Source organism: Streptomyces sp. NPDC057694 (assembly GCF_042799415.1).
Taxonomy (GTDB): domain Bacteria; phylum Actinomycetota; class Actinomycetes; order Streptomycetales; family Streptomycetaceae; genus Streptomyces.
Map to the genome: position 1 here is coordinate 465019 of NZ_JBHVIX010000002.1, position 110109 is coordinate 575127.

General features: G+C 72.2%; 113 protein-coding genes and 1 pseudogene (2 of these 114 cut by a window edge). 50 read left to right on the plus strand and 64 right to left on the minus strand.

Annotated features, from left to right (window positions below; all coding sequences use genetic code 11):
- From ACFVDP_RS09070 to xylA, 3 genes are all read right to left on the minus strand, one after another.
- Positions 1 to 205, minus strand: partial view of a carbohydrate ABC transporter permease gene (locus ACFVDP_RS09070; protein WP_111665094.1) — the 5' portion only. 746 nt of this gene lie to the left of the window's left edge; 205 of the gene's 951 nt are visible here — the first part of the coding sequence; it begins with the start codon at positions 203 to 205; its stop codon lies off the left edge, out of view.
- 14 nt (positions 206 to 219) lie between these two features.
- Positions 220 to 1446, minus strand: a complete 1227-nt coding sequence (locus ACFVDP_RS09075; RefSeq protein ID WP_383485647.1) for an ABC transporter substrate-binding protein — start codon at positions 1444 to 1446, stop codon at positions 220 to 222.
- A 130-nt stretch (positions 1447 to 1576) separates the two neighbouring features.
- On the minus strand, positions 1577 to 2746 hold the full coding sequence (gene xylA / locus ACFVDP_RS09080) for a xylose isomerase (RefSeq protein ID WP_383485650.1): 1170 nt from the start codon (positions 2744 to 2746) through the stop codon (positions 1577 to 1579).
- A gap of 278 nt (positions 2747 to 3024) precedes the next feature.
- Between xylA and xylB the strand changes: the two genes are divergently transcribed.
- Together xylB and yicI are read left to right on the plus strand one after the other, a co-directional pair.
- The gene (xylB, locus tag ACFVDP_RS09085; RefSeq protein WP_383485653.1) at positions 3025 to 4485 is read left to right on the plus strand and encodes a xylulokinase; all 1461 of its coding nucleotides are present in this window, start codon (positions 3025 to 3027) and stop codon (positions 4483 to 4485) included.
- Positions 4486 to 4603: 118 nt separating this feature from the next.
- The gene (gene yicI, locus ACFVDP_RS09090) at positions 4604 to 6844 is read left to right on the plus strand and encodes an alpha-xylosidase (RefSeq protein ID WP_383486059.1); all 2241 of its coding nucleotides are present in this window, start codon (positions 4604 to 4606) and stop codon (positions 6842 to 6844) included.
- Positions 6845 to 6926: 82 nt separating this feature from the next.
- Here yicI and ACFVDP_RS09095 read toward each other — a convergent pair whose 3' ends face one another.
- Positions 6927 to 7460: a MarR family winged helix-turn-helix transcriptional regulator gene (locus tag ACFVDP_RS09095; protein ID WP_383485656.1), complete on the minus strand. Its 534-nt coding sequence runs from the start codon at positions 7458 to 7460 to the stop codon at positions 6927 to 6929.
- Positions 7461 to 7491: 31 nt separating this feature from the next.
- Between ACFVDP_RS09095 and ACFVDP_RS09100 the strand changes: the two are divergent.
- Positions 7492 to 8259, plus strand: a pseudogene (locus tag ACFVDP_RS09100) (EamA family transporter); the annotation flags it as partial.
- 219 nt (positions 8260 to 8478) lie between these two features.
- Here ACFVDP_RS09100 and aac(6') read toward each other — a convergent pair.
- Positions 8479 to 8952 (minus strand): aminoglycoside 6'-N-acetyltransferase, encoded by a 474-nt coding sequence (gene aac(6') / locus ACFVDP_RS09105; RefSeq protein ID WP_383485659.1) that lies wholly within the window; start codon positions 8950 to 8952, stop codon positions 8479 to 8481.
- 187 nt (positions 8953 to 9139) lie between these two features.
- Here aac(6') and ACFVDP_RS09110 point away from each other — a divergent pair, with 187 nt between their 5' ends.
- Both ACFVDP_RS09110 and ACFVDP_RS09115 read left to right on the plus strand, forming a co-directional pair.
- The gene (locus tag ACFVDP_RS09110; RefSeq protein ID WP_383485662.1) at positions 9140 to 9925 is read left to right on the plus strand and encodes an SAM-dependent methyltransferase; all 786 of its coding nucleotides are present in this window, start codon (positions 9140 to 9142) and stop codon (positions 9923 to 9925) included.
- A 104-nt stretch (positions 9926 to 10029) separates the two neighbouring features.
- Positions 10030 to 10506, plus strand: a complete 477-nt coding sequence (locus tag ACFVDP_RS09115; protein ID WP_383485665.1) for a nucleoside deaminase — start codon at positions 10030 to 10032, stop codon at positions 10504 to 10506.
- 13 nt (positions 10507 to 10519) lie between these two features.
- Here ACFVDP_RS09115 and ACFVDP_RS09120 read toward each other — a convergent pair whose 3' ends face one another.
- The 3 genes from ACFVDP_RS09120 to ACFVDP_RS09130 all read right to left on the minus strand — a co-directional run bounded on the left by ACFVDP_RS09120 (position 10520) and on the right by ACFVDP_RS09130 (position 13732).
- Entirely contained in the window at positions 10520 to 11566 is a 1047-nt protein-coding gene (locus tag ACFVDP_RS09120) for an enoyl-CoA hydratase/isomerase family protein (RefSeq protein WP_383485668.1), read from the minus strand.
- 88 nt (positions 11567 to 11654) lie between these two features.
- On the minus strand, positions 11655 to 12230 hold the full coding sequence (locus ACFVDP_RS09125; RefSeq protein WP_383485670.1) for a TetR/AcrR family transcriptional regulator: 576 nt from the start codon (positions 12228 to 12230) through the stop codon (positions 11655 to 11657).
- Positions 12227 to 13732 carry an MFS transporter gene (locus tag ACFVDP_RS09130; protein WP_383485672.1) on the minus strand — a complete coding sequence of 502 codons (1506 nt, stop codon included), beginning with the start codon at positions 13730 to 13732 and terminating at the stop codon, positions 12227 to 12229. The genes ACFVDP_RS09125 and ACFVDP_RS09130 overlap by 4 nt, the downstream gene beginning before the upstream one ends.
- A 151-nt stretch (positions 13733 to 13883) precedes the next feature.
- Here ACFVDP_RS09130 and ACFVDP_RS09135 point away from each other — a divergent pair, with 151 nt between their 5' ends.
- Positions 13884 to 15842, plus strand: a complete 1959-nt coding sequence (locus ACFVDP_RS09135) for an acyl-CoA dehydrogenase (protein ID WP_383485675.1) — start codon at positions 13884 to 13886, stop codon at positions 15840 to 15842.
- The gene (locus ACFVDP_RS09140; RefSeq protein WP_383485678.1) at positions 15794 to 16642 is read left to right on the plus strand and encodes a hypothetical protein; all 849 of its coding nucleotides are present in this window, start codon (positions 15794 to 15796) and stop codon (positions 16640 to 16642) included. Before ACFVDP_RS09135 ends, ACFVDP_RS09140 begins: the two co-directional genes overlap by 49 nt.
- 123 nt (positions 16643 to 16765) lie before the next feature.
- Here the strand turns inward: ACFVDP_RS09140 and ACFVDP_RS09145 are convergent, their stop codons facing one another.
- Genes ACFVDP_RS09145 through ACFVDP_RS09155 form a run of 3 tightly spaced genes read right to left on the minus strand, consistent with a single transcriptional unit; the run spans position 16766 to position 18317 of the window.
- Positions 16766 to 17113, minus strand: a complete 348-nt coding sequence (locus ACFVDP_RS09145; RefSeq protein WP_383485681.1) for a hypothetical protein — start codon at positions 17111 to 17113, stop codon at positions 16766 to 16768.
- On the minus strand, positions 17110 to 17736 hold the full coding sequence (locus tag ACFVDP_RS09150) for an Asp23/Gls24 family envelope stress response protein (RefSeq protein ID WP_383485684.1): 627 nt from the start codon (positions 17734 to 17736) through the stop codon (positions 17110 to 17112). The genes ACFVDP_RS09145 and ACFVDP_RS09150 overlap by 4 nt, the downstream gene beginning before the upstream one ends.
- Positions 17733 to 18317, minus strand: a complete 585-nt coding sequence (locus tag ACFVDP_RS09155) for an RNA polymerase sigma factor (protein WP_383485686.1) — start codon at positions 18315 to 18317, stop codon at positions 17733 to 17735. Before ACFVDP_RS09155 ends, ACFVDP_RS09150 begins: the two co-directional genes overlap by 4 nt.
- A 217-nt stretch (positions 18318 to 18534) precedes the next feature.
- Here ACFVDP_RS09155 and ACFVDP_RS09160 point away from each other — a divergent pair, with 217 nt between their 5' ends.
- From ACFVDP_RS09160 to ACFVDP_RS09185, 6 genes are all read left to right on the plus strand, one after another.
- Positions 18535 to 19044, plus strand: coding sequence for an Asp23/Gls24 family envelope stress response protein (locus ACFVDP_RS09160; protein ID WP_383485689.1), 510 nt, complete (start codon positions 18535 to 18537; stop codon positions 19042 to 19044).
- A gap of 72 nt (positions 19045 to 19116) precedes the next feature.
- Positions 19117 to 19308, plus strand: a complete 192-nt coding sequence (locus tag ACFVDP_RS09165) for a hypothetical protein (RefSeq protein ID WP_383486076.1) — start codon at positions 19117 to 19119, stop codon at positions 19306 to 19308.
- Positions 19305 to 20261, plus strand: coding sequence for a DUF6286 domain-containing protein (locus ACFVDP_RS09170; protein WP_383485692.1), 957 nt, complete (start codon positions 19305 to 19307; stop codon positions 20259 to 20261). The genes ACFVDP_RS09165 and ACFVDP_RS09170 overlap by 4 nt, the downstream gene beginning before the upstream one ends.
- Positions 20261 to 20842: a hypothetical protein gene (locus ACFVDP_RS09175; RefSeq protein ID WP_383485695.1), complete on the plus strand. Its 582-nt coding sequence runs from the start codon at positions 20261 to 20263 to the stop codon at positions 20840 to 20842. The genes ACFVDP_RS09170 and ACFVDP_RS09175 overlap by 1 nt, the downstream gene beginning before the upstream one ends.
- A complete protein-coding gene (locus tag ACFVDP_RS09180; RefSeq protein ID WP_383485698.1) occupies positions 20832 to 21740 on the plus strand; it encodes a YihY/virulence factor BrkB family protein in 909 nt (302 codons plus the stop codon). Before ACFVDP_RS09175 ends, ACFVDP_RS09180 begins: the two co-directional genes overlap by 11 nt.
- A 158-nt stretch (positions 21741 to 21898) precedes the next feature.
- Complete coding sequence (locus tag ACFVDP_RS09185) at positions 21899 to 24706, plus strand: AAA family ATPase (protein WP_383485701.1); 2808 nt, start codon at positions 21899 to 21901, stop codon at positions 24704 to 24706.
- A gap of 81 nt (positions 24707 to 24787) precedes the next feature.
- Here ACFVDP_RS09185 and ACFVDP_RS09190 read toward each other — a convergent pair whose 3' ends face one another.
- Both ACFVDP_RS09190 and ACFVDP_RS09195 read right to left on the minus strand, forming a co-directional pair.
- Positions 24788 to 27529: an AAA family ATPase gene (locus tag ACFVDP_RS09190; RefSeq protein WP_383485704.1), complete on the minus strand. Its 2742-nt coding sequence runs from the start codon at positions 27527 to 27529 to the stop codon at positions 24788 to 24790.
- Between the two features lie 204 nt (positions 27530 to 27733).
- Positions 27734 to 28171: a hypothetical protein gene (locus ACFVDP_RS09195; protein WP_383485707.1), complete on the minus strand. Its 438-nt coding sequence runs from the start codon at positions 28169 to 28171 to the stop codon at positions 27734 to 27736.
- A gap of 255 nt (positions 28172 to 28426) precedes the next feature.
- Here ACFVDP_RS09195 and ACFVDP_RS09200 point away from each other — a divergent pair, with 255 nt between their 5' ends.
- On the plus strand, positions 28427 to 29002 hold the full coding sequence (locus ACFVDP_RS09200) for a TetR/AcrR family transcriptional regulator (protein ID WP_383485710.1): 576 nt from the start codon (positions 28427 to 28429) through the stop codon (positions 29000 to 29002).
- 86 nt (positions 29003 to 29088) lie between these two features.
- Here the strand turns inward: ACFVDP_RS09200 and ACFVDP_RS09205 are convergent, their stop codons facing one another.
- Entirely contained in the window at positions 29089 to 30363 is a 1275-nt protein-coding gene (locus tag ACFVDP_RS09205) for a helix-turn-helix domain-containing protein (protein WP_383485713.1), read from the minus strand.
- Between the two features lie 147 nt (positions 30364 to 30510).
- A complete protein-coding gene (locus ACFVDP_RS09210) occupies positions 30511 to 31389 on the minus strand; it encodes a helix-turn-helix domain-containing protein (protein WP_383485716.1) in 879 nt (292 codons plus the stop codon).
- 166 nt (positions 31390 to 31555) lie between these two features.
- On the opposite strand from ACFVDP_RS09210, the gene ACFVDP_RS09215 reads away from it, so the two are divergent.
- Positions 31556 to 31885 carry a helix-turn-helix transcriptional regulator gene (locus tag ACFVDP_RS09215; RefSeq protein WP_383485719.1) on the plus strand — a complete coding sequence of 110 codons (330 nt, stop codon included), beginning with the start codon at positions 31556 to 31558 and terminating at the stop codon, positions 31883 to 31885.
- 24 nt (positions 31886 to 31909) lie between these two features.
- Here the strand turns inward: ACFVDP_RS09215 and ACFVDP_RS09220 are convergent, their stop codons facing one another.
- The 4 genes from ACFVDP_RS09220 to ACFVDP_RS09235 all read right to left on the minus strand — a co-directional run bounded on the left by ACFVDP_RS09220 (position 31910) and on the right by ACFVDP_RS09235 (position 35109).
- Entirely contained in the window at positions 31910 to 32104 is a 195-nt protein-coding gene (locus ACFVDP_RS09220; RefSeq protein ID WP_383485722.1) for a hypothetical protein, read from the minus strand.
- Between the two features lie 140 nt (positions 32105 to 32244).
- Positions 32245 to 33681: a dihydrolipoyl dehydrogenase family protein gene (locus ACFVDP_RS09225; protein ID WP_383485725.1), complete on the minus strand. Its 1437-nt coding sequence runs from the start codon at positions 33679 to 33681 to the stop codon at positions 32245 to 32247.
- Between the two features lie 55 nt (positions 33682 to 33736).
- A complete protein-coding gene (locus tag ACFVDP_RS09230; RefSeq protein ID WP_383485728.1) occupies positions 33737 to 34183 on the minus strand; it encodes a VOC family protein in 447 nt (148 codons plus the stop codon).
- Positions 34184 to 34248: 65 nt separating this feature from the next.
- Positions 34249 to 35109 carry an alpha/beta fold hydrolase gene (locus ACFVDP_RS09235; protein ID WP_383485731.1) on the minus strand — a complete coding sequence of 287 codons (861 nt, stop codon included), beginning with the start codon at positions 35107 to 35109 and terminating at the stop codon, positions 34249 to 34251.
- A 376-nt stretch (positions 35110 to 35485) separates the two neighbouring features.
- Between ACFVDP_RS09235 and ACFVDP_RS09240 the strand changes: the two genes are divergently transcribed.
- The 4 genes from ACFVDP_RS09240 (at position 35486) to ACFVDP_RS09255 (ending at position 38731) form a co-directional block, all read left to right on the plus strand.
- Complete coding sequence (locus ACFVDP_RS09240) at positions 35486 to 36547, plus strand: alpha/beta fold hydrolase (RefSeq protein ID WP_383485734.1); 1062 nt, start codon at positions 35486 to 35488, stop codon at positions 36545 to 36547.
- A gap of 130 nt (positions 36548 to 36677) precedes the next feature.
- Positions 36678 to 37436: a creatininase family protein gene (locus tag ACFVDP_RS09245; RefSeq protein WP_383485738.1), complete on the plus strand. Its 759-nt coding sequence runs from the start codon at positions 36678 to 36680 to the stop codon at positions 37434 to 37436.
- A 114-nt stretch (positions 37437 to 37550) separates the two neighbouring features.
- Positions 37551 to 38018: a hypothetical protein gene (locus ACFVDP_RS09250; RefSeq protein ID WP_383485741.1), complete on the plus strand. Its 468-nt coding sequence runs from the start codon at positions 37551 to 37553 to the stop codon at positions 38016 to 38018.
- Between the two features lie 188 nt (positions 38019 to 38206).
- A complete protein-coding gene (locus tag ACFVDP_RS09255; protein WP_383485743.1) occupies positions 38207 to 38731 on the plus strand; it encodes a cupin domain-containing protein in 525 nt (174 codons plus the stop codon).
- A gap of 10 nt (positions 38732 to 38741) precedes the next feature.
- On the opposite strand, the gene ACFVDP_RS09260 is transcribed toward ACFVDP_RS09255, so the two are convergent.
- Positions 38742 to 39290, minus strand: coding sequence for a CGNR zinc finger domain-containing protein (locus ACFVDP_RS09260; protein WP_383485746.1), 549 nt, complete (start codon positions 39288 to 39290; stop codon positions 38742 to 38744).
- Between the two features lie 445 nt (positions 39291 to 39735).
- Between ACFVDP_RS09260 and ACFVDP_RS09265 the strand changes: the two genes are divergently transcribed.
- The 3 genes from ACFVDP_RS09265 (at position 39736) to ACFVDP_RS09275 (ending at position 42861) form a co-directional block, all read left to right on the plus strand.
- On the plus strand, positions 39736 to 40464 hold the full coding sequence (locus ACFVDP_RS09265; protein WP_383485749.1) for a molybdopterin-dependent oxidoreductase: 729 nt from the start codon (positions 39736 to 39738) through the stop codon (positions 40462 to 40464).
- A complete protein-coding gene (locus ACFVDP_RS09270) occupies positions 40448 to 41098 on the plus strand; it encodes a cytochrome b/b6 domain-containing protein (RefSeq protein ID WP_383485752.1) in 651 nt (216 codons plus the stop codon). Before ACFVDP_RS09265 ends, ACFVDP_RS09270 begins: the two co-directional genes overlap by 17 nt.
- 140 nt (positions 41099 to 41238) lie before the next feature.
- Complete coding sequence (locus ACFVDP_RS09275) at positions 41239 to 42861, plus strand: tannase/feruloyl esterase family alpha/beta hydrolase (RefSeq protein WP_383485755.1); 1623 nt, start codon at positions 41239 to 41241, stop codon at positions 42859 to 42861.
- Positions 42862 to 42948: 87 nt separating this feature from the next.
- On the opposite strand, the gene ACFVDP_RS09280 is transcribed toward ACFVDP_RS09275, so the two are convergent.
- The gene (locus tag ACFVDP_RS09280) at positions 42949 to 43425 is read right to left on the minus strand and encodes an SRPBCC family protein (RefSeq protein WP_383485757.1); all 477 of its coding nucleotides are present in this window, start codon (positions 43423 to 43425) and stop codon (positions 42949 to 42951) included.
- Positions 43426 to 43485: 60 nt separating this feature from the next.
- On the minus strand, positions 43486 to 46260 hold the full coding sequence (locus ACFVDP_RS09285; RefSeq protein ID WP_383485760.1) for an ATP-binding protein: 2775 nt from the start codon (positions 46258 to 46260) through the stop codon (positions 43486 to 43488).
- A 236-nt stretch (positions 46261 to 46496) separates the two neighbouring features.
- Between ACFVDP_RS09285 and ACFVDP_RS09290 the strand changes: the two genes are divergently transcribed.
- The gene (locus ACFVDP_RS09290; protein WP_383485763.1) at positions 46497 to 47141 is read left to right on the plus strand and encodes a GntR family transcriptional regulator; all 645 of its coding nucleotides are present in this window, start codon (positions 46497 to 46499) and stop codon (positions 47139 to 47141) included.
- Positions 47138 to 48451: an MFS transporter gene (locus ACFVDP_RS09295; protein WP_383485766.1), complete on the plus strand. Its 1314-nt coding sequence runs from the start codon at positions 47138 to 47140 to the stop codon at positions 48449 to 48451. Before ACFVDP_RS09290 ends, ACFVDP_RS09295 begins: the two co-directional genes overlap by 4 nt.
- A gap of 67 nt (positions 48452 to 48518) precedes the next feature.
- Here ACFVDP_RS09295 and ACFVDP_RS09300 read toward each other — a convergent pair whose 3' ends face one another.
- Complete coding sequence (locus ACFVDP_RS09300) at positions 48519 to 49607, minus strand: zinc-binding dehydrogenase (protein ID WP_383485769.1); 1089 nt, start codon at positions 49605 to 49607, stop codon at positions 48519 to 48521.
- A gap of 237 nt (positions 49608 to 49844) precedes the next feature.
- On the opposite strand from ACFVDP_RS09300, the gene ACFVDP_RS09305 reads away from it, so the two are divergent.
- Complete coding sequence (locus ACFVDP_RS09305) at positions 49845 to 50507, plus strand: TetR/AcrR family transcriptional regulator (protein WP_383485772.1); 663 nt, start codon at positions 49845 to 49847, stop codon at positions 50505 to 50507.
- A gap of 199 nt (positions 50508 to 50706) precedes the next feature.
- Positions 50707 to 52452 carry a glycoside hydrolase family 3 protein gene (locus tag ACFVDP_RS09310; RefSeq protein ID WP_383485775.1) on the plus strand — a complete coding sequence of 582 codons (1746 nt, stop codon included), beginning with the start codon at positions 50707 to 50709 and terminating at the stop codon, positions 52450 to 52452.
- A gap of 32 nt (positions 52453 to 52484) precedes the next feature.
- On the opposite strand, the gene ACFVDP_RS09315 is transcribed toward ACFVDP_RS09310, so the two are convergent.
- Positions 52485 to 53480, minus strand: coding sequence for a helix-turn-helix transcriptional regulator (locus ACFVDP_RS09315; RefSeq protein ID WP_383485777.1), 996 nt, complete (start codon positions 53478 to 53480; stop codon positions 52485 to 52487).
- Between the two features lie 94 nt (positions 53481 to 53574).
- On the opposite strand from ACFVDP_RS09315, the gene ACFVDP_RS09320 reads away from it, so the two are divergent.
- Positions 53575 to 53973 (plus strand): VOC family protein, encoded by a 399-nt coding sequence (locus ACFVDP_RS09320; protein WP_383485780.1) that lies wholly within the window; start codon positions 53575 to 53577, stop codon positions 53971 to 53973.
- Between the two features lie 24 nt (positions 53974 to 53997).
- Here the strand turns inward: ACFVDP_RS09320 and ACFVDP_RS09325 are convergent, their stop codons facing one another.
- The gene (locus ACFVDP_RS09325; RefSeq protein ID WP_383485782.1) at positions 53998 to 55020 is read right to left on the minus strand and encodes an alpha/beta fold hydrolase; all 1023 of its coding nucleotides are present in this window, start codon (positions 55018 to 55020) and stop codon (positions 53998 to 54000) included.
- Positions 55021 to 55260: 240 nt separating this feature from the next.
- Between ACFVDP_RS09325 and ACFVDP_RS09330 the strand changes: the two genes are divergently transcribed.
- On the plus strand, positions 55261 to 55623 hold the full coding sequence (locus tag ACFVDP_RS09330; RefSeq protein ID WP_383485784.1) for a hypothetical protein: 363 nt from the start codon (positions 55261 to 55263) through the stop codon (positions 55621 to 55623).
- Positions 55624 to 55659: 36 nt separating this feature from the next.
- Here ACFVDP_RS09330 and ACFVDP_RS09335 read toward each other — a convergent pair whose 3' ends face one another.
- The 7 genes from ACFVDP_RS09335 to ACFVDP_RS09365 form a co-directional block, all read right to left on the minus strand.
- Positions 55660 to 56595, minus strand: coding sequence for an SDR family NAD(P)-dependent oxidoreductase (locus ACFVDP_RS09335; protein ID WP_383485786.1), 936 nt, complete (start codon positions 56593 to 56595; stop codon positions 55660 to 55662).
- Between the two features lie 51 nt (positions 56596 to 56646).
- Positions 56647 to 58089, minus strand: coding sequence for an aldehyde dehydrogenase (locus tag ACFVDP_RS09340; RefSeq protein WP_383485788.1), 1443 nt, complete (start codon positions 58087 to 58089; stop codon positions 56647 to 56649).
- 65 nt (positions 58090 to 58154) lie between these two features.
- Complete coding sequence (locus tag ACFVDP_RS09345) at positions 58155 to 58580, minus strand: hypothetical protein (RefSeq protein WP_383485790.1); 426 nt, start codon at positions 58578 to 58580, stop codon at positions 58155 to 58157.
- Positions 58565 to 58954 carry a hypothetical protein gene (locus tag ACFVDP_RS09350; RefSeq protein WP_383485793.1) on the minus strand — a complete coding sequence of 130 codons (390 nt, stop codon included), beginning with the start codon at positions 58952 to 58954 and terminating at the stop codon, positions 58565 to 58567. The genes ACFVDP_RS09345 and ACFVDP_RS09350 overlap by 16 nt, the downstream gene beginning before the upstream one ends.
- 25 nt (positions 58955 to 58979) lie before the next feature.
- On the minus strand, positions 58980 to 59882 hold the full coding sequence (locus ACFVDP_RS09355) for a Bax inhibitor-1/YccA family protein (protein WP_383485796.1): 903 nt from the start codon (positions 59880 to 59882) through the stop codon (positions 58980 to 58982).
- 170 nt (positions 59883 to 60052) lie between these two features.
- Entirely contained in the window at positions 60053 to 61447 is a 1395-nt protein-coding gene (locus ACFVDP_RS09360; protein WP_383485799.1) for an FAD-binding oxidoreductase, read from the minus strand.
- A gap of 194 nt (positions 61448 to 61641) precedes the next feature.
- Positions 61642 to 63180, minus strand: coding sequence for an MDR family MFS transporter (locus ACFVDP_RS09365; RefSeq protein WP_383485802.1), 1539 nt, complete (start codon positions 63178 to 63180; stop codon positions 61642 to 61644).
- A 192-nt stretch (positions 63181 to 63372) separates the two neighbouring features.
- On the opposite strand from ACFVDP_RS09365, the gene ACFVDP_RS09370 reads away from it, so the two are divergent.
- A complete protein-coding gene (locus tag ACFVDP_RS09370; protein ID WP_383486062.1) occupies positions 63373 to 63864 on the plus strand; it encodes a TetR/AcrR family transcriptional regulator in 492 nt (163 codons plus the stop codon).
- Between the two features lie 86 nt (positions 63865 to 63950).
- On the opposite strand, the gene ACFVDP_RS09375 is transcribed toward ACFVDP_RS09370, so the two are convergent.
- Both ACFVDP_RS09375 and ACFVDP_RS09380 read right to left on the minus strand, forming a co-directional pair.
- Positions 63951 to 64598, minus strand: a complete 648-nt coding sequence (locus ACFVDP_RS09375) for an HAD-IA family hydrolase (RefSeq protein ID WP_383485805.1) — start codon at positions 64596 to 64598, stop codon at positions 63951 to 63953.
- 91 nt (positions 64599 to 64689) lie between these two features.
- A complete protein-coding gene (locus tag ACFVDP_RS09380; protein WP_383485808.1) occupies positions 64690 to 65529 on the minus strand; it encodes a prephenate dehydratase in 840 nt (279 codons plus the stop codon).
- A gap of 244 nt (positions 65530 to 65773) precedes the next feature.
- Between ACFVDP_RS09380 and ACFVDP_RS09385 the strand changes: the two genes are divergently transcribed.
- Positions 65774 to 66244: an SsgA family sporulation/cell division regulator gene (locus ACFVDP_RS09385; RefSeq protein ID WP_383485811.1), complete on the plus strand. Its 471-nt coding sequence runs from the start codon at positions 65774 to 65776 to the stop codon at positions 66242 to 66244.
- A gap of 69 nt (positions 66245 to 66313) precedes the next feature.
- On the opposite strand, the gene ACFVDP_RS09390 is transcribed toward ACFVDP_RS09385, so the two are convergent.
- Positions 66314 to 66790 (minus strand): acyl-CoA thioesterase, encoded by a 477-nt coding sequence (locus tag ACFVDP_RS09390; protein WP_383485813.1) that lies wholly within the window; start codon positions 66788 to 66790, stop codon positions 66314 to 66316.
- Positions 66791 to 66913: 123 nt separating this feature from the next.
- Between ACFVDP_RS09390 and ACFVDP_RS09395 the strand changes: the two genes are divergently transcribed.
- Entirely contained in the window at positions 66914 to 67339 is a 426-nt protein-coding gene (locus tag ACFVDP_RS09395) for a winged helix-turn-helix transcriptional regulator (protein ID WP_383485816.1), read from the plus strand.
- Positions 67340 to 67344: 5 nt separating this feature from the next.
- Positions 67345 to 68727 (plus strand): CHASE3 domain-containing protein, encoded by a 1383-nt coding sequence (locus tag ACFVDP_RS09400; RefSeq protein WP_383485819.1) that lies wholly within the window; start codon positions 67345 to 67347, stop codon positions 68725 to 68727.
- Between the two features lie 14 nt (positions 68728 to 68741).
- Here ACFVDP_RS09400 and ACFVDP_RS09405 read toward each other — a convergent pair whose 3' ends face one another.
- Together ACFVDP_RS09405 and ACFVDP_RS09410 are read right to left on the minus strand one after the other, a co-directional pair.
- A complete protein-coding gene (locus ACFVDP_RS09405; RefSeq protein ID WP_383485822.1) occupies positions 68742 to 69044 on the minus strand; it encodes a WhiB family transcriptional regulator in 303 nt (100 codons plus the stop codon).
- A gap of 50 nt (positions 69045 to 69094) precedes the next feature.
- Positions 69095 to 69505 carry an SsgA family sporulation/cell division regulator gene (locus tag ACFVDP_RS09410; RefSeq protein WP_383485825.1) on the minus strand — a complete coding sequence of 137 codons (411 nt, stop codon included), beginning with the start codon at positions 69503 to 69505 and terminating at the stop codon, positions 69095 to 69097.
- Between the two features lie 218 nt (positions 69506 to 69723).
- Here ACFVDP_RS09410 and ACFVDP_RS09415 point away from each other — a divergent pair, with 218 nt between their 5' ends.
- On the plus strand, positions 69724 to 70383 hold the full coding sequence (locus ACFVDP_RS09415) for a response regulator (RefSeq protein WP_383485828.1): 660 nt from the start codon (positions 69724 to 69726) through the stop codon (positions 70381 to 70383).
- Between the two features lie 42 nt (positions 70384 to 70425).
- Here ACFVDP_RS09415 and ACFVDP_RS09420 read toward each other — a convergent pair whose 3' ends face one another.
- Both ACFVDP_RS09420 and ACFVDP_RS09425 read right to left on the minus strand, forming a co-directional pair.
- Positions 70426 to 70791, minus strand: coding sequence for a response regulator transcription factor (locus ACFVDP_RS09420; protein WP_383485831.1), 366 nt, complete (start codon positions 70789 to 70791; stop codon positions 70426 to 70428).
- 132 nt (positions 70792 to 70923) lie between these two features.
- Complete coding sequence (locus ACFVDP_RS09425) at positions 70924 to 72552, minus strand: MDR family MFS transporter (protein WP_383485834.1); 1629 nt, start codon at positions 72550 to 72552, stop codon at positions 70924 to 70926.
- Positions 72553 to 72831: 279 nt separating this feature from the next.
- Here ACFVDP_RS09425 and ACFVDP_RS09430 point away from each other — a divergent pair, with 279 nt between their 5' ends.
- The gene (locus ACFVDP_RS09430) at positions 72832 to 75669 is read left to right on the plus strand and encodes an AAA family ATPase (RefSeq protein WP_383485838.1); all 2838 of its coding nucleotides are present in this window, start codon (positions 72832 to 72834) and stop codon (positions 75667 to 75669) included.
- On the opposite strand, the gene ACFVDP_RS09435 is transcribed toward ACFVDP_RS09430, so the two are convergent.
- On the minus strand, positions 75656 to 76330 hold the full coding sequence (locus ACFVDP_RS09435) for a TetR/AcrR family transcriptional regulator (protein WP_383485841.1): 675 nt from the start codon (positions 76328 to 76330) through the stop codon (positions 75656 to 75658). The two genes, ACFVDP_RS09430 and ACFVDP_RS09435, sit on opposite strands and share 14 nt — an antisense overlap.
- An 80-nt stretch (positions 76331 to 76410) precedes the next feature.
- Positions 76411 to 77229 (minus strand): oxidoreductase, encoded by an 819-nt coding sequence (locus tag ACFVDP_RS09440; protein WP_383486065.1) that lies wholly within the window; start codon positions 77227 to 77229, stop codon positions 76411 to 76413.
- Between the two features lie 181 nt (positions 77230 to 77410).
- Here ACFVDP_RS09440 and ACFVDP_RS09445 point away from each other — a divergent pair, with 181 nt between their 5' ends.
- Entirely contained in the window at positions 77411 to 77884 is a 474-nt protein-coding gene (locus ACFVDP_RS09445; RefSeq protein WP_383485844.1) for a Dps family protein, read from the plus strand.
- A gap of 71 nt (positions 77885 to 77955) precedes the next feature.
- Here ACFVDP_RS09445 and ACFVDP_RS09450 read toward each other — a convergent pair whose 3' ends face one another.
- Positions 77956 to 78882: an alpha/beta hydrolase gene (locus tag ACFVDP_RS09450; protein ID WP_383485847.1), complete on the minus strand. Its 927-nt coding sequence runs from the start codon at positions 78880 to 78882 to the stop codon at positions 77956 to 77958.
- Between the two features lie 339 nt (positions 78883 to 79221).
- Between ACFVDP_RS09450 and ACFVDP_RS09455 the strand changes: the two genes are divergently transcribed.
- Positions 79222 to 80082 (plus strand): Bax inhibitor-1/YccA family protein, encoded by an 861-nt coding sequence (locus ACFVDP_RS09455; RefSeq protein ID WP_383485850.1) that lies wholly within the window; start codon positions 79222 to 79224, stop codon positions 80080 to 80082.
- A gap of 86 nt (positions 80083 to 80168) precedes the next feature.
- Here ACFVDP_RS09455 and ACFVDP_RS09460 read toward each other — a convergent pair whose 3' ends face one another.
- The 3 genes from ACFVDP_RS09460 to ACFVDP_RS09470 all read right to left on the minus strand — a co-directional run bounded on the left by ACFVDP_RS09460 (position 80169) and on the right by ACFVDP_RS09470 (position 82004).
- On the minus strand, positions 80169 to 80759 hold the full coding sequence (locus ACFVDP_RS09460) for a DUF308 domain-containing protein (protein ID WP_383485853.1): 591 nt from the start codon (positions 80757 to 80759) through the stop codon (positions 80169 to 80171).
- A 150-nt stretch (positions 80760 to 80909) separates the two neighbouring features.
- Positions 80910 to 81452, minus strand: a complete 543-nt coding sequence (locus ACFVDP_RS09465; RefSeq protein ID WP_383485856.1) for a hypothetical protein — start codon at positions 81450 to 81452, stop codon at positions 80910 to 80912.
- 33 nt (positions 81453 to 81485) lie between these two features.
- Positions 81486 to 82004, minus strand: a complete 519-nt coding sequence (locus ACFVDP_RS09470; protein WP_383485859.1) for an RNA polymerase sigma factor — start codon at positions 82002 to 82004, stop codon at positions 81486 to 81488.
- Positions 82005 to 82360: 356 nt separating this feature from the next.
- Between ACFVDP_RS09470 and ACFVDP_RS09475 the strand changes: the two genes are divergently transcribed.
- A complete protein-coding gene (locus ACFVDP_RS09475) occupies positions 82361 to 82963 on the plus strand; it encodes a hypothetical protein (protein ID WP_383485862.1) in 603 nt (200 codons plus the stop codon).
- A gap of 141 nt (positions 82964 to 83104) precedes the next feature.
- On the opposite strand, the gene ACFVDP_RS09480 is transcribed toward ACFVDP_RS09475, so the two are convergent.
- From ACFVDP_RS09480 to ACFVDP_RS09490, 3 genes are all read right to left on the minus strand, one after another.
- Positions 83105 to 83716: a GPP34 family phosphoprotein gene (locus tag ACFVDP_RS09480; protein WP_383485865.1), complete on the minus strand. Its 612-nt coding sequence runs from the start codon at positions 83714 to 83716 to the stop codon at positions 83105 to 83107.
- Between the two features lie 63 nt (positions 83717 to 83779).
- Complete coding sequence (locus ACFVDP_RS09485; protein ID WP_383485867.1) at positions 83780 to 83986, minus strand: hypothetical protein; 207 nt, start codon at positions 83984 to 83986, stop codon at positions 83780 to 83782.
- 87 nt (positions 83987 to 84073) lie between these two features.
- Positions 84074 to 84502: an Ohr family peroxiredoxin gene (locus tag ACFVDP_RS09490; RefSeq protein ID WP_383485870.1), complete on the minus strand. Its 429-nt coding sequence runs from the start codon at positions 84500 to 84502 to the stop codon at positions 84074 to 84076.
- Positions 84503 to 84752: 250 nt separating this feature from the next.
- Here ACFVDP_RS09490 and ACFVDP_RS09495 point away from each other — a divergent pair, with 250 nt between their 5' ends.
- From ACFVDP_RS09495 to ACFVDP_RS09520, 6 genes are all read left to right on the plus strand, one after another.
- Positions 84753 to 85181, plus strand: a complete 429-nt coding sequence (locus tag ACFVDP_RS09495) for a hypothetical protein (RefSeq protein WP_383485873.1) — start codon at positions 84753 to 84755, stop codon at positions 85179 to 85181.
- 178 nt (positions 85182 to 85359) lie between these two features.
- Positions 85360 to 86286 (plus strand): alpha/beta fold hydrolase, encoded by a 927-nt coding sequence (locus ACFVDP_RS09500; RefSeq protein ID WP_383485876.1) that lies wholly within the window; start codon positions 85360 to 85362, stop codon positions 86284 to 86286.
- A gap of 155 nt (positions 86287 to 86441) precedes the next feature.
- On the plus strand, positions 86442 to 86825 hold the full coding sequence (locus ACFVDP_RS09505; RefSeq protein WP_383485879.1) for a PPOX class F420-dependent oxidoreductase: 384 nt from the start codon (positions 86442 to 86444) through the stop codon (positions 86823 to 86825).
- Positions 86826 to 86986: 161 nt separating this feature from the next.
- Entirely contained in the window at positions 86987 to 87361 is a 375-nt protein-coding gene (locus tag ACFVDP_RS09510) for a hypothetical protein (protein WP_383485882.1), read from the plus strand.
- Positions 87362 to 87555: 194 nt separating this feature from the next.
- Positions 87556 to 87918, plus strand: a complete 363-nt coding sequence (locus tag ACFVDP_RS09515) for an ArsR/SmtB family transcription factor (RefSeq protein ID WP_383486068.1) — start codon at positions 87556 to 87558, stop codon at positions 87916 to 87918.
- Between the two features lie 12 nt (positions 87919 to 87930).
- Positions 87931 to 88305, plus strand: coding sequence for a VOC family protein (locus ACFVDP_RS09520; protein ID WP_383485885.1), 375 nt, complete (start codon positions 87931 to 87933; stop codon positions 88303 to 88305).
- Positions 88306 to 88315: 10 nt separating this feature from the next.
- On the opposite strand, the gene ACFVDP_RS09525 is transcribed toward ACFVDP_RS09520, so the two are convergent.
- Genes ACFVDP_RS09525 through ACFVDP_RS09550 form a run of 6 tightly spaced genes read right to left on the minus strand, consistent with a single transcriptional unit; the run spans position 88316 to position 95962 of the window.
- Complete coding sequence (locus tag ACFVDP_RS09525) at positions 88316 to 89209, minus strand: NAD-dependent protein deacetylase (RefSeq protein WP_383485888.1); 894 nt, start codon at positions 89207 to 89209, stop codon at positions 88316 to 88318.
- Positions 89210 to 89246: 37 nt separating this feature from the next.
- Positions 89247 to 90791 (minus strand): helix-turn-helix domain-containing protein, encoded by a 1545-nt coding sequence (locus ACFVDP_RS09530; RefSeq protein WP_383485891.1) that lies wholly within the window; start codon positions 90789 to 90791, stop codon positions 89247 to 89249.
- Positions 90788 to 91906 (minus strand): DUF917 domain-containing protein, encoded by a 1119-nt coding sequence (locus ACFVDP_RS09535; RefSeq protein WP_383485894.1) that lies wholly within the window; start codon positions 91904 to 91906, stop codon positions 90788 to 90790. The genes ACFVDP_RS09530 and ACFVDP_RS09535 overlap by 4 nt, the downstream gene beginning before the upstream one ends.
- Positions 91907 to 91916: 10 nt before the next feature.
- The gene (locus ACFVDP_RS09540) at positions 91917 to 92996 is read right to left on the minus strand and encodes a DUF917 domain-containing protein (RefSeq protein ID WP_383485897.1); all 1080 of its coding nucleotides are present in this window, start codon (positions 92994 to 92996) and stop codon (positions 91917 to 91919) included.
- Entirely contained in the window at positions 92989 to 94551 is a 1563-nt protein-coding gene (locus ACFVDP_RS09545; protein ID WP_383485900.1) for a hydantoinase/oxoprolinase N-terminal domain-containing protein, read from the minus strand. The genes ACFVDP_RS09540 and ACFVDP_RS09545 overlap by 8 nt, the downstream gene beginning before the upstream one ends.
- 46 nt (positions 94552 to 94597) lie before the next feature.
- Entirely contained in the window at positions 94598 to 95962 is a 1365-nt protein-coding gene (locus ACFVDP_RS09550) for a purine-cytosine permease family protein (RefSeq protein WP_383485903.1), read from the minus strand.
- A gap of 285 nt (positions 95963 to 96247) precedes the next feature.
- Between ACFVDP_RS09550 and ACFVDP_RS09555 the strand changes: the two genes are divergently transcribed.
- Both ACFVDP_RS09555 and ACFVDP_RS09560 read left to right on the plus strand, forming a co-directional pair.
- Entirely contained in the window at positions 96248 to 96967 is a 720-nt protein-coding gene (locus ACFVDP_RS09555) for an aspartate/glutamate racemase family protein (protein WP_383485906.1), read from the plus strand.
- 47 nt (positions 96968 to 97014) lie between these two features.
- Positions 97015 to 98217, plus strand: a complete 1203-nt coding sequence (locus tag ACFVDP_RS09560) for a cysteine desulfurase-like protein (protein ID WP_383485909.1) — start codon at positions 97015 to 97017, stop codon at positions 98215 to 98217.
- Positions 98218 to 98283: 66 nt separating this feature from the next.
- Here ACFVDP_RS09560 and ACFVDP_RS09565 read toward each other — a convergent pair whose 3' ends face one another.
- The 6 genes from ACFVDP_RS09565 to ACFVDP_RS09590 all read right to left on the minus strand — a co-directional run bounded on the left by ACFVDP_RS09565 (position 98284) and on the right by ACFVDP_RS09590 (position 103357).
- Positions 98284 to 98601 (minus strand): hypothetical protein, encoded by a 318-nt coding sequence (locus ACFVDP_RS09565; RefSeq protein WP_383485912.1) that lies wholly within the window; start codon positions 98599 to 98601, stop codon positions 98284 to 98286.
- Positions 98602 to 98677: 76 nt separating this feature from the next.
- A complete protein-coding gene (locus tag ACFVDP_RS09570) occupies positions 98678 to 99703 on the minus strand; it encodes a PHP domain-containing protein (RefSeq protein WP_383485915.1) in 1026 nt (341 codons plus the stop codon).
- Positions 99704 to 99761: 58 nt separating this feature from the next.
- Positions 99762 to 101237, minus strand: coding sequence for a hypothetical protein (locus ACFVDP_RS09575; RefSeq protein ID WP_383485917.1), 1476 nt, complete (start codon positions 101235 to 101237; stop codon positions 99762 to 99764).
- Between the two features lie 220 nt (positions 101238 to 101457).
- The gene (locus ACFVDP_RS09580) at positions 101458 to 101622 is read right to left on the minus strand and encodes a hypothetical protein (RefSeq protein ID WP_383485920.1); all 165 of its coding nucleotides are present in this window, start codon (positions 101620 to 101622) and stop codon (positions 101458 to 101460) included.
- Between the two features lie 116 nt (positions 101623 to 101738).
- Positions 101739 to 102713: a GlxA family transcriptional regulator gene (locus ACFVDP_RS09585; RefSeq protein ID WP_383485923.1), complete on the minus strand. Its 975-nt coding sequence runs from the start codon at positions 102711 to 102713 to the stop codon at positions 101739 to 101741.
- Complete coding sequence (locus ACFVDP_RS09590) at positions 102710 to 103357, minus strand: HD domain-containing protein (protein ID WP_383485926.1); 648 nt, start codon at positions 103355 to 103357, stop codon at positions 102710 to 102712. The genes ACFVDP_RS09585 and ACFVDP_RS09590 overlap by 4 nt, the downstream gene beginning before the upstream one ends.
- Positions 103358 to 103604: 247 nt before the next feature.
- Here ACFVDP_RS09590 and ACFVDP_RS09595 point away from each other — a divergent pair, with 247 nt between their 5' ends.
- Positions 103605 to 104168, plus strand: coding sequence for a Dps family protein (locus tag ACFVDP_RS09595; RefSeq protein ID WP_383485929.1), 564 nt, complete (start codon positions 103605 to 103607; stop codon positions 104166 to 104168).
- A gap of 116 nt (positions 104169 to 104284) precedes the next feature.
- Positions 104285 to 104515, plus strand: a complete 231-nt coding sequence (locus ACFVDP_RS09600) for a DUF5133 domain-containing protein (RefSeq protein WP_383485932.1) — start codon at positions 104285 to 104287, stop codon at positions 104513 to 104515.
- A gap of 267 nt (positions 104516 to 104782) precedes the next feature.
- Here ACFVDP_RS09600 and ACFVDP_RS09605 read toward each other — a convergent pair whose 3' ends face one another.
- Entirely contained in the window at positions 104783 to 106024 is a 1242-nt protein-coding gene (locus ACFVDP_RS09605) for an amidohydrolase family protein (protein WP_383485935.1), read from the minus strand.
- A gap of 96 nt (positions 106025 to 106120) precedes the next feature.
- On the opposite strand from ACFVDP_RS09605, the gene ACFVDP_RS09610 reads away from it, so the two are divergent.
- A complete protein-coding gene (locus ACFVDP_RS09610; RefSeq protein ID WP_383485938.1) occupies positions 106121 to 107179 on the plus strand; it encodes an Lrp/AsnC family transcriptional regulator in 1059 nt (352 codons plus the stop codon).
- Positions 107180 to 107194: 15 nt separating this feature from the next.
- On the opposite strand, the gene ACFVDP_RS09615 is transcribed toward ACFVDP_RS09610, so the two are convergent.
- Entirely contained in the window at positions 107195 to 107668 is a 474-nt protein-coding gene (locus ACFVDP_RS09615) for a hypothetical protein (RefSeq protein ID WP_383485941.1), read from the minus strand.
- Between the two features lie 139 nt (positions 107669 to 107807).
- On the opposite strand from ACFVDP_RS09615, the gene ACFVDP_RS09620 reads away from it, so the two are divergent.
- Positions 107808 to 108056 carry a type B 50S ribosomal protein L31 gene (locus ACFVDP_RS09620; protein ID WP_111665025.1) on the plus strand — a complete coding sequence of 83 codons (249 nt, stop codon included), beginning with the start codon at positions 107808 to 107810 and terminating at the stop codon, positions 108054 to 108056.
- Positions 108057 to 108096: 40 nt separating this feature from the next.
- Here ACFVDP_RS09620 and ACFVDP_RS09625 read toward each other — a convergent pair whose 3' ends face one another.
- Complete coding sequence (locus ACFVDP_RS09625) at positions 108097 to 108720, minus strand: GNAT family N-acetyltransferase (protein WP_383485945.1); 624 nt, start codon at positions 108718 to 108720, stop codon at positions 108097 to 108099.
- Between the two features lie 179 nt (positions 108721 to 108899).
- Here ACFVDP_RS09625 and ACFVDP_RS09630 point away from each other — a divergent pair, with 179 nt between their 5' ends.
- Positions 108900 to 109694 (plus strand): SDR family NAD(P)-dependent oxidoreductase, encoded by a 795-nt coding sequence (locus ACFVDP_RS09630; RefSeq protein ID WP_383485948.1) that lies wholly within the window; start codon positions 108900 to 108902, stop codon positions 109692 to 109694.
- Between the two features lie 60 nt (positions 109695 to 109754).
- Here the strand turns inward: ACFVDP_RS09630 and ligA are convergent, their stop codons facing one another.
- Positions 109755 to 110109 carry the end of an NAD-dependent DNA ligase LigA gene (gene ligA / locus ACFVDP_RS09635; RefSeq protein WP_383485951.1) on the minus strand. 1748 nt of this gene lie beyond the right edge of the window, so the window shows 355 of its 2103 coding nt (coding positions 1749-2103); its start codon lies off the right edge, out of view — the gene reads right to left on this strand; the stop codon is at positions 109755 to 109757.

Sequence of the window (110109 nt, forward strand, 5' to 3'; positions counted from 1 at the left end):
AGAACGTGGACGGCGAGAAGTCCTGGAAGCTCATCACGACGTTGCGGACGAGCGGGTAGCCGAAGAACAGCAGCATGAAGACGACGGCGGGAGCGATGAAGCCCCACTGGGAGAGCCTGCGGCGGCGCCGCGTGTCGCGCTTCTTCACCGGGGTGGCGGGGGCCGGCCGGGTGGCGGGTGCGGCGGAGGCCGTGGTGGTCGACATGTTCGTGAAACCCCTCAGTTCCCGCTCGTGGCGCGCGCCTGCGCCTTCTTCAGCGCGTCCGCGCTGTTCTGACCGGTGAGCGCGGACTGGAAGGCGCTCTGCAGGGCCAGGGACACGGACGACCAGCCCGCGCCGACCTTCGCGGTGCGCGAGCGGGCGGTGGCCACCTGGTCGGCGAGCGCGTCGAGTTCGGGCACTTCCTTGCGCCAGATCGCCGCGGCCTTCTCGTTGGCGGGCACCATCCAGCTGTTGCGCGCGTAGGTGATCTGCTCCTTCTCGGAGGACATGCACCCGATGATCTTCGCGGCGGTCTTCTCGCGCGCCGTGTCACCCGTCTTCGGGACGGTGAGGACGGCGCCGCCGAGCGGACCGACGGAGTCGTCGCCGGCCTTGGGCACCGGGATCTGCGCGATGCCCCAGTGCAGGGACTCCTTGGTGTTCAGGGTCTCGACCTGCCAGGGGCCGTTGATCATCATCGCGGCGTTGCCGGCCATGAACTGGTCGTTGACGTCCGCCTGCGTCCAGTTGACCGTCGACTTGGACAGCGAGCCGTCCTTGAGCAGGCCCTTCCAGTAGTCGAGGGCCTCGGCGACCTGCTTGCTGTCGAGGTCGGTCTCGTCGCCGCCGTTGGACCACATGAACGGGGTGAACTGGAAGACGCCGTCCTCGGCGCCGCCCGCGCTCAGGGCGATGCCGTACTGCTTGCCCTGGGTCAGCTTCTTCGCGGTCTCCTGCATCTCGGCCCACGTGGTGGGAACCTCGAGACCGGCCTTCTTCAGGACGTCCTTGTTGTAGAAGAGGGCGAGGGTGTTCACCGTGCGCGCGGCGCCGTAGTACTTACCCTTGTAGGAGCCGAAGTCGACGATGCCCTGCGGGATGTCCTTCGTGGACAGTCCGAGGGACTTGAGGTCGACCAGACCTCCTGCCTCGGCGAACGTCGGCATCTCGGAGGCGTCGAACTGGATGACGTCCGGGAGCGACTTCGACGACGCCATCCGCAGCGACTTCGTCATGACCTGTGAGGCCGGGACGCTCTGCTGCTCGATGGTGATGCCCAGCTTGGCGCTGCACCGCTTCAGGGTGGCGGCGTCCCAGCCGTGGTACGAGTCGTCGGTCGAGGAGTTGAGGACGGTGTAGACGTCGTCGTCGCGCTGGCTTCCGCAGCCCGCGAGGGCGGCGGAGGCGACGAGGACGGAGACAACGGTGAGCGGGATCGCGGCCCGCCGGCGTGCTGCTGTCACGGTGCTTGCCCTTGCCTGGGTAGGGGTGGCCGGCCCGGCGGAACGCCCGTGTTCCGCCGGGGAGTCGCTACTGGAGACGTACGGTTCCGGCCAGGCCGTACGCGCGGGACGGGCGAGATGCCCGGGTGGCTCAGCGGGCGCCGAGCAGGTGGTCCATCGCGAGCTGGTCGAGCCGCTCGAAGGCCATCGAGCGCTGGGCGGCGGCCTCGACGTCGAACTCCTCGAAGGAGCTCTTGTCGGCGAGGAGGGCGGCGAGACCGTCGGCGGCGGTGGGCTGCGCGAGCTGGTCGAGGCGGGAGTCGAGCAGCGCCTTCTGCACCTCGGGGTCGGCGCGGAAGGCCGCGGCGCGCTCCTTGAGGATCAGGTAGTTGCGCATGCAGTTCTTCGCGGACTCCCACACGCCGTCGAAGCCGTCGGTGCGCACCGGCTTGAAGTCGAAGTGGCGCGGGCCGGCGTAGTCGGAGTTCTCCAGCAGGTCGACGAGCCAGAACGCCTGGCGCACGTCACCGGCGCCGAAGCGGAAGTCCTGGTCGTACTTGATGCCGGTCTGGCCGTTGAGGTCGATGTGGAAGAGCTTGCCCGCCCACAGGGCCTGGGCGATGCCGTGCGGGAAGTTGAGGCCCGCCATCTGCTCGTGGCCGACCTCGGGGTTGACGCCGACGAGTTCGGGGCGCTCCAGGCGCTCGATGAAGGCGAGGGCGTGGCCGATGGTGGGCAGGAGGATGTCGCCGCGCGGCTCGTTGGGCTTGGGCTCGATGGCGAACTTCAGGTCGTAGCCCTTCTCGACGACGTAGTCGCCGAGCAGGTCGAAGGCCTCCTTCATCCGGTCGAGGGCGTCGCGGACGTCCTTCGCGCCACCGGACTCGGCGCCCTCGCGGCCGCCCCATGCCACGTACGTCTGCGCGCCCAGCTCGGCCGCGAGGTCGATGTTGCGGATCGTCTTGCGCAGCGCGTAGCGACGGACGTCGCGGTCGTTGGCGGTGAAGCCGCCGTCCTTGAAGACCGGGTGCGTGAACAGGTTCGTGGTGGCCATCGGGACGGCCATGCCCGTCTCGTCGAGCGCGGCGCGGAACCGCTTGACGATGGCCTCGCGCTCGGCGTCGGTCGAGCCGAAGGGGATGAGGTCGTCGTCGTGGAACGTGACGCCGTGGGCGCCGAGTTCGGCCAGCCGCCGTACCGACTCGACCGGGTCGAGCGCGGGGCGCGTGGCGTCGCCGAACGGGTCGTTGCCCCGCCAGCCCACGGTCCACAGACCGAACGTGAACTTGTCTTCAGGGGTGGGGGTGAATCCGCCGGACATGGTGCCGTCCTTGGGTCGATCGTTTGTTTTCTGACATGACTAATACGTCATTCAGCCGCTCGGCGCCAGACCCAACGGTGAAACTCACACTTCACGGATCGGCAACTACCTGCTGTTACGTGAATCGAAGCGCTTGCGCCACGTCACACCCCGCAGCCTCTTGTTCTTTTGTTTTCTGTACGATCAAATGCGTCATACAGGCGCTTTGGCCCGAGCCGGGCTTCAAGGCGCAGGCAAGATCACCAGCACCGGGATCACCAGCACGTTGAGGGGGCTTCATGGCCGTCGTGATCGGCGTGGACAGCTCCACGCAGTCCACCAAGGCAGCCGTCACGGACGCCGCCACCGGCCGGATCCTCGCCGTCGGCCGGGCTCCGCACGTGGTCACCGGCGAGCACGGCGCCCGCGAGACCGAACCGGACGTGTGGTGGTGGGCGCTGCGCGACGCGGTCGCGAACGGGCTCAAGGAGGCGGACATCGCCCCCGAGGCCGTCACGGGCATCGCCGTCGCCGGCCAGCAGCACGGCCTCGTCGTGCTCGACGCGGACGGCCGGCCGCTGCGCCCGGCCGCGCTGTGGAACGACACCCGCTCCGCCCCGCAGGCCGCCGCGCTGACCGAGGCGCTCGGCGGCCCCGACGCCTGGCTCGCACGCACCGGCTCCGTGCCGGTGGCCTCGCTCACCGCCACGAAGTGGAAGTGGCTGCGCGAGCACGAGCCGGCCCGCGCGGTCGCCGCCGTCCGGCTGCCGCACGACTTCCTCACCGAGCGGCTCTGCGGCCAGGCGGTCACCGATCCCGGGGACGCCTCCGGCACCGGCTGGTACTCCACCGCGACCGGTGCCTACGATCCCGAGGTGCTCGACCTCCTCGGCCTGCGGCCCGAACTGCTGCCCGTGGTCGCGGCGACCGGCGGCACCCGCGCGGGCTCGCTGACCGCGCGGGCGGCTCAGGCGCTGGGCCTGCCCGAGGGGATCGCGGTGGCCGCCGGAACCGGCGACAACATGGCGGCCGCGGTCGGCCTGGGCCTCGGCGGCGCCGGGCTCCTGGACCACCCGGTCGTCAGCCTCGGCACCTCCGGCACCGTCTTCACCGCCACCCGCACCCGCCCGGCCTCCCGGGACCTCGCCGGGTTCGCGGCGACCGACGGTACGTATCTGCCGCTGGCCTGCACCCTCAACTGCACGCTCGCCGTCGACAAGGTCGCGGACCTGCTCGGCCTGGACCGCGAGGACGCCGAGCCCGGCGGCGGCGCCGTGCTCCTGCCCTACCTGGACGGCGAACGCACCCCGGACCTGCCGCACGCCACAGGGCTGCTCACCGGCCTGCGGCACGCCACGAGCGGGCGGCAACTGCTCGGCGCCGCCTACGAGGGCGCCGTGTTCACCGTGCTGCGCGCCCTCGACGCCCTGCTCCTCGCCTGCGGCCTCGATCCCGAAGACCCCGAGGTCGCGGGGCGCCCGCTGCGGCTGATCGGCGGCGGCGCCCGCGGCCGCACCTGGGTGGAGACGGTGCGGCGGCTGTCCGGACGGCCCGTGCTGCTGCCCGAGTCCGGCGAACTCGTCGCGCTCGGCGCCGCCGCGCTCGCCCGCGCCGCCGCCACCGGCCTCGACCCGGTCGCCGTCGCCACCGAGTGGGACACCGGACGGGGCAGACAGCTGCCCGCGGTGCCCCGTGACCAGGTGACCTGGAACCGGCTGGCCCACGTGCTGGACGAGGCGTCGCCCGCCCTGCTGACCTGAACCGCCCCGGCGGCCCCGAGGCCGGGCGACGCCTCCACCGCCGCGCCTGTCTCGGCTCTCCCGACCGCGCACCATCCCGCACCACCCCCGCACCACCCCCCGCACCCCAAGGAAGATGATGAAGTTCACCGACGGCTTCTGGCTGATGCGCGACGGGGTCCAGGCCTCGTACGCCACCGAGGTACGTGACGTCCGTGCCACCGACGACAGCTTCACCGCGTACGCGGCGGCGAAGCACGTCGAGCGGCGCGGCGACACCCTCAACGCCCCGCTCCTGACCGTCGACTGCTTCTCCCCCGCCGAAGGTGTCATCGGCGTCACCGTCACGCACCTGGCGGGCCGGAAGCGACGTGGCCCCGACTTCGCCCTGCCCGGCGCGGACACCGGCGTCGGCCGGGTGCAGCGCGACGGCGACGTCGTCGAGCTGACCAGCGGCGCGCTCGGGGTCCGCCTGGACACCGGCGCGCCGTGGACCCTGTCGTTCCGCGACCCCGAGGGCCGCGAGGTCGCTTCCGTGGGCCGCAAGGGCACCGCGTTCCTCACCACGGGCGACGGCGCCCACCACATGGCGGGCCAGCTGTCCCTCGGGGTCGGCGAGCAGGTCTACGGCCTCGGCGAGCGCTTCACTCCGTTCGTGAAGAACGGCCAGGTCGTCGACATGTGGCAGGCCGACGGCGGCACCAGCAGCGAACAGGCCTACAAGAACATCCCGTTCAGCCTGCACGTCTCCCCCACCGGCGCGTACGGCGTCTTCGTCGACCACCCGGGCCGGGTGAGCTACGAGATCGCCTCGGAGTCCGTCGGGCAGATGCAGTTCAGCGTCGAGGACCAGTCGCTGACCTACTACATCGTCGCGGGCCCCGAGCCCAAGGACGTGCTGCGCCGCTACACCGCGCTCACCGGCCGCCCGGCGCTCCCGCCGGCCTGGTCGTTCGGCCTGTGGCTGACCACGTCGTTCACCACGCAGTACGACGAGGCGACGGTGACGAAGTTCGTCGACGGCATGGCCGAGCGCGACATCCCGCTGTCCGTCTTCCACTTCGACTGCTTCTGGATGCGCGAGTACCAGTGGTCGGACTTCGCCTGGGACCCGGACGTCTTCCCGGACCCGGTCGGCATGCTGGCCCGGCTCAAGGAGCGGGGCCTGCGGATCTCCGTGTGGATCAACCCGTACATCGCCCAGAAGTCCGCCCTGTTCGACGAGGCCGCGGAGCTGGGATACCTGGTGCGGCACGCGAACGGCGACATCTGGCAGTGGGACCTGTGGCAGGCGGGCATGGGCCTCGTGGACTTCACGAACCCCGACGCGTGCGCCTGGTTCCAGGCGAAGCTGAAGGTGCTCCTGGACCAGGGCGTCGACTGCTTCAAGACGGACTTCGGCGAGCGCATCCCCACGGACGTGGTCTGGCACGACGGCTCCGACCCGGAGCGGATGCACAACTACTACACGCACCTGTACAACAAGGTCGTCTTCGACCTTCTGGAGAAGGAGCGCGGCAGCGGCGAGGCCGTGCTGTTCGCGCGGTCGGCGGCGGCGGGCGGGCAGCAGTTCCCGGTGCACTGGGGCGGTGACTGCTGGTCGTCGTTCGGCGCCATGGCCGAGTCGCTGCGCGGCGGGCTTTCGCTGTCGCTGTCCGGCTTCGGGTTCTGGTCGCACGACATCGGCGGCTTCGAGGGACTGCCGGACCCGGCGGTCTTCAAGCGCTGGCTCCAGTTCGGCCTGCTCTCCTCGCACAGCCGGCTGCACGGCTCGTCCTCGTACCGCGTGCCGTGGGAGTTCGGCGACGAGGCGGTCGACGTCGCCCGGCGGTTCACCAAGCTCAAGCACCGCCTGATGCCGTACCTGTACGGAGCGGCCGTAGAGGCCCACCGCACGGGCGTCCCGCTGATGCGCCCGATGCTGCTCGACTTCCCCGGCGACCCGACCGCCCGGGGCCTCGACCGGCAGTACATGCTCGGCCCGGACCTGCTGGTCGCGCCGGTCTTCTCGGCCGGCGGCGACGTCGAGTACTACCTCCCCGAGGGCACCTGGACACACCTGCTGACCGGTGAGCAGGTGCAGGGTCCGGTCTGGCGCAGCGAGACGTACGGCTTCGACAGCCTGCCGGTGTTCGTGCGGCCCGGCGCGGTGCTGCCGCTCGGCGCGGACGACCAGCGGCCCGACGGCGACTGGCTGAAGGACCTGTCCCTGGTCGTCGCCCCGGGCGGCGGGGAGAACACCACGGTGACCGTGTCGGTCCCCGATCACCAGGGCCGGGACGCGGCGGCGTACCAGGTCGTGCGGGACGCGGCGGGCGCGGTGAGCGTGACCGCGCCGCAGGGCCGGGACGTGCCGGTCGTGGTGCGCTCCGTGCAGTAGTCGTCGCGGTTCGTCCGAGCGCCGCCCTGAGCACATGTGTGCTGAGGGCGGCGCTCGTGTTTGCGTTGCGCGGCCGGTCCGGTCAGGCGCCGTCGGCGGGGCGCGGGGGCTCCAGGCGCGAGAGCCAGGACGTCAGCAGGGTTTCGAGAGCGGCCGTCTCGGTGGCGGACATCAGGTCCACCAGCCGCCGTTCGTTGTGCATGTGCTCGGCGAAGGCCCGGTCGATGAGCTCGCGTCCCGGCCCGGTGAGGGCGACGATGCGGCCCCGCTGGTCGTCGTCGGAACGCCGCCGGGTGACGAGTCCGGCCTTCTCCAGCCGGTCGATCCTCTTCGTCATCGCACCGGTGGTGACCATGGTGTGGGCGGCCAGCTCGCCGGGTGCCCGCTCGTAGGGCTCGCCCGCGCGCCGCAGCGCGCACAGGACGTCGAACTCCCCCTCGCTCAGCCCGTACCGGCCGTACACGAGGCGCAGTTCCTCGCCGAGACGGTCCGCGAGCCGGTGCAGTCGGCCGATCACTCCTTGCGGCGTGACGTCGAGCTCGGGACGCTCGCGCCGCCACTCGTCCTGGATCCGTGCCACGCGGTCTTTCGCCTGCTGGTCGTCCATGCCTCCCATATTAGCTTCCCTGGAAGCTATATTGTCTTCCATGGAAGCCAATGCACGCTGGGTGGCCCTCACCGCCGTCGCTCCGGTGGCCTGGGGAGCCAACTACTACGTGACCCGCGAGTACCTCCCGGCGGACAGCCCGCTGTACGGCGCCGCCCTGCGCGCGCTGCCCGCGGGTCTCGCCCTGCTCGTCCTGCGCAGGCGACGGCCCCGTGGCGTGTGGTGGTGGCGCTCCGCGGTCCTGGGTCTGGTCAACGTGAGCGTGTTCTTCGCCCTCGTCTACGCCGCTTCCCAACTGCTGCCGACGAGCGTCGCCTCGACCGTGATGGCGGCCTCTCCCCTGACGATGCTGTTCCTCGCCTGGCCCCTGGTGGCCGAGCGGCCCCGGACCGCGCATCTGGCCGGTGCCGTGATCGGGCTCGGCGGGGTGTGCCTGATGCTGCTCACCGGGACGGTGGCCGCGAGCGTGCCGGGCATGCTCGCCTCTGCGGCGGCCGTGCTCGTGTCGTCCTTCGGGCATCTGCTGACGAAGCGCTGGAGCGGCGGCACCGACATGATCGCCACGACCGCCTGGCAGCTCGTCGCAGGCGGCCTGTTCCTGCTGCCGTTCGCCGCCGTCGCGGAGGGCGCGCCGCCGCCGCTCCCGCCCGCCACGCTCCTCGCCTTCGCCTACGTATCCCTGGTGGCCACCGCGCTGGCCTTCACCGCGTGGTTCACGGGTCTGCGCCATCTGCCCGCGGGCACCGTGGGACTGATCGGGCTGCTCAACCCCATCACGGGTGTGCTCTGCGGCATCCTGATCGCCGGGGAGGAGCTGACGGCACAACAACTGTGCGGGCTCGCCCTGGTTCTGACGGGCGTGATCCTCGGCCGCCCCGCGCGCGGCCTCCCGGTCCGGCGCGGCGGCATCACGCGTGCCGGTGCAGGGCGCCTCGCCCGACAGGCCCTCCGCACAGGAGGCTCCACAGCCCTAGGGCATGTCTCAGGAGGGCCTGTCTCCGGAGGACATGCCTTAGGAGGGCATGTCTCAGATCAGCTCGTCCGCGAGCAGGTCCATCAGGAGCCCGTCCTCCCAGACGCCCGTCCGATGGTTGCGCCAGTACGCGCGCATGATGCCCACGGGCTTGAACCCGACCTTGCCGTAGCAGCGGATCGCCGCGGCGTTGGCGGCGGCGGGGTCGATGGTCAGCCGGTGATGCCCCCTCTCCCGCACCAGCCACCGGGCCAGCGTGCGCACCGTGTCGGCGCCGAGCCCCTCCCCGTGGTGCTTCGCGGTCAGGAAGATGTCGATGCCCGCCCGGCGGAACTCGGGATCGTCCTCCTCGTCGAACTGGACCATGCCGATGACCTCACCCGCGTACACCACGGCCCACTTGCCCTCGTAGCCGTCCGGAGGCGGCCACCACGCCGCGACCTCCGGTTCCCGTACGACTCTGTCCAGGATCTCCGTGTCGCCGTCGGTCACCGGGCGTAGCACGACCTTGTCCCCATGCAGCTCCATGCGTCCATTCTCCCCGGGCCCGGATCAACCGGCGCCCGCCGCACGGGAGATGAGCCCGGCCACCTGCACCGGTGCCTCTGCGTAACCCTGTGGCCAGTGCCATAATCACAGGGTCCTCAACGGCCTCACCGGGAACGTCACGGTCCCGGTGAACCGGTCCGCGATCCGATCCACGCTGGAGCCAGGCATGACGGCACATTCCTCCCCGAGCCGTATCGACACGAGCAGACCTCACCCGGCGCGCGTCTACGACTGGCTGCTGGGCGGGAAGGACAACTACCCCGTCGATCAGGAAGTGGCACAGAAGCTGCCGCCGCAGGCGCGGGAGAACGCCATGCGGAACCGGGCCTTCATGCACCGTGCCGCCGCCTGGCTGGCAGGGGCCGGCGTCGACCAGTACCTCGACGTCGGCACGGGCATCCCGACCAAGCCCAACCTGCACCAGATCGTGCAGGGCATCGTGCCGTCGGCCCGCGTGGCCTACGTCGACAACGACCCGATCGTGCTGCGGCACGCCGAGGCACTGCTGGTCAGCAGCCCCGAGGGGGCGACCGACTACATCGAGGCGGACGTCCGCCGGCCCGAGGCGATCCTCGACCACGCGCGGACGTTCCTGGACTTCAGCCGCCCCATCGCGCTGTCGATGATCGCGCTGATGCACTTCATCACCGACGAGGAGGACCCTTACAGCCTCGCGCGGACCCTCGTCGACGCGCTGCCGTCGGGCAGTTATCTCGTGCTCTCCCACGGGACGACCGATGAGCACCCGCACCTCGTCAAGTCGGTGCAGTCCACGTACAAGAAGGGCGAGATCCCGCTGCGGATGCGGACGAAGGCCGAGGTGGAGCCGTTCTTCGAGGGGCTCGACCTGGTGGATCCCGGTCTGGTCACGGCCACCTACTGGTACAAGGACACGCCCGCGCCCACCCCGGAGCTGAGCGGCTTCTACGTCGGCGTGGCCCGCGTCTCCTGACGATCCGCGCGGCGCCCCGGTCGCGGGGCGCCGTGTCCGCGGTCGCGGCCGTGCCAGCATGGGCGGTTCCCCCGCCTCCCGACACCGGCAAGAAAGAGGCTGCGATGCACGAGCGTGAACTGACCCACCTGCGCCGCTGCGTGGAGCTGGCCACCGAGGCCCTGGAGGCGGGTGACGAGCCCTTCGGATCGGTCCTGGTGGACGGCGCCGGTACGGTCCGCGCGCAGGACCGCAACCGAATCGCCGACGGCGACTCCACCCGGCATCCGGAGTTCGAGCTGGCCCGCTGGGCGGCCACGAACCTGACCCCGCGGGAGCGGCAGGACGCCACCGTGTACACCTCGGGCGAGCACTGCCCCATGTGTTCGGCCGCGCACGCCTGGGTCGGTCTCGGCCGGATCGTGTACGTCGCCTCCTCGGCCCAACTGACCGAGTGGCTGTCCGAGTGGGGGCGCCCCCTGCCGCCGGTCCGCGCGCTCTCCGTGCAGGAGATCGCCCCGTCGGTGCAGGTCGAGGGGCCCGTCGACGCCCTGGTGCCCGCGGTGAAGGCCCTGCACCGGCGGCTCGCCGACCGGGCCTGAGTCCCGGCGCCGCTCAGGCGAGACCGAGTTCCCGCTCGCCCCGGGGCGCGAAGTAGCGTTCCACCCGGGCGGCGTCGACCTCGGCGAGGGTCGCCGGGTCCCAGTGCGGATCGCGGTCCTTGTCGATGATCTGGGCCCGGATGCCCTCGGGCAGGTCGTGCGTGTCGAGTGCCGCGCACGTCACCCGGAACTCCTGGTCGAGGGCCGCTTCCAGGGAGTCGAGGCGGGCGGCCCGGCGCAGGGACTCCAGCGTCGCCTTGACGGCCGAGGGGGACTTGGCCAGCAGCGTCTCCGCGGCATCCTTGGCCGCGGGTTCCCCGCAGGAGAAGAGCCGGTCGACGATCTCCTCGACCGTGTCGGCGTCGTAGCAGGCGTCGATCCATGCCCGCTCCCCCGCGAGCACGCCCTCGGGGACCGGGCGGGCGTGGCGCGCGACCGCGTCGTGCGCGGGTTCACGGGCCAGATCGGCCACGAGGTCCGGCAGCGCGGCCGCCGGGACGAAGTGGTCGGCCAGGCCGCACAGCACCGCGTCGGCGGGCCCGGCCGACAGGCCCGTCAGAGCGAGGTGGGTGCCCAGGTGGCCCGGCGCGCGGGACAGCAGGAACGTGCCGCCGACATCGGGGACCAGGCCGATGGAGACCTCGGGCATCGCGACCCTCGACCGTTCGGTGACCACGCGGACGGAGCCGTGCGCGGACAGGCCGACGCCGCCGCCCATGACGATGCCGTCCATGAGCGCGACGTACGGCTTCGGGTAGTGCGCGATACGGGAGTCGAGGCGGTACTCGGCGCGCAGGAACGCCTCGGCGGCGGTGTGGTCGCCGCTGCGCGCGGCGTCGTGGAAGAGACGGATGTCGGCGCCCGCGCACAGGCCGCGCTCTCCCGCTCCGTCGAGCACGACGGTCCGGACGGCGGGGTCGTGCTCCCAGGCGTCGAGCGCGTCGGCCACGCCGTCGAGCATGGGGCGCGTCAGCGAGTTCAGCGCCCTCGGCCGGTTGAGGGTGATGCGGGCGGCGTGCCCGTCGACAGCGGTGAGCACGGGGGCGGCGTCGGGGGTCAACACAGGTCCTTCCGGTGAAGATCACGGCTGGCCCATCTCTATCACCCGCGCCGTGCGGCCGGACGCCCCTCCCCCCGGCCGCGCGGAGTCACCGCGTGCCGGACGGTCCGCCCGCGTCGAGGGTCTCCAGCAGGATGTCCACCACGTCGTCCACCTCGGCCTCGGCCAGATCGTCGAAGGCTCCGGAGTGCCGGGCGAGCAGCACCCCGGCGACCGCCGCCACCAGTACGTCGGCGCGCAGTCCCGGCCGGTCGATGCCCTCCCGGGCGAAACGGGCCCGCAGCGGCTCCACCAGACGGTCCTGCAAGGCCGCCCTGGTGGCGTCCTGCGCGGCCCTGTCGCTCAACGGCTCGACGGCGACCCGCAGCAGCGGCACCGGCCCACGTCGCTGCGCGCGCCGGGCCACCTCGCGCAGGCGGGGTTCGGTGAGCAGGTCGTCCGGGCGGTCGTCGCCGTGCTCGGCCCGCAGCACCTCGACGTACAGCAGCGGTTTGCTGCCGAAGTAGCGGGCGATCAGCGACGGGTCGACGCCGGCCCGCTCGCCGATCTCGCGGATGGTCGTCCGGTCGTAGCCCCGCTCGGAGAACAGGGTGGTGGCCGCCGCCAGAAGGGCTTCGCGGCTGCGGGCCGAGTTGCGGCGCAGTCCCGTCTCCGGCGTGCTCACGAGCGGCTCGGTGCGGCCGGCGCCGGATCGGCCGCCACGGCGGGGGCCGGCTGGACCGCCGCGACGACGGACGGGCGCGGGCGGGCGCCGCCCCTGGTGAGCGCCACGGCGATGATCCCGGTGATCGCGAAGGCGGCGCAGCCGACGAGGCCCGCGGTGCGGTAGCCGTCGTTGCCCGGCAGGCTCGCGCCCGGGGCGGTGGCGGACTGCAGGATGACGGCGCTGAGCGCGCTGCCCGTCGAGTATCCGATGTACTTCACGACCTGATTGAAACTCATCGCGCTGCCCGTTTCCCGCGCGGGTACTCCGGCGACGATCAGGCCGGGGGTGACCGCGAAGGTGACGCCGACGCCGAGTCCGGCGAGCGCCATCATCGTGCCGATGCCCCACAGGCTGGAGCGGGCGAGCAGGAAGCAGACCAGGGAGCCCAGCGAGAGCAGGCAGCCCAGCGGGAGCATGCGGCCGGGGGTGGCGGCGCTGCCCAGCATGCGTACGAGCCGTCCGGTCAGGAGGCTCGCGGCGGAGAACGGCACGAGGAGCAGCCCGGTGACGACGATGGAGGCGGAGAAGCCGTATCCGGCGGAGGTCGGGGTCTGCACGTAGCGGGTGACCAGGGCGATGAGGAGGTACGTGCCGACGCCGCCGACCATCGTGGTCAGGTTGGCGACGAGGACGCCGCGGTCCTTGACGAGGCGGACCCGCACCAGGGGGTGGGTGCTGCGCAGCGAGTGGGCGACCCAGCCGGCCAGCAGGACGACGGCCGCGGCGGCCATCGCCAGCAGCCGCGCCGAGGTCCAGCCCCAGTGCTCCCCTTCGGCGAGCGTCAGCAGCAGGGCCGCCATGCCGCCGGTGAGGAGCAGCGCGCCGGGGTAGTCCATCGGAACGCTGGGACGGTGCGGGGCGCGGGGTACGACGATCAGGGCGGCGGTCAGGGCCGCGGCGGCGGTGCCGGCCGCGAACCAGAATCCCGCGTACATGCCGAGGTACTCGGCGAACATGCCGGTGATCGGGTAGCCGAGCCCGATGCCCGCGGCGGTGGTCAGGGAGAGTGTCGCCACGGCGGAGCGCGCCCGGGTGTCGGGCAGCGCGTCACGGGCCGTGGCGATGGCGAGCGGGACGAGGCCCATGCCGACGCCCTGGAGGGCCCGGCCCACCAACAGGCAGGCGAACCCGGCGGGGAGGGCGGCGAGGACGCTGCCGACGAGAACGAAGCCGAGCCCTCCGAGGATGACCCGCTTGCGGTGCGGGCCGTCACCGAGGCGTCCCATCACCGGCGTCGCCACGGCGCCGACGAGCATCGTCACCGTGAGCGCCCACTGCGCGGTGGAGACGGAGACGTGGTCCTCTGCCGCGATGGTCGGGATGAGCGGGGCGCCGAGGCTGCTGACGACGGCCACGAGCATGCCGAGCGAGACGAGGACGGGCACCAGGGCCCGCGGGTGGCGGAGCGCGGGCGCCGCGGCGTCGGGGGTGGGGACGGACGCCGGTATGGAGGGCTGCAAGGAGGGCTTCCCATTCTTGTCATCAATCGATGTCATTGCATGATGACATGGCGGCGCCCCCGTGTTTGCCGGGTGCCGCCGTGATACCTGCCTCAGTCCCCGCGCGGACGTCCTTCGCTTGTGTCCCGCCCGTACGGGGTACCAGGGGTCCATGATCACTGACACCTCCACGTCTTCCGGCGGCTATATCCGGCCCGACATCGACGTACGGGCCCTCACCCGGGTGCTCGACGGCGAGTACGCCGAGATCCGCGAGCTGGTCCGGACGAACCTCGTGAAGCACGCGTCCGTTCTCGAAGAGGCGGAGGAATTCGGCATCGACGAGTTCCGCGAGCGGGTGCGCGAGCTCGCCGTCGCGCTGGCGGCGACGGGTCAGACGGGGATGGGCTTCCCGAAGGAGTACGGGGGCGGCGGCGACATCGGCGCGTCGATCGCCGCGTTCGAGACGCTCGCCTTCGGCGATCTGTCGCTGCTGGTGAAGGTGGGTGTGCAGTTCGGTCTGTTCGGGGGCGCGATCCTGCACCTCGGAACCGAGCGCCACCATCGGGCCTACCTGCCGGATCTGATCACCGGCAGGCTGATGGGCTGCTTCGCGATGACCGAGACCGGGCACGGCTCGAACGTCCAGGCGCTCGGCACGGTGGCGACGTACGACGCGGACAGCCAGGAGTTCGTCATCACCACGCAGGGCGAGGCCGCCCGCAAGGACTACATCGGCAACGCCGCCCGGCACGCCGAACTGGCCGTCGTCTTCGCCCAGCTCCAGGTGGGCGACCGTGCCGAGGGCGTGCACGCCTTCGTCGTAACGGTCCGGACCGGCGGCAGGCCCGCGCCGGGCGTCCGGATCGAGGACGACGGCCGCAAGATGGGCCTCAACGGCGTCGACAACGGCCGGATCAGCTTCGACGGTGTGCGGGTGCCGCGGGAGGCGCTGCTCAACCGGTTCGCCGACGTCACGCCCGAGGGCGTCTACGAGAGCCCCATCGAGAACCCCGGCCGCCGCTTCTTCACCATGCTCGGCACGCTGGTCCAGGGCCGGGTCAGTGTCGGCGGCGGCGCCATCAACGCCGCCAAGGTGGCGCTGGCGATCGCCACGAAGTACGCCGTGCGCCGCCGTCAGTTCGACACGGCCCCGGACACCGAGGAGCAACTGCTCCTCGACTACGGGATGCATCAGCGCCGCCTGCTGCCGCTCATCGCCCGCACCTACGCCCTGCACTTCGCCCAGGACGTGGTCCGTACCCAGCTCCACGAGGTCTTCTCGGGACGCACGGACGACGAGCAGGCGCGGCGCGAGCTGGAGTCGCGGGCCGCCGGGACCAAGGCGCTCGGCACCTGGCACGCCACGCGGACGATCCAGGAGTGCCGCGAGGCGTGCGGCGGCGCCGGTTATCTCGCCGTCAACCGGTTCGCCGCGCTCAAGGCCGACAGTGACGTCTTCACCACGTTCGAGGGCGACAACCACGTACTCCTGCAGCTCGTGGCCAAGGGCCTCCTCACCAACTACGCGCACGAGTTCGAGGACATGGACCAGCTGGGCATGGTGCGGTTCGTCACCGGGCAGGCCGTCGAGACGGTCATCGAGAAGACCTCGGTGCACAAGCTCCTGGAGCGGGTCCGCGATCTGCTGCCCGGCGGTGACGCGTGGGATCAGGAGGCCGGTCTGCTCGACTCGGAGTACCAGCTCGCCATGGTCCGCTTCCGTGAGGAGCACATGCTCGCCGGGCTCGCCCGTCGCCTCAAGCGCGGGATGGACCAGAAGCTCGAGGCCGGGGCCGTCTTCTCCCATGTCCAGGACCACGTCATCGCGGTCGCCCGCGCCCACGTCGAGCGACTGGTCCTGGAGGCGTTCGTGGACCGGCTGCGCACGCTGCCCGACGACGACAACAAGGTGGCGCTCGGGCTGCTGTGCGACCTGTTCGCCCTGTCCACGATCGAGGCCGACCGCGCCTGGTTCATGGAGCACGGCCGGCTGACCGTCCAGCGCTCCAAGACGATCAGCCGTGAGATCAACGACCTCTGCCGCAAGGTGCGGCCGCTCGCCGTCGATCTCGTCGACGCGTGGGGCATTCCGCCGGAGATGCTGCGCGCACCCGACCTGGTGGGCTGACCCCGGAGGGCCGCAGCGCTTCGTTCACCGCCCCTCAGGACGGCATCTCCGCCTCCAACCCGGTCGAGGGCGATCCGGGCCTCGTCCGGATCTTCGTCTCCGACGGTGACGTCGACTGGATGATCGAGTTCGCGGGTGCCCAGGGCGAGTTGCTGACGCCCGGGGTGTACCGCGACGCCGAACGCACGGCCTTCCGCACCGGACGCTCGCCGGGTCTCTCGGTCAGCGGTGACGGGCGCGGCTGCAACGAGGTGTACGGCGATTTCACGGTGCACCAGGTCGCCCACGACGCGGACGGCCAGGTGACCCTGCTGGACGCCACCTTCACCCAGCACTGCGAGACCGCGGACGCGCCGGCGCTCAAGGGCCGGGTCAAGTACCGGGCGCAGCCCCTCTCGTACGGGTACACCAGTGATCCCGGTGACTACGTCGGCAACGGCACCACGGGCTCGTACACGGGCGCCACGAGCACGTTCGGTGTGCGCGGGACGGACGAGACGATCGAGTACACCGCCTCCGGGAAGCGGGCCAATTGGTCCGTGCGGCTCGAGCCGCCGGACGGCGAGAAGTTCGTCGTCGGCAAGGTCTACCGGGCCGAACGGTTCAGGGGGCAGGGCGTGGCGGCCCTGGACGTCGACGGCCGGTCGCGCGGGTGCAACACGCTGACCGGGGAGTTCAAGCTGACCCGGCTGGTCACGGACGACGCCACCGGTGAGGTGACGGCGTTCGCGGCGACCTTCGTCCAGCACTGCGAGGGCGCGGAACCGGCGCTGCACGGGACCGTGCACTATTTCGCGTGACACTTCGCCCGAGGTGAGCAGGATCGTGGAGTGAGCGGGTGCGGAGGGACAGGCGCGGATCGCGCGTTCCCTCCGCATCCGCCCCGGCCGTCGCCCGGACCGGGCGACGGCACACCCCCGCAGTCAGACCAGCCCCGTCACCGTCACGGTGACGCGCGCCTTGGCCGTCTGTTCCGGGAGCGCCGCCGCGAGGTGCTCCTCGGCCGCGCGGCGGGCGGCGCGGGCGACATCCACGGTGCGGGCCCGTCCGCGCGCGACGAGCTGGATCTCGACGTGCCAGGACCCGGTGCCGTTGGCGGGCCCGGTCAGCCGTACGCCGGCCGACGAAGCCGCGGCAGCCGGCTCCGCGCGGGACAGCGCCGAACGCAGCCGGCCCGCGAGGTCGGGCTTGAGGAAGGCGACATCGGGCAGTCCCGCGACGGCCCGGGCGATGTCCTCGGAGAGGGTGCCGGGCACGGTGTTCTGGGTCATCGGGTGCCGCCTTCCTGGCTGTCGGTGCGACCGCTGCTGTCGGTGAGGTCGGTGATACGGATGTCCACCGACGCGATCTCCATGCCCAGGTGGCTGTCCGCCGAGTCCCGCACCCGGGTGCGGACCTCCTCGGCGAGGTCCGGCAGGTGGGCGTCGGCCGGTGCGTGGATCTCCAGCCGGACCTCGACACGGTCGGCGCCCGCGCCGTCGGCGGGCCGCAGTCGGCAGGAGCCGGCCTGGACGCCGGACACCGTCTCGGCAGCCGCCCGCAGGGTCCTGGCGGCCACCGCCTCCATGATCCACAGATCTTCGTCCGGCTCGCCGAGCGGCAGCGGACGGCCGGGGCGCAGTTCGAGGCGGACGACGTCCATGACGCGCCGGGTCAGCGTCGACGCGTCGTACCCGGCGTCGTCCACGGACTCCTCGCGCAGGTCCCGTACCGCGCTCTCCAGCCGGTCGAGGTCGCCCGCGGCGTCCCGGCAGTGGGGGCAGGTGCGCAGATGGGGATCGTCGGACTGCTCCTCCCACAACTCCCAGACAAGGGACAGCGGCCTGCCGCAGGCGAGCCGCTCGTCGTCGGCCAGGTCGTCGTGCGGGTTGGGCGGTTCTGTGTGAGCGGTCATCGCCAGGCCCCCAGCGCTTGTGTCAGACAGCGTCGTGCTCGGAAGACGCGGGCGCGGACAGCCTCCTGGCTGATCCCGACCGCGTCCGCGATGAATTCGTAGGACCGGCCGTCCAGTTCGCGCAACACCCAGCAGGCGCGCTGTTCGGCCGACAACTGGTCGAGAGCCCGGCTCAGCTCACGCACCGCGCCGCGCCCCTCGGCGATCCGGGCCGGTGACACCTCGTACTCGGGTGCGGCCACCTCCCCCGCCGACTCCAGGGGCGCGGCGGGCCGACGGCCACGCAGGATGTTCAGGCAGCGATTGGTGACGATGCGGTACGTCCAGGTGCCGAAGGATGCCTGGCCCTGGAATTCGGGCAGCCGCCGCCAGGCGCTGATGAGCGCGTCCTGCACGGCGTCCTCGGCCTCCGTGCGGGTGCCGAGCAGCCGCGTGGCGAGCCGGATCAGCGCCGGGGCATGGCGTTGCACCAGAGCCGCGAAGGCGTCCTCGTCCCCTTCCGCGGCACGGACCACCAACAGGGTGTCGTCTCTCGCGCCCCTGCCGTCCGGCGGTGCGGTTTCGATGCGGGCCCCCGCCACTGGGCGGCTCCTCTCGTGTCGTCCTGAAGGGTTGGACACCCTCGGCGGCGTTTCGTTACGCAGCACTTTCGGGCAGTCCGACGCCGGTCACCGGTTCCACCGGGCCGGGCGGAGAAAGATTCTTCGTTCTGCCGCGTCACAGATGCGTCCGGGGCGGGTCTATCGGAGCAAGCACATCGGAACAGCCAGTGACCCGCTACAGGAAGAAGGCCCCACCATGAGCACGAGCACGCAGACCGCGCCGACCGCCAAGGACGTCCCGGCGGTGCGTACGGGGCAGCCGTCGGTGCGCACGACGGCGGTCTCCGGTGGCGCCACCGGAGCCGACCAGCCCGCCGCGGACCGCGGCAGGACCTCCATCGCGGACGTCGTCGTGGTGAAGGTCGCGGGCATCGCGGCGCGGGAGATCCCCGGTGTGCACGACATGGGCGGTGGCCTGTCGCGCACCATCGGCGCGGTGCGCGACCGGGTGCCGGGCGGCCGTCCGAACGTGGGCCGCGGCGTGAAGGTCGAGGTCGGCGAGCGGCAGACGGCCATCGACCTGGACCTCGTGGTGGAGTACGGCGTTCCGATCACGGACGTGGCGCGCGATGTGCGGGAGAACGTCATCTCCGCGGTGGAGCGCGTCACCGGCCTCGAGGTCGTCGAGGTGAACGTGACGATCAACGACGTACACCTGCCCGAGGACGACTCCGAGGCCCCGGGCGTGGATTCCCGCGTGGAGTGAGCGGTCCGCGGTGCACAGCAGTCGGCGGACCGGTGACCGGCGCGTGAGAGCGCCGGGCGAGAGGGGATGAAAGTGGCAGGGAGCAGGGCGTTCGTCGGGATGGCCGTCGGCATGGCGCTGGCCTTCGCGGGATATTTCGGAGGCTTCGGGGCGTTCCTGCTCGTGGCCGCCCTCGGCGGTCTGGGCGCCGCGGCGGGCCACTGGGCCGACGGCGGCGGCCGCCTCCAGGACCTGCGTGACGTCTATGAGCGGAGCCGTCGATGACCGCGGCCGCTCAGCGGGGCACGACGGTCGTGTCCGAGCGGGCGGTCCGCAAGATCGCCGAGCGGGCCGCCGTCGAGGCCGCACCGGCCGGGGCCCGGCCGGTCAAGGGCACCGCGAAGGGTTCGGCGACCGTACGCGGTCGACGCGCGGACGTCGCACTCGATGTCGCTCTGCCCTGTCAGGCGTCGCTGTCCGAAGCGGTCCGCCACATGCAGTCCCATGTCTCGGCCCGCACCGGGGAGTTGACGGGCCTGCGCGTCGACACCCCGCGCGTCGGAGTCACCACTCTCCTGCCCGCGCGACCCGGGTGGAACGCGCAGGGCGCCGACGCGCCGCCGTCCGCCGAGCGGACGCCGCTGCGGTGGTGGTCGCCGCGCAGACTGCCGACGGGCCTGCTCACGCTGGCCGGCACCGCGGTCTGCGGCGCTCTGGCGCTCGACCTGATCCTGGTGCACCTCGCGCACCGTCCCGCAGCGCTGTGGCGCACGGAGTCCCTGCACTGGCTGACGGGGCACGGCTCCGCCGATCCGGCCGTGCGCGCCGGGGCCGGTCTGCTCGCCGTGCTCGGTGTCCTGATGATCTTCTTTGCGCTCGCGCCGGGCCGTCGGCGACTGCTCACCGTGTCCTCGTCCGATCCGCGGGTGCGGGCCGCCGTGGACCGTGCGGCGCTCGCGCTCCTGGTGCGCGACGCGGTCGGCGACGTGCCGGGGATCGGCCCCGTACGTGTGCGGGTGGGACGTCGGCGCGCCGCGGTGCGGGCCCGGCTCGCTTTCGGGGACCGGGAGACGGCGCGGGGCTCGGCGCAGGAGGCGGCACGTGGCGTGCTGGACTCGTGCGGTCTGCGGCGTCCCTTGAAGCTGCGGGTCAGGGTCAGGCCGGACGACTCCTGGGAGCCCGCCGGCCCGCCTCGTCCCCCGGCGCCGGACACATCTGTCGAAGGAGAGCGGCCCTGATGCCCCGCAGCCGAACGATCCTCAACCGGCTCACGCTCGCCCTGGCCGGCGCGGTGCTGCTCGCGGCAGCCGCCTGGCTGTCGGCGGGCAGCGCACCGTGGGCCCCCGGTCTGCCGGGCCGGTGGCCCGCTCCCGGTCCGCACACCTCGATCGTGTCCGCCGACCGGCTCACCTCGCTGCGCGAGCAGGGCTGGTGGACGCCGACCGTCATGGCGGTGTCGATCGTCGCGACACTGCTCCTCGCCTGCGTGAGCGTGCGCCAGCTGCGCAGCGGGTTCCGCCGGCTGCTGCCACTGACCGCGCCGCACAGCGCCCTGCGGACCCGGGCGCTGGAGGACAGCCTCACGCGCCGGGCGACGGCCGTCGACGGGGTCGCGGACTGTCGCGCCCGCGCGCGCGTGCGCAAGCAGCGGCTGGATGTCGTCCTGCGGGTACGTCTTCGGGCGGACACCTCTCCCCACACCGTGCTGCCCGCCCTCACCGGACTCGCCAGTGACACGGAAACCGTGCTCAGCCCTTACGGTTTCCGCATGCACATCCGGTTCACCAGCCGCTCTCACCGAAGGCCTCATGTCCGCTGAACCACACGCCCCCGCCAGCCGTCCACGCTCGCTCACCGCGAGATGGCGGGCCGCCCGCTTTCCCGCGGAGTGGCGGACCGCTCTGCGCCGCACCCCGGTATCGATGTGGCGCGACGACGTGTCGGACTACGCGGCCGCGCTCACCTACTACGCGATCCTCGCCGTGCTGCCCTCGCTGCTGGTCACCGTCATCGGCTTCAGCCTGATCAGTCCGGGCACGGCGGAGGCCTTCGTCGCCCATGTCACCGCCTACGCGCCGGCGCAGTCGGGCACACAGCTCCACGACGTGCTGTCCCGGACCCTCAAGGGCGGCACGGCGGCGTGGACGCTGCTGGTCGCCGGTGCGGTGAGCGGGCTGTGGTCCGCGTCCAGCTATCTCGCGGTGTTCCGTCGCGCGCTGCACCGCATGCACCGGGTGGCCGACCGGCGCTCGCCCTGGCACAAGGCCCACCGCATCGTGATCACCGCCCTGGCGCTGCTCGGCCTGCTCGTCCTCAGCTCCCTCGTGCTGCTGCTGACCGGGCCCGTCGCCGAGAGCCTCGGCCGCACTCTCGGCCTCGGCACCGAGGCGGCGTGGGCCTGGAGTCTTCTGCGCTGGCCGGTGCTTCTGGCGGTGGTCGCCCTGCTGGTCGTCATCGTTTTCCACACCGGCCCCGTGGCGGCGCGGGTCCGCGCCCACAGCATCCCCGGCGGCATTCTGGCGTCCGCCCTGTGGCTCTGCGTCTCCGCCGGGTTCGCCCTCTACGCCTCCGCGCTGAGCACGTACAGCAGGCTCTACGGGTCTCTCGCCGGGGCCGTGGTCTTCCTGATCTGGCTGTGGCTGACCAATCTGGCGCTGCTCGCCGGCGCGCAGTTCACGGCCGAGCTCACCGCGCAGGAGCAGCGAATCGACAGTTGACCGGCGGCGGGGTGGACGGCCCGGCAGGGGCGCGCCGGGCAAGCTGCATGCGAACTGCCTGTTGTCGCGCGGCGTCGTCCGGTGGGATGGGAACCACGACAAGAGGGTTCCCCGTGGTGCGGTAGGGATCGCTCGATGTCCTGGAACAGGGAGCACCCATGAACACCCGGATCGACACCTTGTCCACCGCGGGGCCGGACTCCGGCCGCCGCGCCCCGCAGCCCGTCGGCGCACCGGACCACGCTCCGGCGGGGCGGGCCCGGCTCGTCGGCCGCGACGCCGAACTGGCCCAGCTGCGGACGTTCGTGCGGGACGCGTCGGCGAGCGGGGCGGCCCGCGTCGTGCGCGGCGCCGCCGGATCGGGCAAGTCGGAGCTGCTGGAGGCGGTCGTCGCGCTGGGGACGGAAGCGGGGATGTCCGTCCTGCGCTGCTCGGGCGTCCGGGGCAGTGTCCCCTCCGACCTGTCGGGCCTGCTGCAGATGCTCTGGCCCCTTCTCGGGGACGCGCACCTGGCGTCGGGCAGCGGGCAGCTGCGGGCTCTGGAAACGCTGCTCGTCGACGGGGCGCCCGGTCGGCGGGACCGGGACCGGTTGCCGTTCACCGTGCTCAAGGTCCTGGAGTCGGTCAGCGCCGTACGTCCGCTGCTGGTCGCGGTCGACGACTGGGACGCGCTGGACCCGCCCAGCGCCGATGTGCTCACGTTCGTCGCCCGCCGCACCGACGGGCATCCGCTGGGCCTGCTGATGACGTCCCGCACGCATCCCGCGCCTCCCCTGTCGCCGGCAGGGCTCCCGGTCCTGTCCCTCGGCCCGATGACTCCGGCCGAGGCCGCCGCACTGCTGGCCGCGCGGCGCCCCGGTCACGATCCGCAGGCCGTGCGCGACCTGATGGCGCGGGCGGCCGGGAACCCTCTCGCGCTCCTGGAACTGCCCGCCCACACCGACGACCCCCTCCCTCATCTGCCCGCCTCCTCCGACCGGTTGGCGTCCGCCCTGGCACCCGGCGCCGCGCGGCTCCCGGCGGCCACGCGTGATCTGCTTCTGGTGGCGGCGCTGCATCCGACGGCGGACATTGCGCTGCTGCTCTCGGCGACGTCCCGGATGCGCGGCCGAGGAGCGCTCGACTTCTCCGCCGTGGAGCCCGCCGAGCGCCAAAGGCTCGTCGTCTTCGACGGCATGCGCATGGACTTCAGCCATCCCGCCGTGGCCGGTGCCGTGGCGCACGGCACCGGCGGGCGCCACTGCCGTCGCGCGCACGCCGCGCTCGCCGCGGAACTCACCCGCGACTCCGTGCGGCAGCTGTGGCATCTGTCCCAGTCGGTGCAGGGCCCCGACCCGCAGCTCGCCGCCCGGCTGGAGGACGTCCACCGCTCGGCCCTGCGGCAGAACGAACCCGCCATGGCCCTGAGCCTGCTGCGGCGGGCGGCCGGTCTGTACAGCGCGCCGCGGGACCAGGGGCGCTGTCTGCTGCGGGCCGCCCAACTCGCCCACGGCGCCGGGTGGGCGCGCACGGCACGGTCGCTCGCGCGCCGCGCGCTCTGCCATCCGCTCGGGCCGCTCGGCTCCCTGTACGCCGAGACCCTGACGCAGTTCGACGGCGACGGTTCCGCCCGGCCGGCGGACCCGGCCCGCTGGCCTCGGCCGGTGGGGGCGGCCGAGGTGGACAGCGCCCTGGAACTCGCCCACCTCGTCGCGCCCCTGGTCACCGACGACCGGGAGCGGGCGGACGCCCTCCTCGCCTATCTCGACGCCCTGCCGTCGGACGTCGCCCGCGATCCGCGGCTGCTGCACGCGATGGCGAGCGCGGCGCCGGTCCGCCGAGCGGCCACGGTCCTCGCGCGGCTGGCGGACCGTGGTCCTGACATCGTTGCCATCACGGATCTCGAACGGCTGGGCGAGGCAGCGCTGCGGGCCGGCGCACCGCTCGAATCGCTGGAGCTGCACCGGCAGGCGGAGCGGCTCTGCCTGTTCCACGACCTGCCCGACCGGCTTCCTTCCGCTGTACTCCGGCAGGGGCTCGCGCACCTGGTCACGGGTGACTGGGGCCAGGCCGAGACGGCGTTCCGCCGCTCCCGTGAGGAGGCCGATGAGCGCGCGCTCGGCGCCGACAGGGCCGCGGCGGAGATCCTCGAACGCCTCACGTGTGCGCTGCGTACGGGCACGGTGCCGGAGCCGGCCGACACCGCGGCCCTCGCTGCGGGGCGGGTGTCGGTGAGCGCGCTGGACGAGATCGTCGCCGTCGGCACCGGGTGGGCGCAGGTCGAGAGCGGGGACGTGGCCGCCGGTCACGCCGCTCTCTCGCGTCTTCTCGCCGACCCCGCACGCTGCACTCCCGCACTGTTCGCCCTCGTGGTGTTCGCGGAGGCGGCCGCCGCCGTGAACGAGCCCGGGGCGGCGCGCACCCGGCTGCTGACGCTGGAACAGGACCTGGGGCCGGAGCGGGCCCCCCTCGTCGCGGTCGAGCTGGCCGTGGGCCAGGCGATCCTGGCGGCCGACGACGAGGCATCGACCCTGTACGAGCGGGCCTTCCACATGGATCTGGCGCATCGGCCGTTCCTGGAGGCGTCGTTGCGGCTGGCCCACGGGCGGTGGCTGCGCCGCCGGCACGAGTTCACCGATTCACGGGTGACGCTGCGTCAGGCGGCGGCCACCTTCGCCATGATGGGTGCCGAGGCCCGCGTCTCGCGGATCACCGAGGAGCTACGGGCTTCGGGGCAGCGGACGGACTCCTTCGCCGCGGCCTCCTCGCGCCCGGCCCCGGCGGCCGGGCTGCTCAGCGCGCAGGAACTGCGGATCGCCCGGCTCGCGGGACGGGGCCTGTCCAACCGCCAGATCGGCCAGGAACTCGGCCTCTCCCCGAGGACCATCGGCGCCTACCTCTACCGGATCTTCCCTCGGCTCGGTGTGACGGCGCGGGCCCAGTTGTCCGGTGTGCTGCGATCGGCCGACGGGGACGCCGAGGCCTAGGCAGCCCGGCGCCGGCCGGCCAGGGCGGTCCGCGCCTCCGGCCGGGGCCCTCTGATCGACGTACAGGGATCTCGTCGGTGGTCAGTGCAGGTCTGTCCGCTCCGCCAGCTGGGCGCGGGAGTTGACGCCGAGCTTGGGGAAGATCTGGTACAGGTGTGAGGCCACCGTGCGGGCGGACAGGTGGAGTTGTTCGCCGATGGCGCGGTTGGTCAGGCCGTCGGCGGCGAGGCGCGCGATCGTGCGCTGTTGCGGGGAGAGCGCTGTGACGGGGCTGTCCTGGTCGGGACCGGTGTCGGTGTGCCCCGCGGCCCTCAGCTCCGAGGCGGCGAGGTCGGCCCGGGAGGTGGCGCCGAGGGACCGGAAGAGGGACTCGGCGACGGTGAGGGGTGCGCGGGACTCGACGACGCGGCGGCGGCGCCTGAGCCACACGCCGTGGCTCAGGCGGGTCATGGCGTGCAGCAGGGGCCATTGGGCGATGTCGCCGTCGAGGGCCGCGCGGTAGCGGTGTTCGGCCTCCTCGTCCGGCGCGAGGGCCGCGTCGGCGTAGGCGAGGATCTGCCGGAGCAGTGGTGCCCGTCCGCTCTTGGTCCGGTCGGCGATCTCCTTGACGACGGTTCTGGCGTCCTCGGCCTCGCCTGCGGGCAGGGCGGCTTCGACGAAGAAGGCCAGGCCCCAGAACTGCTGGAACGAGTAGGGCGTGGTCAGTTCGGTGAACGACGAGCGCAGTTGGGTGTAGGCGTCGGCGTAGCGTCCCGATCCGGAGGCGGTCAGTACGCGGGTGAGCGTGGCGAGGTTGAGGTGCTGGCCCTGGCCGAGGTGCCGGGAGGCCCCCTCGATGGCCGCCGCGCGTTCCAGCGCCTTGTCGTGGTGGCCCTGGAGCGCTTCGATGAGGCCCTGGGCGCCGGTGGCGCGGGCCCCGTAGTTGTCGAGCCGCAGCCGGGTGGCGATGGTCCGGGCCTCGTCGGCCATGGCGTGTGCGGTCTGCCATTGGGCGCCGCGCCAGATCTCGCCCAGGGCCCGTGCTCCGAGAATGTGCGGGAGCCGTCCGTGGCGTCCGCTCGCTCGGGCGGCCCGCTCGGCGGCTTCGAGGAGTTCCCCGGACCGTTCGAGGTCGCCGGTGAGGTGGGCGACCTGGCCGAGGATGAGCTGCTCGTCGGGGGTGGGCGGCTCCGACGCGCGCAGGGGTACGTGGCTGATCGAGAGCGGGTCGGTGAGGGCCAGGGCGGCGAGTTCGCGCGGCTTCCAGGGTGGGGTGCGCAGGCCTTTCAGGGTGTCGACGACCAGGTCCCGTTCGCGTGCGGCGGCCTGTTCCCACCAGCACCGGCCCGCGGCGGCGTGCAGGAGTTTCCGCGCGAGCTCCGGCTGGGAGGCGGCCACCGACCCGGCGGCGGCACAGAGTTGGCCGATCCGTTCGGCGCCCACCGGAGGGTTGCCGGGCAGGAGGTCGTGGAGCCACAGGAGCATGGCCCGGCCGAGATCGCCGAGTTCGGCGGGGTCGATGCCGCGCGCGTACTGACGGGCCTGCTCGCCGAGGCCGTAGTGGCAGGCCAGTTCGGCGGCGCGCAGCAGCCGGTCCGCCCGGCGCTCGGGGTCCGGGGAGAGGCGGGCGGCGGTGTCGAGTGCGGCGAGCGCGACCAGCAGCGCGGTGTCGGGCCAGGGGCCCGCAGCGAGTGCTTCGACCCGCTGGGCCAGTTCCTCGTCGGTGCCGGTCGCGCACTGGGCCGCGTGCCAGGCGGCGCGGGCGGGGTCGGCGATGCTGTCGCCGAGCGCCGCGTGCGCGCTCATGCGCCGGGTCGCGGGCTCCCGGTGCAGGGCGGCGACGCGCAGCAGGGGCTGCGTGAACCGCAGGTGGCCGTTCTCCTCGGTGACGAGACCTTGCGCGACGACCTCGTCGAGGCCTGCTCGCGCGTGTTGTACGCCGCCGAGCAGGCGGGTGCCCGCGTCGACGATCTCCCGGACGAGGGGGGAGGTGCTCAGTGCCGCGGTGAGGAGTACACCGCTGCCCCGGGCCGACAGGGCCCCCAGGTCGTCGGCGTAGGCGTCGGCCAGGCGCGGGCTCGCCGGCAGCATGCCGAACCCGGCCGCTTCGCGCAGGCCGTTGCCGCTGAGGGACAGTTCGGTGAGGGCTAGGGGGTTGCCCCGGGCCACGGCGAGGACGAGTTCTTCCTCGGTGTGTGCCCGCGCCCGGCCCCGGCGGCGCACGAGGTCACGGGCGTGGGGTGTGGGGAGCGGGGAGAGGGCGGCGGTGAGGACGTCCTTCGGGAGCGGGCCGACAGCCGCGTCCGTCGGGCGCGGGCCGGTGGGGTCGGCGCGCTCGGTGATGATGATGCCGACCCGGGTGTCGCGGCACAGGTGGGCGATCGCGCGGAGGGTGTCCCGGCTGGCGGGGTCGAGCCGGTCGAGGTCGTCGACGCAGACGAGCACGGGTCCCGGGGCCCGGGTGATCAGCATCAGCGCCGCGCGGGCCAGGACCGTCGACTCGGGTTCGGTGCTGTCCTCGCCGAACGCCGAGGCCAGCGCGGCGCGTTCGGCTCCCGGCAGGGCCACGGCATGGGGCAGGAGGGGGTGGAGCAGCCCGTGCAGCGCGGCATGGCCGAGGTCCCGCTCGGCCGGGGCCCAGGTCACCGACAGGACGGGGATGCCCCGCTGCGCCGCCGCCTGTGCGGCGAAGCGGACGAGCGCGGTCTTCCCCGAGCCCGGTCCGCCGCTGAGGTGCAGCACCCGGCCGCTGTCGGGCAGGGCGTCCAGCACCGCTCTCACCAGGTCGCACTCGTGGGCGCGGCCGATCAGAGCCGTGTCGTCGGACTGTCTGTGCGCGCCCATGACGCCCTCCCCTGCCCCGGCGCTCCCCCACGGAGCCACAAGTGTGTCACCGCCCTGCCGGACAGTTCCATGGATCCGGGGCCCGGCCGACTGGGTGTGCTGCAAAGTGTGATGTGTCGTGCGTATCCGGGCGGTGTGACACCTGGCGGTGCGACCGCTCCCGGGCCCCCTGGGATGCTACCAGTCAGGTGTGCACACCGGAGGTCACATGTCGGCCGCGGCGGAGCCGGCCCCCGGCGTGCTCTCGCCGGTGACCGCGCTGTACAGGGCGCGGATGCTGACGTCGGGTCCGTGCTCCAGACGCCGGAAGACCCAGTCGACGGGGTGGCAGCGGCGCGGCCCGGGCAGTTCCACGGCGAGGGGAACCGTGTGCTGCGTGGCGGGACCATGACGCCAGGTTCCGCCCGCGTGCCGGACCAGGATCTCACCCACGTAGCAGCCGAACTCCGCGAGGGACTCGGCCATCTCGTCGCAGGTGGCCCCGTCGCTGCGGAAGCTGTCGATGATCTCTTCGACGAGTTCGATGCTGCTCGGGCTGTAGTCCAGCTCGGCGCCGCTGATGTCCAGTGCGGCCTCGACGACCGCCGCCGCATGCCGAGGTGCGCTGTCGGGTTCCAGCGGATACTTCAGATGCAGGTGCATGTGTGTCCTCGGACCGTTTCCGTCGATGCCCTGGGGGCCGGCCACGGGTCCCTGGCCGGGCGGGCGACTGAGCAAGTGTGCGGGCACTACCATGCCGACCCGGAAGGCCGGAAGTACAGCCCCGCCGAATACTTCACGCGTTAATTTAAGAACCTGCACAGGTCGGAGCAGGTATGCAGTCGATCGACTCATGCCGTCCGCGGGGCGGGTCTGCGACAGTCGAGTCCGCGTGACACCTGGACGAAGAGGACACACATGGCTCGCCCCCGTGGATTCGACACCGACCTGGCAGTGGAGCGGGCCATGCGTCTCTTCCGCCGGCAGGGCTACCAGGCGACGTCGCTGCCGCAGCTGACGGCGCGGCTGCACCTCGGCAGCGGCAGCCTGTACGCGGCGTTCGGCTCGAAGGATGGGCTCTACGCGCGGGCGCTCGACCACTACTGCACGGACCTGGTCCGGCATCTCGCGGAGCACTTACGGGCCGACGACGACATTCGCGCGACGGTGCGGGAGTTGCTGCTCGTGCTGGCGGCCTCGGACCTCGCGGACCCGGAGCAGGGCTGCCTGCTGGTCAACGCGGCCACCGAACGCGCGGGGCACACCTCGACGGTGGAGCGGGTGCGGGCGGCCATGGCCGCCGTGGAGCGCGTGCTCTCCGACGCCCTGCGGCGGGCGCAGGCGCGGGGTGAGCTGGACGCCGCGCACGACCCGGTGGAGCTGGCCCGCTTCCTGACCACGTTCGTACAGGGGCTGCATGTCATGGGCAACGCGCGGGCCGACCGGGTCTTTCTGGAGTCGGCCGTCGCCGGGGCGCTGCGTGCGCTGGACTGAGGGCCGACATGGTCGACGACACGAGGCGCGTGGTGGGCCGGCGCGAGGCGGTCCCGTACACCGCGCGAGCCGTGGTCGCCAGGGGCTCACTCGTCGGCATCGTCCGCCTGCCCGGCCAGTTCGGCCAGCTCGCTGCCGTAGGCCCGGACCAGATCGTGCAGGACATGGCGGCCGTCGGCGTCCCGTGAGATCAGCCCGGCCGCGGTCAGTTCACGCAGGTGGCGGCGCGCCTCCCGCATCTCCACCGCGGCGAGGGCGGCGGCGGCCTCCGTGGACACGGTGGGCCCGGGGTGGAGCACCAGGTGCCGGAAGAACCGGGCCGTCGCGTCGTCGAGTGTCCGGTACGAGCAGGAGAAGGCGGCCCGGACGTCCACGCGTCGGTCGTCGGTGGTCAGGCCGTCCAGGCGTGGCCGGGTGGCGCGCAGTTCGGCGACGGCGAGGCGCAGTGGGAGTCGTGGTGCCGCGCCGAGCTGTGCGCCGACCACGGCGACGGCGAGCGGCAACAGGCCGCACAGTTCGACGAGTTCGGCGGCGGCCTCGGGTTCCGCGCGGCAGCGCGGTTCGCCGATCCGGGCGGCCAGGGCCGTACACGCCTCGTCCGGTGTCCACACGTCCAGATGGAGCACCGAGGCACCTTCGACCGCGGCGAGGCCGGACAACTGGTTGCGGGAGGTGATGACGGCGAGTGATCCCGCGGAGCCGGGCAGGAGCGGCCTGGCCTGCGCGGAGTCCCGCACATTGTCGAGTACGACGATCAGCTGCCGGGACGCGGTCCGGTCCCGGAACAGGGCGCTGCGCTGCTCGGTGCACGAAGGTATGTCGGCGCTCGGCACACCGAGCGCCCGCAGAAAGCCGCCGAGGGCCTCACCGGGGTCCAGGGGGTTTTCCGTCGCGTCGAAGCCGCGGCAGTCGACGTAGAGCTGGCCGTCGGGGAAGCGCTCCGCCGCGTGGTGCGCCCAGTGCACGGCGAGCGTGGTCTTGCCGATGCCGGCCATACCGGCGATCGCGGTGATACCGGTGTGTCCGCCGGGCGCCGTGGCGGGGTCGGTGAGTCTGTCGATCTCGGCCAGGTCCGCCGTCCGGCCGCGGAACACCATGAGGTCGGGCGGGAGCTGGCGGGGTACGACGGTCCGCGCCGTGCGTCGTGCGGCCGCGCGTGCCAGGCGGCGGCGCTCGTCGTCGTCCAGTCCGAGAGCGTCCATCAGTTCGCTCAGGGTCGACGGCCGCGGCAGGCTCTGCCCGCGCTCCATGTCGCTGATGGCCCGGCCGCTCACACCCGATGCTTCGGCAAGGCCCTCCATCGTCATCAGCGAGCGCTGCCGCGCCTCGCGCAGCAGTCGGCCGAACATCTTGTTGTCCATACCCACCTCGCCGGCCGGCGGCGCAGCGAAGCGCGCGCCGGAAAGCCCCGCACATGTTTCCAGGTCCGGCCAACTTAGCAGTTCTGGATCGATCGTTCACCGGACCGTCTCACATGTCGGGCGTTTCTTCGGCACACGTGTGAGTGGTCAGGCCGTCCGGTCACGCAGTGGCTCGTGGTCGACGGGATGTCCGGCGGTCCACGAGGTCAGGATGCGCAGGGCGTCGTACGACGGGCTGTCGGGTTCGGCGGTGAGCACCATGAGGCGCTGGCCGGACCCGTCGGGGCAGGCCCAGGTGTCGCAGTCGAGTGTGAGGTCGCCGACCAGAGGGTGCCGGTACTGCTTGGTGCCGTAGGTGGCGGTGATCACCCGGTGTTCGGCCCACCAGGTGCTGAAGTCCTTGTCGCGCACGGTCAGCTCTCCCACCAGCCGTGCGAGTTCCGGGTCGTCGGGATCCGTTGCCGCTTCCATGCGCAGGGCGGCGACGGCGTCGCGGGCGTCGTGGCGCCACTCCCGGTACAGGCCGCGGAAGCCGGGGTCGGTGAAGAGCAGATGGACGTAGTTGCGCCGGCCTCGCGGGAGCGCGGAGAAGTCGGTGTACAGGGCGGTGGCCGCCGCGTTCCAGGCCAGGACGTCGAGGCGTCGGCCGAGGACCAGGGCGGGTGTCTGGGTGAGCTGGTCCAGGAGCCGCAGCATCGCGGGGCGCGGGCGCTGCGGGGTCCTGCGGCGCGGGCGGGCGTCGGCGCGGCCGGCGAGGTCGTAGAGGTATGTCTGCTGGTCCTCGTCGAGCCGCAGCGCGCGGACCAGGGTGGCCAGGACCGCCGCGGACGCCCGGACGCGGCCCTGTTCGAGGCGCGTGTAGTAGTCGACACTGATCGCCGCCAGCCGGGCCACTTCCTCGCGCCGCAGTCCGGCGACCTTGCGGGGCGTGTCCGGGTCGGGCAGTCCGCAGGCCCCTGGCGTCAGCCGGGCCCGGCAGGCTTTGAGGAAAGCTCCGAGTTCGCGAGGGTCGGACACCGCAATCATCTTCCTTGAGTGGTGGTCGGTCGTCTCTTTGTGGGGGCAGCCCTATGGTGCCGCTGCCGGGAACCTCGGGGCGGCCCCATCGCGTCGGGCACTCGCTCCCCGCGACCATGGGACACGTCAGCGAACCGAACAGACCCGAACCGAACCGACAGGACAGGGAGCGAGCATGTCTTCCACGATGACGATGCCGATGACGATGACCGGCCGGACCGGCGCCACAGCGCCTGCGGCGCGATGGACCGTCTCGGGCACCCCCTGCCGGCTCACTCGCGGGGAGCGGCGGATCGCCGAACTGGCCGCGACCGGCTTGACGGTGGAGGAGATCGGCGAGCTGACCGGACTCCCCCGGAGAACCGTCAGCACGCAGTTGTACCGGATCCTCCCGAGGCTGGGTGTGACCACACGCGCCTCGGTGCGCGGCGCACTGGACAGGCTGGACGCCCCGCGTCCCGCCGACGGCACACGTGCCTGCGCGGAGGACGTCCCGCCGGCGTGAATCGTGAGCGCGGCGGCTCGCTGCTCACAGCCCGAGATCGAGGGCCAGGCACGAGTAGTAGTTCCACGAACCTTCGGGGTTGTAGCCGGACTTCGTCCTGGCGTCCGGGTCCGCCTCCACCTCCTCGGTCATCTCCTCGAAGCGGATCCGCTCGGGGAGCCTGCCGTACTTTGCGCTGCGTACCGCCGCGGCGGCGTCCATCGCGACTGCCTTGGGCATGACTCGTCTCTCTTTCGTGAGTTTCATGAGCCGTCGATCGCGTCCCGGTGACCACCTGGACCACCTGGACCACCTTCAGCTTGCACCCTCAGGCGTAACCAGTCAAGACGGTTACGCAGAGGAATGTGTGCGGCGCTTCGTCAGCCTCGGTACGTCTCCAGGAGGCGGAGCCACACCTCGCTGATCGTGGGGAACGCGGGGACGGCGTGCCAGAGGCGGTCGACGGGGGCCTCGGTGGCGATGGCGACGGTCGCGGAGTACAGGAGTTCCGCGACGCCCGGGCCGGCGAAGGTGGCTCCGACGACCGTGCGGCGCTCCGGGTCGATGAGGATCCGGGCCGTGCCGCGGTAGCCGGGTGTGTGCTGGTGGGCGCCCGCCACATTGCCGATCTCCTGATCGACGACATCGACACGGCGCCCGGTGCGCCCGGCCTCGGCCGTGGTGAGGCCGACGGCGGCGATCTCCGGTGAGGTGAAGACGACCTGCGGAACGGCCGCGGTGTCCGCGGTGCCGGTGTGCGGGCTCCAGGGTGTGCTGTCGAGTGCCGTGCCCTGTGCGCGGGCGGCGATGACGGCGCCGGCGATCCGGGCCTGGTACTTGCCCTGGTGGGTGAAGAGGGCGCGGGCGTTCACGTCGCCGACCGCGTAGAGCCAGTCGCCCGGGACGCCGGTGACGGTCAGCGTGTCGTCGACGGTCAGCCACTCGCCGGGGGTGCGGCCGACGGCCTCCAGGCCGATGTCGTCGGTACGCGGTGCGCGGCCGGTCGCGAACAGCAGCTCGTCGGCGAGGAGTTCCGTGCCGTCGGTCAGGGTGATCCGGACGGTGCCGTCGGGTCCCGCGTCGCGCACGGCTCGGGCCACACCGACACCGAGACGCACGTCGGCGCCTGCCGCGCCCAGCGCTTCGGCGACCAGCTGCCCGGCGAACGGCTCCATGCGGGGCAGGAGGCGGTCGCCGCGGGCGACCAGAGTGACCTGGCTCCCGAGGCCCTGCCAAGCGGTGGCCATCTCGGTTCCGACCACACCGGCGCCCACCACGACGAGCCGTTCGGGCACCTCTCGGGCGCTGGTGGCCTCCCGGCTGGTCCAGGGGCGGAGCTCGTCGAGTCCCGGCAGGTCCGGCAGCGCGGCGCGGCTGCCGGTGCACACGGCGACCGCGTGCCGCGCCTCCAGCAGGACGGTGACGCCTTCCGGGGTGTCCACGGCGACCCGGCGGGTTCCGGCTATCCGGCCGTGGCCCCGCAGGAGTTCGATGCCGGCCGACGCGAGCCACTCGACCTGGCCCGTGTCGTCCCAGTGCGCCGACATGCGGTCGCGGTGCGCGAGCACGGCCGCGGTGTCCAGCGGCCCCGCGACGGCCGGGTCCAGACCGGGGACCCGGCTCGCCTCGGCGCGCAGCAGGACCGGCCGCAACAGCGCCTTGCTGGGCTCGCAGGCCCAGTACGAGCATTCGCCGCCGACGAGTTCACTCTCGACGATCACCGTGCTGAGGCCGGCCGCGACGGCGCGGTCGGCGACGTTCTCGCCGACGGGTCCCGCGCCGATCACGATGACGTCGTAGATGTGGGCCGTCCCCATCGGGGACACCTCCCAAGGGTTGCTGGAGCGGTCGGTGGGTGTACGGAATCGGCGTTCAGCGCCCCGGTGCGCGAACCGTGATCTCCTGGAGGAACCACTCGTTGCCGTCGGGATCGGCGAACGAGGCGAAGGTGCCGTAGCTGGGGCGGCCCGGTGCCGCGCCCTGCACTCGCCGCGCTCCTCCCGCGTGATGGAAGGCGCCTGTGGCGTCGTGGAACGGGCCGCCGACGTCGACACCGCGGCCGGTGAGTTCCCCGACGGCCTGCTCGATGTCGGTCACGACCAGGTGCAGGCCCTGGGCCGAGCCGGCCGGGGCGGTCGTCAGCCCGTCACCGAAGATGACCGAGCAGGCGGAGCCGGGCGGCGTCACCTGCACGATGCGGTAGCCGTCGTGGATCGGGAAGTCCGCGTCGAGGCGGAATCCGAGTCTGCCGACGTAGAAGTCCTTGGCCCGGTCGACGTCCGAGACGGGGACGACGACGACTTCGAGCTTGAGGTCCATGGTGGGTGTTCTCGCTTTCGGGGGCTGTTCGTGTACGGGAGGGCCGGCCGACGTCGCCGGGCGCGTCACCGGGTGGCGCGGGCGGCTTCCTCGATGACGCGGGTGACGAGACCGGGGTGGGAGACGGCGACGGAGTGCGAGGCGGCGACCTCGGTGGTGCGGGCGTGGGCCCGCTCGGCCATGAAGCGCTGCACGGAGGCGGGGATGTTGAGGTCCCGCGTCGTGACGATGTCCCAGCTGGGGATGGACTTCCAGGCGGCCACGGTGGCCTTCTCCTCCAGCGCGGACTGGGCGATGGGGCGCTGTCCCGCGGCTGCGAGGGCGGCCTCGGCGGGCGGGACGTCCGCGGCGAACTGGTGGCGGAACTTGTCCTGCTGGATGTAGAGGTCCGTGCCCTTCGTGCCGTCGGGCAGGGTGACGGACACCGGGTCGAGGGCGTCGGGGAGCGTGGATCCGGGGTACTTGTTGGTCAGCTCCAGGGCCGACTCCCCCACCGCGGGCAGGAACGCGGCCACGTAGACGAGGCCCTTCACCTGAGGGTCGCCCGCGGCGGCCGCGCTGATCACGGAGCCGCCGTAGGAGTGTCCGACGAGGATCTTGGGGCCCTTGACGTGGTCGAGGACGCTGCGCAGGGCGGTGGCGTCGTCGTGCGGGCCGCGCAGCGGGTTGGCGGCGGCGACGACGGGGTAACCGTCGGCGCGCAGCCGGGAGATGACGCCGTTCCAGCTGGAGGAGTCGGCGAAGGCGCCGTGCTCCAGCACGACGGTGGGCTTGGCCGCCCCCTTGCCGGCCGACGAACGGCTCTCGCCGCCATCGGCGTTGGCGGTGCCGCTCAGGGCGAAGGCGCCGACCGCGGCACCGGCCGCGACCGCGGCACCGATGCCGGTGAGAACCCGTCGACCGCTCGCACGCTTGGTGTTGAACACAGGAAACCCTCCAGGGGATTCAGAGAGATCAGAGAGATCAGTGGAAACAGAGGAATCGCCACGACGCCGAGGATGATGCGGCATCACCACTTTGGCTGGTGATTAACTTGTCAGGCGCTCCATCACCCGTCAAGGTGGTGACGTGACGGTGGCAGACGTACTCGCCTCCCCATGGGGCCACATGGCAGCGGCCCCGCCATCACTGTCCACCGCGAAACGAACGCGTACATCCGTCACATGACCGTCTGCCGGGAGCCCGCCGGGTCACACCCGGGGGATCGCCGGTACGACCGTCAAGTGACTGATGCGCGCACCGGAGACGCGGACAAGAGTGACCTCGTCGGGAAGCACACCCGACACACACGGAAGGTTTCACATGATCAACAGGCGTAGCTTCAACAAGGCCGTGGGCTTGGGGACGGGGGCGGCCGCCGTCTCACTGGCGGGTCTGCAAGGTGTCTCGCACGCCGCCACGGGCGCTTCGGGCCACGGCGGGAAGGTGCCCGTCGTACCGACCGTCGCCCCGGGTACGCACACCACGTTCCCCGCGCTCAAGCAGATCAAGGCCGGGCTGCTGAACGTCGGGTACGCCGAGCTGGGCCCCGCCCACGGCCCCGCGGTCGTCCTGCTGCACGGCTGGCCGTACGACATCCACAGCTACGCCGACGTCGCCCCGCTGCTGGCCGACCAGGGTTACCGCGTGATCGTGCCCTACCTGCGCGGTCACGGCACGACGCAATTCCTTTCCTCCCGCACGGCCCGCAACGCCCAGCAGTCGGTGATCGCCCTCGACATCATCGCCCTGATGGACGCCCTCAAGATCCACAAGGCGGTCGTCGCCGGGTTCGACTGGGGCTCGCGCACCGGGGACATCCTCGCGGCGCTGTGGCCCGAGCGGGTCAAGGCGCTGGTCTCGGTGAGCGGTTACCTCATCACCAACCGCAAGGCCCAGCTGGAGCCGATCTCGCCGACCGCCGAACACACCTGGTGGTACCAGTACTACTTCGCGACGGAGCGCGGCAAGAAGGCGATGGAGCGCAAGGACCTGCGCCACGACCTGACCAAGCTGGTGTGGCAGATCGTCTCGCCGACCTGGGGCTTCGACGACGCCACCTTCGAGCGCACCGCGGCCGCGTTCGAGAACCCCGACTACCCGGCCATCGTCATCCACAACTACCGCTGGCGGCTGGACCTGGCGGAGGGCGAGCGACGCTACGACGGCTACGAGGACAAGCTGTCCGCGGCGCCGACCATCGCGGTGCCGACCATCACCATCGACGCCCAGTACGACCCGTTCACGGCGCCCGGCGACGGCGCGTCGTACCGGTCGATGTTCACCGGGAAGTACGAGCACCGCACGCTGGCCGTCGGGCACAACCTGCCGCAGGAGGCGCCGACGGCGTTCGCCCAGGCCGTCGTGGACGTGGACCACTTCTGACGGACGCGCCAGGGGCCGGCCGCCACGGCCGGCCCCGGCACGGCACGGCACGGCAGTTCACTGCCCGCCGCGGTCCGACCCGCTCATCGCTCACCGCTCACCGCTCACCGCTGACAGAAGGCCCGCTCTCATGACCGAAGTCCTGTGGAACCATCTGACCGCCGCCGAGCTGCGCGATCTCGCGGCCGAGGACGCGGTCGTGCTGCTGCCGGTGGGCGCCACCGAGCAGCACGGACCCCATCTGCCCACCGGGGTCGACGACTTCCTGGCCGCCGAGGTGTGCCTGCGGGCGGCCCGGCTGGCCGCCCCGCGCACTCCGGTGGTGGTGGCGCCGTCCGTGTGGTCGGGCCTGTCCGAGCACCACATGGCCTTCGGCGGCACCCTGACGCTCTCGCTGACCACGCTGCACGCGCTGCTGCGGGACCTCTGCCGTTCGATCCTGCGGGCCGGGTTCAGCCGCATCCTGATCGTGAACGGCCACGGCGGGAACATGACCGCGCTGCGTGCCCTCACCACCGAACTGACCGTCGAGCTGTCGGCCCGTATCGCCTCCACCGACTACTTCAGCGTGTCCAGGGACGTGGTCCGGGACGCGCTGGACACCCAGGACGGGCTGATGCACGCGTGCGAGGGCGAGACCTCGATGATGCTGGCCGCCCACCCCGAACTGGTGCGTCACGCGTACGTTCCGGATGCCCACGGCCCCGCGATCACGCTGCCCGCCGAGTCGACCGACCCGATCCACATGGCCGTGCCCTTCGGCGAGATCACCCCTTCCGGGGTGGCCGGCCACGGCGACGCGGCAACCGCCGAGAAGGGCGAGAGGATGCTCTCCGGACTGGCCCGGGCACTGGCCGACATCGTCGCCGACGACCCCTGGAAGCCCTGACCGGCCTCCCGCCCACCGGCGTGGGCAACACATGTATGTGCCGCACTCCTCGGCACGGGCGCACCGGCGTGGGTACCATGCCCAGCGTCCACCACTATTGAGGAGTGAACGGTTGTGACCAGCCCATCGGCCGACACGCTCCGGTCGCGGTACGTAGAGCAGGCCGCGTCGGATCTGGAAGACAACCGTCGCCGGCAGCAGGAACTGACCGAGAAGATCAAGATGTTGGAGCAGGAGGAAGCACTCCTGGTCGACATCATGAACCTCGCCGAGCGGTACGAGGGTGCGGAGCCGCCGTCCCCGCGCCCCGGGCAGCAGCCCGCCCCGGCGAAGGGAACGTCGGCGCAGCCGCTGCTCGGGGACCTGCTGACGGAGCTGCTGGCCGCGTACGAGGAGCCGCGCCTGGCCAAGGAGCTGCGGGAGGAACTGCTGGAGAAGCATCCGGACCGCTCCCCCACGCCCCAGGTCGTGCGGAACACTCTGGAGTCACTCGTCGCCAAGGGCCGGATCCAGCGGCACAAGCAGCAGCGATCGGTGATGTACACGGTCGCCGACGCGGAGCCGGCACACCCGCACGCCTGAGCCCGCCCGACTTCACACCCAGGGCACACCCAGGGCACACTCAAGCCACACCCGAATTCACACCCGAGATCACACCTCCAACTCGGACTCGCTCCGGGATGTGCACACCTGACTCGCATTCGCGTATATGCTCGCGTCGTCGAACGAAGATCCGCTCAGTGTCCATATGAGCCCAGGAGCCACAGACCATGAGCAACTTCCCTTCACCGCCGCCCGTTCCCCAGGACCGCCAGTTCGTCCTGGGGCAGCATCTGCGGATGTCCGTCCTCACCTCGGCACAGGAGACGGAGGGCCGTCACGACTTGGCGGACGTCACCCTCCCGGCGGGCTCGGGCACGCCGCTGCACCTGCACACGGGATACGAGGAGCGCCTCTGGATAGTCGAGGGCACGCTCACCGTGTGGGCGGGCTCCGATACGTACACGCTGCGCTCCGGAGACTTCTATCGGGTGCCGATGAACACCCCGCACACCATCAAGGCGGGAGAGGACGGTGCCCGCGCGCTGACCATCAGCTCGCCCGCCCGGTTCACCGAACTCATCCGGCGCGCGGGGACGCCCGCTCATCTGGCCACCCCGGACACCGAATGGGACATGGGGCTGTTCCAGGCGATCACCGAGGAGCTGGGGGATGTCATCCTCGGCCCGCCCGGCGCGACACCGGCCGACCTCAAGGACCACAAGGACCTCAAGGGCCCCCAGGGCAACAGCTGACCGCTCCGGATCAGCCTTGGGTGGTGTGCTGACGAGCGCGATAGGCGGCGGCCTTGACCCGGTTTCCGCAGGTCCGCATGGCACACCATTCACGCCGGTGGCCGCGCGAGCGGTCGAGGTAGACCTGGGTGCATTCGGGGCGGGCGCACTCGCGCAGCAGCGCCCCGTCGTCACCGCCGAGGATCTCCACGGCCTCCCGGGCGAGAGCCGCGAGCCCCTGGACCACCGAGCCGGTGCGGGTCGCACCGTCGGGGCCGAGCCGCAGCGTCACGGGCATGCCCGACGCCTGCAGGTTCAGCTCGGCCACCGCGTCCGCGGGCAGCGGCTCGCCGTGCAGCCGGGCGGCGACCAGGGAATAGATCGATTCGCGCAGATCGACGGCGAGGGTGAGGTCCACCTCGCTCGCGCCCGGGGCCAGATCGAGCATGCCGGACTCCACGAACCAGTCATCGAGCAGCCCGGGGGTGGCGAGCTTCTCCATCGGCAGGTCGTTGCGCCTGGCGCGCAGCGTGCCGACGAAGTCGAGAGGGAGCGTCCCACAAGGAAAGGCATGATTCACGTAACCATACTGACCAGTGACTGACGAGAATGCAAGCCTCGCCCGCGCCGCGAAGGATCTCGGCTCCGGGTCCGTACCCCGATCCGTCCGCCCCATGCCGCCCGTGAGCCGGCACGGAACAGCCGCGGCGAGACGCAGGGCGACGCGGGCTTCTCCCACCTCGGCGACGGCGAGGCGGACGGTTTCCGTCCAGCCCCCGCGCAGCGGCACATAGCGGTCCGCGCTCACGCACAGAGCCCGCTCGGCGCATCCGTCACACGACCGCGCCGTCCGGCCTGCACCCGCACCCGCATCCGGCGCCCCCTCTCGACCGCGAAGGTCCGGTAACACCCATCACCGTATTGACCGGTGCGCCGCACACATGCAAGGATCGTAACCATCCAGACCGGTTATCGAGTCGCCGGGTGGGCCGCCCCCTTCAGCAGCACAACAGGACGGGACAGACATGTCAGACCAGCGCAAGGACACCGGGAGCGGGCCGCCCGTGGCCCGGCGGGCGATGCTCGCGACCCTCGCCGCGGGGGCGGCCGGCCTCGCCACCGCGCCCTATCTGCAGCGTGGTTGGGAGAGTTTCCTGGGGGCCGCCTCCCAGGCGGACCCGACCGGAGTCACCGGTCTGCTGCCCAATCCGGGAGGGTTCCGCTACTACAGCATCGTGGGGTCGGTGCCGCGCAAGGACGCCCACACCTACGCACTGCACATCGGCGGACTCGTCGACCGGCCCAAGACCTTCACGTTGCCGCAGCTGCGCGCCATGCGGCAGACCCGCGTGGTCCACGACGTGGTGTGCACGGACGGCTGGCGTGTCGCGAACACACCCTTCGAGGGCGTACGGCTGTCGGATCTGCTCGACGCCGCCGGAGTCCGTCCCGAGGGCAAGGCCGTCCGTTTCACGTGCTTCGACGGTGCGTACAGCGAGAACCTCACCCTGGAGCAGGCGCGCCGCTCGGACGTCATGGTGGCACTGAGGATGCAGGACAAGCCCATCACCCACGAGCACGGCGGACCGGTCAGGCTGTACGCGGCGCCCATGTACTTCTACAAGTCGGCCAAGTGGCTTTCCGGCATCTCGGTCACCGACGAGGTCGTACCGGGGTACTGGGAGGAGCGCGGCTACGACATCGACGGCTGGCTCGCCGGAGAGGACAGGCACGGCGATGGCTCCGCTGTCTGAGACCGGTGCGCTGGTCCGTCGCTTCACCCGGGCCGAGCGGCTGGTCCACCGAGCCACCGGCTGTCTGATGCTGCTGTGCCTGGTGACCGCGGCCTGCCTGTACCTCGGGCCGCTCGCCCAGCTCGTGGGGCGACGCCATCTGATGGTCACCGTCCACGAGTGGTCCGGGATCCTGCTGCCCGCGCCGTTCCTGCTCGGTCTGCTGTCCCCCGCGTTCCGCGCCGATCTGCGCCGGCTCAACCGCTTCGCGCCCTACGACCGGCAATGGCTGCGGGCCGCCCGCAGGCGCCTGACCGCACCGTCGGTGCGACCGGCCGGAAAGTTCAACGCCGGACAGAAGCTCTACGCCGGCTGGATCGCGGGCGCGGTGCTTCTGATGCTGTTCACCGGCCTGTTGATGTGGTTCGGCGGACTGCTTCCCGCGATCTCCCGCACCAGCACGATCTTCGTGCACGACTGCCTCGCCTGGGGCATCACGTTCGTCCTCATCGGTCACCTGCGCAAGGCGTACGAGGACCCGGAGGCGCGGCTCGGCATGCGGACCGGCTCCGTCCCGGTGCGGTGGGCCCACGAGAAGCACTCCGAGTGGCTGGGCGACGACACCTCCGTACCCCGACGACGGTCAGGTGACTGATGAACACCTGCCCCGACACGTGCAGGATGTGAACACCGGCCAGGAGCCGCCACCACATCTCACTACGCACACGTATGTATGTCATCCACGACAGACGCACGACATCAGCCATCGCAACATTCCACAGACGAGGGAAATTCATGAAACGACTTCTGACCGTCCTCGCGGCCGCCGTGCCGCTGGTGACGGCGGCGGTGTATCTGCCCACCGCCGTGGCGGAGTCCGGCGGCTCCACCGCCGCGCCGTTCCGGTGCGCGTCCGACTCGCTGTCGCTGAAGGCTCCGAGCGGCACGAGAATCGAGTCCGTCTCGGCCGTGAGCAAGCCGACGGGTGACGTCGAGGTGCCTCCGGTGACTCCGCTGCCCGGAGACACCGTGCCGAACGTCCCGGCACACTGCCAGGTGACCATCACCCTCGGCCACACCGGCGCGGACGACCACGCCAAGGTCCAGGTGTGGCTCCCGGAGCACGACTGGAACGGCCGTTTCCAGGGCCTCGGCGGCAGCGCCTACGCCGCCGGTGACTACGGTTCCGGGCTGGCCGCCGCCGTGAAGAGCGGCTACGCCACCGCGACGACCGACGCCGGTGTCGGCGCCTACCTCGATGTGAACTGGGCCCTCGACGCACAGGGCAAGGTCGATCAGACCCGCCTGAAGAACTTCGCGTCGGCTTCCGTGCACGAGGCCGCCGTCGTCGCCAAGCAGGTCATCGGCGACGTCTACGGCCGCACCGCTTCGTACTCGTACTTCAACGGCTGCTCCACCGGCGGCCGTCAGGGCTATGCCGAGGCGCAGAGCCACCCCGGCGACTACGACGGCATCCTCGCCGACGCGCCCGGCATCAACTGGGACGAGTTCGAGGTCGCCACGGCCTGGCCCCAGGTCGTGATGAACGAGGAGCACACCTACCCCAGCAAGTGTGAGCTCACCCTCGCGACCCAGGCGGCCGTGAAGGCGTGCGACACGCTCGACGGCGCCAAGGACGGGCTCATCGGCGACCCGGAGAAGTGCCACTACGACCCGCGCCGGCTGATCGGCACGACCCTCGAGTGCGACGGCAAGAAGGTGACCTTCTCGGCCGCCGACGCCTCCGTCGTCCGCAAGATCTGGGACGGTCCGCGCACCACGTCGGGCAAGAAGCTCTGGTACGGCCCGACGATCGGCTCCGACCTGACGGTGCTGGCCGCCTCCGACGGGGAATCGGTCGGATCGCCGTTCCTGGTGCCGTCCGAATGGATCTCCACGTTCGTCAAGAAGCAGCCCGCCTACAACGTGGCGACGGCGAGCTACAGCGAGTTCCAGAAGCTGTTCCAGCAGTCGCAGGCCGAGTACGACAAGGTCATCGGCACCGACGACCCGGATCTGTCGGGCTTCCGCAACTCCGGTGGCAAGCTGCTGACCTGGCAGGGACAGGCGGACCAGTTGATCCCGACGCAGGGCACCGTCGACTACCGCGAGCGGGTCGAGAAGAAGCTGGGTGGCGCGCAGCGCGTCGACGACTTCTACCGGGTGTTCCTGGCGCCGGGCGTCAACCACTGCGCGGGTGACGGCAACACCGGTCCCGCCCCCACCGACGCGCTCGGCGCGCTGGTCAAGTGGGTCGAGCACGGCAAGGCTCCGCAGACGCTGGCCGCATCCGTCACCGACACCGCGGGCAAGAAGGTCACGCGCGACCTGTGCCTCTACCCGAAGGTCCCGCAGTACAAGGGCCACGGTGACGTGGCGGACGCGAGCAGCTTCCGCTGCGTCGGCTCGCGCCGCTGACCGGCGCCGACGACCGTAACTCATGAGGTGGCCGTGGCCGGCCCGGGCGATCCGGGTCGGCCACGGCCATCTCACGGCTTCAGGACGTCAGAAGGTCAGGGTGTCCGACATCCTGTCGTACTGGGCCTGCCAAAGGGTGTCGAGCCGTTCCTTCCACAGCGCCGACAGCGTGTCCAGCGCCTTCGGCGCACCGCTGCGCACGACGTTCTCGGTCAGGATGTGGGTGCCGCCCTCGGCGGGGGTGATCAGCCACGCCTGGTACAGCTGCACTCCGGCGCCGATGCCCAGCCAGCCGACGCGGTGCGGCGGACTGTTCTCCCCCACGAACACCTCGAACCGGTGCCCGTACCACTGCACCGTGAACACCTGGGCCAGTGCGTCGATGCCCACCCCGGTCACACCCGGGGACCACTCCGGCCAGCTGGACACGTCCGTGAGCAGGGCGAAGGCCCGGTCGGGCGGGATCGGTACCGTTGCTTCCCGCCCGAAGAAGACATGGGCGTCGTCGGGCGAGAAACCGGCCGGCCAGTTGATGTCCGGGTGGCTGTCCAGTGGTTCGCGCATCCGATGCCCCTTCTCGCTTTCATGCCCTGGTGCCCTGCTGCTCTCGCGCTCGCTCACGGATCAGTCACCGACCTCTTGCGTGAGGGAGTCCAGAGCGTCCCGCAGCGCTGTACGGGTGCTGACGCCGAGCTTGGGATAGATCTGGTAGAGGTGTGCGCCGATGGTCCGGTGGGACAGGAACAGCCGCTCGGCGATCTGCTTGTTCGTCAGTCCTTGGGCCGCGAGTTCGGCGATCTTCAGTTCCTGGGCGGTCAGTGCGGCCGACCGGGCGCGGGCCACCGCCGGTCCGGCGTAGCCGGTCGCGCGCAGCTCGGCCGCTGCGCGCTTCGCCCACGGGCCGGCCCCCAGCGCCTCGAACGACTCGAGTGCGGCGAGAAGTTGTCCGCGGGCTTCCTTCGTCGCGCGCCTGCGCCGCAGATACTCGCCCCGCAAGAGCCGCACCCGGGCGGTGTCGAAGGGCCACTTGTCGGCGTCGACGCAGGCCAGCGCCTCCTCGAACAGCTCGGCGGCCCGCTCGCCGGGCGTGGTGAGCGCCTCCGCGGCGAGCACCAGCATGCGCAGGCGGGCGGAGAGTTCGGGCATCGCGGACCGGCGCATCGCCGTCGCGTGCGCGGCGGCCTCGTCCGTCCTGCCGGTGCGCACGGCGGCCTCCACCAGGTCCAGGGCGGTCCACATGGCGTGCGGGACGTACGGGGCCAGGACACCGGGCGGACTCACCGCACACGTGTGCCGGTACGCGGCCTCGAAGTCGCCGCCGCCGAGGGCGCCCAGGGCCTTGGCGTGGCTCGCGAGGAGCCGGGCTCCATGGGCGCCGCGCGGTACGGCCCAGCGCACGATGTCCGCGACGAGGGCGTCGCTCGTCGCCGGTTTCCCCTGGGCCGCGGCGACCACCGCCTGGACGTATTGCAGCTCCCAGGCGAAGAAGCGGTAGCCGTGCTCCTCGCACAGGGCGAGTCCCTCTCCGGCCAGCCGTGAGGCGTCGTCCCAACGGCCCGAGTGGTAGTGGTCCAGGCTCACCTGCATGATCGCGCCGAGCTGTCGGCGCACCGGCGCGGTGCCGGTACGGCCGTGTTCGACGAGGCGCAGCGACGGCCCCCGTACCTGGGCCAGCCGGTCCGGGTAGAGGGCGGCGGTGCCGATGCGCACCACCTGTGTGGGGTCGTCGCCCACCCGGGCGAGCAGGGCGTCGAGACGTGCCAGTCCCCCGGGGCCCGTGCGGGCGGGGTCGGCGAAGGTCTGGGCGACCGCCCACAGGAGGTCGGGGGGCTCGGGGGTCAGCCGTTCCAGCGCCGCGAACACCGGGTCCCACAGCGCGGGGTCGCCGCCGTAGGAGCAGAGCAGGACGAGGCTGTGCAGGGCGTCGACGAGAGCGTCGTCGCCCGCGTCGTAGCCGTGGTCGCCGTTCTCGATCGCGCCGACGAGGAGCCGGTGCGCGGTGTCGATGTCGCCGTCCTCGTTGATCAGCAGGAACGCGGAGGCCGCTGCCGCGTGCAGCGAGTCGGGGGCGGTGGGGTCGGCCGCCCGGGCGCCGGCGAGGAGCCGTGAGGCGTCGACGAGTTCGCCGCCGGCATCGGTGCCGATGTAGGCGGCCTCGGCGAGGCGCCGGCTCTTGTCGGCGGGGGCGGGGCTCAGTCCGGCGGCGCGGGTGAGGGCCATCACCGCGCCGAGGGCGTCGCCGCGCCGGGTCCGCAGATGGGCGGCCTGCTCCAGGAGGGCGGCGACCTTCTCGTCGGGGGCGGCGGCGGCCTCGCCGAGGTGCCACGCGCGCCGTTCCGGCTGGTCGACGAGCGCGTCCGCCAGTGCCCGGTGCGCGCGGCGCCGCTCGGCCGTGGAGGTGACGTGGGCGACGACGGCGGCGCCGATCAGCGGGTGCCGGAAGGAGAGCCGGCGGTCACCGGCCGACACCTCGATGAGCCGGTCGGCCTCCGCGGGCGCCAGCTCGTCGATGACGGCGCGTCCGGTGGCGGCGGCCGCTACGGGGGCGAGGTCGCCGGTGCCGTCGAGCGCCGCGAGGAGCAGCAGCTCCCGGGTCGGGGCGGGCAGTCCGGCCACGCGTGAGGCGAACATCGTCTGGAGGCGTTCGCTCAGCGGCAGCACCGCGGGGAGCGCGGTGAGCACCGTGCGCTGTTCCCTGCTCAGCGCGGTGGGCAGTTCGACCAGGGCGAGGGGGTTGCCGTGCGCCTCCGCCACGATGCGCCGCCGTACGGCCGGGGCGACGTCCGGGTGTGCCGAGGCGAGCAGTTCGGCCGACGAGGCGTCGTCCAGTGGCGGCAGCCGGTACTCGGTCAGACCGCTGGACTCGAAGAAGGTGTCGGAGCCGGTGCGGCAGGCCGCGACCAGACTGACCCTGCTGCCGACCAGGCGGCGGGCGATGAATCCGAGCACGGCGGTGGTCGCCCGGTCCAGCCAGGGCAGGTCGTCGACGACGACGAGCAACGGCGTCTCCACCGAGATCACGCGCAGCAGAAGGAGGGCGGCCGTGGAGGTCAGCAGCCGGTCGGGGGTCGGCCCGCTGCCGATGCCGACGGCGACCCGCAGGGCGTCACGGTGACCGTCGTCCAGGATGTCGAACTCGCCGAAGAGCGGCAGGAGGAGCTGATTGAGCCCGGCATAGCTGATGTCCGCCTCGAACTGCACACCCCTGGCCCGCAGCACGCGGACCTCCCGCCGGGCGGCGTCGTCGGCGAGGGCGTCGAGCAGCGCCGTCTTGCCCACACCGGCTTCGCCGGTCAGCAGCAGTGCGGCGCCCCGGACCACGTGGTCGTTGAAGAACGACCGGATGAACGACAGGTCCTCGGTGCGCCCCACCAACGATGCCGGGCGCACCGCGGACACGCGCTCCCCCTCGCTCAACGGACTGCCTCCCACGACGACGCACACGATGACGGCGCGAGAGAGGCCCGGCGTCACCCGCCGTCCCTCCTCTGACCTTCGGTTTCTCCGGGTCATGCAACCACCACGACGCGGGAGATGTCCACGCGCGGCCCGGCAGCCCACCGCGGGGTGCGGCGCTCCGGCCCGGGCCGGGGCGCGTTGCATGCATCAATGCATGCATGGAAAGATACGTGGCTATGCCATCTATTTCGGGATCGCGCTCCGCCGCGGAGACCGCGTACCAGTACGTGAAACAGGCGATCATCACCGGCCGGCTGCCGGGCGGCCGGCTGGTCACCGAGAGCGAGATCAGTGAAGATCTCGGCATCAGCCGGACACCCGCGCACGAGGCCTTCCTCCGGCTGAGCGGTGAGCGGCTGCTCGACCTCGCGGGCCGCAGGGGCGCCGTGGTCACCCCCGTCGCGCCGCGTGAGGCGCAGGACGTGCTGGAGATGCGGCAGGTCCTCGAAGGGGAGGCGGCCCGCCGCGTCGTGGCGGAGGGCGGCCCGTCCGCCGACCTGGTCCGGACCCTGACGCACTGCGTTGATCAGCAGCGGGTCCAGCTGGCCGTGGCGGACCTGGAGGCGTTCGTCGCGACGGACGAGACCTTCCACTCCGCGGTGGTGAACGCCTCCGGCAATGCGATCGCCGCGCACTTCTTCACGCTGCTGCGCGACCGGCAGCAGCGCCTGCGCCACCAACTGCTGACGATGCATCCGCAGCACCTCCCGGCGGTGATCGACGACCACCGGGAACTGCTCGGCCGGCTGTCCGCGGGGGACGCGGCGGGATACGCCACCGTCCTGGCTGATCACGTGGCGCGGCATCAGGGGGCGCTGTGAGCACCGTGACCACGCGCCCGTCCGCCGTCCGGCGCCGGCGCGGTGACACCCGTACCGTTCCGCCGTGGCGCGTCGTGTTCGGCGCGGTCTTCGTCATGAGCTGGTGCGGCAATCAGTTCAGCCCGCTGCTGTTGTTGTACAAGCACGAGGAGCACTACTCGACGCTGCTGGTGAACCTGCTGCTCGGTGTCTACGTGGGCGGTCTGGCCCCCGCGCTGTTGCTGGCCGGAGCCCTGTCCGACCGGTACGGGCGGCGTCCGGTCATGACGGTCGGCACGCTGACGGCCCTGGCCGCGGGCGCCGTGCTCGCGCTCGGCCCCCTCGGCGTCGCCCCGCTGTTCGCCGGGCGCCTGCTGTCCGGAGTGACGGTGGGGATCGCGATGGCGGTGGGCAACAGCTGGCTCAAGGAACTCTCCCAGGCGCCGCACGACCCGGCCGCGGACACCGGCTCGGGGGCCCGCCGCGCGTCGACGGCGTTCACCCTCGGCTCCGGTCTCGGCGCCCTCGTGGCGGGCGCGCTCGCACAGTGGGGCCCGCGCCCCGAGGTGCTGCCGTTCCTGCTCCAGATCGTGGTCGCCGCGCCGTTCGTGTGGCTGGTGCGCCGCGTGCCGGAGACCAGCCCGGGCGACCTCGGCGGGCCGCTGCGCCGGCAGTTGCGGGTGCCGGCCGCCGGACACAAAAGGTTCCTGCGGGTCGTCGCGGTCGCGGCCCCGTGGCTGTTCGCGTCGGCGGCCCTCGCCTACGGGTATCTGCCCGTCCTGCTCTCCGGCTCCACCGGCTCCTGGGGCCTGGCCTACGCCACCGCGCTCACCGGCCTGACGCTGGGGGTGGCGGCCCTGATCCAGCCGTGGGCGAAGCGGATCGACTCCCCCTCGTCCGCGCGCGGCCTCGTCGTATTCCTCTTCCTGACCGCGGCCGGACTGCTCGTGATGACCGGCGCCCAGTACTGGCAGTCGCTCTGGCTGGGCCTGGCCGCCGCCCTCGTCCTCGGGTGCGCCATCGGTACGGGACTGGTCAGCGGTCTGCTGGAGGTGCAGCGCATCGCGGGACCGCGAGATCTCGCCGGACTCACCGGCGTCTTCTACACCCTCGCCTACGCGGGCTTCCTCACCCCGATCGTGCTGGCCGCCGTCACCTCGCTGTTCGGCACGACGCCCCTGCTGCTCGCCCTGGTCGTGCTGGCACTGCTGTGCGCGGCGTCGGTGCTGCTGGCCTACCGGCGCCACCTGCCGACCGGCGAAAGTGCGGCGACGGTCGTGGCCCAGGGCGGGACGCACCGGCCCGGGCTGGACAACGGGCCGAGGCCCTGACGCGCGTACGCACAGGTGTGCCGGCCGTCCGTGACACGCGTCGGACGACCGGCACACCCGCTTCCCGTCAGGAGAAGTCGGTGATGACGACGCGCGCCGTCTGCCCGTCCTTCAGGGACTCGTAGCCCGCTTCGATGTCCGCCAGGCCGATCTCCTTGGACACGAGGCCGTCCAGGTTCATCCGGCCCTGGAGGTACATCGAGGCGTAGAACGGGATGTCCCGCTTGAGGTTGGACGAGCCCATGTAGACGCCCTGCACCTTCTGCGAGTTGCTCAGTGCGGTGAGGGCGCTGACGTCGATGCCCGCGTCGTTGGTGCCGACGCCGATGAGATAGAGGCCGCCGCCCTTGCCCAGCATCTGCATGCCCTGCGCCGTGACCGGCCGGATCCCGACGAAGTCGAAGACATGGTCGGCGCCGGCGCCGGTGATGTCGCGGACGGCCTCGACCGGGTCGCCGGTACGGGAGTTCACGACGTGCGTGGCGCCGAAGGCCTTGGCCCGCTCCAGCTTGCCGTCCTCGACGTCGGTGACCACGATCGTCTCGGCGCCGGCGATCCGGGCGCCGCTGATGGCGTTCAGACCGACACCGCCGGCGCCCATGATGACGACGCTCTGGCCGTGCCGGACGTCCGCGCTGTTGAGTACGGCGCCCGCGCCGGTCAGCACGCCGCAGCCGATGAGCGCGGCGGGCGCCCAGGGCATCTCGTCCGGGACGACGGCGAGCTGGTTCTCGTGGATGAGGGCTTCCTGGGCGAAGCCGCCGAGGCCCATGCCCTGGGCGACGGGCGCGCCGTTCCAGGAAAGGCGGGGGGCCTGCTCCGGGGTGCGCAGGGTGGCCTCGGGGTGCAGGCACAGGTGGGTGTGCCCGCTCAGGCAGTTGGTGCAGGCGCCGCAGTACTGGATCAGGCTGCCCACGACGTGGTCGCCCACCTTGACCTGGGTGACCTGCGGGCCGACCTCGGTGACGATGCCGGCTACTTCGTGCCCGAGCACGACCGGGAACTCTCCGCCGATGAACGTGGCGACGCTCAGGTCGGAGTGGCACAGCCCGGAGGCCTGGACCTGGACGCGGACCTCACGTCCGATCGGGTCGGCGAGGTCGACCTCCTCGACGACGAATCCCTTGCCCAGAGCCTTGGTGACAGACGCCTTCATGATCCAGCTTCTTTCCTGTTCGAACCGCCGGGACGGCCGGATGCGGCGTCCCGAGGAGCGGGCCGCGCGGGGGCCGGTGGGCTCGAAGAGGGTCGGCCGGGGCGCGGTCATGGCATGCCTCGCCCGGTGGTTCGGGGCGGCTTCGCCATATTTCGAGTGTGCCTCCAAAACCTCGAAAAGAAAAGAGACAGCTGTCGATTACCGCACGTGGACGGCTTACGGCGCTATGCTGCATCGGTGCCGCCCACTCCTGACCCCGCGCTCCCCCACGGCTCCTCGACACCCGCGCCCGACGGCGCCGGGGCGTCGACCGACGTGCGGGTGCGGCGCACACGCACCCGGCTGCGCGAGGCCGTTCTGGAGCTCGCCTCGACGCAGCCCGTCGAGGACATCGCGGTCGCGGACCTGGTCCGCGCGGCCCGGATCAACCGCACCACCTTCTACAAGCACGCGAGCAGTCCGGCGGAGGTCCTGAAGCAGTTGCTCTACGAGGACCTGGACCGGGTCCGTGTCGAGTGGCTCGCCGAGGCGGGCGCTTCGGGGCTGTCGCCGCGGGAGATCTGGGAGCACGCGTCCGCAGCCCTGGTGGATCACCTGGAGCGCTACGACGCCGTGTACACCGTCGGCCTGACAGACCGGCACAGCACGGTGCTCCACTATCTGCTGGTCGATCACTTCACCGCGTCGGTGCGCACGCTCCTGGACCACGACCGGGGCGCGGTGCCCGACGGCGCGGGTTCGCTCGTGTGGCGCACGGAGGCCGCGAGCCGCTTCCTCGCGCACGGTGAGGCCGGTCTGGTCGAGGCGTGGATGTCCCTGCCCGCGCCGAGGGACCGCAGCCTGTTCGTCTCGGCCGCGGCCGCCCTGCTCCCCGGCTGGCTCGTCCTGTCCCGCTCCTGAGATCCGGCCACACCTCGGGGGTGTGGGGCCGCGCGACCTATGACACGTATGACCGCGCGGCGGACCGGCCCGGCGGTGGCCCGCGTCAGTAGGGTGCGGGCAAAACGGCCGAAGGAGCAGTCCCATCGCGACACATCCCTCACCCCCTTGGACCACCTCCCGCAGGCAGGCACTGGCCGCTCTGGCCGGTACGGCCCTGATGTGGGGCGCGGCGGGCGGCCCGGCCTCGGCCGCCTCCCGCTCCGCCCGCGAAGCGGCCCGCGCGCTGGCCGCCCGGATGACGCCGGAGGAGAAGGTCGGCCAGCTCTTCATGATCGAGGTGGCGGGCCGGGACGCGTTCCGCGTGAGCGAGGCCGCCGCCGCTCTCAACCGTCGGCGCTACGGGGTGGACACCCCCGCCGAGGTCGTCCGCAGGTTCGCACCGGGCGGTGTCATCTACTTCTCCGAGCGCGGCGACGACAACCTCGGTGCGCCGGGTCAGATCGCGCGGCTCTCCGGCAGTCTGCAGCGGGTGTCGCGGGACACGTCGGGCCTCCCGCTGATCATCTCGGTGGACCAGGAGGGCGGCGCGGTCTCCCGGCTGCCCACCCCACCGGCCACCGAGCAGCCGGGCAACATGGCGCTGGGCGCCACCTGGTCGACGGCGGACGCCCGCCGCTCGTACGAGATCACCGGCGCCGAACTGGACGCGTGCGGGATCACCGCGGACCACGCTCCGGTGGCGGACGTGAACGTCAATCCGGCCAACCCGGTGATCGGGGTGCGCTCCTTCGGCGCCTCTCCCCGGGCCGTCTCGCAGTTCGTCCGCGCCGCGATCGACGGGCTGCACCGCGGCGGTGTCGCCGCCACCGCGAAACACTTTCCCGGGCACGGCGACACGGACACCGACAGTCATGTGGGGCTGCCGCGCATCACCCACAGCCGGGCGCAGCTCGACGCGATCGACCTGCCGCCGTTCCGCGCGGCCGTCGACGCGGGGGTGGACCTGATCATGACGGCGCACATCAGTGTGCCCGCGCTGGACCCCACCGGGGTGCCGGCCACCATGTCGCACGCCGTCGTCACGGGCCTGCTCCGCGAGGAGCTGGGGTTCGAGGGCCTCATCGTCACCGACGCCCTCGACATGCGGGGCGCGAGCGAGCAGTTCCCCCCGGACCGGGCCGCGGTCACCGCGCTGGCCGCGGGGGTCGACATGCTGGTGCTGTCCCCCGACCTTCCGCGGGCGTACGCGGCGGTGCTCGACGCGGTGCGGTCCGGGCGGATCTCCGCGTCCCGGCTCGACGCCTCGGTGATCCGCGTCCTGAGCCACAAGATCCGCCGCGGCCTGTTCGCCGCCACGGCCGACGAAGCCCGGGCCGAACGCGGCGTCGGCCGACCGGAGTTCCGCTCGGACGTCGCCGCGATCACCGCCCGCGGCACGACGCTCGTCAAGAACGACGGCGGTGTCCTCCCGGTCACCACCGGCGCGCGCAGGGTCCTCGTCACCGGCGCCGACGCCGCCGCCGTGTCCCGCCTCACCGCGTCGTTCCGCACGCGCGGACACACGGTCACCGCCCTGGACGCCGGTGCCGCGCCCGACGCGGCGGTCATCGAGGAGGCCGTCGGGCACACGGACGCCGTCGATCTGGTGGTCGTGGCGACCAGCGGACTGTCCGTCGGCGGCGGCCAGGACCAGGGCGCCGCACAAGTGGAGCTGGTCCGCGCCCTGTTGGCAACGCCGAGCCCGGTGGTCGTGATCGGGGTGCGCACCCCGTACGACATCAATCGCTTCCCCGGCGCGCCCGTGTATCTGGCGACGTACGGCAATGGCGCGACGGCTCTCGACCAGGCGGTGGGCGTCGTCGTCGGCGAGCACGGTCCGAGCGGGCGGCTGCCGGTGTCCGTGCCGGTGGCGGGCGATCCGTCGCGGACGCTGTTCCCGGTCGGGCACGGGCTGCGCTTCTGAGACCGCGTCCCTGCCGGTGGCCTCCCGCGCCGTCAGGTCCGGCGGGCGGAGGCGGCGAGGCGGTCGGCGAGGGCCGTGACGAGGTCGCGCAGTTCGTCGGGGCGTTCGATGACGAACGGCCGGTCGAGCGCGGCGAGTACGGATGGGAGCCAGTCGAGCCGCTCCGCCCGCAGTTCGACGCGCAGCCAGCGCTCGGTCGCCGGGGCCGCCCCAAGTTCGCCCGCCACGGGTTCGTCATCCTCGATCTGCGCGACGCTCGCGGGTAGTTGAGCGCGGATCTGCTCGGCCGTTCCGTGGATGCGCAGGGTCACCTCGTGCCGGTACGCGGCCGTGGCGAACCCCGAGATCACCCGCTGGGCCGGATCGGAGTCGGCGGGCGCCTCGAACGAGCCGGGCAGGGTCCGCGCGTCCGCGATGCGGTCGAGCCGGAAGGTCCGGTCCTCGCCGAGACGGGCGTCCGCGCCTGTGACGTACCAGCGGCCGGCGTGGGCGACGACCCCGTACGCGTGCAGCGTGCGTTCCGTGCGCCGTCCGTCCCGGTCGGTGTAGCGGATCGAGACCGGCCGGTGGTGGCGTACCGCGTCGGCGAGGGTGAGCAGGATCCCGGCGTCCGGGGTGTCGCCCGCAGCGGGCCGGTCCGTGAAGGCGAGGGCGTCCAGGAGGGTGTCGAGGCGGCGGGCGATGTGCGGGGGCAGCACGCGCCGGATCTTCGCCGTCGCGGTCTCGCTCGCCGTGGTGTCCGTCGTCAGGCCCGCGCGGCGGCCGGCGATCAGGCCGAGCAGCACGGATAGCGCCTCGTCGTCGCTGAACATGAGCGGCGGCAGCCGGTACCCGGGGCCGAGCCGGTAGCCGCCGTACCGGCCGCGCACCGATTCCACGGGCACGTCCAGGTCGATCAGCTGGTCCACGTACCGCCGGACGGTGCGTCCTTCGACGCCGAGCCGGTCGGCCAGTTCGGCCACGGTGCGGGTGCCGCCCGACTGCAGCAGTTCCAGGAGGGTGAGCACGCGGCCGGCGGGTCGGGACATGTGTCGCACTCTAACGTCCATACCGGACCGAAACTGTCCTGTATCTCTCCTAGCCTGCGGTGTGCAAGCCACTCGCACAGCCAAGGAGCTCCCCATGGACTTCGTCTCGATCCGCATCATCACCGGCGATGTGCCGCGCCTCGTCGACTTCTACGAGCGGGCCACAGGCACGCGGGCGACGTGGGCCACCGAGGACTTCGCCGAGCTCAGGACGGCGGGCGTCACCCTCGCGATCGCGAGCACCCGGACGGTCCCGCTGTTCGCCCCCGGCTCGGCCCGTCCGGCGGACAACCACAGTGTGATCACGGAGTTCCTCGTCGACGACGTGGACCGGGTGTACGCGGACCTGAGCGGGTTCGTCACCGACTTCGTCGGCGGGCCCACCACGATGCCGTGGGGCAACCGGTCGCTGCTGTTCCGCGACCCCGACGGCAACCTCGTCAACTTCTTCACCCCCGTGACGGCGGCGGCCGTCGAGAAGTTCGCGCGCTGACGTCACTCGCGGAAGCAGTCCCGGTCAGCCCATGGCGTCGGCCTCGACGATCGCGTCGGCGAAGGCCGCGGGCTGTTCCTGGGGGAGGTTGTGGCCGGCGTCCTCGACGACGTGGTGCGTCCACGGGCCGGTGAAGTGCGCGGCGTATCCGCTGCCGTCGGTGGGCGGGATGACGCCGTCGTTCCGGCCGTCCAGCGTGACGGTCGGGACGGTGATCCTCGGCTGGTCGAGGAGCCTGCGCTCCAGCGCCTCGTAGCGGGGGTCGCCGGGGGCGGCGGCCAGCCGGTGGCGGTAGCCGTGGATGACCACGTCGACGTAGTCGGTGTTGGTCCACAGCTCGGCCGTCTGCGCGAACTCGGCCTCGGTGAACCGCCAGTCCGGCGAGTTGCGGTGCCAGACGACACGGGCGAGGTCGTCGCGGTTGCGCTGGAGGCCCTTTCGGCCGCGCTCGGTGAGGAAGTAGAAGAAGTACCAGTAGCCCTCCTCCATGGCGGGGGCCAGCGGCTCCTGCGCGACGGCGATGTTCTGGATCAGGTATCCGTTGACGGAGACGAGGCCGGTGCAGCGCTCGGGCCACAGTGCCGCGGCGACGTCGGCGGCCCGCCCGCCCCAGTCGTATCCGGCGAACAGCGCGCGGGGCAGGCGCAGAGCGTCCATGAAGTCGATCAGGTCCGCGCCGAGCGCCGCCTGCTGACCGGATCTGACGGTGTCGGCGTGCAGGAACCGCGTCTCACCATGGCCACGCAGGTAGGGGATGTAGCAGCGGTATCCGCGGCGGGCGAGCGCGGGCGCCACTTCCGCGTAGGAGCCGGCCGGACTGAACGGCCAGCCGTGCAGCAGGATCACGGGGGTGCCGTGGGCCGGGCCGACGTCGTGGTAGGCGATCTCCAGTACGTCCGTGCGGGTGCGGCGCAGCGGGCCCAGGCCGCTGTCGCTGCGGTCGGCCGCCGCGCGGGGCGTCGCCGTGGCCCGGCCCGCTCCCGCCAGAGCGCCGACCCCCGCCGCCGCCGCCGTCACGGCCTGCCCCAGTCTCCGCCTGCTGATCATGACGCTTCCTCACGTTCCGTTCGGGGTGAGCGGGGGTGGGGTGCGGGACGCACACACCCCACCACCCATCACCTGTTGAAGTGGTTACGAGAATGCTGGCATGGAAGGCTGCTGTCAAGGAGGCACCGGGCCGTCACATGTGTGTCCTGTTTTGGACTCACGGCCACTTGATTGAACGTGCAAGAGTCACCCGAACAGCAATCCCCCACGTCTCACCCTTCACACGAAAAGGCGGACAGCATGCTCACCCCCACGACGAAACTCCGCGGCGCGGTCGCGGCCGTTGCCCTGGCCGTGTCCCTGATCGGTCTCGGGGCGGGATCCGCGCAGGCCGCCGCGGGTTGGCCCCCGCTGCAGGAGGGCGCGTACCTCTACTCGCAGGGCACCGGCTCAGGGGAGGTCACCGCGGTGGATCTGGGCGACGTCGGCACCTGCCACACCCTCGCGGCGCCGGTCAGGTCGATCCAGATCGCGTCCGGTTCCGCGTCGGTGACGCTGTATCCGGAGGCCGGCTGCGGCGGCGCCCATGCCTGGGCGTCCGGTTCGCTGACGCAGAGCAACCTGCCCTTCGCGGCCTTGAGTTACCGCGTGGTTCCGGCCTGACGGCACGCCGGGCCCGCCGAAAGGGCGCGGCCCGGCTCAGGCCACCAAGGGGTACGCGAGGTCCCAGAGCCGGTCGGCGGCCGCGGGGTCGGCCGACCAGGCGGCCACGCCCTCCATCACGTCCGGGCCTCCGTCGACGACCGCGGACTCCTGGTTGTCCTCGAAGTAGCGTCCGCTCACCCCGTCGAGGAGCGGCGAGCCGGCCAGCAGCACAGTGGTGGCCGCGCCCTCGGCGGGCGTCTTGTAGTAGTCGGGCGTCAGCAGGTTCCCGTCGTCGTCCATGGCGCCGAAGGCCCGCATCGTCGCCGGGTCGAGGTGGCGCGTGAGGTTGGTGTGGATCCAGCCCGGCGCGCAGGCGTTCGCGGTGATGCCGTCCTCGGCCCACTTCCGGGCGATCCCGACCGCGAGGAGGACGTCGGCGGTCTTGGACTGCGCGTAGGCGGTGAACGGATCGTAGGGCCGGTGCTCGAACTGCGGGTCCTCGAAGTCGAATCCGCAGCGGAGCTGGGCTCCGGAGCTGAGGACGACGACCCGGGACGTCCCCGCCTGCCGCAGGGCGTCGCGCAGGCCGACGGCGAGCGCGAAGTGGCCGAGGTAGTTGGTGGCGAGCTGCGCCTCCCAGCCCTGCGCGGTCACCTGCCGGGTGGGGAGCATCATCACGCCCGCGTTGGCGACGAGCGCGTCCAGCGGTCCGGTCCAGTCGGCGCAGAAGGCGCGGACGGACGCCGGATCGGTCAGGTCGAGGGCGGCGGCGCGGGCGCCCGGCACCTCCTTGACCAGCCCGTCGGCGGCGGCAGGGTCGCGTACGGCGACGGTCACCTCGGCGCCGGCGCCGGCGAGGGCGCGTACGGTCTCCACGCCCAGCCCCGAGGCCCCACCGGTGACGATCATGCGGCGGCCGCCCAGATCGACTCCGTCGAGCACCTCGGAGGCCGTGGCGCGCTTGCCGAAGGGGGTGGTGATCAACGACATTCTCGTATCCTGTCTGTCATTCTCCGGGGACACATGTGTGCGGGAGCCGGGTCAGAGGGTGATGGTCTGGTACTCGGTGTAGGTGCCGAGACCGACCGCGCCGTACTCGCGGCCGATGCCGCTGGCCTTGAAGCCGCCGAACGGGCCGTCGAAGCCGACGGAGGCGCCGTTGACCGTGACGGTGCCGGTGCGCACCCGGCGGGCGACCGCGAGCGCGTGTGCCTCGTCGGTGGACCAGACGCCGCCGGACAGGCCGTACTCGGAGTCGTTGGCGATGCGGACCGCGTCGTCCTCGTCCTCGTAGGCGATCACCACGAGGACCGGGCCGAAGACCTCCTCCTGTGCGATCCGCATGGAGTTGTCGACGTCGGCGAAGACGGTCGGGGAGACGTAGTTGCCCTTCTCCAGGCCCTCGGGAATCTGCGGGCCGCCGGTCACGAGCCGCGCCCCCTCCTCGATGCCGATCTGGATGTACTCGCGCACCCGCTGCTGCTGGTCGGGGCGGATCATCGGGCCGATGAAGGTGTCCGGGGCGCTCGGGTCGCCGACCTTCAGCGACTCCACCAGCTCCTTCAGCGCCGTGACCACCTCTTCGTAGCGGCTGCGCGGGGCGAGGATCCTGGTCTGGGCGATGCAGGACTCGCCGTTGTTGAGCAGGGAGGAGAACTTCAGGCCCGACACGGCTCGTTCGATGTCGGCGTCCGGCAGGATGATCGCGGCGGACTTGCCGCCGAGCTCCAGGCTGACGCGCTTGAGCTGCTCGCCCGCGAGGGAGGCGATGCGGCGTCCGGCGCGCGTGGAGCCGGTGAAGGCGATCTTGTCCACCTCCGGGTGCGACACCAGGTACTCGCTGGTCTCACGGTCCGCGGGCAGCACGCTGAGTACGCCGTCGGGCAGACCGACCTGTTCGAGCAGCTCGGCGAGGAATCCCATGCTCAGCGAGTTCTCCGGGGACACCTTGAGCACGACCGAGTTGCCCGCGAGGAGCGCCGGGATGATCTTCGAAGTGGCCGAGGAGAAGGGCGAGTTCCACGGGATCACGGCGGCGACGACGCCGACGGCCTCGCGCCGCACCACGCTGCGGACCGGTGAGGCCGGGTCGGAGGGGACCAGGGTCTCCTCCCAGCCGAACTCCTCCGCCGCCTTCAGGTAGGCGTTCGCCTGCCGGGTGAGTCCGGGCTGGCCTGCCCGGGTGAACCAGCCCGCCGAACCGTTCTCCAGCGAGATCAGGTCGGCGACCTTCTCCGCGTTCTCCTCACGCAGTGCGTTGAAGCGCCGCAGGAGCGCGATCCGCTCCGCCGGTGCGGTCAGGCGCCACACACCTGCCTCGAACGATGCCCGCGCCGCGGCCACCGCGCGGTCGACGTCGGCCGGCTGCGCCTGGGCGGCGCGGCCGATCACCGACCTGTCGTGCGGCGAGGTGATGTCGAGCAGCTCCGTGCTGCTCGGCTCGGTCCAGGAGCCCCCGATGAAAAGCCGGTCGTAGGTGATCATGCGCTTTCTCTCCTCCGGTGCAGTCATCAACTTAACTGTCACTTCAATGTAGCACTTCCATCGGTCTAACGCTCACCGATGAGGTTTTTAAGTGGCGGGGTGGCACACAGGTCGGCCACCTGGACGACCGTGGGGCGGACCACGCTGGACCATTCGCCGTGCAGTCCTGGCCAGACGGCCAGCAGCACCTCACCGTTCGCACGGCCCAGATGGGCGGTGACGTCCGTCCGGTCCGGGCCCACCGAGGTCCAGGACAGCAGCACGCGGCCTTCCGGAACGGCTGCCGCCCGGCCGAACGGCAGCCAGTTCGCGACGAGCGTGCCGCCCGCAGGCCGGACGAGCGCGCCTCTGACGTCGGCGGGCATCGACTCGGCGGTGAGCGTGGACAGTTCTACGGTCCGGTGGGCGTCGGAGCCGGGTACCAGCGCCAGCAGGGGCCGGCCGGTGCTCGCGTTCCAGGACCGGCGACGCCTCGTCACAGGGCGACGCATGACGCATCCCCCTCGGACACGCCGTGTGCCACCACCCGCTCCAGCAGTTCCGTGGCGGCGCGGCGTACGGGGTCGGCTTCCGGAGCCGAGACATTGCCGGTGTCGTGCAACTCGGCGAGGAGCCGGGCCAGTCGGCCGCCGCCGATGGTCGTCAGGGCGAGGTTGCCCTCCCACAGGGTGTCGCGCAGGCGGTCCGTCGTGAGCTGGCCGTCGCCTGCGGTGGCGACGAGCAGCCGGAAGACGAGGATTCGCTCCAGCGGACCCGGTGTCCAGCGTCCGCGGTCCAGGTCCGCGGCGAGGGCGGCGGTCAGCTCGCCGAGGCGCTGCGCGGGCGGTGGAGTCTGCGGGTCCAGGGGTGGTGCGTCGTGGTGCATGAGGAGTCGGGCCTTCTTCTGATGCTCAGTGGAGGTCGTCGTGGGGATAGAGGGTGAAGAGCCGCGTCGTCTCCACGTAGAGCCAGGTCAGGGTCAGGGTGAGGCCGAACGCGGCCGACCAGGCGCGGTCGCGGGAGGCGCCGAAGGTGACACCGTCCTCGACCTGTCTGAAGTGCAGGGAGAGGAACGACGCGGCGAGGGCGACGCCCAGGAGCCCGGTGAAGAGGCCGAGCCCGAAGGGGCGCAGTCCCAGGCCGTCCGCCCCCGCGAGCGGGAGAAGCAGCCAGTCGGCCAGTGCGAGGAGGGCGAGGCCCAGCAGGGCGGCGCCCAGGAAGCCGTAGAACCGCCGGTTCACACGTATCCAGCCCAGGGCGCGGGCGAGCAGCGCGCCCGCGGACGTCGCCATCGTCCCGAGCACCAACTGCACGAGGATGCCCGGTGACAGATGGCTGGAGACCGTCCAGGACAGCACGCCGAGAAATCCGCCCTGGCACGCGGCGAACGTCAGCGTCAGGGACGCCGACGACGGGTTCCCGCGGCACTGGATCACGACGAGTACCGCGGCGGGCAGCGCGGCCACAGCGGCGATCGCGTAGAGGACGCCGATCGGGAGCGTGACGCGCGGCAGCAGCGTCCACGCCAGTACGGCCGTGAGGACCGTCGTGGCGAGTGCCGCCGCCGCGCGCGGCAGGACGTCGCGCATCGTCATCAGGTCGCCCACGAGGAGGGGCGGCGCGTCGTGCCCGTCGTGCTCGTCCGTGGGGGCCTGCTCGACGTCCTTGCCCGCCCTGATCCGGTCCCGCGTCACCGCCCGTCCGGCACGCGGGTCCCGGGCCGCCGTCTTCTGTCCACCGCGCGGGGTGAACTGCGGCAGGCGGAGCACCGGATTGCTGCTCTTGATCGTGCGCTGCTGCTCGACCGGTGTCACGTCAGCTCCTCTTCTCCGTCTCCGGGGTGCCGACGGGCGCACCGGAGTGTGGGTGGCTTCAGCCTGTCGCGGGGTTCCGGTCCACGCATCCGTCACATGACGGTGTGCCGCGGAACAGACACACGTGTTTCGGGTCGGCAAGGGTTCGGCAGGGGTGGCCGGCCGTGGGTTCAGGCGGGCGGGATGTTGTGGTTGAGCCGGAAGATGTTCGCCGGGTCGTACCGCTTCTTCACGGCGGCGAGCCGGTCGAACCGCTCCGCCCCGTACACCGCGCGCACCTCGTCGGGGTCGCTCGCCTCGTCGGGTGACAGGAAGTTCACCATGTTGCGCTCGGCGGCCCACGGGGCGAGGCCGTCCATGACCCGGGCCAGTTCGGCGCGGAGCGCGGGCGCGTGGTCCGGGGCGCCCACCGCGAACGCGAAGACGACGAAGGGCAGTCCCCTGCTGGACACCGCGTTCGGCACGGCGGGTGCACGGTCGAAGGCGCCGCCGAGCGCGCGGATCTCCACGTTCGCCAGGGTGCATCCCGAGTCCGGGCCCGTCAGCTCCACCAGGGTCCGCGCCGTCTTCTCGGAGAACTCCGTCAGGCACAGGCTGCGGTCGAAGTAGGGCATGGCGTCCACCGGGTCCTGGTGGATCTCGCCGATCGCGGTGTACGGCCGCTCCCCCACCGTGTCGGCGAGCAGTGGCGCGCAGGAGCGCAGCGCGGCGATGAGTTCCGCGCCCTCGTCCGCCGTGCCGAGATGGCCGATCCGCAGGTGGACCACGAAGGCGCCGCGCAGCGGTTCGGGCAGTGCCGGTACGTCGGGCAGCCGTTGGACGCCTATCGACGACGTCGTCTCCTCCCCCGTGCCGGGCAGCCAGGCCCGCCAGGCCTCCAGCACCCGGGACAGGTCCTCGCCCGCGAAGTAGAGACCGCCGCCGTAGAAGCGGGTGACGGGGAACACGTCGAACTCGATCGCGGTCACCACGCCGAAGTTGCCCTTGCCGCCGAGCGCCGCCCAGAACAGGTCGGGGTCCCGCAGCGGGGTCACCCGGCGGAGTTCACCGTCCGCCGTGACCATGTCCAGCTCGCGCACATGGTCGGCGGCGTAGCCCGACGACCGTCCCAGCAGCGGGCTCTGGCCGCCGCCCAGGGTGTAGCCGACGACGCCCACGCCGGGGGCCGAGCCGGCCAGCGGTGCCAGGCCGAACTCCGCGGTGCGGGGCAGGACGTCGTGCCAGCGCACGCCGGCTCCGGCCCGGACGGTCCGCCGCCGGGCGTCGACGGAGACGGCGTTCATCCGGTCCGTCGTGATCAGCAGCCCGCCCCGGGCCGCCGACACCATCTGGTGGGCCGACGCCTTCACGGCGACGGGCATCCCGTGCCGCGCGGCGAATCGCACCGCGCCCTGGACGTCCCGCTCACCCGTCGCGCCGACCACCAGCGCGGGACGGAGCCCGCACACGAGGTTGTACGTGGCGCACTCCGCCGCGTACCCCTCGTCGTCCGGCAGCAGCACGGGCCCTCGCACCGAGCCGCGCAGCGCGGCCACGTCCTCGGGCCGGAAGCCCGGAGCCGTCACACCTTCGTTCTGCGGTTCCGCTATGTCCGACGTACCTGATGCATTCACCTGGATCACTACCTCACTCGCCCATGCGCCGGTTCCCCCGGCCGTGCGCTCGCAGGGCGGCCGCACGGCACACGTGGGGTGACAAACACTGTCGTCACCTGAACGGAGCGGGTGTGCGCGAGTGTTCACACCGACTTCCGTGGGGCTCAGGCGGCCCGGACGGTTTCCTCGGCCGTGGCAGCGGTGTCGGAGACCGTCGTCGTGGCGTCGGGCCTGTTGCCCGGCTTCAGGCTGAGGGCGAGGGCGACACCGGCGGCGAGGGCGGGGGCCATCCACAGGTAGCCGGTGGCCGTGGCGTGGGCGAAGGCGTCCAGGGCGGTGTCGCGCAGGCCCGTCGGCAGTCCGGCGATGGTGTCGGGCCGGGCGGCGTCGAACCCGCCCGTGGCCGGCAGGTCGCGGGTGCGCTCGGCGAAGCCCGTGTTGAGGAGGGTGCCGAAGACGGCGACGCCGAAGGCCGCGCCGATGGAGCGGGCGAACGTGACCACGGCGCTCGCCGCGCCGAGGTCGGCGGCGGGCACGCTGTTCTGGACGGTGGTGAGCACGACCATGGGCACCATGCCGATGCCGATCCCGGTGACGAGGAAGTATCCGCTCAGTACGAGGGTGCCGGTGGCGGCTCCGATGGTGCTCAGCAGGAGCAGCCCGGCGAGGTTGGCGAGCAGCCCCGTGAACAGGATCGGGCGCAGCCGGCCGGCGTGCGCGGCCCAGCGTCCGGCGAGGGACTGGCTCACCACCAGACCCGCGACCAGGGGCAGCAGGTGGATGCCGGAGAGGGTGGCCGAGACACCGTGCACGATCTGGAGGTAGGTCGGCAGGTAGACGAGGACGGCGAACATCGCGGCGTTGGCGACGAAGCCGATCAGCGCGGAGACGACCACGGTCCGGGAGGCGAACATGGCGGGCGGCAGGACCGGGGCGGCGGCCCGGCGCTCGACGGGCACCAGCAGTGCGGCGAGCGCGACGGTGGCCGCGATCAGCGTGACGATCGCGGGCGAACCCCAGCCCCAGCGCTCACCGAACGAGGTGACCAGGACCAGGCCGGTGGCGATCCCCGCCAGGATCGTGGCGCCCGCGTAGTCGATCCGGGCCCTGGTCCTGCTGGTGGAGGTGGGCAGTGCCCGCGCCGCGACGAACAGCGCGACGGCGCCGACCGGCAGGTTGACGAGGAAGGCCCAGCGCCAGGACAGCTGGTCGGTGAAGATGCCGCCCAGCAGGGGGCCGACGATGCTGGCGACGCCGTAGACCGAACCGAACATCCCCTGGTAGCGGCCGCGTTGGTCGGCGGCGACGATGTCGCCGACCAGGGCGAAGGTCAGCACGATCATGCCGCCGCCGCCCACGCCCTGGAGCACCCGGGCGCCGATGAGTTCGGGCAGGGTCCGCGCGAGGCCGCAGGCCACGGAGGCCACCAGGAAGACCGTGGTCGAGGCCAGGTACAGGCGCTTGCGGCCGAACATGTCGCCGAGCTTGCCCCACAGCGGGGTCACGGCCGTCGAGGCGAGGAGGTAGGCGGCGCTGACCCAGGCGATGTCGTCGAACCCGTTCAGGTCCTCCGCTATGCGGGGCAGCGCGGTGGAGACGATCGTCTGGTCCAGGGCCGCCAGGAGAACCGCCAGGATCAGCGCGCTCATGGCGGCGGCCACGCCGCGCGGCCGGGGTGACGAGGACTGCTGTGACGTCGGCATCGAAGTGCCTCTCTGATCTGAAGTGATGTCACTCCACGAGTTAACTGTCACTACAATGTAGCACTTACAGATCAGAGATTCACTCCACAGTGGCTTTAGATGTGCGAGGCTCCACATTCCGCGGTTAGACTCGGAGCCGTGAGAGCCGACGCAGCACGCAATCTGGAAACCGTCCTGACCACCGCGGCCCGCATGCTCGCGGCCGATCCCGCCGCCAGCATCGCGAGCATCGCCACCGAGGCAGGTGTGGACCGACGCACCGTCTACCGGCGCTTCGCCTCCCGAGAGGACCTCCTGGCGGCCGTCCACGAGGCTCGCCTCACCGCGATCGAGCACGCCGTGCGGGACGCCCGGCTGCGCGAGGCGCCCGTCGCCGTCGCCCTGCACCGCTACGTCGAGCACATCATCGTCGTGAACCGCGACTGGCCCGTCGACCTCACACGGATGCTGGCCGACGACGCCCTGCGCACGCGCCGCGACGCATCGGTCCACGAGGTGGATGTCTTCCTCGAACGCGCCACCGACGAGGGGCTGTTGCGGACCGGTCTGCCGCAGGGCTGGGCGAGTGCGCTGCTGCCCCAGCTGATGCACCTGGTCGCCCGGCAGCTGCCCGATCTGAGCCCCGGGCAGGCGGCGGACGTCGTCGTCGACACCTTGCTGCACGGGCTCGGCACCTCGTCCTGAAAACAGCGACGGCCCCTGAGGACACACGGTACGACGTGTGTCCTCAGGGGCCGATCGGTCTGTTCAGCCGTGGCGGTGCGGGCGCTTCAGGCCCGGTCGTCGCCCTCTTCACCGGTCAGCGACATGCCGAGCGCTTCCTCCAGCGCGGCGATCGTCCGCGCGGGGTCCGCCGCGTGCACGGTGGCGAAGCCGAGTTCGGCCGCCGGGGGCAGGTACTGCGGAGTGTCGTCGACGAACACGCACTCCTCCGCCGGAAGGTCGAGCCGGTCGAGGACGAGCTGGAACATCTTCTGCTCGGGCTTGCGGGTGCCATGCAGTTCGGACAGCACCACGGCGTCGTAGCGCTCGTCGATGTCGTATCCGTCGTAGAGGTTCCACGGCGTGGGGCCCACGGAGTTCGAGAGGATGCCGACCTTCACCCCCGCCCGGCGCGCGGCGGCGGCCGCGGCGATCACCGTGTGCTCGGGGCGCAGGTCGGCGAAGATGCGCCCCATCAGGTTGTCGGGGTCGAGGCCGAGGAGCCGGCCGGCCGCTTCGTTCCACTCCGGCTGGCCGATGGTCCCGCGCTCCAGCTCCTCGGTGCGGCGGATCCCCTCGGGGTTCAGGTAGAGGCCGGTGAGCAACGTCCCCTCGGCCAGTCCCGCGCGCCGCTCGAAGGCGAGCGCGGCGGGCAGCAGAGGGGTCGTCAGCACACCGCCGAAATCGAGGACGAGGCCCTTGCGGTGGAGAGTCATACGCACACCTTAGAGGGTGGCCGGAACATGTCCGGTGCCGGTGGGTGTGTTTCTCACCGCGGGGCACATGTGTGCCCGTTCGGCGTGCGGGTCATGCGCTCCCGGAGCGGTGCGGGTGCGCGGGGAAGACGCCCAGGACGCGCACCTCGCTGGAGAAGAAGCGCAGCTCGTGCAGGGCCAGGGCGACCCGCTCGTCGTCGGGGTGGCCCTCGATCTCGACGTAGAAGCGGCTGGCGCTGCGGCCCGCTCCCATCTGATAGCTCTCGATCTTGGTGAGGTTCACCCCGCTGCTGGCGAATCCGCCGAGCGCCTTGTACAGCGCACTCGGAATGTTGCGCACGCAGAAGAACAGGCTCGTCATCGTCGGCTCCCCGAGGGCCGGAGCCGGGGCGGCCTCGCGGGACAGGACGACGAACCGCGTGGTGTTGTCCGGGTCGTCCTCGACTCCCGCGCGCAGCACCTCCAGGCCGTGCAGCCCGGCCGCGGCGGGCGGGGCGAGCGCCGCGTGCCGCGGGTCGCCCAGCTCGGCCACCTCGCGCGCGGCTCCGGCGGTGTCGTCGCAGACGAGGGTGCGCCAGCCGCCCTCGCGCAGCAGCTTGCGGCACTGGCCGAGGGCGTGCACGTGACTGCGTACGCACTCGACCTGGTCCGGCGTCGCGCCGGGGACGCCCATGAGGTCGAAGCGGATGGCGTGGAAGTACTCGGCGACGATGAACAGCCCCGACTCGGGCAGCAGGTGGTGCACGTCCGCGACGCGTCCCGCCGCGGAGTTGTCCACCGGGATCACGGCGACATCGGCCGTGCCGAGCGATACGGCGTCCAGTGCCTGCTCGAAGCTCGTGCACGGCAGTTGGGGGTCCCCGGGAAACAGGGCGCTCGCAACGGTCGCCGAATTGGATCCGAGTTCACCCTGGTACGTGACGGTTGTCACCGGTTTACGCCCTTCCACGTGGTTCTGTCGCCGGGCGGCAGCCGCTCGCTCGCACACCGCGCCTCGTGCAGTATCGGTGGTCCCGGCGCCCGGACGCTCATCAGGGGGTGCCGGCGGTCCCATGACTTAGGGCGCGTGGCGGCGCGGTACGTCGCGTTTCACGGTCAACTTACTTATGGAGAGCGCGGCGCGGGCGACGAGAGTGGGGTGCGCCAGTCTCCGCCCCAGGGAAGGACCCCACGTCATGAGCGGCTACGAACCAGGTGTCCGGACCGGCCGACGGGCCCCGGACGGTCGCCCCCGGCTGACCCTGGACATCGAGCGCGTCCTGGGTGTCCGGGCGCGGCAGGCCATCAGGGCCGAGTTCCGCTTCGACCCGGCGTCGCCTCTGGTCGTGTCGGTGGAGTTCGTCGCCGAGGGCGGTCCGCGGGTGCTGTGGCGGATCGGGCGGGACCTGCTCCAGGAGGGGCTGTACGGGGTGAGCGGCCTGGGGGACGTAAAGGTCTGGCCCTCGGGTCCGCAGGCCGGGTCGACGGCCCGGCTGCAACTGGCCTCCGGGGACATGGCCGCCCTCTTCGAGCTGCCCGTGCCCCCGCTGGCCGCGTGGCTCGCGCACACGTACGAGCTCGTGCCCGCCGGACAGGAACTCGCCGGTGTCGACTGGGACGTGACGGCCGCCGATCTGCTGCACGGCCCGCGGGCGCACTCCGACTGATCTCCGTACGCCTGCCTCCCACGGCGCGCTCCGGGCGATCGTCGCGACCGACCGGTCCGCGCCCGACGTTCAGCGCCTCGACGTGATCAGCTCGCAGTCGGCGGCCCGCGCCTCTTCCATGGTGAGCCGCAGTCCGGCGGGAGGCTCGGTGATCCTGCGGGCGCGCAGGTCGATCCAGGCACCGAGGGTGCGGACCACCGCGGCCTCCTCGCCGCTCTCCCGGGTGAAGGTGTGCTCGAACCGCCAGCGCCCACGGTCGGCACTCAGTCCGACGAGCCGGGACGTGACGGTGAGGACGTCGAGCGGGAACACCTCGCGCAGATAGCGCACCTCCTCGCCGAGGGACACGGCGGCGACACCTGCCTTCGCGAGCGCCCGCGGCGGCCAGCCCGCGTCGACGAGGAGGGCGAGCCGGGCCGTGGCGGCGTACTCCAGGTATCGCGTGTTGCGCAGATGGCCGTTCAGGTCCGTGTCGTCCCAGCGGACCTCGAAGGACTTCGTCAGCTCCTTGGGCATGTCGGAACCCGCCTTCCACTCCATGTTCATGACCGATGCTCAGGTGCTCCCTACACGGACCGGCTCGGGCGAAAGGTTCACACACCGCCTTCGGACCGACGCTGACATGTGACCGGTTGCCGAAACATGTTCCTGCCTGGATAGTGTCTCCTCATGAACATCACCGGGGACACGTCCGAAGCCAGTGTCTTCTCGAAGGACTGCCCCTCCCGTCAGGTCCTCCTCGATGTGACGGGCCGCTGGGGGATCCTGGTCCTGGCCGCCCTCCACCAGGGAGAGTCCAGGTTCAGCGTGCTGCACCGGCGCATCGAGGGCATCAGCGAGAAGATGCTGTCGCACACGCTGCAACTGCTGCGCCGGGACGGCCTGGTGCACCGGCACGTGGCGGACGACGCCCCGCCGCAGGTGACGTACAGCCTGTCCGGCCTCGGCCGCACGGTCGCCGCCACGGCCGTGGACCTCGTGGCGCTGCTCGAAGGGTGCGTCGAGCAGTTCGAGCGGGCGCGTCACGCGTACGAGGAGTGCACACCCCGCACTGAGGCACACCTCCCGTCCGGGGCCAGGCACACATGGGCGTAGCACGCTTGTGCAGAAACCGGTCGCTGGGGCTCACGAGCCTGACGGTCGCGGCGAGCGCGCTGCTGGCCTCGCTGATCGGCGTCGCGTTCGCCGTCCTGCTGTGGGCGATCTCCGACGCGAACAGCTCGGTGTCGGACCGTCGCGCGTCCCGTACGGCTCTCGTGGAGGCCGGGACCATGGAGCAACTGTTGCTCGACCTGGAGACGGGACAGCGCGGTTTCGTGATCACCGAGCGCGAGGAGTTCCTCGAGCCGTGGTCGGCGGCGCGCGAGCAACTGCCCGCGGCAGCAGGCCGGTTCACCGCGAGTGCCACCTCCCCGGCGCAGCGGCGGGCCGCCGGACGGATCGCGCGGGACGTCCAGTCCTTCCTCGACGCGTACTCGGTCCCGCTGGTCGCGATGGTGCGCCGCGGTGATCCGGCCGCGGCCGGTCTCGACCGGGCCGCCGAGGGCAAGCGGCGCGTCGACGCCCTGCGCACCCGGTTCGACACGTACATGGAGGACGAGCGGGCCCAGCTCGCGCGGCGCACGGACGCGGCCGGCGCCAACAGCCATCAGGCGGTGCTCGCCGCCGCGCTCGGTCTCGCGGCGTCCATGGCGCTCGTGGCCGTCTTCACCGTGCTCCAGCACCGGGCGGTGGTGCGGCCGGTGCGCGGCGCGGCGGCCGCCGCGCAGGAACTCGCGGGCGGCGATCTGAGTGTGCGGGTGCCGCCCAGTGCGGTGGCCGAGATCGGCGCGCTCGGCACCTCGTTCAACACCATGGCGGCCTCCCTCCAGGACAGCCGCCGCCGCATCATGGAGAGCACCGAGGCCGTGCATCGGCGCACGGCCCGTGACCTGCACGACGGGGCGCAGCAGCGGCTGGTCAGCCTCATGATCGGGCTGCGGCTCGCGCGGGAGCTGATACCGGACACGCAGGGCGCGGCGATCGAGTTGCTGGACCAGTCGGTCGACAACGCGCAGACGGCCGTCAACGAACTCCGGGAGCTGGCCTCGGGCATCTATCCCCTCGTGCTCACGGTGAAGGGTCTGGTGGCGGCGGTGAAGGATCTCGCGGTCCGGTGCCCGGTGCCCACCGTCGTCGGATGCGTGAACGAACGACGGATCTCCCCCACCGTCGAGTCGAACGCGTACTTCGTCGTGGCCGAGGCCGTGACCAACGCGGTCAAGCACGCGCGGGCCTCCCGGATCGATGTCACCGTCGACTTCGGCGAGATGCTGCGGATCGAGGTCTCCGACGACGGGATCGGCGGAGTGGGCAAGGCGTCCGCCGGGAGCGGGATGACCGGCCTGGCGGACCGGGTGGCGGCCTTCGACGGCAAGGTGACCATCGACTCCCCCGCGGGTGGCGGCACCACCCTCCTGATCCGGATACCGATTCCCGCCTGATCCGGCCGGGCACGTCACCGCGGGGACGCGTCGTGCTCCGCGATCTTCTGGACCGGGTCCGTACCGAGCCGGCGGCGTTCCCGTCCCGACAGGCCGCCCCAGACTCCGTAGGTCTCCTCGTGCGCGAGAGCCGTCGCGGCGCACCGCTCGGCGACCGCGCAGTCGGCGCAGATACGGCGGGCCCGCTCCTCGCGGTCGCGGCGGGCACGACCCCGCTCGCCCGACGGGGAGAAGAAGACCGAACTGCTCATGCCACGACAGGCGGCCTGTTCCTGCCACTGCCAGTAACCGATGAGGGGGCGCGGGTCGCTGTGCATCGTCTGCCTTTCGAAGGATGTAGGGGTGGTGCTGGTGCGAGGGGTGGGGGTCACTCCGCGGGCTGGACGAGTACGTCCCAGTCCACCCCGTCGAGTTCGGTGCCGCGGGCCACCAGGGCGTAGGTCCCGGCGAGCCACCGGGCCACCGGTTCGGCGGGGATCTCGAAGAGCGCGGTGCGCGTACTGCCCAGGCGCAGGCAGAAGGCGGACCGCTCGCCGCCCGGGCCGTCCACCGGCCAGAGCGCCACATCGCCCTCCCCGGCGCGGGCGGCCAGGCCCTCGGTGAGCAGTTCACGGGCGAATACCCAGCGCACGAGCCGACCGCCGTCCGTCTCCACGATCAGGGTGACGGCCAGCGGGTCGCGGGTGTCGTACGAGAACTCGCCGGCGCGGCCGAGGGCCAGCATGGAGGTCACCCAGTGCGTCATCTCCACGGGGAGATGGGTCAGTTGTGCGTCCATGGTCGTCTCCTTGTGATGCGGCCGCTCCGGATGGCGCGGGCCGGAAAGATGGGGCTTGGTTGGGCGTCGGCGACTGCCAGTCTGGTCATCGGCCGCGGCCGGGTCTGTCGTGTGTTCCCTCGCACCCTGTCGGGACGTCCGTGGAACATGTGTGGGGCACACCCCATATCGCGGTACCGCCACATGTGCACGAGACACCTCACGCTAGGATCCCCGCCATGAACCAACCATTGCGGGCGGTGCTCGGTGAGGATCAGCCGATCGTGCGCGAGGGCATCGCGACGATTCTGCGCACCGCGGGCATCGACGTGGTCGCCGCCGTCGACAACGCGGTGGATCTCATCCGTGCCGCCGACGAACACCTCCCCGACGTCGTGATCACCGACATCCAGATGCCGCCGGCGCTGGAGGCGGACGGTCTTGACGCCGTGCGCGAGATCCGCGCGGCGCGTCCCGGGACCGCCGTGATCGTCCTGTCGCAGTTCCTCGACGCCTCCTACGCGCTCGATCTCGTCGGGGACGATCCCAGCGGTGTGGGATACCTGCTCAAGGAGAAGGTGGCGCATCCCCAGTTGCTCATCGACGCCGTCGAGCGCGTCGTGGCCCGTGACTCGGCGCTCGACCCGGACGTCATCGCGGCGCTGCTCGGCCGCAAGCGTCCCGAGGATCCGCTGGCGGCCCTGACGCCGAAGGAGCGGGAGGTCCTCGCGCACATGGCCGAGGGGCACTCCAACACGGGGATCGCCCAGCTGCTGTTCGTGAGTGTCGCCGCCGTGGAGCGGCATGTGACGGGAATCTTCCTGAAGTTGGGGCTCAGCCAGACGGCGTCCGGGCAGCACCGGCGGGTGCTGGCGGTGCTGCGCTACCTGGGCCAGTAGCGGTCCGGGCGGACGGGACCGCGCCGGCTGCCCGGGACCGCCTCAGGACGTGCCGGGTGCGAACAGCCCCCGCAGGTCGGCGTCGACCAGCTTGTCTTTGGGGACGAACGACTCGATGCCGGCCCCGCGGAGTTCGTCCCGCGACCAGAGCGACTTGTCGGTGGAGGTCAGCACGATGCGCGGGGGACGGTCCTCCCCGGTCAGCTGGCGGGCCACGCTCAGCCCGTCCACGTCCGGCAGGTGGAGATCGAGCAGCAGTCCGTCGGGGCGGTGCTCCCGTACCGCGGCCAGGGCCGAGGCGCCGTCCGGGGACTCCGCCACGACCCGCAGGCCTCGCGCCGTCAGCAGCATCGTGGCGACGCGGCGGAACCCGGGGTCGTCGTCGACGACGACGATGTTGATGCACATGATCTCAGCATGCCGGGCGGTCCGTCGGCGCGGCCATAGGGGAATCCCTACGGTTTTGTGTATCGCTCACGCACCGGTGAATCCGCAGCTCCGCGCGTCGGCACACGGCGCGGGCGGCCCCACAGCATCCGGTCAGGACGTACCGTCCGGCGCCGGGCTCGCCTCGGGCCGCCGTGTCGCCCGGGCCAGTCCGCTCTGGGCGCTCAGGGGAACCTCCTTGATGAACAGGGTCACCAGGAAGGCGATCAGGGCGATCGGGGCGACGTAGAGGAAGATGTCGCCGATGCCGTGTCCGTAGGCGACCTCCAGCCAGGTCCGGACGGGGGCGGGCAGCGCGGCGAGGTCCGGGAGCGAGCCGTCGCCGGAGGCCCGCGCGGCGGTGATCCGGTCCGCCGGGGCGAGCTGGGTGAGGGTGTCGCGGGCGTACCCGCCGATCCGGGTGGTGAGGATCGCGCCGAGCACCGAGACGCCGACCGCGCCGCCCAGGGAGCGGAAGAAGGTCACCGTCGAGGAGGCGGCGCCGAGATCGTCGGCCGACACCTGGTTCTGGGTGCACAGCACGAGGTTCTGCAGGGTCATGCCGACGCCGAGCCCCATCAGGGTCATGCAGAGGGCGATGAAGACGTACGAGGTGTCGTGGCGGAGCATGCCGAGCAGCGCGACGCCCGCCGTCAGCAGGGCCCCGCCCGAGAGCAGCCAGCCCTTCCACCGGCCGGTACGGGTGATGACGCGGCCGGAGACGGTGGAGGACACGAACAGCCCGGCGATGAACGGGATCGTCATGAGACCCGACCGGGTCGGCGAGTCACCGCGCGCCAGCTGGAAGAACTGGCTGAAGAACACGGTGCCCGCGAACAGCGCGACGCCGACGAACAGGGAGGAGAGTGAGGCGAGCGCGATGGTGCGGTTGCGGAACAGGCGCAGCGGGATGATCGGTTCGGCGGCCCTGGTCTCGACGTAGAGGAAGACGAGGGTCAGCAGGAGTGCGCCGGCGATCGACGCGTACGTCTGCCAGGACAGCCACGCGTACTTGTCCCCGGCGAAGGTGACCCAGAGCAACAGCAGACAGACGGCCGCGCTGACGAAGAAGGCGCCCGCCCAGTCAACCTTGGCGGCGCGTGCGGTCACCGGCAGGTTCAGCGTCCTCTGCAGCACCACCAGGGCGACGATCGCGAAGGGGATGCCGACGAACAGGCACCAGCGCCAGCCGAGCCAGCTGGTGTCGGTGATGACACCGCCGAGCAGCGGGCCGCCGACGGTGGCGACGGCGAAGGTCGCCCCGAGGTAGCCGGAGTAACGCCCGCGCTCACGCGGGGAGATCATCGCGGCCAGGACGACCTGGGCGAGGGCGGAGAGCCCGCCGCCGCCGAGGCCCTGGATCACGCGGGCGGTGATCAGTGTGGCGGTGTTCGGTGCGAGGCCGGCGACGAGGGAGCCGGCCGAGTAGACGATCAGCGCCGACTGGACGAGCACCTTCTTGCTGAACTGGTCGGCGAGCTTGCCCCACAGCGGGGTGGACGCCGTCACCGCGAGCAGGGAGGAGGTGACGACCCAGGTGTAGGCGCTCTGGCCACCGCCGAGGTCGCTGATGATCCTCGGCAGGGCGTTGGTGACGACGGTGGAGGACAGGATGGCGGCGAAGAGGCCGAGCAGCAGTCCCGACAGGGCGCGCATGATCTGCGCGTGGGTCATCGGCGCGGGCAGGGCCCCGCCGCCGGGGTGGGCCTGGGGCCGCACGTCGGCGCCCGGGGTGGTGGTCATAGGGGGTGTCGCGTCCTTAACTGGGTGACAGCGGAGGTGGTGACCGGGCCGAGGGGTTTCTCGCCCCGGCCGGCGGAAGCCGCTCGCGGGGTGCGGGCACCGGCTCAGTCTCGGGGCCCGTGCAGGACGCACACATCCGTCGGTTGACTGCGTAGCGGGCCGGAACACCCTGCCGGACATGTGAGCGGCGCGAGACCGTCACTGCCGGTCGGGGCCGGGGGCGGCGCCCCACGGCGGACTTCTACAATGTCCGGTACGAGGATGGGGACGAGGACAGCGATGGCACGCAGCGCCACATCAGAGACGGCACATGTGTCGCCGCCCACCGGCTCCGGCGACTCCGGCGGCCTGTCGGACGGCCCGCTGGTGGGACGCGAGCGGGATCTCGGTCTTGTCTCCGGTCTGTCCGGGCCGTGGGCGGGCGGGGCGCTGCTGCTGTCCGGCGAGCCCGGTGTCGGCAAGTCCGCGCTGCTGGACGCCGTCGCCGCGGCCGCCGAGCGGGACGGCACCCGGGTACTGCGGGCGTCGGGCGCCGAGTTCGAGGCCGACATCAGCTACGCGGCGCTGAACCAGATCCTGCTGCCGCTCCAGGGGCTCCTCGGCCGGCTCGGCTCACCCGGCCGGGAGGCGGTCAGCGTCGCCCTGGGGTTCGGTGCGGGGCCCGCTCCGGAGCGCCTCGTCGTCTGCGCGGGTGTGCTGGACCTGTTGCGGGCCGCCGCCGAGGACGGGCCCGTACTGCTGGTCGTGGACGACCTGCCCTGGGTGGACCGGGCGAGCGCCGCCGTCCTCGGCTTCGTCGCCCGGCGGCTGACCCGCGACCGCGTCCGGTTCCTGGCCGCCTCCCGCACGGGTGTCGCGAGCTTCTTCGACGGCAGCGCGCTGCCGTCGTACGAACTGCCCGCCCTGGACGCGGAGTCCGCCGCGCGCCTCGTCGATCTGCGCTTCCCCGACCTGGCATACCCGGTGCGCCTGCGGCTGCTGGAGGCGGCGCAGGGCAACCCACTGGCCCTGCTCGAACTGCCTGGGGCGCTGCGCGCGGAGCAGCGCCGCGCCCAGGAGGTGCTGCCCGCCGTCCTGCCGCTGGGTGAGCGCCTTCAGTCGTTGTTCGTCTCCCGGGTCCGCTCCCTGCCCGAAGCGACCCGCACGCTGCTCCTGCTCGCCACCCTGGACGGCACCGGTGACCTCGGGGTGCTGTCCGCCGCCGCGCGGGAGAGCCGGGGCCACGCGGACCTGCGGGACCTGGACCCCGCCGAGCGGGACGGGCTGGTCCGGGTCTCCTCCTCGCCACGCCGCCTGGTGTTCCGGCACCCGCTGATCATGTCGGCGGTCGTCGAGGTCGCCACCAGCAGCGGCCGGCGCGCGGCCCATCGCGCCCTCGCGCGGGTACTGGCCGACAAACCGGAGCAGCGCGCCTGGCACCTGGGAGAGGCGACGCTCCAGCCGGACGAGGAAGTGGCCCTGCTCCTGGAGCGTTCCGCGCGGCGCGTCCTGGACCGGGGGGACGCGGTGGCGGCGATCGCGGCGCTCACCCGGGCCGCGGATCTCAGCCCGCTCGACGCCGACCGGGCCCGCCGGCTGTCCGAGGCGGCGTATGTGGGTGCCGAGGCGATCGGCGCGCTGCACAGTGCCTCGACGCTGCTCGAGGATGCCCGCCGCGCGGATCCCGGGCACGGCTCCTCGCTGCGCTCCGCGACGGCAGCGGTGCAGCTGGTCCTGAACGGCGACGGGGATCTGGCGACCGCGCACCGCCTCCTGGTCGGCGCCATCGAGCAGGGCGACCACGGCTACGACGCCGAGGACCCGGCGCTGGTCGACGCGCTCCACTTCCTCCTGCTGCTGTGCAACTACGGCGCCGACGAGGGGTTGTGGGCGCCGTACTACGCGGCCGTCGCCCGGCTGCGTCCCGCTCCCCCGCCGCTGTTGCTGGTCGCCGCGCGCACCTGGGGCGATCCGGCGCACGCCGACGCGGAGACGCTGCGCGCGCTCGACGACATCATCGCCGGCCTGCGTGAGGAGACCGACCCGGCCCGCGTCGTGCGGGTGGGGACCGCCGCGCTGTATCCGGACCGGCTGCCGGCGGTGCGGGAGGCGGCCTGGCGGCTGGTCCGGCAGGGGCGCGAGGGCGGTGCGGTGCGGCGGCACATCGGCGCCCTGCTGCACCTGTGCCTCGACGACTACCACCGCGGCGACTGGGCCGGGGTCGCGAAGCTGTCCGAGGAGGGCCTGGAGGCCTGCTCGACGTCCGGGTACACCGTCTGCACCTGGTTCTTCCAGTACACCAAGGGCCTGGTCACCGCGTCCCGGGGCGACACCGCCACCGCGCACGCGCTCGCGGAGGCGATGATCAACTGGGCGGCTCCCCGGGGCATCCGGGAGTCGGTGCACTGCGCGCTGCACGTGCACGCGCTCGCGGACATGGCGGACGGCGATTTCGACGCGGCGTTCGGGCGGCTGACCGCGATCAGCCCGGCCGGTCGTCTCACCCCGTACGTCGCGCACGCGGCCTGGGTCTTCTTCGACCTGGTGGAGGCCGCCGTGCGCACGGACCGGCACGCGGCGGCGGTCGCGCACATGGACGCGCTGCGCGGGACGCACGTCGCCGGTCTGTCGCCGCGCCTCGCGCTCCTCGCTGGCGGCGCGCAGGCGCTGGTCACGGAGGACGACGCGGAGGCGGCCCGGCTGTTCGCTCGGGCCCTGGCGACGCCCGAGGCGGAGCGGTGGCCGTTCGCCGTGGCGCGGGTGCGGCTGGCGCAGGGCGAACGGCTGCGCCGGTCCCGGGCGCTGTCCGACTCCAAGGTCCCGCTGGCCGCCGCGCTGGAGGTCTTCGAGCGGCTGGGGTCCGTGGCGTGGGCCGAGCGGACCCGCAAGGAACTGCGGGCGGCGGGCGGGTTCGTGGCGCGTGGGGACGACGGGCCCGGGGTGGCTCTGACCGCGCAGGAGCGGCAGATCGCGGAGCTGGCCGCCACCGGCCTGACGAACAAGCAGATCGCCGGGCGGCTGTTCATCTCGCACCGCACCGTCGGCGCCCACCTGTACCAGATCTATCCGAAGCTCGGGATCGCGTCGCGGATGGCGCTGCGGGACGCGCTGGACTCCGCGGACGTCACTCCTGAGTGAGCAGTCCGGTCGCGGAGAGGTACAGAGCGCGGCCGAGGCGTTCCGCGAAGTCGACCTTGGTGTCGGCGAGTTCGGGGGCCCGCTGGGCCTCGACGACCGCGGGTGAGGGGTGCGCGAAGGGCCACAGGCCCGCGGTGTACAGGACGGTCAGGGAGACCAGTTCCCGGGCCTCGGCACAGGACAGCGCGGTCAGGTGACCGCGCAGCACATCCGCCAGGGCGCCCAGGAGCCGGGTGTGGACACGTTTGAAGTCGCGCGCCGACTCGGCGGAGATGTTCCGCTCCAGTTCGGAACCGAGTGCCGCGAACAGTTCGCACAGGAGGGTCCGGCCGGCCAGGGAGCGGGCCAGTTCGTCCGTCACGGTCCGGGTCGGCGCGGCCGCGTCGGCCCCGGCCCGCGCCAGCTCTTCGGGCAACTCCTCGATCCATCGGGCGAGTTCGCGATTGAGCAGCTCGAAGAAGACCGCTTCCCTGGTCTCGAAGTAGCGCACCACGTTCGTCTTCGACAGTCCGACCCGCCGGCTCAGCTCCCGCAGGCTGATGTCGCGTACGGGCAGCTCCGCGAGCAGTTCCGCGGCGGCTTCGAGGATGGTCTGTTTGCGGACCTCCCGCTGTTCGGCGCTGCGCGCACGCCGGAAGTCCGTCGGCCGGTCGTCTGTCATCGTCGCTTCCTCGGGTCCCTCGTCGCGACCCGCACCCGGCGCCGCCTGCGGCAACCCTACGCCGCGCCGGGTGGCGCGGATCAGACGGACTCGCTCACCGCGCGCCACTCGGCGTCCGAGGCGGCGCGTTCGGTCGCCACGCCGGCGGCGACGGCCACGGCGTCCTTGCCGAGCAGCAGCCGCAGCGGCGGCTCCTCGGCCTCCGCGACGTCCAGCAGCACGCGCGCGATGCGGGCCGGGTCGCCCGGCTGCTTGCCGTCCTGCTCGCGGATGCTCTCGACGGCGGCGCCGACGACGCCCCGGTAGGGCTCGCTGACCGGCGGGGTGGCCATGGAGGAGCCCGCCCAGTCGGTGCGCATGCCGCCCGGCTCGGCGACGGTCACCTTGATGCCGAGTGGGGCGACCTCCTTGGCGAGGACCTCCGAGAAACCTCCCACGGCCCACTTGGCGGTCTGGTAGGCGCCGAGGCCGGGCACTCCCACCCGTCCGCCGACGGAGGAGATCTGGATGATGTGCCCGGAGCCCTGCTCGCGCAGGGCCGGCAGGGCCGCCTTGGTGACGTTGACGACGCCGAAGAGGTTGGCGTCGATCTGGTCGCGGAAGGCCTGCTCGGAGGTGTCCTCGACGGCGGCCATGTCGGCGTAGCCGGCGTTGTTGACGACCACGTCCAGGCGTCCGAACGCCTCGACGGTCGCCTGCACGGCACGGCGCGCGGCGGCCGGGTCGGTCACGTCCAGGGTGATGAGCCGGACGCGGTCGCCGTACGTGGCGGTGAGATCGGCGAGGGTCTCGGTGCGTCGGGCGGTGGCGGCCACCTGATGTCCGGCGGCCAGGGCGGTCTCGGCGAGGGTGCGGCCGAGTCCGCGGGAACTGCCGGTGATCAGCCAGGTCTTGCCCATGATGCTGCCTCGTTTCACTGCTGAACCGAATAAAAGGCCGGTGGACCTTTACGCGTTCCACGATAAAGGTCCAGTGGCCTCTTGTCGAGTTCGGCCGAGTCAGTCGATCGACTGATCCCAGGCCGGCGAGGAGACTCGACACTGAGGCGACTGCCACTCCTCCGGAAAGGACCGCACACCCATGACGGTCATCAACAGCCCGCTGCCGGACAAGGAACGAGCGATCGCGGGCGAGGCCCTGCAAGCGACCTTGGTCGACCTTCTCGATCTGTCCCTGGTGGCCAAGCAGGCGCACTGGAACCTGTACGGCCCCCGCTTCCGCTCCATCCATCTCCAGCTCGACGAAGTGGTCACCACCGCCCGCGACTTCGCCGACGCGGTGGCGGAGCGGGCCGCCGCGCTGGGCGTCAGTCCGGACGGCAGGGCCGCCACGATCGCCGCCACCAGCGGCGCGCCCGCCTTCCCGGCCGGCTGGACGAAGGACGCCGATGCCGTCGACGCCCTGGTGCAGACGTTCGCCGCCGTCGTCGCGCGGGCCCGTCGGCACATCGAACTGACCGGTCCGGCCGACGCCGTGACGCAGGATCTGCTGATCGGACTCACGGCCGCGCTGGAGAAGCAGAGCTGGATGTTCCAGGCCGAGAACAGGACCTGACGGAATCCGAGGGGTCCGAGGACCGCGAGGACCCGGGGACGGCCCCACCAGGTGGCCGTCCCCGCAGGGGGTCAACTCGCGGCGCCCAGGTGCGTGGTGAAGTAGTCGGCGAGCTTGTCGACGGCCTCGTCGATGTACTCCTTCTTGTCGTACAGGTCGACGTGACTGGCCCCCTCGATCCGGTACAACTCCGCGCTCCCGGTGGCGCGCTGGTGCGCCTCGACGGCCATCCATGCGGTGACGGCCCGGTCCCCGATGATCTGGAGCATCGGGCGGGGACCGATGAGCGGTACGGCGAAGAAGGCGTCGTAGAAGGCCAGCTTGTCGATGCTCTCCCAGGCCAGGAATTTGGCGGACCGCTCGTGCTCGCCGCGCGAGGTGCAGTAGTACTCGAACCCTTCGACACCGTGCTCGCCGCCGAGCGCGCGGGCCTGCTCGGCCGTCTCGGGGAACATCGTCATCACGCCGGGGTCCGTGCCACGGGCCGCGGCGGTGCGCGCCTGCCCGGCCGCGTCCAGCATGGCCTGGAAGACGGCCGGGTCCTGGCCGCCGTCGGCGCCGAGGCGGAACTGGCGGGACGGGTCGGCGGTGGACACCGTCGCCACGGCCCGGACCCGGTGGTCGCCGCCGGTGGCGGCCAGCGAGTAGCCGCCGGAGGCGCAGACGCCGAGCAGACCGATCCGCTCGGCGTCGACCTCGTCGCGGGTGGTGAGGTAGGAGACCGCGGCCTTGAAGTCCTCCACGCGCTGCGCGGGGTCCTCCAGACCGCGCGGCAGTCCGCCCGACTCGCCCTGGCGGGCGGCGTCGAAGGCGAGCGTGACGAATCCGCGCTCGGCCATCAGTCGCGCATAGGTGCCGGAGGTCTGCTCCTTCACACCGGTGCCGGGGTGACCGACCACCAGCGCGGGCCACGGACCCGATCCGGCCCGCTCGGGGGTGTAGAGGTGGGCGGCGATGTCGATGCCGGCGCTGTCGAAGGTGACGCTGAACCTGGCCATGGGGAACTCTCCTTGATTCTCGGTGGATTCGGTGTCCGGGGACTCGGTCCGTCCTGAACACGTTTCTACGATCGCAGCGCCCGACGCCCCCGAAAAGAGACAGGTTTCTGCCTGGGAAGGAACCTTCCCCCTCACACGGAAGGACGACGACCACACGGGAGGACGACGACCCGATCCACTTGCCCAACCGTTCGTCACCTGTCAAAGTGGTGACGCGCAGAGATTGGCGTCATGGAGTCCGACGGCGATGGACCGCCGCACTCACATGTACGCCGCCCGAGCACCCGATACTCATGCTTTGCCCGTACGCCGCACACTCGGCGGACCAGGAGGAACGACATGAAGAGCAGCAACCCGATCTTCTCCCGCTGGGGCGCCGCCCGTGCCGGGGAACCGGCCGACATCCAGCCGCGCGAGCCGGTGGCCGTCCCGGCCGCGGGCGGGCCCGCGGCCGACTACCTGACCAACCCGTACGCCACCACCGGCGTGGCCCCCGCCGGCGAGGACACCGGCGCCTCCGCGATGACGGTGGACGACGTGGTGGTGCGCACCGCGACGACGCTGGGCACCGTGGTCCTCGGCGCGGTGCTGTCGTGGTTGCTGCTGCCCGTCGACGAGGCCGCCGTCGGGCGCTCGTACGGAATCGCCGTCGGCGCCGCCCTCGTCGCCTTCGTCCTCTCGATGATCCAGTCCTTCCGGCGGACGCCGTCCCCCGCCCTGATCCTCGGATACGCGGCGTTCGAGGGAGTCTTCCTCGGTGTGCTCTCCAGCGTGACCTCCACATACATCGCGCCGGGTGTGGTCGTGCAGGCGGTGCTCGGCACCTTCGCGGTGGCCGCGGGCATGCTCATCGCCTACCGCATGCGCTGGATCCGGGTGACGCGCCGGTTCACCGGGGTCGTCGTCTCCGCCGCCACCGGATTCGTCCTGCTGCTGCTCGCCGACTCGCTGTTCTCGGCCTTCGGCGCGGGCCACGGTCTGGGCTTCCACAGCGGCGGCCTCGGGGTCGTCTTCGGGGTCATAGGGATCCTGCTCGGCGCCTGCTTCCTCGCACTGGACTTCCGGCAGGTCGAGGACGCCGTCGCCTTCGGCGCGCCCCGGGAGGAGGCGTGGTTCGCGGCCTTCGGTCTCACCATGACGCTGGTGTGGATCTACCTGGAGGTGCTGCAGGTGCTGACCATCTTCAACAGCGACAACTGAGTCGCGCGAACACGCGAACATATGAACGCCGAAGGGGCATGCGCGGTGCGCATGCCCCTTCGGCGTGTCCGTGTACGCGCCGGCCGTCAGACCGTACGCGTACGCAGCTGGCGGGTCTTCCAGCCCAGCAGAGCGGCCTGGACGATGAAGAAGACCCCGCCGCCCGTGGCGTAGACGGACAGCACGTCGAGCGACGGATCGGCGCCCGCGGCCTGGATGTTGTAGAAGACGCCGACGACGAAGGACAGCCCGCCCGCGATCAGCATGGGCCACTGCTTGCCCAGTTCGGGACCGCGCCGCCGGATCCCGACGGCCACCTGGGCCGCACCGGACAGGACGGCCCAGGCGCCGAACACGTGCAGCACGGGCGCCACACCGCCGGCCCCGGCGATCCCCACCGCCACGGCGGCCAGGGTGCTCAGGGCTCCGTTGAACGCCGTGAGTCGGCGCTCCGACCCGTCGGGCAGGGCCCGGTAGTCGATCAGGGAGGAGACCGCGTCGATCAGCGGGTAGACGACGAGCAGCGTGACCGCCACGGCGTCGACGCTCTCGTGGGCCCCGGCGAAGACGAGCGCCCACACCACGGCCAGGACACCGCGGACCAGGTACAGCCTCAGCAGGGAGGAGCGTTCGCCGGTCGTCGTGGGCGCGGAAGGCGCCTGAGTCTGCGTACTCATGATGGTTGGGCCTCTCTCAGGTTTGTCGAACGGAAAAGGAGGAGTCCGGCAAGGTCAGTGCCGTCACAGGATTCAGACGTGTGATCCGGCGCCACTCTCGCCGTGCCACGTGTGTCCGGGCTACCGTCATGTGACTGTCGCCCCCCGGGGTCACGGATACAGGGCGCGATGGCTCTCGTACGCGAAGGTGTCACCGGCGCTGAGGACGCTCACGACGTCCTCGCAGTAGCGCCTGTACGCGACTTCGTGCTCGGGCGGCAGCGTCACGACGCCGGCCGGTGCCCCGAGGGTGGTCAGGAGCTGGTGCGGAGGCGGCAGCAGGAGGACCTCCAGCACTCGCCGGCAGGCGTCGCCGAAGACCGCGTCGGACGCCAGGAGGTCGCGGCAGGCGGTCAGTCGCCGGAGGTCGGCGGTGGTCACCTCGACCGGGTACAGGCTCGTCAGGAGTGCGCCGTCCGCGCGGCACAGCGTGTACCCGGCCGCGTCCTCGGGCGCCCGCGAGGGGTCCCAGCGCTGCCACAGCGGCAGTTTCAGCAGCAGCCGCACCCAACTGTCGTAGGCGTCCGACAGGGTGCGCTCGTCGTCCGACTCCGGCTCGGTGTTGTCCAGCTGGAAGAGGCGTCGGAGCAGGGGCTCCTCAAGGCTCTGGTACTTGGCGAAGAACACCGGGTCGTCAGGGATCAATACGTACACGGCGGGTCCTCCGGGTTCGCCCTCGGGAGGGCGTCACGCCGCTTCCGGCTGCGCGACGGCCCGCAGTTTGCGCAGGGCGTTGTGGTGGCGGCTCTTGACGGTGCCCTGAGGCACACCGAGGATTCCGGCGGTCTCCTTGATCGTGCGGTCGCACAGGTAGATGTGAACCAGTACGGCACGGTGCTCGGGAGACAGCCGGCCCAGCAGCGGCCCCACCACGAGGGCGTGCTGCACCGCCTCGATGTCGTCCGTCGCCGACACGGGCTCGTGGTGACTGTCCGCGGTGACCTCCCGCCGGGTGTGCGGCTTGCGCACCCAGTCGATGACCAGATGCCGGGTCACCGTGAAGAGCCAGCCGCGGGGGGACCCCTCCGCGCCGCGCAGACGGTCGATGTTCCGCCAGGCCCTGATCATGGTCTCCTGGGCGATGTCCTCGGCGAGTCCGCGGTCCCCCAGCATTCTCTCGGCGTACGAGACCAGAGCGTCCCGGTGGTCCCGCACGAGAGTGCCGAGCAGTTCGGACCGGGACATGGCCGTGTGAGGCGTAGCCATAGCGTACTGAACCATCCTGGTTCTTCATCGGGTGCGGCGACGGGGGCCGGAGGAACCCCCACATGTGCACGGTGAGTGGGGTCGGGTGCCAGAAGCCTGCCACACCCGCGTAGAACATGTGTGATGACCCCGGCCGTCAACATGTGTGCGCGGTCGTCTCGCTCCCGCCGCACGTCCGGGTGTCGTCGACGAGAGGCATCGGGGCCTCCCCGCACCAGCACCTTAACGTTTATCGTGAGGAGTGAACGTGCCCGGCGAACATGCCAACCGGTCACCGGGCGTCCACACGCATCTGCACGGCACCCTTCACGTGGGTAGCATGCGCAGCGACATCCATATGGAGGGAGTGAACGGTTGTGAGCAGCCGATCAGCCGCCACGCTCCGATCGCGGTACGCAGAACAGGCCGCGTCGGACCTGGCGGACAACCGCCGCCGTCAGCAGGAACTCGCGGACAGGATCGCGGTCCTGAAGCAGCAGGAAGCGCTGCTGGCGGACATCCTGAACCTGGCCGAGCGGTACGAAGGTTTCGCGGACGCCTCGCGCCTGCCGGAGCAGGTGCAGGACGAACCCGGCGCCGCCGAGGCACCGGCGGTCAAGAAGACTCCCGCGGCCGACAAGGCCCCTGCGGCCAAGAAGACTCCCGCGGTCAACAAGGCTCCGGCCCGAAAGGGTTCCGCGGCCAAGAAGTCCACGGCGGACACGAGGACGAAGGGTGACGCGAAGGGGAAGTCGCATCAGCCGCTGCTCGGGGATCTGCTGGTCGAACTGCTCGCCGGTCACGACGAACCGCAGCCGGCCGCCGACCTGCGCGAGGAGCTTCTGGCGAAGCACCCGAGCCGCAACCCGACGCCGCAGGTGGTGCGCAACACCCTTGAGTCGCTGGTCGCCAAGAGCCGCATCCGGCGCCACAAGAAGCAGCGGTCCGTGATGTACACGCTCGTGAAGTCCGCGAACTGAGCGCACACATCCCGGCCGACGCGGGCCGGAGACATCTGCTCCCCTCCCGCGAGCGGTGACCGACGACCGGGCGCGGACACCTGGTCGACGGCCCGCCGCGGGAGAGATGTGCGCGGGGGCCCGAGTCGGCGCCTCACATCTCTAGGCGCGCCATATGTTGTCGAACGCGTCGTTCTCGATGGCGCGGCGCAGTCGTGCGGCCTCCAGTTGTGTCACCGCCTCGCCCACGGCGGCGAGCACGGTGGTGACCGCGTCGTCGGCCTGGCCGTCCTCCCGGTTCCACGCCGACGTGTCCTGACGGTTCGTGGCTGCCAACAGGCCGACCAGTACGGGCTCGCAGGACGCGACGCGCGCCTCCGCGTCGCGCCGTGCCGGACTGTCGGCCCAGTCCGTGCGCGCCGGCTTCGGCCAGAACCCGTGCCGCTTCGGCCGCGGGCGGGCGAGCAGTGCGGACCGCTCCAGCTCGTCCACGTAGGCGGCGGCGAGTCCGGGGCCGCGCCGCCAGAGCCAGTGCTCCACCGTTTCGTACGGTTCCCGGCGGACGAGCGCCGCGGCCGCGCGGTCCAACAGGGTTTCTCCCTCGGGTCGTTGCGGGCCGGGCACCATGCGGTCGCCGTCCAGGGCCAGCGCTCCGCTCCCGAGGAGGTCGATCGCCTCGGCGCCCGCGAGCGCGAGGGACAGGCCGCCCGGTTCCGCGTACTGCTCGTGCGGCGTGCCCAGGGCGACCAACGTGAGGTCGTGTGCGGTGGTCATCAGCGGCGCTCCTTCTCCGGCGGGCGTGGTGCCGCCTCTTCTGCGGTGAGACCCGGCCAGGTGTCAGACGAAGGCCGAGGCCGACGGGCCGTACCCGCCCATGACCGCCGTCGCGGACCAGTTCCAGACTTGTGTGGCGTCGGGCCAGTCGTGGTTCACGCCGGGGGCACCGGCGAGGGTCGTGGTGTCGACGGCGGGGGCCGGCGAGCGGTCGGCGACGGCACGGCGCTGTTCGAGGATCCGGGTGCCGGTGTGCGTAACAGAAGCCATGGCGTGTGCCGTCTCTCTGCGGTCGAGGGGTGCGGGCCCCGTGCCGGGGGAAGGGGCACGGGACCCGCGGTCTGGGGGGTGAGGAGGTCAGGCGGCGGCGCGGGCGTCGATGACGACCGGGATGTTTCCGCGCAGGGCCTTGGAGTACGGGCAGATCTGGTGGGCGGCGTCGGCGAGCGCCTGCGCGGTGCTCCCGTCGACGCCTCCGAGGACCGGCGTCAGCACCGCGGAGAGGGAGAACTCGCCGTCGTCCCCGTGTGTGAGGGTGATCTCGGCGGTGATGGCGGTGCTGGTCAGGCGGATCTTGCGGCTCGTCGCGGCGCGGCGCAGGGCGCCGAGGAAGCAGGCGGCCCAGCCGGCGGCGAGAAGCTGCTCGGGATTGGTCGCGGCGCCTGATCCGCCGAGCTCCTTCGGCAGGGCGAGGCCGGTCTCCAGCAGTCCGTCCGAGGAACGGACGTGGCCGCCGTTGCGGCCCTCTCCGTCGACGTCGACAACAGCGGTGTAGCTGACAGCCATGACTGGTGCTCCCCATCCGGGTCGGTAGGTGTTCGGGCGCCGTGGTCCGGGAACCCGATCAGGGGCACCGGTTGAGGCGGTGATGAAATCGTGGCAGACGTTCTCGTCACCCGTCAAGCTGGTTACGTCACTGATTTCCCCCTCACCGGAGCACTCACACCTACTCCCCCGCCCGCCTTGACAGGCCACGCCGGAACATGCGAACGTTCGTCACCAGTCAGAACAGTTACTTTTGTTGAGGGGAAATCCCATGGCGGTCGTCCGCATTCATCTCGTGTCCACGCTCAGCCCGTCGGACGTCCTGGCGGTGCTGACGGACTTCGGTCCCTCGCGCGCCGAGTCCTGGCCCACGATCGACGCCGACCACTTCGAGGTGCACGGCCTCGGGGACACCTGGGCCGAGGTGACCGAAGGCACCGCCGCCGCATGGGAGCGGGCGCGCTACGAGTGGCAGCCCGGTGGGGACACGGTCACCATCACCACCCTCGACTCGAAGCTGTTCGGTGCCGGGGGCGGCTGGGTCTTCCGGATGACTCCGGAAGGCGCCGGCACCCGGGTCGACGTCGAACTGACCCGCACACCCGGCACGTTCAAGGGCAAGGTGCTCGCCTCGCTGCTGCCGCTCGCGGCGCCCGCGTCCCTGCGCAAGTCCTTCGCGGGGCCGCTCCGGGCAGCATGACACATGTGCCGGCGGCGGGCAGCGCTTGCCGGCCGGCACTCACACTTTGCGTGAACCCATGTGCCGTCCGCGCCCGTTCTCGTGGTGAAGGGCGAGGAGGGCTGCCACACATACTCGCGCACTCCCGCCCGCGTTCCCGCCCTTCCCCGTCAGACCCCGCCCCATCAGGAGCCTTTCGATGACCGCATCGCACACACAGGGCACCAGCCCGCTCTCCCCCGGCACCCACGCCTATCAACTGGCCGGCATCGTCCAGCGGTACCACGTGCACGGCACGGGGCCGGTGTGCGTGGTCCACTCCGGCGGACCCGGCATCGCCTGGGAGTACCTGCGCATGCCCGCGCTGGAGGAGCACCTGACGATGGTGTACGTGGAACCCATCGGCACCGCCGAGGACAGCCGGCTGCCCTCACACCCGCACGGCTACACCCGGGAGCGGTACAGCAGCTTCCTCGACGTGCTCATCAGCCGACTGGATGTGCCGGAGGTGCACCTGCTCGGACATTCGCACGGCGCGTTCGTGGCCGCCCACCACGCGCTGCACCGCCCCGAACGACTCGCGGGCGTGGTGCTGTACGAGGGCGCGCCCGTCACCGGGCCCGAACACGGGGCCGAGGCGGGCCGCATGGTGGAGGCGTGGGCCGCGAAGCACTCCGCACACCCCGGACTGCCCGCGGTGCTGGCCTCGTTCGGCGCCATGTCCCGCATCTCCGACGACGAGGAGACCGTGGCCGTGGCCCGCGGCGTGCTGCCGTCGTACTTCGCCGACTACTGGGCCGACGAGGAACGGCTGGCCCCGTTCCGGGACGCGATCCGGGCCACGTACATCTCCGGTCTGGACGAGGACCTCACCCCCGATGTCATCGATGACCGTGCCGCGCTCAAGGGACTTGATGTGCCCACCCTGGTCGTCGTGGGCCTGCACGACGTGATCTGCGGCCCGCGCTGGGGCCGCGAACTGCACGAACTGATCCCCGGTTCCCGGCTGCTGACGCTGGAGAACAGCGGACACTTCGGCCACCTGGAGGAACCCGATCTCTTCGCCGACACCGTCCGCGACTTCGTCCGGAGCAGCGGCGCCGGGAAGCCGGACCGCCGCCCGTAGGGCGTGTGCCGACAGACCGGACTCCGCCGTCACGGGGATGGGACGGCGGAGCCGGCACCCCCATTGTTCCCGGTTCAACTTCCCCGCCGCCAGAGGGCGTACACGGCGAACAGGCGCGCGTCGCGGGCGTGGCGGGCGTCGTTAGACTCCCCCGCATGTCCGACATCGACGCGGTCCGCCGCGCCACATACATCAGCCTGACCACCTTCCGGAAAGACGGCACCCCGGTGGCGACCCCCGTGTGGCAGGTGCCACGGGACGACGGCACGGTGCTCGTCGTGACGCCCGCGGACTCGTGGAAGGTCAAACGGATCCGCAACAACAGCTCCGTGACGGTGGCCGTCTGCACCGTGCGCGGACGCACCGCCCCCGATGCCGCCGTCCTGTCCGGCACCGCGCGCCTGCTGGACGAGGCGGGCACCGCCGACGCCCAGAAGCTGCTCGGGAAGAAGTACGTCACCTCGCGGATCGGGAACGGATTCCTCAAGATCTTCCGGGTGAGCAAGAAGCCCAACATCGGTATCGAGATCACCCTTTGATCAATTTGAATGATCAAATTCGGACCGAAGAGCACGCGAGAACACATTGATTCAGTCTCGGGCAATCGTTTTGGGCATATGCCATCCCGAGTTGCCGACAGCTGTCTAGGGTTCCTGCGAGGGCTGGAGAACCGGCCCTCGCACCTCGTGGAGGAGAACCCGTGACCAATGTGGAAGTGTCCCTCAAGACCCTGCTGACGGAGGTCGAGGGCGCGCTCGGCGCCGCTGTCGTCGACTACACGAGCGGCATGGCGCTGGGCACCCTGGGCGGTGGAAAGGAACTCGACCTGACCGTCGCGGCAGCCGGCAACACCGATGTGATCCGCGCCAAGATGCGCACCATGGAAACGCTCGGCCTCGAGGGCGAGATCGAGGACATACTGATCACCCTCGGCACCCAGTACCACCTGCTCCGCCCCGTCTCGGGCCGGACGGGGAACGGCCTGTTCATCTATCTCGTCATCGACAAGGGCCGGTCGAACCTCGCCATGGCACGGCATCACCTCAAGCGTGCCGAGGAGCAGTTGGAAGTCTGAGCCCCGGCGTTTTTTCTTTGCTCACCACTTGAAGACTTCTTCAAGTCTCCATCTCCGCATCCGTCGAACTCTCGGATCCCACGGCCCCCGGCCGGGAAGGATGGGACGGCACAGCGGGCGGCGGCGGGCGTGGCCGCCGCTCGCCGTCTCCCCACCCCGCATCCGACCTCCGAGCCAGGGAAGTGAGCGATCCCGTGCAGGCGCCCCTCTACCAGGTCAAAGCAGAGTTCTTCCGCATGCTCGGCCACCCGGTCCGCATCCGCGTCCTGGAGCTGCTTCAGAACGGACCGGTATCGGTACGCGACCTGCTGCTCGACATCGACGTCGAACCCTCGAACCTCTCACAGCAGCTCGGCGTCCTGCGCCGTTCCGGCATCGTCGTCTCCACACGCGAGGGCGCGACCGTCAACTACGCCCTCGCCGGTGGCGACGTCGCCGAACTCCTGCGCGCGGCACGCCGCATCCTCACCGAACTCCTCGCCGGCCAGAGCGCACTGCTGGCCGAACTCCAGGAACCCGAACAGCCCCAGCAGCCCGCCACACACGTCCGTCATTGACAGCATGGGCTCATGACGACGACCCTCGGTGCCTTTGTCCTCGGTACGCCCGATCCGCCCGCGCTGGCCGACTTCTACCGCGCCCTGCTGGGCTGGGTGGAGGTGGACCGCGAACCGCGGTGGGTCCGGCTGCGCGCTCCGGAGCACGAACGCCCCGGGCTCAGCTTCCTGTGGGAGCCCGACCACACACCGCCGGCCTGGCCCCCGCGGGCGGGGACCCAGCAGATGCAGGCCCATCTCGACATCCAGGTCGACGACCTGGCCGCGGAGACCGAGCGGGCCCGCGCGCTGGGAGCGACGGTCGAGGACCATCAGCCCCAGCCGGACGTACGGGTCATGCGCGACCCGCACGGCCATCTGTTCTGCCTCTTCCTCCCCGGCGCCTGACCGGCCCCGCTCAGGCGGCGACCTCGGCCACCACGGTGGACAGTGCCTCGCCGAGCGGCAGTTCGACCCGGCCGGCGGCCCACCGGTCGCCTCGGGTCGGGCCCTGGTTGACGACCAGGACCGGGATGCCGGCGTCGGCCGCGCGACGGACGAAGCGCAGCCCGGACATGACCGTCAGTGACGAGCCGAGCACCAGCAGCGTGCTGGCGCCGTCGACCAGGTCCCGGCACCGCGCCACGCGCTCGGGCGGCACGTTCTCCCCGAAGAAGACCACGTCGGGCTTGAGGACTCCGGTGCCGCAGTCCGCGCACGGCACCAGGCGGAACGCGCTCACGGCGTCCTCGGGCAGTTCCACGTCGCCGTCCGGATTGACGCGCGCGGCCCGGTGCCGCTCGGCGACCGCCTCGAATCCCGGGTTGGCCGCACGCAGCCGCCGGTCGAGGTCCGCGCGGGTGCTGGTGCGTCCGCAGCGCAGGCACACCACCCGGCTCAGGCTTCCGTGCAGCTCGATGACGTGCCGCGCGCCGGCGGCCTGCTGGAGTCCGTCGACGTTCTGCGTGATGACGCCCGTGACCAGGCCGGCGCGGGTCAGCGCGGTGACCGCCCGGTGCCCGGCGTTCGGGTCGGCCCGGGTCATGGCGCGCCAGCCGAGCTGGCTGCGGGCCCAGTACCGCCGGCGGCCCTCCTCGCTGCCGAGGAAGTCCTGGTACGTCATCGGGGTGTGCCGGCGCAGGGAGCCGTGCTCGCCGCGGTAGTCCGGGATGCCCGACTCGGTCGAGAGGCCCGCACCGCTCAGCACCACGACGCCGCCCGCCCGTACGGCGCCGACGACGGCCGACAGGTCGGTCGTGGGCGCGGGCAGATCGCCGGTGGGCTCCCAGTTCAGCGTAGGTCTGATCCGCATGTCTGCCAGCGTACGCAGCCCGGCGGCCCGGGATCGGTCAGGTGCCGGTCAGGGCCCGGCAGGCCATCTGCAGGGCCAGTCGGTAGCTCGGGTCGTCGAGATCGATGCCGAGGCGCTCGCGGACCTGGTGCAGCCGGGCGGCGACGGTGTTGCGGTGCAGGCCGAGGGCGCGGGCCGTGGCGGCGGCCGAACCGCCGCTCTCCAGGAAGACCCGCAGCGTCGTCAGCAGGTGGGCGTGCTCGGGGTCGCGCAGCGGGGCGAGCGCCGTCTCGGCGAAGGCGCGGGTGATGTCGGACTGCTGCCAGGCGGCCAGCAGCTGGCCCACGCCGAGTTCGTCCGTGTGCTCCACGGCGGGGCGGAACTCGCGCGCGGCCGCGAGGCGCGCGGCGTTGCGGGCCTCGGTCAGGGTGTCCGCGAGGCCGCCCGGGCCCTGGTGGGGGCGGCCGATGCCGGCGACGAGGCGCCGCCGCACGGGCAGTTCGGCCAGGGCCCTGCGCACGTCGCGCAGCAGTCGGCGGGGGTCGTCGGTGGCGGGCCGCCGTGTGCTGCTGGCCCACAGGTCCCAGGCGGCGTCGTCCTCGGCCACGGCCTGGACGGTGAGGCCGTGCCGGGCGAGTGCCGCGACCAGCGCCGTCACGAAAGTGTCGGGGCCGTCGCCCGACGGGGTGTGCTCGGCGCGGACGAACAGGCCCAGGTGCCAGTCCTCCAGGCGCCAGCCGAGGGCGACGGCGCGTTCGACGGTTTCCCGGCTGACGCTGGAGCGGCCGGTGACGACGTCGGTGAGCAGCCGTCGGCGGGCGGCCCGGTCGTGGTCGGCGCGGGTGCGGGCGCCCGCGAGCCAGGACCGGATGAAGGGTTCGAGCAGCGCGAGGCCGAGGGCGATGGTCTCGGCGCGGCTGTCGTCGACACCGTCCACGGGGCACAGCAGCCAGGCGGGGACCGGTGCGGCGCCGCCCGGCCGGTGCCCGGCGGGCGGGTCGGCGTGCACGGGGTGGGCGAGGAGCCGGGCGGTGCGCTGCGGGACGGCAAGGTCGGGGCGCAGCGTGTCGGGGGGCACCGGGTCGCCGAGGATCGCCGCGCCATCGGGAGTGACGAGGCTGATGTCGGCGGTGAGCACGGAGCGGGCCGCGACGATCAGGTCCGGGCCCTCGGTGTGGTGGGCGAGGCGGCGCACCAGGGTCTCCACGGTGCGGGCCCTGGCCACCTCGGGCGCGCGTACCCGCAGGGTCAGGTCGAGGGCGAGGCGGAACGGGTCGTCGGTCGGCACCCACAGCACGGGGATGCGCAGCCGGTCGGCGAGACGGACGGCCGACAGCGGCGGCCGGTCGGTGTCGGCCACGGTGACGCAGAGCGCGGCGGCGCCCGCTTCCTGGGCGCGGCGCACCAGCGCGTCGAGCCGGTAGGCGGGGGTGGCGTCGCGGGCGTCGCAGACCACGATGTGCCCGGCGATCGCGTCGAGGGCGCCCTGGTAGGCGATGACGTCGGTGACGGGCCGGTCGAGGCCGGCGTGTCCGGCCAGGGTGCGGGCGGTGCGCAGCAGCGGGTCGGCGAGCAGGTCCGCGACGGTGGGAGCCGCGCTCATGCCGTGCTCCCCTCGCCGCGGCGGCCCCAGCCGGGCGGCGCGGTGCGCCGCGGTGCGGGGGCCAGGTCGAGGCCGAAGGCTGCGGGGCCGACCAGGGCGGCGGCCTCGGCGGGCCAGTCGTACAGGGCGGGCAGGGCGAGCAGGACGAGGTGCTGGCCGGTGCGGATCTGGTCGGCGCGCAGCGGACGGCGGCCGCTGGGGTCGACGGCGGTGACGATGCGCGGGCAGGCGGCGCGGGTGACGCCGTCGACGGTGACGGCCAGGTATTCGTCGAGGAGGTCGACGCGGACGACGGCGCCGGTGCGCCGGTCGGTGAGGGTGGCCCAGCCGGGAGTCAGGTCCTGGCGCGGGACGATCTCCTCGGTGCGGCCGACCGCGAGCAGTTCGGCGTCGAGGGCGGCGGCGAGGTCCTCGGGGGTGGTGCGGTGGTCGCCCGCGGCGGCCAGGAAGCGCTCGCCGAGGCGGAGGCAGGCGCTCACCGATCCCCGTACACCGATCCGGGCGAGGGTCGCGGCGGGCAGCGGGTGCAGGGCGACGGCGGCGGCTCCGCCGAGGGCGAGGACGTTGGCGCGCAGGAGGGGTTCGACGCGGCGGGGCGCGCAGTCCCGGACGACGACGGTGTCGCCGCCGGGGCCGACGAGGGCGAGGGGCTGGGTGGGCAGTCCGTGCAGGGCGGCGACCGTCTGGTCGATGCGCGGGAAGGCGCGGCCCATGAGGTCGCCGTCGACGAGCGGCAGCCCGAGGCGGGCCGCGGCGACGCCCGCGATCAGTGTGTTCAGGCCGCCCACCTCGATGACGCCGATCGCTCCGGCCGCGCGTCCTGTCAGCTCGGTGACGGTACGGACGGCGCGGACGAAGTCGTCGGGGTCGGCGAGGCGCTCGGCGAGGACGTCGGGCGCGCCGCCCTGGCCGACGTGCACCACGAGGGTGTCCGGCGGCAGGGCGGCGGCGGGGGTCAGTGTGACGGGCGCCCGGTCGAGTTCGCGGCGCAGCAGCAGCGCGCCGGTGGCCACCTCTCCGCCGCCGCCCGATCCCAGGAGCTGGGCGCCCACGGCCAGGGCGGGCAGCAGCCCGGCCGTGAGCTGTGCGGTGGGGGCGGGCGGCGGGGTGGTCACGCTTCGATCATCACACTTCGGCGGCGGGAAGCGGCACGTAGGTGTGGTCGTAGCCGAAGTAGCCGGGTCCGGCAAGGGCCAGGCCCTCGGGGGTGCGCCAGCGCGGGTCGCAGGGCACGCCGAGGACGCTGACCCGCAGGCCGTAGCGGAGCGTCTCGGTGGTGACCGGTTCGCCGGAGTCGGTGTCCAGGACGCAGATCAGGTCGGGCACGCTGACCACGACGTTCCCGTCGTGCGTGGCGACCAGGTTCTCGTTCTGGAAGGACAGCTCCAGGGTGGATCCGCTGTCCTGGGCGAGTCCGGCGAGGCGGGCGGTGCCGCGGGCGAAGCCGCCGGTGGTGGTGCGCTGCACGTCGGCGACCTTGCCGGTGAAGACCAGGCGTCCGCCGAGGGTGGCGGCCGCGGCGGCGACCGGGTCGTCGTGGCCCTCGCGGGCCTCGCGGATGGCGCGGCCGACGCGCTCGCACAGGGTGAGCGTGCCGGGGACCAGGTGGTCCTTGGCCTGGCGGCCGGTCAGGGCGTAGAGGCTGACGGCGGCGCTGCACCCCATCTCGACGGTGGCGGCGCGGGCCAGCCGCTCGGCCCAGGCGTTGCCGTCGGTGCGCAGCGCCACGGAGTTGCCGCGTTCGTCGGCGAGGGCCATCGGGGAGGCCGATATGCCGGCGAGGGTGGGCAGCAGCATCTGGAGTTCGGGGAAGGCCCTGCCCATGCCGTCGGCGTCGATGAGCGGTACCCCGGCCTCGGCGGCGGCGACGAACGGGGACATCGAGTTCAGCCCGCCCGCCTCGATGGAGACGGTGTGGGTGGCGCGCTTGCCGAGGAGGTCCTCCAGGGCGCGCAGCGCGCCGAGGATCTCGTCGCCGGAGGGCAGCTTCTCCAGCATGACGGTGGGGGCGCCCATGAACGCGGTGGGGATCACCACGGCGTCGTCGTCGATCTCGTCGACGTCGAGGAGGGTGACGGGCCCGTGCTGCTTGAGCGCCTGCTCGGCCAGGAGGCGGCCGACGAAGGGGTCGCCGCCTCCGCCGGTGCCGAGGACGGCGGCGCCGCGCGCCAGATCGGGCAGGTTGTCGGCGGTGATCTCACGCATCGTGGCCTCCCAGGCTCAGCTCTCCGACGGCCTTGACGCGGATCCGGGTCGCGTTGCCCGGGAGGTAGGCCAGTGGTACTTCCTCGATGTCGACGATCTCGACGGACCCGGGGCGGGCGCCGGCGGCGACGGCGCGCTCGACGGCCTCCTGGCGGGCCTCGTCGAGGACGGTGTCACGGGCCTGCGGGACGACCGAGTAGACCCGGTCGACCTCGCCGCCGACCTGGGCGATCGCCGCGCCGATGGCGTTGGCGACGGCGAAGTGGTCGGGGCGCACGACGCTGGAGGCGCCTTCGAGGTTGTCGGGTACGAGGATGCTGCCGCCGCCGACGGCGACGACGGGGACGGGTTCGGCGGAGGCCCGCATCCGGTCGACGACCTCGGCGAGGCGGTCGTCGATCTCGCGCAGCGCCGCGTCGACGACGGCCTTGTCGAGGTGGGCGACGAGTGAGGGGTCGCCGACCTCGGCGCGCTTGCCGGCGACGGCGATGTCGGTGGCGGTCAGCCGGGTGCCGCCGAAGACGAGGGCCTCCTGGCCGAGCCGGTAGCCGACGCTGGCCGGGCCGACGGCGATGCCGGACGCGCCGTGCACGACGTGGCTGCCGCCGCCGATGCCGACGGAGAGCACGTCGGGCATCCGGAAGTTGGTCTGCACGCCCGCGACGGCCACGTCGGTGGAGGCCTCGCGGGGGAAGCCGTTCTGGAGGATGCCGACGTCGCTGGTGGTGCCGCCGATGTCGACGACGGCGCAGGACGGCAGCTTCGACAGGAACGCGGCGCCGCGCATCGAGTTGGTGGGGCCGGAGGCGAAGGTGGCCACCGGGTAGCGGCGGGCGTAGTCGACGTCCATGAGGGTGCCGTCGTTCTGGCTGAGGAACACCGGGGCGCTGATGCCCGCGTCGGCGACGGTGCGGGTCAGTCCGGTGGCGACCTGGTCGGCGAGGCCGCGCAGGGCGGCGTTGACGACGGTGGCGTTCTCCCGGCCGAGCAGGCCCATCCGGCCGATCTCGTGGGAGAGGCTGACCGGGGCGCCGGGCAGCTGTTCGGCGATGATCTCGGCGGCGCGGGTCTCGAACTCGGCGTTGACCGGCGAGAACACCGAGGACAGGGCGAACGAGGCGGCGCCCGCGGCGACGGCCCGGTCCAGCACCTCGCGGAACTCGGCCTCGTCGAAGTCGGCGATGGGGCTGCCGTCGTACTCGTGGCCGCCGTGGCACAGGTAGCCGTGCCCGCCGATGGCGGCGACAAGGCGTTCGGGCCAGGCGACCAGCGGGGGCAGCGCGCGGGTGGCGGGAAGCCCGAAGCGGATGGCGGCGGTCGGGGCGAGCCGTTCTCCCTCGACGAGCGCGTTGATGAAGTGGGTGGTGCCGATCATCACCGCGTGCACGGCGGCCGGGTCGAAACCGGTCGCCGCGCGCAGGTCGCGCAGTGCGGTGACGATGCCGCCGGTGACGTCGGCGGTGGTGGACGCCTTCACGGCGCCCAGCACCCGGTCGCCGTCGATCAGGACGGCGTCCGTGTTGGTGCCGCCCACGTCGATGCCCAGTCGGAGCATGGCGGGGTCCTTTCTCTTGCGGGTCCTGGCGCCGGGGCGCCCGGGGTCAGACGGAGGGCTGTTCGGCGGCGCGGGCGTCGGCGGTGACGGGGGTGTCCGCCGGGGCGTCCTGGTCGGTGGGCACGGTGCCCACCCCGCGCACCAGGCCGAGGCGGGCCGCCGCGAGGTAGAGCACGAGGGCGACGACGATGGAGTTGATGGAGGGCAGGCCCCAGTGGACGTACTTCCCCACGACGGCGGCGGCCGCCCACACGACGAGGGCGGCGGGCACCCAGGCGGGTGCGTCGGCGGGCAGCGTGCCGGAGCGGCGGGTGGCGTCGAGCGCGGGGCGCCAGGTCCGGGTCACGAAGTACTCGGCGACCATGATTCCGGCGATCGGCGGGAACAGCACGCCCAGCAGGTTGAGGAAGCCGCTGAAGCTGTCGAGGACTCCCATGGCGCCGAGGACGGAGCCGATGACGCCGACGACGACGGTGACGGCGGCCCGGTTGAGGCGGCGGCCGAAGGTGCGGTCGGCGAAGGTGACGATGCCGAGCGAGGCGGCGTACAGGTTCCAGTCGTTCACCTTGATCGTGGCGGCCACGATGACGAGGGTGCCCAGGAAGCCGGACGTGGACGTGACGATGGCGATGACGTCGTTGGTGCGCAGGGCCAGGGCGAGGAGGACGCCGATGAGGCCGATGACGTACTCGCCGACGGTGATGCCGAGGACGGTCTGCTTGACGACGTCCTTGCCGGTGCGGTTGAAGCGGCTCATGTCGGGGGTGATGACCGCGCCGACGATGAACCCGCCGGCGACGAGCGTGGTGCCCTGGAGCAGGGACAGCGGCGGGCCGGCGGGCTGGGCCGAGGTGAGGGCGCCCAGGTCGTGCTTGGACAGCTCGACGGCGATCGACCAGCCGGCCAGCACGAGGAACGCGGGGACGGTGATGTACGCGGCCCAGGCCATCGAGCCGACGCCGTAGACGACGACCGCGGTGATGATCAGGCCGACGACCAGCGCCCAGCCCCAGGCGGGCAGGACGCCGACGAGGTCGACGAGGCCGTCGGCGGAGACGGCGTTCTGGATGCCGAACCAGCCCACCGCGCTGATGCTGATGGCCAGGCCGATCAGCGCCGCGCCGTTCGCGCCGAAGCCCGTCCAGCGGGCGAGCAGCGACGTGGACAGGCCCTCGCGCTGGCCCGCGATCCCGGTGAAGATCGTCATGACCTCCAGGATGACCGCGCCGAGCGTGATGGCGAGGACGGCGTTCCAGAAGGTCATGCCGAAGCCGAGGGTGGCGCCGATGAGGAAGCTGGCCAGGGTGGAGAGCTGGCCGAAACGCTGGGTGGCAACCGAGAACCAGTGGAAGCGGGCCGTCGGGGGGACACGGCTCAGCGCGTGGTCGTCGTGTCCTGAGGTGGACGCCATGGGGACTCCAGAGGGGCTGGCGGGGACAGGGGGCGAACGGCCGGCTCGATGTGCGGTGGGGCGAGGCTAGGCCGCGGCGCCGGGCGGGTCACCGTGCAGATGGCACGGTCCTCTGGGTGTGGGAGTGCACTGTGCACAGATACGGAACCGGCCATGTGCCGGGTGAGGCGCGGGGACGGTGCGGGCCGCCCTGGTCGACGGGCCGGGCTGTGCAGGGTGCACGTTGTGGCGGCCGGCCGGGGCGGTCGAGGGTGTGCGCACGTCCTTGCCACCCCTGGAGGTGCTGTGAAGCTCACGGTCGTGCTGCCCGTCATCACCGACGCGTTCACCGAGGAAGTCCGCCGGGAGGTCGCCGCCTGGGCGGCGCCCGGCACCGAGATCGACGTGCGCCGCATCGCGCGCGGCACGGCGTCCATCGAGTCCGAGTACGACGAGGCGCTGGCCGGTCCCGGCATCCTCGACGCCGTCCGCGACGCGGAGCGGGACGGTGCCGACGCCGTCTTCGTCAGCTGCTTCGGCGATCCCGGTGTGCACGCGGCACGGGAGATCGTCGACATCCCGGTGGTCGGCGGGTTCGAGCCGGCCGTGCTCACCTCGCTCGCTCTCGGCGAGCGCACCGGCGTGATCACGGTGCTGCCGAACGTGCTGCCGATGCTGCACGGCCTGGTGCGGCGCTACGGCCTGACCGAGCGCGTCGGGTCGATCCGCGTCGTCGACATCCCGGTCCTCGACCTGGACCCCGGCGAGCGGCTGCTCGACGGTCTCGCCGAGCAGGCCCGGGCGGCGGTGGCCGCGCGGGAGGCCGATGTCGTCGTGCTCGGCTGCACCGGCATGCTGGGGGTGGCCGCGGCCCTTCAGGAGCGGCTGGCGAAGGACGGTACGTTCGTGCCGGTCGTGGATCCGACGGGCGCCGCCGTCATGTGGCTGGAGTCGCAGGTGCGTCTCGGGGTACGACCCAGCCGGACGACGTACATGCCGCCGCGCGCCAAGGACCGCGTCGGCTGACCGCCGTCCCGCGCCCCTGCCCGCCCGCGCCCCCTCTGGAGACCCGCATGCCCTTCGACGTAGCCGCGCTGCGCGCGCTGATACCCGCCCTGAAGTCCGGTTCGGCCCGGTTCGACGCACCGGGCGGGACACAGACCCCCCAGCCGGTCGTGGACGCGATCGCGGCGGCGCTCAGCGCGCCGCTGGCGAACCGCGGCCGGAGCACGGAGGCCGAGCGCAACGCCGACCGGATCGTGGTCGAGGCGCGGGCGGCGCTCGGGGACCTGCTGGCCACCGCGCCAGGGACGGTCGTGTTCGGCCGCAGCTCCACCCAGCTCGCCTACGACCTGTCCCGCATGCTGGCCAAGACCTGGCAGCCGGGCGACGAGGTGGTGGTGACGCGGCTCGACCACGACTCCAACATCCGGCCCTGGGCGCAGGCGGCCGAGGCCGTGGGCGCGCGGGTGCGGTGGGCCGACTTCGATCCGGCCACGGGCGAGCTGCGGCCCGAGCACATCGAGGCGGAGCTGTCCCCGCGGACCCGGCTGGTCGCGGTGACCGCGGCGTCGAACCTGATCGGCACCCGCCCCGACCTGCCCGCCGTCGCCGCCCTCGTGCACGGCGTGGGTGCGCTGCTGCACGTGGACGCGGTGCACCACGCCGCTCATGGCGCGGTCGATGTCGCGGCGCTCGGCGCGGACACCCTGGTCTGCTCGCCGTACAAGTTCCTCGGCCCGCACCTGGGGGTCCTCACCGGCCGGGCCGACCTGCTGGAGTCGCTGCGCCCGGACAAGCTGCTGCCCTCCAGCGACGCGGTGCCGGAACGTTTCGAACTGGGCACGCTGCCCTTCGAGTTGCTGGCGGGCACGCGGGCCGCGGTGGACCTGCTCGCGGGGCTCGACCCGCTGGCGCGGGGCAGCCGCAGGGAGCGGATCGTCGCCTCCTTCGCCGCGCTGGAGGTCCACGAGCACACGCTGCGCACCCGTCTCGAGGACGGGCTCGCCGCGCTGCCGGGTGTCACGGTGCACTCGCGGGCCGCGCACCGCACGCCGACGCTGCTGTTCACCGTCGACGGCCGGGAGCCCGCCGACGTCTCGCGTGAGCTGGCCGACCGCGGGGTGGACGCGCCCGCCGGTTCGTTCTACGCATTGGCGGCGGCGCAGCGGCTCGGGCTCGGCGATCGGGGCGGCATCCGCGTGGGCCTGGCGCCGTACACCGACGAGGGGGACGTCGACCGGCTCCTGACGGCGCTGGCCGAGGTCATCGCGTAGTCGCGGAACAGAGCCTCATGGTGCCGATCTGCCCCGGGAGCCGTCCCGGGACAGATCGGCGCACGGTCACGCCGGGTTGTCGATCCCGGTCACGATCGGCGGCCCCAGGGGCGCGTCGCTTTCGTCGAAGCCCGCCGCCCGCAGCGCCTGCGCGGCCAGTTCCCCGGCCTTGGTGCGGGCCTGGGCGTTCGCATCGGCCGTCACTTCGAGGCGCATGGTGAACGTGTGGTCGTCGTTGACGGTGAGCAGGTCCAGATCCTCCTCGCGGCCCAGCTCGGTGCGGTGCGGATCGGCCTCCCGCAGATGCCGTTCGACCTGGGCTCTCACCTGGGCGTCCGCGGTGCGCACGAACGTACCGGGGATCGTGATGACGAAGGTCGTCATGTGCGGTGCTCCTGTCTGTGCCATGGCTGGGCTGCCGTGTCGAGTCTGCTTCCCCGGGTTGACCCGCTCACTCGGGTCACCCGGGTACGGCGTCACGCGTCCACTCCAGGAGCCGGTCGGCGGGCCAGGTCGTCACCACGCGGTCGGCGCTCACGCCGCACTCCTCGGCCCGGGCGCAGCCGAGCACCTGCCAGTCGAGCTGCCCCGGCGCGTGCGCGTCGGTGTCCACCGCGAACAGCGTGCCGGCCTCGACGGCGCGGCGCAGCAGCCGACGGGGTGGATCGAGCCGCTCGGGGCGGCTGTTGATCTCGACGGCGGTGCCGGCCTCCGCGCAGGCCGCGAACACGGCGTCGGCGTCGAAGCTCGATTCGGGCCTGCCGCGACCGGTGACGAGGCGGCCGGTGCAGTGCCCGAGGATGTCGGCGTGCGGGTCGCGCACGGCGGCGACCAGGCGGCGGGTCATGGCGGCTGCGTCCATCCGGAGTTTCGAGTGGACGGACACCACGACCACGTCGAGCCGGTCGAGGAGGTCGGGCTCCTGGTCGAGGGAGCCGTCGTCGAGGATGTCGCACTCGATTCCGGTCAGCAGCCGGAACGGCGCCCAGCGGGTGTTGAGTTCGGCGACCACCGCGAGTTGCTCGCGCAGCCGCTGCGGGGAGAGTCCGTGGGCCACCGTCAGCCGTGGCGAGTGATCGGTGAGCACGGCCCACTCGTGGCCGAGGTCGCGCGCCGCGCGGCCCATCTCCTCGATGGGGCTGCCTCCGTCGGACCAGTCGGAGTGCAGATGGCAGTCCCCGCGCAGCAGTGACCGGAGCCGGGCGCCGGCTCCGTCCGGCACAAGCGGGGTGCGGGCGGCTTCCTCGAGGCGGGCCAGGTACTCCGGTACGTCGCCGGCCAGCGCCTCACGGATCACTTCGGCCGTGGTCGGGCCGATGCCCTTCAGCGCTTCCAGGGTGCCCGCGGCGGCACGCCGCGCCGTCTCGTCCGGGCCCTGCTCGGCGATGACACGGGCCGCGGTGCGAAAGGCCCGTACACGGTAGGTGGGGGCGCGGTCGCGCTCCAGGAGGAACGCGATCCGCTCCAGTGCCTGCGGAGGTCGCATCGTCACCTCCGGCCCGTCCGTCGTGCACGCGGTCTCGCCGTCACCTGTCCAGCGTCGCTCAGTCGGCGCCGCCGGGCACCTCGGCCGCCCGGCGCAGCAGCCGCCCGATCTCGGGACGGATGACGTCGTGGTGACCGCTCAGGGGGAGGTCGGCGCTGCGGATCACTTCGGAGGCGTCGATGTTCAGGTAGGCGGCGCGCCGCAGGTCGCTCTTCGCGGTGTCCTCCAGGCACATCGGGGCGGGCCCCTCGACGCCCTGGATCCCGTCGAAGCCGAGTGCGCCCCATTTGCGGGCGATCGACACCATCTCGGCGGAGTCGCCGATCATCTGGGCCGACAGCGGATAGAGCACGCCGAGGTGGAAGTCGAGATGGGAGAACGTGCAGAGCAGCGGCCCCTGCACGAGGCGTTGCAGGCTCCACAGCGCGCCGTGGCCCGAGACCTGCTGCGGCAGGCTGTCGGCGAACGCGAAGTGGGACAGCTCGCCCTGCAGCAGCGTGAGCGAGGACAGCAGCACCGGCTCCGCGCCGCCGCCCTCCAGGCCGCGCAGCGCGAAACCGGCCAGCCGTGCGCCGAGGCCGTGCCCGACGAGGTGCAGCCGCACCTCCGAGTCCTCCGCGAGGCCGGGCAGGCAGGGGCCGAGGCCGAGTTCCCCGATGAATCCGGCGCGGCGGCGCAGTACATGGCGTACGACCTGGCGGAAGAGTTCGTGGGCGCCGTTCCACAGTTCGGCCTGGTCGGCGGCGCGGGCCCGCTCGCCCAGCGGGCCGCCGGACGCGACCGTACCGGCGCGGCCCACCCGCTCGCTCAGCGGCCGGGCGGGGCGCGGGCCCGCGACCCGGACCTCGGCGAGGGTTCCCTCGTCGGACGCGCCGGGCCCCTTGCGGCCGTCCTCGTGCCGGGCCGGGCGGCCGGGCCGCGTGTCCTGGGCCCGGCGCAGGTCGTCGAGGGCGCCCGCGAACTCGACGCACATGGTCCGGGTGTCCTCGAACAGCATGAGGGGGTCGGTCTGCGGCAGGATCTCGCCCTCGGTGTCGGCGGCGAACGAGGCCACCGGGTCCTGGAGCGGGAGTTCCGCCAGGCGGCGCAGCCCCGAACCGAAGTCGTCGAAGGCGGTCTCGTGGTCGGGCCGCTCCCGCAGCAGGGTGACGATCTCCGTCAACTCCTCCTCGTGACCGGGCAGTTGACGCAGGAGGTCGTCGAACGTCTCGCGGTCGATCCCGGTGGTGTCCGACGGCTTCCCGACGCCGGGCAGGTCCTCGTCGCGGAAGCAGAGCGACGGCCAGTGCACGGCGAGCATTCCGGCCTGTCCGGGCGCGTCGCTCCATGCCTCGGCCAGCAGATGGCGGTAGGCGCCGTCGACGGCGGCCCCGACCGCTTCGTCGTTGTGGGCACCGTGCACCACGACGTAGAGGTCGCGGACGCCGCTGTCCCGTACGGCCGCGCGCACCCGGTCCACGGCGCCGGGCTCAAGCACGGCCCCGTCGTCGAATCGCAGGGCTCCGAGATCGTGGAACGCGGCCGGTTGCGGCATGACTCACTCCCGTGGGGTGCCGCCCGTCGCGGCAGTGTCCGGGAGGCGGGCCGAAGTGCCCGCCTCGCAAGGCACTCCGTCTTCCCTCCGCGCCGCCGGACACGCGCCGGGCGACGCGGATGTACGGCGTTTCTACGCCACGCATGCCGCGGCCCCGCAGACGCCGGGAAGCGCCGGGAAGGGCCGGCCCTTCCCGGCACGCCCCAGGGCGACACACGCCCTAGCGGCCCCGGTTGTCCTGCGCGATGCTCTGGGCGCGGGCCCGCGCCTCCTGGGCGGACAGTCCCGCGTCACACACGATCGTGACCACGCTGCCGTCGTCCAGCGGCACCTGCCGCATCTCCACGCCCAGCAGTCCCGAGCGCTGCGGCTCATCCTCGGGCATCAGAGCACCTCCTCGTCGACGGATCCCCCAGGGTAGACACCGATCTGGTGCGCACCGGGGAGCAGGGGCAGTGCTTCACACGATCGAAGCCCGTCGCTGCGGCAGACGCCACTGCGTCAACCCGCCGCGCCGGTGGTGCGGAACCGGGCCCGGTACTCCGTGGGCGCCACGCCCAGCGCCTGCTGGAACGCGCGGCGCATGGACTCCGACGAGCCGAACCCGGCGCTGTGCGCGACGGCCTCCACCGCGTCGCCGCCGCCCTCCAGCAGGGCGCGCGCCGCCTCCAGGCGCACCGACTCGACGTACTGGCCCGGCGTCATCCCCGTCTCCGCGCGGAACAGCCGTGTCAGGTGCCGCGGGCTGACCCCCGCGGTGCGGGCCAGCGCGTCGAGGCCGGGTGCGGAGCGCGGGTCGGCGCCGACCGCGTCCATGGCCGTACGCACGGCGGGGTGGCGGGCCGCGACCGGGCCGAGGCGGGCGCTGAACTGCGACTGGCCGCCCGGTCTGGCCATGAAGACCACGAGTTCGCGTGCGACGTTCCGGGCCAGTTCGGCGCCGTGGTCCTCCTCGACGAGCGCGAGCGCCAGATCGATGCCGGCCGTCACTCCGGCCGAGGTGATCACCGGTCCGTCGCGGACGAACACCGGGTCGTCGGCGACCGTCACCGCCGGGTAGGCGGCGGCCAGTTCGGCGGCGAGCCGCCAGTGGGTGGCCGCACGCCGCCCGTCGAGCACCCCGGCCTCCGCCAGCAGGAAGGCGCCCGCGCACACCGACGCCACGCGTCGCGCCCGGCCCGCCAGCCGGGAGGTGAGGCCGATCAGCGTCACGTCGTCCACCGCCCGCCGCCAGTCGCTGCGGCCGGGCACCAGCACGGTGCCGATCCGGGCCGGCACGGCGTCCTCGCCGCCGTCGACCCCGATCCGTACGCCCGACGAGGTGGTGACGTCGGCGCCGTCGGGCGACACGATGCGTACGTCGTAGGCGGCGCCGTAGGTGTTGGCGGTGGTGAACACCTCGGCGGGCCCGGTCACGTCGAGGAGCTGCACCCGGTCGAACGCGACGACGGCCACGCTGTGGCGGGCGTCGCTCACTGCTCCCACTGGGAGTCGAGGATCGTCCGCACGAAGTCGCCGCGCTCGAATCCGGGCACGTAGTGGGCGAGGACGTCCGCCTTCACATTCCCGAACGTGGTCTCCGGCTTCGGCGCGACGCCGTCGGTGAAGGCGGCCAGGATGCGGCGCTTGAAGTCCGGGCGCGGGTGCAGGGACACGATCTCGGCCCGGTCGGCGGCCGAGAGGTCGTCGTAGCCGATGCCCAGGACGTCGTACTCGACACCGGCGGTCACCAGCGCGACCTCGGGTTCCATGAACGCGGGCACCCCGGGCGTGGTGTGCAGTGCGATCGCCGTCCACACCCGGCGCACGCTGTCCGACGGGACGTGCCGGGCTTCGAGGAAGCGGCGGGCCTCGTCCGCGCTGTCCACCTCGAAGCGGCGGCCGCTGTCGTGGAACTGCGGGGACAGACCGAGGTCGTGGAAGAGCGCTCCTACGTAGAGCAGTTCGGGATCGTAGGACAGGTCGCGGCGGTGGCCCTGGAGCGCGCCGAAGAAGAACACGCGCCGCGAGTGGTGGTAGATCAGCTCGCTGGTCGTGTCCCGGACCAGCTCCTCCGCCTCCCGGGCCAGTTTCGTGTCGGGCACCGGGACGCCCGCGACCGTGTTCTGTGTGCTGTTCACCGTGCTCACCAGGGCCTTTCGCCGTCGGATCGCCGTCCCGTTCCGTGACGACCCCTTCAGCATCCGCCGGTGGGTGCGGTGCCCGCCATGGCTGGAGGGCCGGGTGTCCCACAGATACGGACATCGGCCTCGCCGACACGCCCGTAAGCAGTGGTGATCCTTCTCGCGGGTGACAAACAGGTGTGGATCCCGTCAGACGGGTAGTGGGGCAGGACAGCCCGTCCGGTACGAAGGGAGACACACCCCCATGACTCTGCAGAGCACTCCGAAGTACACCGTCCCCGGCCTCACGGTGGACCAGGCCGGAGAGCTGATCGAGATTCTCCAGATGCGCCTGCACGCGCTCAACGATCTGCATCTGACGCTGAAGCACGTGCACTGGAACGTCGTCGGTCCGCACTTCATCGCCGTGCACGAGATGATCGACCCGCAGGTCGACAAGGTCCGCGCGATGGCCGACGACGTCGCGGAGCGGGCCGCCGCCCTCGGCGGGGTCAGCCAGGGCACGCCCGGCGCGCTCGTGGCCGCCCGGACCTGGCAGGACTACAGCGTGGGCCGGGCCGACGCCATCGCCCATCTCGGGGCGCTCGACATCGTCTACACCGGGATCGTCGAGGACCTGCGCAAGGCGATCGCGGCGGCCGGTGCCGTCGACGCCGCCACGGAGGACCTGCTGATCGGCCAGCTGCGCGATCTGGAGCAGTTCCAGTGGTTCGTCCGCGCGCATCTGGAGACGGCGGGCGGATCGCTGCGCACCGGCTCGGCCGACACGGAAGCGGAAGCGGAAGCGGCGCACCGGGCCGTCAACTAGTCGTCCACCAGGGCACGTTCACGAGTGAAACAGGTCACGTCGAGCACGCCGCGTGTATGGATCGTGACAGCCGGGGCATGGGGAGGTACCTCCCCCGAGCGAGAGCAGGTTGCTCCATGCTGATGCCCGACGCCACGTTCGTCCGTACGCTGCTGAGCCGCTACGCCGACTTGCAGATGCGGCATTGCGAGCGCCCCTCACAGGAGTTGGGCTGGCAGCTCGACGACGTGACCTACACGCTGTGCGTCTGCACCGGGACCCGCACCATCCGCGAGGCCCTGGCCGCCGCCGATCTGGTCCTGGAGCAGGCGGCGGCGCGCGGCTCCGACGAACCGCAGGCGGCCTGAGCCAACGCGGCACCACGCCTGTTTGAGCCGGGCCGACGGGGGCACTCGGAGCGCGATCCCGTCATCCGCGATGCGGGGTCCGATGAGCTGGGGGCGCGTCCTGGGACGAGGACGCGCCCCCGTTCTCATGGTGTGCGCAGGGACGCCCCCGGCCCGAGGGGCAGGTCGAACCCGTAGAAGATTCCGAGCACGGCCAGCCACGCCGCTCGATCCCCGACATCGCCCGGTCGATGAAGCCGCGCTCCGCGGTGGGCGGTGCCTGCGTGGTCATGCGGGCAGTCCGTTCTTGCGGATCTCGCCGCCCTGGGCGACGAGCACGATGTTGGCCGGGTCGGCGAGCAGTGCGATGTCGGTGAGCGGATCACCGGCGCACAGCACGAGGTCGGCGCGCCGGCCCGCCTCCAGGGTGCCGATCTCCGCGTCCAGACCGAGGAGTCGGGCGGCGGTGCGGGTGCCGGCCGTGATCGCCTGCATCGGTGTCATGCCGAGGGCGACGAGGTGGCCGAGTTCGCGCAGGTTGCGGCCGTGCGGCACCATCGCGGCGTCGGTGCCCATGGCGATGGTCACGCCCTCGGCGATCGCGGCGGAGATGTTCTCCCGGGTGATCGCGGACCAGCGGATCTTCTTCTCGTAGTGGTACGGCTCCATCGTCGACTTGTCGATGCCGTCGAAGACCGTCGACAGGGTCGGGACGACGAACGTCCCGCGCTCCCCCGCCAGTTCACGGGCCTGCGCGGTCATGCCGTAGCCGTGCTCGACGCTGGTGACGCCGCCGCGGACGGCGTTGAGGATGCCGGCGGCGCCCTGCGCGTGCGCGGCGACCGGGCGGCCGCCGTGCCGGGCCACTTCGTCGACGACCGTGCGGATCTCGTCCTCGGTGAGGCCCTCGTCGTCGGGGTGGTCGTAGGGGCTGCTCATGCCACCCGTCGCACAGACCTTGATCACGTCGGCGCCGGAGCGCAGCAGCCGCCGTACGGCGAGGCGTACTTCGTCCGGGGTGTCGGCGATCTCGCCCATGCCGGAGCTGGGGTCGAAGCCGCACTCGGTCTGGAAGTCGGCGTGGCCTCCGGTGTGGCTGAGGATGCGGACCGCGGTGTGGATGCGGGGCCCGGTGGTGAGCCCACGGTCGACGGCCGTGCGGTAGCCGGCGGGCAGTCCGCCGAGGTCGCGCACGGTGGTGACGCCCGCGTCGAGGGTGGCGCGCAGCCGCTCGGCCGTGCGGAACACCTCGACCGTCGGGTCCTGTTCGAAGCGGCGCACCATCTGGCGCGCGGACTCCACACCGAGGTGGACGTGGGCGTCGATGAAGCCGGGCAGCAGCGTGTGTCCCCGCGCGTCGAGGGTGCGCGCGCCGGGTGCGGACGGCGGGGCGGTGGCCGCGGGCCCCGCGTAGCTGATCAGGCCGGCGTCGTCGACGACGAGCACGGCGTCCTCGACGGGGGCGGCGCCGGTGCCGTCGACGAGACGGGCACCGGTGACGGTCAGGGCGGTGGACTGTTGGTGGCTCATGGCGGACCAGCGTCGGGATCCGCGATGTCCCGCACGTAAAATCGCAGGATTCCGAAATCCCACCGCCCCGTGTGCAGGATCTACGTCATCGAGAGCATGCAGCAATCAGAACCTCAGGATCCGGACCGGGCACGTCTCGACGAGCTCGATCTGGCGCTGGTGCACGCCCTGCAGATCAACACCCGCGCGCCCTGGACGCTCGTCGGCGAGGCGCTCGGCATCGATCCGGTCACCGCCGCCCGTCGCTGGGAGCGGCTCGCCCGCACCGGTGCCGCCTGGGTCGACGGCTATCTGTCCCTGGACCGGGACGAGGGGTCGGTCTACGCGCAGGTCGAGATCGAGACCGGCGGGCAGTTGTCCGAGGACGTGCTGACCTCGCTGGCCGCGGACTCGCGCATGCTCAGCCTCAAGCAGACCTCGGGCGGCCGTGATCTGCTCGGCATCGTCGGGGCGTCCTCCTTCGACGACCTGGCGCGGTACGCGGGTGAGCGCGTCGCCCGGCTGCCCGGGGTGCGCGGCACGCGGCTGCACGTCATCACGGCGGTGCCGGTCGAGGGCGCCCAGTGGCGGATGCGCAGCCTGACCCCGGCGCAGCGCGCGCTGTTGCGGCCGGAGTACCCGGACGCCTCGGGCAATGTGCCGGACGAGCCGATCCGTGCGGTGGACCGGCGGATCGCGCACGCGCTGGGCACGGACGGCCGGATGCCCCTCTCCGCGCTGGCGCGGGCCACGGGCGCCAGTACGGCGACGGTGCGGCGCCGGCTGCGGACGCTGACCGCGGGCGGGCGGCTGTCGCTGCGCTGCACCCTGGCCCGGCCGCTGACCGAGTTCCCGGTCTCGGTGGTCTACTTCGGGGCCGTCCCCGCGGAGAATCTGGAGGCGGCGGTCCGGGCGCTGCGGACGCTGCCGGGGCTGCGCATGTGCAGCATCACCGCGAGCACCCACAATCTGATTCTGGACATCTGGGTCCGGTCGCTGGCCGAGGTGCACACCACGGAGGCGCTGCTCAACCGGCGGCTGGCGCAGCTGGGGCTGCGCATCACCGAGCGCGCGGTGGTGCTGCGGACCCTCAAGCACGCGGGCCGGCTGCTCGACCGGCGGGGGCGCAGTGTGGCGGCGGTGCCGCTCAACTCCGTCCGTCCGGAGGGTCGTTGAGCGGCCCGCGGCCCGTCAGACGCGTCCGCCGGTCAGGCGCGTGAGCGGCCCCTGGCTGCCGCGCTCCGCACGGCGTCCGGCCACGTAGGAGCCCGCCACGAGGGCTGTGGCACCGGCCGTCACACCCGCGGCGACGATCTTGCGGTGCTTGATCACGGCCCAGGCCGTCGTCGCGGCCGAGACCGCCTGCCCCGCCGCCGACGTGACGGTGGAAGCCGCCTGCCCCGCTGCCGAGGTGACGGTGGAGGCCGCCTGTTCCGCCGCCGATGTCACGGTGGAGCGGGCGCTGTCGAGCGCGGCCGTCGCGGTGGTCGCCGCGCGGGCCCCTTCGGTGCCCGCCGTGCGGGCCGCGCGGCCCGCGTCCGCACCGGCCGCCTCCGCCTTGGCCGCGGTCTTCTGCGCGGTCTTCTTCGCTGCCTTCGCCGCGGCGGGCTGTCCCGCCCTCGTAGTCCGTGCGGCTGTCTCTCCGTTGTCCTGTGTGTTCGCCATGGTGTGCGAATAGCCGGATCCGGCCGGGACAAACAGAGGGAGTGCCCTTACGGTGCCGCCGGACCCTTCTGCGGGGCTCGCATGGCGCGGGTCCGGCGGGTGGACGACGATGGGCACAGGCCGAGGCGAAGGAGCAGGCATGGCTCAGGACAACCCCGACTACCGGCCCGTGGTCTTCCGGGACAAGGCCGCGGGCTACGCGTTCTTGACCCGGTCCACGGCGCGGACCGACGCGACGATCGAGTGGGACGACGGGGAGACCTATCCCGTGGTCGACGTCGAGATCTCCGCGGAGAGCCACCCCTTCTACACGGGGAAGGCGCGCACCGTGGACACCGAGGGACGCGTCGCGGCGTTCGAGCGCCGCTACGGCAAGGACGAGGGCTGACGGTCCTGCCCGGACACCCGCCCGGGACGGCGCGCTCTCATCAGGCCACGGCCGTGGAGCGGCCCAGGTACCAGACGGGCCCGGGGTCGGACACCTCCAGCAGCCTGAAGCCCAGCCGGTCGTAGAACGCCCGGGCCGGTGTGTTCGCCCGCACCATGCACAGGTGGACCGCCGGCACTCCCTTCTCGTGCAGCGCGCTCAGAAGGGTGTGCATCAGGGTGCGGCCGTACCCCTTGCCCTGCCAGGGCGGCAGCAGGTCGATGTGCAAGTGCGCGGGAAACTCGGCGAGTTCGTCCCTGACCATGCGCTCGGGGGTGTGCAGCAGCCCGATCATCTCCTGGCTCGGCGTGCGGGCCGCGCCCTCGACCGGCGGGTAGGCGCCGGTCACCCGGGGCAGCCACTGCGTGCGGAAGCGCGCGGCGAAGTCGGCGGTGTCCGGGACGCCCAGGACGTATCCGACGGCGCTCCCCTCGCCGTCGTCCAGGACGAACGCGAAGTCGGGCTCCAGGTGCACGTAGGGGTAGGCGAAGATCGAGGGCATCAGTTCGTGGTCCGGATAGAGCGAGGACGAGTCCTGGCCCTGATGGGCCGTCATGACGCAGATACGGGCCAGCGCTTCGCGGTCGGAGGGCCGGTAGGGACGGACGAACGGAGTGGTCTTCATGCGCCGCACCCTGCCACGGTGGGAGCGCTCCCGCAGCGGAATTCCATGAACGCCCGCAGCGCTCTGCGGGGCCGTCCCGCGGGCCCGCCACTCCGACGGTCCACATCTGGCCGGTGTGCGACCCGCGCACCGGGTAGGGCTCATCCGCACACCCGTCACCATCACGAGGAGTCGCCCGCATGCAGATCGATCTGACCGGACGGACCGCACTGGTCACCGGCTCCACCCAGGGCATCGGAGCCGCGATCGCCACCGGTCTCGCCCGGGCCGGGGCCCGGGTCGGCATCAACGGCCGTACGCAGAAACGGGTCGACGAGGCCATCGACCGGATCGGCGCCGACGCCCCCGGCGCCGAGCTGGTGCCGGTGGTGGCCGACGTCGCCGCCGACGAGGGTGCCCGGCACGCCGCCGAGGCGCTGCCGCAGGTCGACATCCTCGTCAACAACCTCGGCATCTTCGACTCGGCCGACCCGCTGGAGATCAGTGACGAGGAGTGGCGCCGCTACTTCGAGGTGAACGTCCTGGCGGCGGTCCGGATGATCCGCCAGTACCTGCCGGGTATGACCGAACGCGGCTGGGGCCGGGTGCAGAACATCGCCAGTGACTCGGCGGTGGTGATCCCCGCCGAGATGATCCACTACGGCATGTCCAAGACGGCGCTGCTCGCGGTCTCCCGGGGCTTCGCGAAACAGGCGGCCGGTACCGGGGTGACCGTCAACTCGGTCATCGCGGGACCGACCCACACCGGCGGCGTCGAGGACTTCGTCTACGGACTCGTCGACCGTGACCTGCCCTGGGACGAGGCCCAGCGGACGTTCATGCGCGAGTACCGTCCGCAGTCGCTGCTCCAACGCCTCATCGAGCCCGAGGAGATCGCGAACATGGTCGTCTATCTCGCCTCCGCCCAGGCGAGCGCCACCACCGGCGGGGCGCTGCGCGTGGACGGCGGCTACGTGGACTCGATCCTGCCCTAGGACATGGAGGACACGTAGGGCAGGCCGCCACGGATCACCGGCTTCGGCAGCGTGCTCCGGTCAGCCGAGGAAGTCGGCGACCATCGCCGCGAACTCGTCCGGGGTGGCCAGGCGGACACCGAGGCTCTCCGCCTTGGTCCGCTTGGCGCCCGCGCCCTCCCCCGCGACGAGGAGGCTCGTGTTCTTCGAGACGCTGCCGGACGACTTTCCGCCGGCTCTCTCGATCAGCTCGTTCATCTGATTGCGGGAGAGCTGCTCCAGGGGGCCGGTCATCGCCCCGGTGACGACGACCTTCAGCCCTGCCAGCGGCCCCGCGTCGGCATCCGGCGCCTCCGGATCGTCGTCGGCGGGGGGCGGGGTGGCGCCGGGCTCGGTCATGCTCAGTCCGGCCGCCGCGAGCCGGTCGATCTGGTCG

Coding starts and splice junctions, on each gene's coding strand:
- xylA (WP_383485650.1), bottom strand. CDS start 2,746: ATGTCCGGCGGATTCACCCCCACCCCTGAAGACAAGTTCACGTTCGGT.
- xylB (WP_383485653.1), top strand. CDS start 3,025: ATGGCCGTCGTGATCGGCGTGGACAGCTCCACGCAGTCCACCAAGGCA.
- yicI (WP_383486059.1), top strand. CDS start 4,604: ATGAAGTTCACCGACGGCTTCTGGCTGATGCGCGACGGGGTCCAGGCC.
- ACFVDP_RS09095 (WP_383485656.1), bottom strand. CDS start 7,460: ATGGGAGGCATGGACGACCAGCAGGCGAAAGACCGCGTGGCACGGATC.
- ACFVDP_RS09110 (WP_383485662.1), top strand. CDS start 9,140: ATGACGGCACATTCCTCCCCGAGCCGTATCGACACGAGCAGACCTCAC.
- ACFVDP_RS09115 (WP_383485665.1), top strand. CDS start 10,030: ATGCACGAGCGTGAACTGACCCACCTGCGCCGCTGCGTGGAGCTGGCC.
- ACFVDP_RS09135 (WP_383485675.1), top strand. CDS start 13,884: ATGATCACTGACACCTCCACGTCTTCCGGCGGCTATATCCGGCCCGAC.
- ACFVDP_RS09145 (WP_383485681.1), bottom strand. CDS start 17,113: ATGACCCAGAACACCGTGCCCGGCACCCTCTCCGAGGACATCGCCCGG.
- ACFVDP_RS09150 (WP_383485684.1), bottom strand. CDS start 17,736: ATGACCGCTCACACAGAACCGCCCAACCCGCACGACGACCTGGCCGAC.
- ACFVDP_RS09160 (WP_383485689.1), top strand. CDS start 18,535: ATGAGCACGAGCACGCAGACCGCGCCGACCGCCAAGGACGTCCCGGCG.
- ACFVDP_RS09170 (WP_383485692.1), top strand. CDS start 19,305: ATGACCGCGGCCGCTCAGCGGGGCACGACGGTCGTGTCCGAGCGGGCG.
- ACFVDP_RS09175 (WP_383485695.1), top strand. CDS start 20,261: ATGCCCCGCAGCCGAACGATCCTCAACCGGCTCACGCTCGCCCTGGCC.
- ACFVDP_RS09180 (WP_383485698.1), top strand. CDS start 20,832: ATGTCCGCTGAACCACACGCCCCCGCCAGCCGTCCACGCTCGCTCACC.
- ACFVDP_RS09185 (WP_383485701.1), top strand. CDS start 21,899: ATGAACACCCGGATCGACACCTTGTCCACCGCGGGGCCGGACTCCGGC.
- ACFVDP_RS09190 (WP_383485704.1), bottom strand. CDS start 27,529: ATGGGCGCGCACAGACAGTCCGACGACACGGCTCTGATCGGCCGCGCC.
- ACFVDP_RS09195 (WP_383485707.1), bottom strand. CDS start 28,171: ATGCACCTGCATCTGAAGTATCCGCTGGAACCCGACAGCGCACCTCGG.
- ACFVDP_RS09200 (WP_383485710.1), top strand. CDS start 28,427: ATGGCTCGCCCCCGTGGATTCGACACCGACCTGGCAGTGGAGCGGGCC.
- ACFVDP_RS09205 (WP_383485713.1), bottom strand. CDS start 30,363: ATGGACAACAAGATGTTCGGCCGACTGCTGCGCGAGGCGCGGCAGCGC.
- ACFVDP_RS09210 (WP_383485716.1), bottom strand. CDS start 31,389: ATGATTGCGGTGTCCGACCCTCGCGAACTCGGAGCTTTCCTCAAAGCC.
- ACFVDP_RS09215 (WP_383485719.1), top strand. CDS start 31,556: ATGTCTTCCACGATGACGATGCCGATGACGATGACCGGCCGGACCGGC.
- ACFVDP_RS09220 (WP_383485722.1), bottom strand. CDS start 32,104: ATGCCCAAGGCAGTCGCGATGGACGCCGCCGCGGCGGTACGCAGCGCA.
- ACFVDP_RS09225 (WP_383485725.1), bottom strand. CDS start 33,681: ATGGGGACGGCCCACATCTACGACGTCATCGTGATCGGCGCGGGACCC.
- ACFVDP_RS09230 (WP_383485728.1), bottom strand. CDS start 34,183: ATGGACCTCAAGCTCGAAGTCGTCGTCGTCCCCGTCTCGGACGTCGAC.
- ACFVDP_RS09240 (WP_383485734.1), top strand. CDS start 35,486: ATGATCAACAGGCGTAGCTTCAACAAGGCCGTGGGCTTGGGGACGGGG.
- ACFVDP_RS09245 (WP_383485738.1), top strand. CDS start 36,678: ATGACCGAAGTCCTGTGGAACCATCTGACCGCCGCCGAGCTGCGCGAT.
- ACFVDP_RS09255 (WP_383485743.1), top strand. CDS start 38,207: ATGAGCAACTTCCCTTCACCGCCGCCCGTTCCCCAGGACCGCCAGTTC.
- ACFVDP_RS09265 (WP_383485749.1), top strand. CDS start 39,736: ATGTCAGACCAGCGCAAGGACACCGGGAGCGGGCCGCCCGTGGCCCGG.
- ACFVDP_RS09270 (WP_383485752.1), top strand. CDS start 40,448: ATGGCTCCGCTGTCTGAGACCGGTGCGCTGGTCCGTCGCTTCACCCGG.
- ACFVDP_RS09275 (WP_383485755.1), top strand. CDS start 41,239: ATGAAACGACTTCTGACCGTCCTCGCGGCCGCCGTGCCGCTGGTGACG.
- ACFVDP_RS09280 (WP_383485757.1), bottom strand. CDS start 43,425: ATGCGCGAACCACTGGACAGCCACCCGGACATCAACTGGCCGGCCGGT.
- ACFVDP_RS09290 (WP_383485763.1), top strand. CDS start 46,497: ATGCCATCTATTTCGGGATCGCGCTCCGCCGCGGAGACCGCGTACCAG.
- ACFVDP_RS09300 (WP_383485769.1), bottom strand. CDS start 49,607: ATGAAGGCGTCTGTCACCAAGGCTCTGGGCAAGGGATTCGTCGTCGAG.
- ACFVDP_RS09310 (WP_383485775.1), top strand. CDS start 50,707: ATGTGGGGCGCGGCGGGCGGCCCGGCCTCGGCCGCCTCCCGCTCCGCC.
- ACFVDP_RS09315 (WP_383485777.1), bottom strand. CDS start 53,480: ATGTCCCGACCCGCCGGCCGCGTGCTCACCCTCCTGGAACTGCTGCAG.
- ACFVDP_RS09320 (WP_383485780.1), top strand. CDS start 53,575: ATGGACTTCGTCTCGATCCGCATCATCACCGGCGATGTGCCGCGCCTC.
- ACFVDP_RS09325 (WP_383485782.1), bottom strand. CDS start 55,020: ATGATCAGCAGGCGGAGACTGGGGCAGGCCGTGACGGCGGCGGCGGCG.
- ACFVDP_RS09330 (WP_383485784.1), top strand. CDS start 55,261: ATGCTCACCCCCACGACGAAACTCCGCGGCGCGGTCGCGGCCGTTGCC.
- ACFVDP_RS09335 (WP_383485786.1), bottom strand. CDS start 56,595: ATGTCGTTGATCACCACCCCCTTCGGCAAGCGCGCCACGGCCTCCGAG.
- ACFVDP_RS09340 (WP_383485788.1), bottom strand. CDS start 58,089: ATGATCACCTACGACCGGCTTTTCATCGGGGGCTCCTGGACCGAGCCG.
- ACFVDP_RS09345 (WP_383485790.1), bottom strand. CDS start 58,580: ATGCGTCGCCCTGTGACGAGGCGTCGCCGGTCCTGGAACGCGAGCACC.
- ACFVDP_RS09350 (WP_383485793.1), bottom strand. CDS start 58,954: ATGCACCACGACGCACCACCCCTGGACCCGCAGACTCCACCGCCCGCG.
- ACFVDP_RS09365 (WP_383485802.1), bottom strand. CDS start 63,180: ATGCCGACGTCACAGCAGTCCTCGTCACCCCGGCCGCGCGGCGTGGCC.
- ACFVDP_RS09370 (WP_383486062.1), top strand. CDS start 63,373: ATGCTCGCGGCCGATCCCGCCGCCAGCATCGCGAGCATCGCCACCGAG.
- ACFVDP_RS09375 (WP_383485805.1), bottom strand. CDS start 64,598: ATGACTCTCCACCGCAAGGGCCTCGTCCTCGATTTCGGCGGTGTGCTG.
- ACFVDP_RS09385 (WP_383485811.1), top strand. CDS start 65,774: ATGAGCGGCTACGAACCAGGTGTCCGGACCGGCCGACGGGCCCCGGAC.
- ACFVDP_RS09390 (WP_383485813.1), bottom strand. CDS start 66,790: ATGAACATGGAGTGGAAGGCGGGTTCCGACATGCCCAAGGAGCTGACG.
- ACFVDP_RS09395 (WP_383485816.1), top strand. CDS start 66,914: ATGAACATCACCGGGGACACGTCCGAAGCCAGTGTCTTCTCGAAGGAC.
- ACFVDP_RS09405 (WP_383485822.1), bottom strand. CDS start 69,044: ATGCACAGCGACCCGCGCCCCCTCATCGGTTACTGGCAGTGGCAGGAA.
- ACFVDP_RS09410 (WP_383485825.1), bottom strand. CDS start 69,505: ATGGACGCACAACTGACCCATCTCCCCGTGGAGATGACGCACTGGGTG.
- ACFVDP_RS09415 (WP_383485828.1), top strand. CDS start 69,724: ATGAACCAACCATTGCGGGCGGTGCTCGGTGAGGATCAGCCGATCGTG.
- ACFVDP_RS09420 (WP_383485831.1), bottom strand. CDS start 70,791: ATGTGCATCAACATCGTCGTCGTCGACGACGACCCCGGGTTCCGCCGC.
- ACFVDP_RS09425 (WP_383485834.1), bottom strand. CDS start 72,552: ATGACCACCACCCCGGGCGCCGACGTGCGGCCCCAGGCCCACCCCGGC.
- ACFVDP_RS09430 (WP_383485838.1), top strand. CDS start 72,832: ATGGCACGCAGCGCCACATCAGAGACGGCACATGTGTCGCCGCCCACC.
- ACFVDP_RS09435 (WP_383485841.1), bottom strand. CDS start 76,330: ATGACAGACGACCGGCCGACGGACTTCCGGCGTGCGCGCAGCGCCGAA.
- ACFVDP_RS09440 (WP_383486065.1), bottom strand. CDS start 77,229: ATGGGCAAGACCTGGCTGATCACCGGCAGTTCCCGCGGACTCGGCCGC.
- ACFVDP_RS09445 (WP_383485844.1), top strand. CDS start 77,411: ATGACGGTCATCAACAGCCCGCTGCCGGACAAGGAACGAGCGATCGCG.
- ACFVDP_RS09450 (WP_383485847.1), bottom strand. CDS start 78,882: ATGGCCAGGTTCAGCGTCACCTTCGACAGCGCCGGCATCGACATCGCC.
- ACFVDP_RS09455 (WP_383485850.1), top strand. CDS start 79,222: ATGAAGAGCAGCAACCCGATCTTCTCCCGCTGGGGCGCCGCCCGTGCC.
- ACFVDP_RS09460 (WP_383485853.1), bottom strand. CDS start 80,759: ATGAGTACGCAGACTCAGGCGCCTTCCGCGCCCACGACGACCGGCGAA.
- ACFVDP_RS09470 (WP_383485859.1), bottom strand. CDS start 82,004: ATGGCTACGCCTCACACGGCCATGTCCCGGTCCGAACTGCTCGGCACT.
- ACFVDP_RS09480 (WP_383485865.1), bottom strand. CDS start 83,716: ATGACCACCGCACACGACCTCACGTTGGTCGCCCTGGGCACGCCGCAC.
- ACFVDP_RS09485 (WP_383485867.1), bottom strand. CDS start 83,986: ATGGCTTCTGTTACGCACACCGGCACCCGGATCCTCGAACAGCGCCGT.
- ACFVDP_RS09490 (WP_383485870.1), bottom strand. CDS start 84,502: ATGGCTGTCAGCTACACCGCTGTTGTCGACGTCGACGGAGAGGGCCGC.
- ACFVDP_RS09495 (WP_383485873.1), top strand. CDS start 84,753: ATGGCGGTCGTCCGCATTCATCTCGTGTCCACGCTCAGCCCGTCGGAC.
- ACFVDP_RS09500 (WP_383485876.1), top strand. CDS start 85,360: ATGACCGCATCGCACACACAGGGCACCAGCCCGCTCTCCCCCGGCACC.
- ACFVDP_RS09505 (WP_383485879.1), top strand. CDS start 86,442: ATGTCCGACATCGACGCGGTCCGCCGCGCCACATACATCAGCCTGACC.
- ACFVDP_RS09520 (WP_383485885.1), top strand. CDS start 87,931: ATGACGACGACCCTCGGTGCCTTTGTCCTCGGTACGCCCGATCCGCCC.
- ACFVDP_RS09525 (WP_383485888.1), bottom strand. CDS start 89,209: ATGCGGATCAGACCTACGCTGAACTGGGAGCCCACCGGCGATCTGCCC.
- ACFVDP_RS09530 (WP_383485891.1), bottom strand. CDS start 90,791: ATGAGCGCGGCTCCCACCGTCGCGGACCTGCTCGCCGACCCGCTGCTG.
- ACFVDP_RS09540 (WP_383485897.1), bottom strand. CDS start 92,996: ATGCGTGAGATCACCGCCGACAACCTGCCCGATCTGGCGCGCGGCGCC.
- ACFVDP_RS09545 (WP_383485900.1), bottom strand. CDS start 94,551: ATGCTCCGACTGGGCATCGACGTGGGCGGCACCAACACGGACGCCGTC.
- ACFVDP_RS09550 (WP_383485903.1), bottom strand. CDS start 95,962: ATGGCGTCCACCTCAGGACACGACGACCACGCGCTGAGCCGTGTCCCC.
- ACFVDP_RS09560 (WP_383485909.1), top strand. CDS start 97,015: ATGCCCTTCGACGTAGCCGCGCTGCGCGCGCTGATACCCGCCCTGAAG.
- ACFVDP_RS09565 (WP_383485912.1), bottom strand. CDS start 98,601: ATGACGACCTTCGTCATCACGATCCCCGGTACGTTCGTGCGCACCGCG.
- ACFVDP_RS09570 (WP_383485915.1), bottom strand. CDS start 99,703: ATGCGACCTCCGCAGGCACTGGAGCGGATCGCGTTCCTCCTGGAGCGC.
- ACFVDP_RS09575 (WP_383485917.1), bottom strand. CDS start 101,237: ATGCCGCAACCGGCCGCGTTCCACGATCTCGGAGCCCTGCGATTCGAC.
- ACFVDP_RS09580 (WP_383485920.1), bottom strand. CDS start 101,622: ATGCCCGAGGATGAGCCGCAGCGCTCGGGACTGCTGGGCGTGGAGATG.
- ACFVDP_RS09595 (WP_383485929.1), top strand. CDS start 103,605: ATGACTCTGCAGAGCACTCCGAAGTACACCGTCCCCGGCCTCACGGTG.
- ACFVDP_RS09600 (WP_383485932.1), top strand. CDS start 104,285: ATGCTGATGCCCGACGCCACGTTCGTCCGTACGCTGCTGAGCCGCTAC.
- ACFVDP_RS09605 (WP_383485935.1), bottom strand. CDS start 106,024: ATGAGCCACCAACAGTCCACCGCCCTGACCGTCACCGGTGCCCGTCTC.
- ACFVDP_RS09610 (WP_383485938.1), top strand. CDS start 106,121: ATGCAGCAATCAGAACCTCAGGATCCGGACCGGGCACGTCTCGACGAG.
- ACFVDP_RS09615 (WP_383485941.1), bottom strand. CDS start 107,668: ATGGCGAACACACAGGACAACGGAGAGACAGCCGCACGGACTACGAGG.
- ACFVDP_RS09620 (WP_111665025.1), top strand. CDS start 107,808: ATGGCTCAGGACAACCCCGACTACCGGCCCGTGGTCTTCCGGGACAAG.
- ACFVDP_RS09625 (WP_383485945.1), bottom strand. CDS start 108,720: ATGAAGACCACTCCGTTCGTCCGTCCCTACCGGCCCTCCGACCGCGAA.
- ACFVDP_RS09630 (WP_383485948.1), top strand. CDS start 108,900: ATGCAGATCGATCTGACCGGACGGACCGCACTGGTCACCGGCTCCACC.